This window comes from Paraburkholderia sp. SARCC-3016, from assembly GCF_031119615.1.
GTDB lineage: Bacteria > Pseudomonadota > Gammaproteobacteria > Burkholderiales > Burkholderiaceae > Paraburkholderia.
Window position 1 is genome coordinate 57458 of sequence record NZ_JAVHZD010000020.1, and the last position, 92669, is coordinate 150126.

The following is a 92669-nucleotide window of genomic DNA, read 5'->3' on the forward strand; positions in this document are numbered from 1 at the left end:
GAACCGATCCGCCCTCATCGCCAGGCGCAACCCCGATGACGCAGCGCAAAAGAGCGCCGTCGTCGATTTGCTGCGCGAACGCCGCGCAAACCTCGAAAGCGCGATATCCGATAGCAACGATCAGAGCCATCTGGCGGCTTCGTTGATGGCGGCGACCGTCAACCACAGCCGGCTCGCGACACCCGAAACCAGCGAGGCCGTCTTTGTTTCGGAGGCCCACCCTGGCGGCAGTCCTCACGACTATGCCGGGAAACTGTCGTTTTACGACACGAGCTCGGGCAAAGACATGCTGATCGGCACAAAAGATCTCGGCGTCACGTCGATCACCATGCCTGAAGGTGACAGGGGAGATCCGGCTGCAGCGGTTCAGCCGGACTCCATCGTGCCGCCGCCGCTGACACCGCCCGGCACGCACCTCAAACTTCAGTACTCTTATGAGCGGTCAGGCGCGGTCCGCTATCCGGAGCAAAACGGACTCATCTTTACCACCCAACAGACGAACGCGCAAAAACAGGCCGAAAAGGACTTCACGAAATACGGCGGATCGGTTGCGGGCCTCGTCAGAGCCGGAGAATACGGCTACGTTCGCTTTAACAACTCGCAGTTCGTCAAGGACAAGTTGCCGACACTGTCCCGGGTTCAGAAGCCGATGATGCCGTTCAATGCGCCCTTGCCGGCAACGCTGCAATTTGCAACGCGCGGCATATCGATCGCATCGGGCCTGACACGCGGCGCGATGTACCTCGAATCCGCCGCCAACAAAGTGGCGAGAGGAGAAGATCCGACGTCCGACTATGTGGCCGCCGGAGCGGCGTTCGCGCAGGGAACCATCGATTCGTCGGTCGGCTTGTATGTCGACGCGGCGCTCGTATCCGCTAGCCAGTACAAAGCGGATAACCGCGAGGCGAAGCTGCCGGGAAAACGCGCTGAAACGCTGTTTCCACAATCCCGCGACGAACCTGCTCGTGGAATCAGTTACGAGTACAAGCCCGACGGCACCATCGAAAGCGCGCAAAGGATCGACCCGAAAACCGGTGAGCTGCAAACCTGCACGCCCACGCACGCCGAGCTTGCCAAGCTGGAGCCTGCCGGCAATGCATCGCCGTCGAACGCGGGCACGACGTCGGATGCCGAAGGCGAAGCGATGGTTCGCACCGTCTCGCCCGTGGCCGACTCGGAAATCCAGAGCGGCATCAGGCGTTCGGCGGACAGCATCGTTGCGTCGGCCGAGCGGGTCGCTCACGCTTATGGTCCGTTGAACGCCAGCGGACTGCCGCAAATCGATACAGGCAGGGCGCGATTGAATGCGCTGGCCGCCGAGTTGCGCGAAAGCGCCGACCAGATGAAGAACTCCTTCCAGAAGTTCGCCTTCAATGTCGAGCTCAATCGTGCCAACGAACTCGGGGGCAAAAAGTGGCCCATTCCCGGCGGCGTCAAGCTTATGGCGTACGCCAGCGCGGGCCTCGTCGTTCCAGCGTTGGTCGAATATGGCGTCAAGGTGTCCGATTACATCGAAAGAGCCGAACAGGGGACGCTCACGCGAGCGGACGACCTGAGCCTCGCTGCGTCGACCACCAACGCGGTCACGATGGTGACGCCTTACATTCCGGTGGTCGGGCCGATCATTACGCCGTTTCTGCTGATCGCCAGCATGGCGATGAATGCGGCCGCGAGTTCGTTCAACAAAACGCCGGTGGAGAAAGTCTCCGCGCTATTGCAGTCGCAAACGGCGCATCCGCTTGCGAATCTGGGAGGCTATAACCCTATCGTGCCGCCCGCTACCCAAGCCTGACTTGCACCTGACCGCGCCTCACGACCGCGCACGCGCTAGCGCGCCTGCGACCGGATCAAACGCGCGCTATGCCACGCAGTCAATGCGACCGCAAACCAGATCGGTACATACGTCGCGAGCTGCGTGGACGACAGATGCTCGCCAAGCAGCGTGACCGATACGAGCACGAGCAGCACCGGCTCGACGTAACCGAGGATGCCGAATAGCGCCATCGGCAACAGGCGGCTTGCCTTCAGATACGAAGCAAGCGCGACGGTGCTCAACACGCCGAGGCCCGGCAGCCAGAGCACCCACATGTCGATGCGGCCGGACAGCAGGTGCAGCGAGCCGCCCGTCGCGACCATCACACCCGCCACCGGGACGAGCAGTGCCATTTCAACGGCAAAGGCGGTCAGCGAGTCTGCATTGATTTTGCGGCGGAGTACGAAATAAGGCGGATAGCCAAGCGCGACGAGTACCGTCGGCCATGCAAATGCGCCGGTCGCCCACAGCTCATGTGCAACGCCGGCCGCCGCACATGCGACCGCCGCCCATTGCAGCGGATCGAGCCGTTCGCGATAGTAGAAGCGCCCGGTCAGCACCATGGTCAGCGGCAACAGAAAATAGCCGAGTGAAACTTCGAGCAGGCGTCCATGCAACGGCGCCCATAAAAATATCCATAGCTGAATGCCGAGCAGCGCGGCGCTGATGCCCAGCGCGAGCGCGGTCCAGCGCTCGGTCATCGCGCGCCTGACGAGCACGCGCATCTGCGGCAGGCGAGAACGCAGTGCGACGAGCGTCAGCGCGCCAGGCGCGGTCCACAACACACGCCACGCGAAGATATCGAGGCCGCTCAACGGCGCGAGCAGCTTCACGTAGACCGACATCAAGGCGAAGAGCGCGGATGCGCTGGCCGAAAGCGCGATACCGCGTCCGGATTGATATGCGCTCATTGCGTGAGGATCTCGCATTGCCAGGTTAAAGCCCGCATTCTAGACGCCTCGCGTATCCAACGGGAGGCATCCGCCATACGAATGGGTACGTGCACGATTGCTCACATTGGAGTACAACGTAGCCTCATGCCTTTCTCGTCCGTTCATCGTCTGTTTCCCTTCGGGTCACATCGCCGTAACCGGTAAGCGCGATTCTTGCTTGAAAGCGCGTCTTAAATGCCGCGGATGACGAACGCAATGTCCTTTTAATTGCGCGTTCAGTCCAGCGAGTGTGCCCGTCCTTCGTGTGCGAAGTTCGTCGAACCGACCGTACACGCAACGCGAAACCACCGGCAGCATCGCCAGCGCCGCCGGAAACCTACAACATGGAGCGAACATGTCCCAGCCTGCCCTATCGCACGACGTCTCCCCCGAATTCGCCTCTGCCGTGCGAGCCGGCCTGACTCATGCGCCGCAGAAGGAGTTGCCGTCGATGTATCTGTACGACGAAGTGGGCTCCGCGCTCTTCGAAGTCATCACGGCACTGCCCGAATACGGCGTCACGCGCGCCGAGGAGCGCCTGCTCGCCCGGCATGCGCCCGATATCGTCGCGCATGTGCCGCACAATGCGATCGTCGCCGAACTCGGCAGCGGCAGCGGCCGCAAGACCCGGCGCATTCTGGAAGCTTTGTGCAAGAAACGGCCGACGACGTCGACCACCTATTCGCCGATTGAAATTTCATGCACCGCTTTGCAATTATGTCGCCGCGAACTCGGCGATCTCGAGCGCCTGTCGATCGTCGGCTACGAGCGCGATTACCTGGCCGGTCTCGCGGAAGTCAGCAAGCGGCGCGCGCGCGACGAACCGCTGCTCGTGCTGTTTCTCGGCAGTACGATCGGCAACTTCGGCCGGCTCGCGGCCACGCGGTTTCTGCGCGACATCCGCGGCATGCTGATGCCCGGCGACGCGCTGCTGCTCGGAACCGACCTCGAAAAGCCGATAGCCACGCTGATCGCAGCCTATGACGATCCGATCGGCGTGACCGCGGCGTTCAATCTGAATCTGCTTGCGCGCATCAATCGCGAATTGGGCGGCACGTTCGACCTCGATGCATTCGAGCATGTCGCGCGTTTCAACCCGGACGCGCGCAGCGTCGAAATGCATCTGCGTGCAAAGCATCGCGTCACCGCGCAGATTCGCGCAGCGCAACTCAATGTGACGCTCGAAGCCGGCGAAACGATCTGGACCGAAAGCAGCCACAAGTACCACGCAACCGAGATCGGCGCGATCGCTAACGATGCGGGCTTCGCATGCGAGCAGCAATGGGTCGAACGCGACTGGGGATTTGCGGAAAGCCTGCTGGTTGCGCGATAAGGCGTGTGGCGCGGAGCGGACATGGCGGCGAGCGCATGCGATGACGCGGCATCGCTCGCCGGCGCGCGTGCGCCACCGCGACCACCATGCTGTTTCAGTGTTGCTCGAAACGCTCGTAGCGCTTATCGGTCAGGCGCTCTTCGCCGGTCACTTCAGTCACGCGCGCTGCGGGCGGTCCGTGCCGCAGCCACGTGAGCATCCGGTCCACCTGGTTCGCGGGCCCTTGCAGCATGGCTTCAACAGAGCCGTCGTCAAGATTCGCGACCCAGCCTCTGATACCGAGCGCGTGGGCCTCGCGCACGGTCGCAAGGCGAAAGCCGACGCCCTGTACTACACCCTTGACGCGCACGTAGTACGTTTCGATCCGCGAATCGAGATCCGTGCCGGTCATGCTCTCATCTCCTGATAGTCTCTCAAGCCAGTCCTTCAAGCCGGCATTCTAGTCGCGTCGCAACGGAAATGCCCAGTTCCGGGCTGCAATGAAAGCGCACAGGCAGCACGCACGAATGAGACACGAGCGCCGGGATAAGCGCGACACGAGCGCGACACGAGCGCGCCGCGAACCCGTCACGATCGCGGCGAAGTTCCAAAGCGCCACATGGCTTTCGCGCCCACGTACAATCCGACCACTTGGCCAAGGGAAACCACACAGGAATGAGTGATCAGAATCGCGATCTCGTGCTCGTGACGGGCGCGTCGGGCTTTGTCGGCTCGGCGGTGGCGCGCATTGCGCAACAGAAGGGCTTTGCGGTGCGCGTGCTCGTGCGGGCGACGAGTCCGCGCCGCAATATCGAGGAGCTCGACGCGCAGGTGGCCGTCGGCGATATGCGCGACGAAGCGTCGATGCGCGCAGCGCTGCGCGGCGTGCGCTATCTGCTGCATGTCGCAGCCGACTATCGGCTCTGGGCGCCCGACCCGAGCGAAATCGAACGCGCGAACCTCGAAGGCACCGAGGCCACGATGCGCGCGGCGCTGAAAGAAGGCGTCGAGCGCATCGTCTATACGAGCAGCGTGGCGACGCTGAAGGTGACCGATTCTGGCCAGTCGGTCGACGAAACCGCGGGCATGACGCCGCAACAGGCGATCGGCGTCTACAAGCGCAGCAAGGTGCTCGCGGAGCGCGCGGTCGAGCGCATGGTCGCCAACGACGGCTTGCCCGCCGTGATCGTCAATCCTTCGACGCCGATCGGCCCGCGCGACGTGAAGCCGACGCCGACTGGCCGCGTGATCGTCGAAGCGGCGCTCGGCAAGATGCCGGCCTTCGTCGATACGGGCCTGAACCTCGTGCATGTCGACGACGTCGCAGCCGGTCATTTTCTCGCGCTCGAGCGCGGCCAGATCGGCGAACGCTACATTCTCGGCGGCGAGAACCTGCCGCTGCAGACCATGCTCGCCGATATCGCGTCCCTGACCAACCGCAAGCCGCCGACCCTCGCCCTGCCGCGCTGGCCGCTTTATCCGCTTGCGATGGGCGCCGAAGCCGTCGCCAAGATCACGAAGCGCGAGCCGTTCGTGACGGTCGACGCGCTGAAGATGTCGAAGAACAAGATGTACTTCACATCGGCGAAAGCGGAGCGCGAGCTCGGCTATCGCGCGCGCCCATATCGCGAAGGGTTGAAAGATGCGCTCGACTGGTTTCGCAACGCGGGGTATCTGACGAAGTGACGCGCGGACATGCTGCATTTTGTTACAACGTCGACCGCCACAGCCACGCGTAAAAGCGCGTTCTGAAAGGTAAAATCGCGGGTCTTCTCAGAGAACCGTCGTATGAACCTTCAGGAACAGATCGGCGCGCTCGAAGCGAGCGTCGATGATCTCATTGAGGCCGCTGCTGCATCAGCCGTCGCGGCTTCGGCTACTGCGGCTTCGCCCGCCGAGCCAGCCGGAGCTGCCGCGCAAGACGCCGTACAGGCCGAATCACCCGCATCGGACAACAAGCCCACACTGCATATCGACCGTCCGAATCAGAACGAAATCGTGATGACGATCGGCGATCGCTCCGTGCGGCTGCATCCACTGCAGGTAGGCCAGCTGATCGAGGAATTGTCGAACGCGCGCGCGTCGATGCAGCCCGAAGCGCCGGCGAATCTGCCGCCGGGCTGGCGTTTCGTCTCGACGAAGAATCCGGTGATGGCGGTTCAGAAGCAGTCGAATGGCGACCGCTTGCTTGTCATGCGGCATACAGGCCATGGTTGGGTGCCGTTCACTTTTTCGCCGGACACGGTCATCCAGTTGTACATGATGCTCACGCAAGCGTGAGCTTCGGGGCCACACGGCGTCACAGCGCGCGTTCGCCGCTTTACCGCGCGGTCAGTCAGCGCAACAGCGGCAGTAGCACGCCCGGCAGACGCATCGGCTGCGGCGACGCGGGATCGGCGTCTTCCGTAAGATCCGCGGTTGTGCCCGGCCATACCACCGGGCGAACGCAGAACTCAGTCCAGCGTGCGTCGCATTCGCCTGCTCGCATCGCTTGCCACACTTCCGCCGCGCCCGACTGCGCCGGCGGTTCGAACACCAGCGCGAAGGTCTTCGCGCGAACACCGACCATCTCCGCATAAGCCTTCGATCCGCCGTAGCTCTTCAGCGCCGCGTCCAGATCGCCACCGGCGGACTTCATATAGCCATAGAGAATCGCCGAACCGACCTCGATATTGGTGTCCGGTTCCGTCAAATCCTTCACGTTCTTCAGCAGCGGTCGATGCGCGCTCGGCACGACCTGCATCAGGCCGGTCGCGCCGTTGCGGCCCTTCGCTTTTTCTTTGAAACGCGATTCGATCGAGATGATCGCGAGCAGCAGCGCAGGCGGGAGGGCGTACTTCTCCGATGCGACCCGGACCGCATTCGATATCTGCACCGCCTTTTCTTTCGCGACACCGAATTTTTGCGCGAGGTAGTCGGAGACGCGGTCGCCGGCCGGGCGAGCTTCGCGGCTACCCGCCGCTGATGCGTCGCTGCGGATCGCCCGGGCTTCGGCCTGGGTCTGAACCTGAGCTTGAACCGGTAGGTCGGTACCGGCTACGTCGCCACTGTCGCTGCCAGAGCGAGCGAATGCGACTTGCATCAGACCAGGCAGCAGCGCGAGCGTGAAAAGCGGGCGAAGTAACCTGGTCGATGCAATCATCGTGTGTGTCCCGTGTTTACCGTTCCTGCACCGGTGCCTGGACGCGGGCCTTCCATTGCCCGCCCTTGCCGCGCCAATACCGCACCGCGGACCCGATCGTCGCACTCACATAAAAAAGAGCGACGAGCGGCAGGAACGGCGCCCACAGCGGCGAGCGTCCGTAAAAGCGCAGCATCGGCGCGTAGGCGCAGCACATCGCTGCCCATGCGATCCATGCGGGCCAGCCCAGCGGTCCGAGCGTCAGCGCGACAACCGGCGGCACCAGATAGATGACCACCATGCCAAACACCGTACCGACGAGCAGCCACGCGGAATAGCGCAGCTGCGTGAAGGCCGTGCGCGCGATCATGTTCCAGATCTCTTGCCAGTTGTTATAGGGGCGCAACGAAACGCTGCGCGCGGCAAGATCGAGCCGGATCGAATGGCGGCCTTCGCCGCGATGCTTGATCAGCGCGGCGAGCGTGCAATCGTCGATCAGGGTACTGCGGATCGATTCGATGCCGCCCGCTTCCTCGAGCGCGCTGCGGCGCACGAGCATGCAGCCGCCGGCCGCGCCCGCCGTGCGATTGCGCGGATTGCCGACCCATGCGAACGGGTACAGCTTCGCAAAGAAGAACACGAATGCGGGTATCAGGGCCTTTTCATAGAACGAATCGCAGCGCAAGCGGACCATCAGCGACACGAGGTCGCGCTTTTCCGTGTCGGCACGCGCGACGAGCTGCGTGACGGCATCGGCCGGATGGCCGATATCCGCATCGGTAAGCAGCAGGTACTCGGGCGCCAGACCCAGCGACCTGACGGTTTCGATGCCCTGCGATTGCGCCCACACCTTGCCCGACCAGCCCGCGGGCAGCGGTTTCGCGAGCACCACCGTCAGACGGTCGGGGCATTGCCGCTGCAAGGCTGCGGCGCGCGCGGCGTCCGCGGTGCCGTCGGTGCTGTGATCGTCGACCACGACGACGTGGAACGCACCCGCGTAGTCCTGCTCGAGCAGCGACGCGACCGCCTCGCCGATCGCGTCGGCTTCATTGCGTGCCGGTATGACGGCGACGACCGATGGCCACGCGTCGCGGCCGTCGGTGGCGAGCGGCGGCGCCGGGCGCGCGCGCCAGAAACCGCCGCGCGCGAACAGCAGCACACACCAGATCAGAAGGGAAAGACAGCTGAGAAAAAACAGCACCACCGCGCTCATGCGGCGGCTCCGTCGCAGCGCTGCAAGACGACTGTCAGTTTGACCGATGACCGGGCGCCGAGCGCGGCGCGCACATGCCGGCCGTCGGCCAGTGCGCTCGCGGCCGTCCGGTGAGGCGCGTTTGCAACAGCATAGTAATCGTAATGGTGGACTTCCATACCGCGAGCCTCTAGATTCCACATTCAGCAAGCGGCAGTCACTGCAAAATCGCCGCGGGCCCCTAGTTTAAAGGTTACGTGCCGGCCGCGCATTGAGTCATTTTTGCCATCTCACGCGGTTCGCCCGAAATGGCCCAAAGGCAAACCGGCCCGGTTAGCGTTAGAATGCGCGTTTGGTCTTCAAACAACTGCTTTTTGTCGGTTTAAAGACATCAACAATATTATGGACGCGGCGAACGAGTCATTTTTACCGACATCGTCGCAAACCCGCGTCAGTCGGAGTTCGCCAGCTTATGCGAGTCATCCTTGCTCAACCCCGCGGCTTTTGTGCGGGCGTTGTACGCGCGATCGAAATCGTCGATCGCGCGTTGCAGCAACACGGCGCGCCCGTGTATGTGCGCCATGAAATCGTCCACAACAGGCACGTGGTCGATAACCTGCGCAGAAAGGGCGCTCGCTTCGTCGAAGAGCTCGATGAAGTGCCCGAGGGCGCGGTTGCCATTTTCAGCGCGCATGGCGTTGCGCAGAGCGTCGAGCGCGATGCGGAGCAACGCGGCCTCGACGTGCTCGATGCAACCTGCCCGCTCGTCACGAAGGTGCACGTTCAGGGCCGCCAGTACGTCGCGGCCGGCCGCACGCTGATCCTCATCGGCCACGCGGGGCACCCGGAAGTCGAGGGCACGATCGGGCAAATTCCGGGTAAGGTGCTGCTCGTTCAAAGCGAAGCCGAGGTCGCAAAGCTCAATCTGCCCCTCGATACGCCTCTGGCGTACGTCACGCAGACTACGCTGTCAGTCGACGACACCCGTGGCATCATCGACGCACTGTTGAACCGCTTCCCGGACATCGTCGGCCCGGACACGCGCGACATCTGCTATGCGACGCAAAACCGGCAGGCCGCAGTCCGCGAATTGAGCACACAGGTCGACGTGCTATTGGTCGTCGGCGCAACGAATAGCTCGAACTCGAACCGGCTGCGTGAAATCGGCAGCGAAAGCGGCGTACCGAGCTACCTCGTCGCAGACGGTTCGGAAGTCAGGGCCGAATGGTTCGCGAACGCGCTAACCGTCGGCATCACCGCTGGCGCATCGGCGCCGGAAGAAATGGTGGAAAACGTCATCGATGCGCTGCGCGCATTGGGCCCCGTCGACGTTTCGACGATGGCGGGCCGTGAAGAAAAAGTTGAATTCAAGTTGCCGTCAAAGCTGACGCAACCACTCGCTGCACGCGAAGTTTAAGGAGAACCGTCTTGTCTATTCCGCTGCTACAGAAAGTTCGGGTCGGCGCCTACATCATGCGCCAGCACCTGTCGGGGAATAAGCGCTATCCGCTCGCACTGATGCTCGAACCGCTTTTCCGCTGCAACCTTGCCTGCAATGGCTGCGGCAAGATCGATTATCCGGATCCGATCCTGAACCAGCGGCTGTCGTTGGCCGAATGCCTCGAAGCCGTCGACGAGTGCGGCGCGCCCGTCGTCTCGATTGCGGGCGGCGAGCCGCTGCTGCACCGGGAAATGCCGCAGATCGTGAAAGGCATCATGGCGCGCAAGAAGTTCGTCTATCTCTGCACGAACGCGCTGCTGATGGAAAAGAAGATGGACGATTACGAGCCGAATCCGTATTTCGTCTGGTCCGTGCACCTCGATGGCGACAAGGACATGCACGACCACTCGGTGTCGCAGGAAGGCGTCTACGAGAAGGCCGTCGCCGCGATCCGCGAAGCGAAGCGCCGTGGCTTCCGCGTCAACATCAATTGCACGCTGTTCAACGATGCGAAGCCGGACCGCGTCGCCGCGTTCTTCGATACGTTGAAGCCGCTCGGCGTGGATGGCATTACGGTGTCGCCCGGTTACGCGTATGAGCGCGCGCCCGATCAACAGCACTTCCTCAACCGCGAAAAAACCAAGCATCTGTTCCGCGAAATCTTCAAGCGCGGCAACAACGGCAAGAACTGGTCGTTCAGTCAGTCGGCCATGTTCCTCGATTTCCTCGCGGGCAACCAAACGTATAAATGCACGCCGTGGGGCAACCCGGCGCGCACCGTGTTCGGCTGGCAACGTCCGTGCTATCTGGTCGGCGAAGGCTATGCGAAGACCTTCAAGGAGCTGATGGAAACCACCGACTGGGACAAGTACGGCACGGGCAACTACGAGAAGTGCGCGGACTGCATGGTCCACAGCGGATTCGAAGCGACGGCCGTGATGGATACGGTTACGCATCCGCTGAAGGCGCTGAAGGTCAGCAGGAACGGCCCGAAGACGACGGGCGCATTCGCCAAGGATATTCCGCTCGACAAGCAGCGTCCGGCTGAATATGTGTTCTCGCGCCACGTGGAGATCAAGCTCGAAGAGATCAAGCGCACGGGCAAGGGCAAGAAGGTCGAGACAGCTGCCGCGATGAATTGATCGCCCGGTCTTGAAGTTTTAAAGACCGACGATTTCAAGACCGACACAACGAATAAAGCGCAACGGTATAGGCCGTTGCGCTTTTTTGTTTGGGCCGTCGGCCTCTCAAGCTCTCAGGTTCAGCAGCACTTTCCCGCACCACCTCCATACCGCGCGCTTTGACGCTCGCGGAAAAACTCATCGTAGGTCATAACGGGCCGGTCGGGATGCGTCGCGCGCATGTGCGCAACGTAGGTGTCGTAGTCCGGCAGCCCCACCATCAGGCGCAGCGTCTCGCCCAGATAGCGGCCTGCGGACCTCACGTCGTTGCGAAGATTCGAGAACATGGTGGCCGCTCCGTTCAGTTCGCGCCGCCCGCTTGCGGCGCCGCGGGCATCGCTTCGAACGGCGTTTCCCGCGCGGTGGGATAGTGTGCACGCCGCGCACGCAGCACCGCACGCGCGCCATATACCGTGATGCTCACCACGACCAGAATGAAAAGACCTGCGAGCGCTGCGTCGATATAGTCGTTGAATATCACGCGTTGCATCTGCGCGAGCGACTTCGCGGGCGCGACGATCTTCCCTTCATCAGCTGCGGCTCTGAGCTTCGCTGCGTGCGCGAGGAAACCGACCTTCGGATTCGCATCGAAAACCTTCTGCCAACCGGCAGTCAGCGTGCAAACGAGCAGCCAGGCGGTCGGCACGAGCGTGACCCACGCATAGCGCTCGCGCTTCATCTTGAACAGCACGACAGTGCCGAGTACAAGTGCAATACCGGCCAGCATCTGGTTCGAAATGCCGAAGAGCGGCCACAACGTGTTGATGCCACCGAGCGGATCGACGACGCCCTGATACAGGAAGTAGCCCCATGCTGCCACACACAAGGCCGTTGCGATCAGGTTGGCAGGCAGCGATTCGGTGCGCTTCAACGCGGGATGGAACGTACCGAGCAAATCCTGCAGCATGAAGCGGCCCGCACGCGTGCCCGCGTCGACTGCGGTCAGAATGAAAAGCGCCTCGAACAGAATGGCGAAGTGATACCAGAAGGCCATCATCGCCTCGCCGCCGATCACCTGATGCAGAATGTGCGCCATGCCGACCGCGAGCGTCGGGGCGCCGCCTGCACGCGCGACGATGGTCGTTTCGCCGACCGCCTTCGCGGTTTCAGTGAGCATTTCCGGCGTGAGCATGAAGCCCCATTGCGATACCGTCTGCGCGACCGCTTCGGGCGTCGTGCCGAGCACTGCCGCCGGCGCGTTCATCGCGAAGTAGATGCCCGGTTCGATGACCGAAGCAGCCACGAGCGCCATGATCGCGACGAACGATTCCATCAGCATGGCGCCATAGCCGATGAATCGCGCGTTGCGTTCGTTGTCGAGCAGCTTCGGCGTCGTGCCCGACGAGATCAGTGAATGGAAGCCCGACACCGCGCCGCATGCGATCGTAATGAACAGGAACGGAAACAGGCTGCCGGACCAGACCGGGCCCGTGCCGTCGACGAACTTCGTGAGCGCGGGCATCTTCAGTTCGGGCGCGACGATCAGAATGCCGATCGCGAGACCGACAATCGTGCCGATTTTCAGGAACGTCGACAGATAGTCGCGCGGCGCCAGCAGCAGCCAGACCGGCAGCACCGACGCGACGAAGCCGTAACCGATCAGAATCCACGTGAGTTGCGTGCCGCTGAACGTGAACCATGCAGCAAGCGCCGGAGAATCGTGTACCTGCTGACCGAATACGATCGACGCCATCAGCAGCACAAAGCCGATGATCGACACTTCGCCGATCCGGCCGGGCCGGATAAAGCGCGTATAGACACCCATGAACAGCGCGATCGGAATGGTTGCGGCTACCGTGAACGTGCCCCACGGCGAATTCGTCAACGCCTTCACGACGATCAGCGCGAGCACCGCAAGGATAATGACCATGATCAGGAACGCGCCGAACAGCGCGATCACGCCGGGCACGGTGCCGAGTTCCATCTTCACCAGATCGCCGAGCGAACGGCCGTCGCGGCGCGACGAGATGAATAGCACGATGAAATCCTGCACCGCGCCGGCAAACACCACGCCGGCGAGAATCCACAGCATGCCCGGCATATAGCCCATTTGCGCGGCAAGCACGGGGCCGACGAGCGGACCCGCGCCGGCGATCGCCGCGAAATGATGGCCGAACAGCACGTACTTATTGGTCGGCACGTAGTCCAGCCCGTCGTTGTGCCGCACCGCGGGCGTGACGCGTTCGCCGTCAAGCTGCAATACCTTGTTGGCGACGAAGCGGCTATAGAAGCGGTACGCAATCAGATATACGCAGACTGCGGCGATTACTATCCACAACGCGCTGACGCGCTCGCCGTGCGCGAGTGCGATGGTGCCGAACGCGAATGCGCCGGATAGCGCAACCGCAGTCCAAACCAGGAATCCGGAAGCCCGATTCATGGAGTCTCCTGTTTAGTTATACGAATTCAATGCCTGACGACAATAAGCCGATGTGGCATCGTATGTTCGCCAAGCTCTGGCCGTGTAGTATTCGCTTTCGTCGTTCGCGTCACAAGCGTACAACTACGTAAGCTCGCTACGTACCATTACGTATGCCATCCGGCGGACTTTTCAGCGATGAACCTTAAAGCGAAAATATTCCTGCTCGCGATCGTGCCGTTCCTGCTTGCGATCGTCGGCATCGGAATCGGCGTGCGCCATCAGGCCACGGCGCTCGCGCGAACCCAGCACGCCACCACGCAGGCCGCGTATCTCGCGAGCAAGGAAATCGAGCTGCGCCACTACGTCGACCTCGCGATGAGCGCAATCGCGCCGCTTTACGAAGCGGCTGGCGAGAACGCGCGCGACGATGCGATGTTACGCAGCCGCGCGCTGGCCACCTTGGAAAAACTCGATTTTGGTCAGGATGGCTACTTTTTTGTTTATGACATGCATGGCCGTTCGCTGATGCATCCGCGCGAACCGGATCTGGTCGGGCGCGATCTGTGGTCGCTACGCGATCCGGCCGGGTCGCTCACCATCCAGCAACTGATCGCCGCCGCGTCGCGAGGCGGCGGCTACGTGCGCTACGTGTGGCATCGTCCGTCCACGGGCAAGCTCGCGCCGAAGCTCGGCTACGTCGTGCCGCTCGAACGCTGGGGCTGGATGGTCGGCACCGGCATCTACCTCGACGATGTCGATACGACGCTCGCGCACATCGACCAGCGCGCATCCTCGAATATCGAGCGCACGATGATGTGGATCGGCGGCATCGCGCTCGCCGGGCTCGCTGTCATTACGCTATGCGCGCTGGTACTGAACGTAAGCGAGTATCGCAGCGCCGACGCGAAGCTCAGGCGCCTCGCGCAGCAGGTCGTCGCGTCGCAGGAAAACGAGCGTGCCCGGCTGTCGCGCGAATTGCACGACGGCATCAGCCAGATGATGGTGTCGGTCAAGCTGCTGCTCGAATCGGCGCTCGCGCGCTTCGAGCATAGCGACGCGCGGTTGCCGGCTGCGGAGGCCGCGCTGTCCACGGGTCTCGCGCGACTCGGCGACACGTTGCGCGAAGTGCGGCGTATTTCGCACGCACTGCGGCCGTCCATGCTCGATGATCTTGGGCTCGCCGCCGCGCTCGAACAATTGACGCGCGAACTGGGCGCCGAATCCGGCGTCGCGATCGCATTCGCGCAAACGGGTCAGGCACGCGGCATGCTCTTGCCGGACGCCATGAACACCGCGCTCTTTCGTATTGCGCAGGAGGCGCTGACGAATATCGTGCAGCACGCACACGCATCGAAAGCGGCGCTCGCGCTCGACATATCGGAGAACACGGTCGCGCTGACGATCGAAGACAACGGCCGCGGCTTCGACATCGATCGCGTACAGGCCGACCCGAATGCGGGCGTGGGCTTGCGCAACATGCGGGAGCGGCTCGAAGCGCTGGGCGGCGCGCTGTCGCTCGTGTCTCAGCCGGGGCGCAGCGTCGTACGGGCAACGGTGCCCGTTCCCGCACGCGACAATAAGGCATCGGCATACGCATCGGCCGATGACGCATCGCCCACCGGCAAGCGCATCGCGCAGGAGAACCGACCATGAACGACACGTCGCCGGCCGCCACGCGCCTGCTTCTCGTCGACGACCACCCGCTCGTGCGCGACGGCCTGCGTGTGCGGCTCGAAGCGGTGCCGGGTTTCGCCGTTGTCGGGGAAGCCGGGAACGCCGATGAAGCGATCGCACTGGCGGCCGCGCATCAGCCGGACCTCGTGCTGATGGACGTCGGCATGAATGGGATGAACGGCATCACGCTCGCGGGTGTCTTTCACGAACGCTTTCCGGACATTCGCGTGCTGATGCTGTCGATGCACGATAACGTCGAATATGTCACGCAAGCCGTGCGGGCCGGTGCGAGCGGCTACGTGCTGAAGGACTCGCCGGCCACCGAGATCATTCGCGCGATCAGTGCGGTGCTCGACGGACAAACATTCTTCAGCGCAGGGCTCGGCGTGAGGATGATCGAGGCATCGGCCGCGCTTACGCCGCTTGCCCGCCTCACGCCTCGTGAGCGGGACATTCTGGACGCATTGGCAGAGGGTTTGTCGAGCAAGCAGATTGCGCAGCGCAACGGCCTGTCGGTGCGTACCGTCGAAACGCATCGGCTGAACCTGAAACGCAAGCTCGACATCGACGGCCAGGCGGAGTTGATCAAATTCGCCGTCGAGCACCGCAGCAAAAAATAGCGGTGCGCCGAGCCGAAATGCGTGCCGGGCGCGGCACACGCGCATTCGCGTGATGCAGCGCCCGGCCCGGGTGCATAGTTCAGGAAGCGTTGCGTGCGTTGTGCTCGGTCAGAAATTTGATCAGACCGTCGACGCCGCCCTTCGTCAGTTGTTCCTGGAACTGCCGCTGGTAAACCTGGATCAGCCACGCGCCGAGCATGTTGATGTCGTAGATCTTCCAGCCGCCGGAGGTCTTTTCGAGCCGGTAGTCGATCTGATCGTCGCCGCCGTTGCTGAGCACATGCGAAGTGACGACAGCGTCATTGCCGCCGGCCTGGATGTTGGCCGGCTGAAACTGGAACTTCACGTCCTGACCGCGCAATTGCGACAAAGAGGATGCGTAAGTTCGCACCAGCAACAACTGGAATTGCTCGTATAGCTGTTTCTGCTGGTCGGGCGTGGCGGTGGACCATGCCTTGCCAACCGCGATACGCGTCGTACGCTGGAAGTTCGTAGCCGGCACGAAGTGCGATTCGACCACGCCGGTAATCTTGCTCATGTCGCCGCCACGCGCCTGGGGATCGGCTTTCATTGCCTCGACCGTGCCTTGCACCGCGCTCTTGACGACGGCCTCAGGCGCGGTTTGTGCAATAGCCGCGGTGGACACGAAGGCGGCTGCCAGAAAAACAGTCAGGTAACGTTTCATATACGGTTCGGTACGTTGGACAATGGGCGCCGGCTCATGGAGGCAACGGACGAAGGGCCAGTATAACGGCTTTGTCACATGCCTTTGACACGGCCTGCCGCCCTTCGATCCGCCTACAGCCGGGTTGCGTCGGTATACTTGTGCGCTCTTGAAGAAAATGCCATTTAATGACAGGGGCTCTGCGCCTACATGCTGAAGTCATCGATCGTCCGCCTTGCTGTCTTTTCCGTGCGCCGCCCGTTGCAGGTGATCGGCGTGTCGCTCGCGCTCGCCATCGCGAGCGGCTTCTACGTCGCCCATAACTTCAAGATCAACACGGACGTGAGCCGGCTCGTCGAAAACGACGAGAAGTGGGCCGCGCTCGACAATGCAATCGATCGGGCCTTCCCCGAACGCGGCGATACGATTCTCGTCGTGGTCGAAGCGGCGGCGCCCGAGTTTGCAGGCGCCGCCGCGGACGAACTGACTGCCGCGCTGCAAAAAGAACCGAATGAATTCGTTCGCGTCACGGAGCCGGCCGGCGGACCGTTCTTCGAGCACAACGGTTTGCTGTTTCCGTCGTTGAGCGACGTCGAATCGACCACATCGCAACTCGTCAAGGCCAAGCCGCTCATCAACTCGCTCGCGCAGGACCCGGGCCTGACGGGTCTCGCGAACACGCTCAACACGAGCCTCCAGCTGCCGCTTACGATCGGCCAGGTCAAGCTCGGCGACATGAGCCACCTGCTATCGGAAAGCGCGAACACGCTCGATAAGGTGCTCGCCGGCCAGTTCGCGGTCATGTCATGGCGCGGGCTCGTCGACAAGGATGAAGCGAAACAGCCCGCGCGCGCATTCATCACCGTGTTGCCGGTGGTGAACTACGGCGCGCTGCAGGCGGGCGCGCATGCGTCGAATCAGATCCGCAAGATCGCCACGTCGCTGAACCTCGAAGGCAAATACGGCGCGCAGGTACGCCTGACCGGCAAACAACCGCTCGCCGACGAAGAGTTCGCGTCGGTCAAGGACGGTGCCGCGGTCAACGGCATCGGCACATTGCTCGTCGTGCTGTTCATTCTGTGGCTCGCCTTGCGTTCGGGCCGCATGATCGTCGCGGTGCTGATCACGCTGTTCGTCGGCCTTGCGATCACAGCCGCGCTCGGTCTCATGATGGTCGGCGCGCTGAACATGATTTCGGTGGCCTTCATGGTGCTGTTCGTCGGGCTCGGCGTCGACTTCGGGGTGCAGTACGGCGTCAAGTATCGTGAAGAACGCCATCGGGACAACCGGCTTGCGGCCGCGCTCGTCAATACCGCGTATAGCATCGGCGTGCCGCTGACGCTCGCGGCCGTGGCCGTCGCCGAGAGCTTCTTTTCGTTTTTGCCGACCGCGTATCGCGGCGTATCGGAGTTGGGAAAAATTGCAGGGGTCGGCATGTTCGTCGCGTATTTCACGAACATGACCTTGCTGCCGGCACTGCTGAAGGTGTTCAATCCGCCCGGCGAAGCGGGATCGCCCGGCTTCACCCGGCTCGCGCCCGTCGACGACTTTCTCGACCGCAACCGCAAGCCCGTGCTCATCATCACGCTCGCCGTGATCATCGGCGCCTTGCCGCTGCTCGCGCATCTGCGGTTCGACTTCAATCCGTTGCATCTGAAGGATCCGCACACCGAATCGATGGCAACGCTGCTGTCGCTGAACGACGCGCCGGAAGCCGGCGTGAACAACGTGCAGGCGCTCGCGCCGAATCTCGCCGGCGCGGACCGGATTGCCGCCAGCCTGTCGAAGCTGCCCGAGGTCGGCCGCACGACGACGCTGTCCACCTTCATTCCGCCCGATCAGCCCCAAAAGCTCGCGCTGATCTCGGCCGCCGCCCAGCAACTGCTGCCGGCGCTCACGCAAACGCCCGCGCCGCCCGCCACCGATGCCGTGCGCGTCGATGCGATAAAGCGCGTTGCGAACCAGCTTTCGCTCGCCGCCGAAGACCACCCGGGCCCGGGCGCTGCCGAGGCGAAGCATCTGTCGGAAACGTTGACGAAACTCGCCGCCGCCAACGCCGCCACGCGCAACCGGGCCGAAACGGCGATTTCGGAGCCGCTGCGCATCGCGCTCAAACAACTGACGAACCTGTTGCAGCCGTCGCCGATCACCGAAGCCACGCTGCCGCGCGACATCGTGAGCGACTGGGTCTCGAAAAGCGGCCAGGCCCTCGTCGAAATTTCGCCGAAGGTGCCGCCCGGCACCGACCCCGGCGACGACGTCATGCTGCGCGCGTTCGCGAAGGCGGTGAAAACGGCCGAGCCTGCCACCATCGGCGGCCCGATCTCGATCCTTCACTCGGCGAACGTCATCATCCTGTCGTTCGTGCAGGCAGCCTGCTGGGCACTGGTTGCGATCACCACATTGCTATGGATTGCCCTGCGGCGCTTCAGCGATGTGCTGCGCACCCTGATTCCGCTACTCGTGTCGGCCGTTGTCACGCTTGAGCTTTGCGTGGTGTTCCGCATGCCATTGAACTTTGCGAATATCATCGCGCTACCGCTGATGCTCGGCGTCGGCGTCGCATTCAAGATCTACTTCGTGATGGCGTGGCGCCGCGGCGAAACCGGCCTGCTGCAGTCGAGTCTCACGCACGCGGTAATCTTCAGTGCGGCGACCACCGCAACGGCGTTCGGGAGCCTCTGGCTGTCACACCATCCCGGCACGTCGAGCATGGGCAAACTGCTCGCGCTGTCGCTCTTCTGCACGTTGATCGGCGCTGTGGTATTTCAACCGGTACTGATGGGCAAACCGCGGGTGCGCCGCGTAACGACGAGAAAAAAACAAAGGATTGATGCATGAAGATGCGAACCGCCGCACTGGCGATGCTTGCCACTGGCCTGATGAGCGGCTGCGCGACTGGCCCGAACCGTACGCCCGGCGACCCGCTGGAGCCGATGAACCGTGTGATCTTCAACGTCAACGACAAGGTTGACACCGCTGTCGCCGTGCCGCTTGCGAAGGGCTATCAGAAGGTCACGCCGCAGCCGCTGCGTCAGGCCATCAGTAACTTCTTCTCGAATATCGGCGACCTCGACAACTTCGCCAACAGCATGCTGCAGCTGCATATCACCGAAGCGGCCGAAACATTGATGCGCTTCACGATGAACACGGTGTTCGGCATCGGCGGCCTGCTCGACTTCGCGACGCCTGCCGGTCTGCCGAAACATAAGCAGGATTTCGGCCTCACGCTCGGCCGCTGGGGCATGCCGTCGGGCCCGTACCTGGTGCTGCCGCTGTTCGGGCCGAGTTCATTCCGCGATAGCGTCGGCTTCGCCGTCGATTTCCGCTTCAACCCGATTCACTACCTCGATTGGGAACCGCGCACGGTCTTGTACGGCGTGCAATTCCTGAGCGTGCGTTCCGACCTGCTCGGCGCGACGAATCTGCTGCAACAGGCCGCACTCGACAAATATTCGTTCGTGCGCGACGCGTACACACAGCAGCGGCGCGCGTTGCTGCGCGGCACGGGTGCGCCGGAGCAGGCGCTGCCGGATTACGGCGATGAGGAAGCCGGCGCTGCGCCGGCCGAGCCGGCGTCGGGAGCAGCCGGTTCGAGTTCCGCACCGGCGGGCGTGCCGATGTACACCGACCCGGGCAACGCGCCCCCGGGCGGCGGCAGCGATGGCGGTCCGGCGGTGCCGAACTATAACGATCCGGGCGATTCGTCGTCTTCGCCGCAAGGAACGGGGGCCTCGGGCGACAAGAGCGGCGCTCCCGCGGTGCCGAACTACAGCGATCCCGGCGAGAGCGCGCCGTCGAGCAACGCTGCTCCAAAGTAAGCGGGCACGGCGCAGCCTGCCTGCGCGTTACGCGACTCGCGGCGAAAACCGCAGCGCGCCGGCCTGATCCAGCGCGCGACGCGCATCGACCAGGGTCGCGCGCGCGGCGCGCGCATCGGCGGCAAGTTGCATCAGAGGGCGAATCTGCGACGGCTGTCTGATCAGTTCGCGCAGGATCGGCGCGATTGCGGTACTGCCGTCGTCGCGCAAGCCGGCGGTCGCAGCGGGCGGCAACGTGCGCCACGCCGGGTCGACCACCGCGCGGCACACCGCGAACGGCAAACGGTGCGCGTGGGCAATCGCCCCCGCCAGATGCGATTCCATATCGACGGCCAAGGCGCCGGTGGCGCGATGACGCGCCGCCTTGTCGGCAGCGCCGGTCAGCGGCGCGGCGACGCCCGCCAGCCAGCCACGACGCAATTTCGCGGCGAGCGGCGTTGCCGTAAGCGCGGCGGCGATTCGCCCGGACCACGCGCTATCGGTCGCAACCGGCCCCAGCGGTCCATCGACACCGTCTGCGACGATCAACGCGCCGGGCTCGAGATCGGGCGCGAGTCCGCCCGCCGTACCAAAGCTGATAATGCCGGCGCAACCGCGCGCGACAGCCGCGTTCAATGCACGCTCGAGCAGATCGGCACGCGCCGCGTATACCGCGTCGACGCCGTCGCCGCGCGCGATGCGCGCTTCGAACGCCATCCCGGCGACCGCGATAACGGGCAACGAAGCAGCAGGTGCGGCGGCACGACCGGCTGTGACGGGCGCCTTCGCGCTCACAAACCGACCTTGACGCGCGTTTCGCCAGCCCGCGTCATTTGCCGATAGCGCGCAAGCGCCCACAACGGGAAGAACTTGCGATAGCCGTGGTAGCGCAGATAGAACACGCGCGGAAAGCCCGTCGCCGTAAAGCGCGTTTCATCCCACAGCCCGTGGTCGCGCTGTTCGCGTACGAGATAGTCGATGCCGCGCGCCACCGCCGGATGCCCGATCTCGCCCGCGGCGATCAGCGCGAGCACCGCCCACGCGGTCTGCGACGCGGTACTCGTCGCGCGCTCGTAACCGCGATATTCGAGCTTGTAGCTCGTGCCGTCCTCGCCCCAGCCGCCGTCGGCGTTCTGGATCGAGACGAGCCATTGCGCCGCACGCTTCATTGCCGGATGGTCGAACGGCATGCCGACGGCGTTCAGCGAACCGAGCACGCTCCACGTGCCGTAGATATAGTTCATGCCCCAGCGGCCATACCAGCTGCCGTCGGCTTCCTGCTCCTTGAGCAGATAGTCGTAAGCGCGGCGCGCGGCGTCGCTCGTCGCCGGCAAATCGCCCATTTGCGCGAGCATCGACAGGCAGCGGCCCGACACGTCCGCGGTCGGCGGATCAAGCAGCGCGCCGTGATCGGAAAACGGGATGCTGTTCAGGTGGTAGTGCGTGTTCTCGGGCTCGAACGCGCCCCAGCCGCCGTCGCTGCTCTGCATGCCGACCACCCACTCGCGCGCCCGCGCGATCGCAGCGTCGTAGGCCTGCGTTTGCGTGTCGACGGCGACGCGATGCATGGCCGCCACGACCACGGCGGTGTCGTCGACATCCGGGTAATACGCGTTCGCGTACTGGAACGCCCAGCCGCCGGGGCGCACGTTGGGCCGGCGCGAAATCCAGTCGCCGCGCACGTCGAGTACCTGCAGCGGCACAAGCCAGTCGAGGCCGCGCGCGGCGGCCGCCGCGGCGCGTGCATCGCCGGTTTCCAGCAGCGCGTGCGCAGCGAGCGACGTGTCCCACACCGGGGACAGGCACGGCTGGCAATACGCTTCGTCTTCATGGATAGCGAGCAGCTTGTCGACCGAGCGTCGTGCAATCGCGCGATTAGGGTGATCGGCCGGATAGCCAAGCACGTCGTACATCATGACGGAGTTCGCCATCGCCGGGAAAATCGCGCCGAGGCCGTCTTCGCCGTTCAGGCGCTCATCGACGAACGCGAGGGCCGCCGCGATCGCGCGTTCGCGCGTCTTCTTCGGAAAAAGGCCCCCGGTGACGCGCAGCACCGCGTCGATCGAGCGGAAGAAGCGGAACCAGCCTTTGCTCTGGTGTGCCGCGCGCGGCAGCATTCCCGTATTGACCGGTGCGCCGATGAACAGCTCGTCGACACGCACGCCGCGCGGGTTGCGCGCAACGGCACGCTTCGCGGCCAGCACGAGCAGCGGCACGATCACCGTGCGCGCCCAGTACGACACCTTCGACAGATGGAACGGGAACCACTGCGGTAGCAGCATCATCTCGACCGGCATCACAGGCACCGCGCGCCACGAAATCACGCCGAACAGCGCGAGCAGCACGCGCGTGAATACGTTGACCGCCTCGGCGCCGCCATGCGAGAGCACCGCTTCGCGCGCCCGGCGCATATGCTCGGCATCTTCGGCGTCGCCGATCATTTTCAGCGCGAAGTACGCCTTGACGGTTGCGCTGACGTCCATCGCGCCGTCGGTGAAAAGGGGCCAGCCGCCGTCCGGCAACTGGATGCGACGCAAGTAGCGGCCGATTTTCTGTTCGAGTTCGAGATTCGCCGTTTCGCCGAGGTAGTGAACGAGCAGAACGTATTCGGCCGGAATCGTCGCGTCGGCTTCGAGCTCGTAGACCCAGTGGCCATCGTCGCGTTGCGCGGCAAGAATCGCCTCGGTGGCGCGCTCGACGGCCGTGTCGAGCGCGGCGTCCGGCACGGCTGCGGCAGCTTGCGCGGTTGCGTCTGCGCCGGGCTGCGCCGCAACCTTTGCAGCAACCTGGGCACCCACGTCAGCGGCAGCCGTCGCGTCTTGTGCGCGATCGGTTGCGGGGTTTGCTTCGCCCAACTGCTGGGCGACGGATAAATCGTTCATCAGCGTCCCATCGGTTCGTTCAGGAGCAGATCGGCGGCCTTCTGGCCCGAACGGATCGCTCCTTCTATCGTTGCGGGCAGACCGGTAGCCGTCCAGTCGCCCGCAAGCATCAGGTTGTTCCAGCGCGTACGCGCCGCAGGGCGGCGCATTTCCTCGTCAGGCACCGCCGCGAATGTCGCGTGCGGTTCGACGCAAATCTGCCATATCGGCATCGGTTGCGCCGGCAGGCCGGTTGCCTGCGCGACGTCGGTCCACAGCGTTTGCGCGAGCGCGTCGCGCGGCATGCCCGCAAGTCGCTCGGCGCCGTAAGCCGTGGCCGACAGACGACCGTCGGCGGCCACCAGCCAATGCGCATTGCCGTTGATCAGCGCGGCCGTGGGCGGCTGGCCTTCGGGCGGATCGATCGCGAAGTGCGCTGTCACCATCGGCGAAAAGCGCTGCGGCGCCTGCATATCGGGCACCAGTGCCTGCGCGACGGGCGGCGGCACGGCGAGCACCGCGGCTTCGCCGTCTTCGAGCACGATGCGCTCGCCTGCCACTTGCAATGCCGTCGCGCGGCCGTCGGCGAATTCGATCGCGTCGAGCCGCGCGCCGAGCCGGATCGTCGCGCCGCCGTGCTGGAGCAGGCGCAGCGCGGGATCGACGAATGCGCTGCTGAGGCCGCGGCGCGCCACGAGCGGCCGATACGCGTCGCCACCGGTCGCGAGGGTTTCGCGCACCGCGGTGGCAGCGAGTTCGGCCGTTCCGTCGCGTGGATCGACGTTCATCATCACCGTGAACAGCGGCCCCAGCATTCTGTCCCACAGCACACCGTTGCAACGCATTGTCTGCGCGAGCGTGCGGCCCGGCTTCGCGAACAACAGCGGCACGAGCGTCAGATAGTCGCCTGCATGCGTGTGCGGCACGCGCGCGGCCGGGTCGAGCATCCAGAACGGCACGCGCCCCGGCGACGGCCGCACGGTCCAGCGCATGCGCGTCGCGACATCGATGAAATTCAGCTCCGGCTGCGTCGGCCCGACCAGTTCGTCGCCGGCGCCGATCGCGCGCACATAGTTCAAGGTGGCATGGTTGCCCGACACCACCACGTGATTGCCGCTGTCGACGGTCGCACCGAGCGTACGGTCATAGTACGAGCGACAGCGTCCGCCTGCCTGCTCCGCTGCTTCATATAGCGCGACCTGCGCACCGCGGCGCTGCAATTGCACTGCGGCGGCGAGGCCCGCGAGGCCTGCGCCGATCACGTGAACCAGCTTGCGCATCAGAAGAAGGCGTACCGCGCGAGAATCCACAGCAACCGCGCGCGCGGCTTGCGGACCTTGGTGCGCGGGATGTCGAAACCGCGCTCGACGGTGCGCTCGAGCAGGCAATGATAGACACCCGACATGATGCGCGGCGCGCGCACATGCGCACGCGGGCACTTGTCCATGATCGCATTCGACGCGATGAAGTGCCGCTCGGCGCGTTCCGCGATCGTCGCGCACACGCGCGGCAGGGAAGGATCGTCGGCGATGGCGGCGGGGCTCGTCGCCGCGATGCCCTCACGGGCTAGCAGTTCGCGCGGCAGATAGCAGCGGTTCAATTCGGCATCTTCGTCGATGTCGCGCAGGATGTTCGTCAGCTGCAGGGCGCGGCCGAGATGATGGGCGAGATCGCGGCCGGGCTGTTCTTCCATCCCGAATATTCTCACCGATAGCCGCCCCGCGGCGCTGGCGACGCGGTCGCAATAGAGGTCGAGCGTCGCCTCGTCGGGCGCGCAGATGTCGGCCTCCGCGTCCATCGCCATGCCGTCGATCATCGCGTGGAAGTCTTCGCGCTGCAGATGGAACGTATGGATGTGCCGCGTCAGTTCGCGTAGCGATTCGCGCGGCGCGCCTGCATAGCACGCGTCGATGTCGGCGCGCCAGCGCTCGAGCGCGGCAGCGCGTTCGGCGCGCGGCTGGCCGCCGTCGGCGATATCGTCGACGGCACGGCAGAACGCGTAAATCTGGTACATCGCATCGCGCTGCGCAGCCGGCAGGATGCGCATGGCGAGATAAAACGAACTGCCGGAGGAAGCGGCAGCGGCGTCGGTTTGTGTGTCGTCCACGACTGGATTGGAAACGGCCAAGACAATCTCCGCTGAGGCGCCCGATTAAAGGGGCGATCAAGAAGTCATGCCTACCCGCAGGGTAAGCCGCCCGCGCGCGCGGACACGCGCGAAATCACATTCGAAATATGCCGGCCGGGATGCCGGAACGGGCGAAAGTATACCAGCCATCGAAAGCCGTCGCTAAACCCGGCCCGGGGCGGCGCGCCCGGCAAGGACATGGCCATGCAAAGCTTGCCGGGCCGGCCCGTGGTCGCTACTGCGCGCCCGGCCGTGCGATCGGCCGAAACGTCAGATAAAAGCGATCGACCGGTTACGGCCCTGCCGTTTAGCAGTGTAAAGGGCCGCATCGGCTTCGTTGATCAGCGCTTCGTAAGCCGGGACACCGGCTCGCGCCGACGCGCCACCGACGCTCGCCGTGACCGGCACGCTGACGCCGTGCACGTCGACCGGCGTGTCGCCGATCGTATTGCGGATTTTCTCGGCGACGAGCATCGCATCCTCGAGCGGCGTGCACGGCAACAGCAGCGCGAATTCCTCGCCGCCGAACCGCCCGAACGTATCCTGCGCACGCACGACGCCCGCCACGCGCTGCGCCATCTCGCGCAGCACGGAATCGCCGGCCACGTGCCCGAACTGGTCGTTGATCTTCTTGAAGTGATCGAGATCGAACAGCAGGATCGACAGATCGCCGCCATAGCGCTGCCAGCGCGTGTATTCATCACGCAGCCGCACTTCGAAGTAGCGTCGGTTCGCAATGCCGGTCAGCCCGTCGCGGTCCGCGTATTCCTGCAGCTTCGCCACCGCTTCCTCGCGTTCGCGTTGCATGATGCTCACGTGCGTCACATCGGAGACCGTTACACACACGGCTTCGACTTCGCGATCGCGCATCAGCGGCATGAACGTGCAGTCCTGCTGCATATAGTCGACGCCGCCCGTGATCGGCCGGTCGTGGTCGAACTTGAACAGATACGGCCGCTGCTCCCATGAACTGAACGCGAAGCTGCCGAGCTGGAACACGCTTTCGAGCTTGCGCGTGAGCCAGACGCGCGGCAATTCCGGAAAGTTCGCGAAAATCGATTTGCCGACCACCTGTTCGGCCGACAGGCCGCTGTGGTCGTGCATGAAGCGGTTCCACATCAGTACGTTCATTTGCCGGTCGAGCACGAAAATGCCGAATCCGACGCGTTCCACTACCAGGTCGCTCAGCGAGGCCGTCGAGACATTCATAGGCTGGACAACAGTGCATCGAGTGCGTGATTGATATGCAGGATGGAATCTTCGGCCATCAGCATGACGAGATGCGCGCGAAAGCTCTGATCCTCGAGCGAGAAGTTCACTTCGACGAGCAGCGCGACGCTCCATGCGAGGATGTTCGGCTGGAATACGTCGTCGAGGGACATCGTGAGACCGAGCATGCCCGGCGCCGAAAACACCGGCGCGCGGCCGAGCTGCTCGAAGATGCACGAGACGCAGGCCCCGGTCAGCAGGTTCGCGATATCGAAGATCAGCTCTTCCTGACTGGTCGCCTCATAGGCGGATTTCGCGTAGGGGTCGCTGACGAGCGCGCAGAGCTGTTCGACGTTGCCGCTCTTGCAGATCACGAGCGCTTCGCCCTTGATATCCGAGCGGAACCCCTGGCGCACCGCGGCGACGGTCTCGCTGATGCCGGTCATGTCGCGCAGCGCCTGCGCGGCTTCGCGCACGTTGACGACGCGCACCCGCGGCACCGACAGCTCGATGAACGCATCGAGCAGCAGCGCGAGGCGCTTCGCGGCCTGTCCCATCGCGAGATTCGCCACCTCCTGCAACGCGTCGCGCTGGTCTTCGTTGAGAACTGGCTCAGGCATACAACCCGTACTCCTTGAGGATGGGAAGGACCGCCTCGGGGGTCACGGGCTTCGCAATGAACGCGATTGCGCCCAGCGCGCGTACGCGTTCCTGCGCCATCGGCTGGATGTCCGCGGACACGACTATCACGAATGTGTTCAGATCTTCGTGCTGCAGCGCTTCCAGTACCTGATAGCCCGTCATGTCGGGCATCGTCAGGTCGAGAAACATCACCGTGGCTTTGCCGGCGCGGTACAGTGCGAGTGCTTCGCGCCCGTTCGATGCGTAGGCGATCTCGACGTCCCAGTCCGCGGGCAGTGCTTTCGTAAGCACCTTCCGGGCAAGCAGCGAATCGTCGGCGATCACGATGGGCAAGGGCATGGTGGCAGAATCGGTAAACGGAGTTGTCTCGTGCGTATTATCGGCGGCTGTCGGCGGTTCTTTAGTAACCGGCAGGATTTACTGCGTGCAGGCGGAATGCTGCGCCCGCCTCAGGCGCACGCGGTACGAAAAAGGGCAAAGGAGTGCGACGCCGCGCCGCGCTGTGATCGACAGGCACGCAGATAATCGCGTACACGTCGAAGGACGATAATGGCCGGCATTTTTGAACCCCACCCCGTGGCAGACTTTGCGCGGCAACGGGCCTGATGCATGCCGTGCTGCCCCGCTCGCTGAATATCGCGAACTACCCTTCCGTCTCGTCTGACTGGGATGTCGGGGCGCCCTCGCGCAGTTGCGTCCGTACATGGCGGCGCATGCATTATCTGGGGCGCAATTCTCAAAGCAAACTGGGGAAAAGGCAACTCGCCAAATTGCGGTACATCGAACAAAAGTCACTCAAGTGACACGACTTGCGGGGACGTTTTAACCACTAACCAACAAAATGTCGCGGTTTATCCTTTTGTGTACGTTTGCGCTTCCAGATTTGTCACTGATTCGCGGAGAGTTCGGCCTATCTGAGAATTCGAATGGCGGTAACCATCACCGGCCGTATGATGGTGGAAGTCATGCCTGCCCTTTCCGGCTTTTGCCGCGGTGTTCAAGATGACTTCTGATCGGCGCGAATCGGCTGAAGAAAATCGCGACGCCGGCGACCGGTCCGAAGAGACCGTGTTTCCGGCCGTGCCCGAACACAATTTCGCGGTCCGGCGCATGACGTTGATCGCGCTGCTGGTGGCGGCCATCATTCTTCCATGTGTGTTCGTCGCGGTCATGGCGTTCAACGACTTCCGGGCTCGCGAGGCGGAAGCGACCGACGTGACGCTGCGCACCGTGCGCGTTGCCGAAGAGCATGCGCTCAAGGTATTCGACATGAATGAAGCGCTCGATGCGCGCGTCGTCGATCTTGTGCAGGGTCTCGACAACGCCGGCATTCGCGCGCGCGAAGCGCAGATCCACGACAAGCTCGATTCGATCGGCGGCGGTTATCCGCAGGTCGCATCGATGTCGATTTTCAGCAGCGACGGCACGCTGCTCGCGAGCAGCCGCTTCTATCCCGCGCCGCCCTTGTCGATTGCCGGACGCGACGATTTCATCGGCATTCGCAACGGCAGCGTGATCGAGCATGTATCGAAAGTCATGTCCGGCTCCGCGGCGGATGGCGAAGTCGTATTCAATACCGGCGTCGCACGCCGTAACGGCGACGATGCGTTTGCCGGCATCGTCTCGGTCGCGCTGCGTACCGGGTATTTCAGCGACTTCTATCGCGACCTGCTGGGCGGCAGCGGCTCGCCGATGACAATGGGCCTGACGCGCACGGACGGTGCGGTGCTCGCGCACTATCCGCCGAGCCGCAGGGCGGACGCCGAGCCGCAAAAGTCGCCGTTCACCGAAGCGCTTGCCGAGGGCCGCCGCGCGGGTGTCGTGCGCGTGCATTCGATGCTGTACGGCGATACGCAGATCGTCGCGTTCAGGCGCGTCGGTTCCTATCCGGTGTACGTGGCATGCGGCTATCGCACTGCGGCGATCTGGGCTGCGTGGTACCGGCACCTGAGCGTGCTGATCCTTGCGATGTTCGTGCCGTCGGTGGTGCTGTGGTGCGTGATCTGGCTGTCCTTGAGGCGACTCGCCGCCGAAGAGGAAGCATGGGAGCACTGGCAGGCCGAAGCGTCGATGCGCCGCTCGATCGAATCGGCGTACCGGCAGTCGCGCAAGATGGAAGCGCTCGGCAATCTTGTCGGCAGCGTCGCGCACGATTTCAATAATCTGCTGATGATCATCTCGGCGAACGTCCAGATCTTGCGCAAACGGAAAGCGGCCGCATTCGACCGCGAACTGTCGGCCGTCGAGCGTGCGTTGAAAAGCGGCCAGTCGCTCACGCGCCAGTTGCTCGGCGTGGCGCGCAAGCAACCGCTGCGCAACGAAACGCTCGCGATTGAACACTGGCTGCCCGGCTGCCGCGAGCTGTTGCGCGCCTCGCTCGGCGCAAAGGTGTCGCTCGTGATGGACATCGGCATCGGCGTCTGGCCGATTCGCGTCGATGTGGCGGAACTCGAACTTGCATTGATCAACATTGCGGTCAATGCGCGCGATGCGATGCCGAACGGCGGGCGCTTCACCGTGCGCGCGAAGAACATCGCGTTCCGTCACGAGGACGGCTTTCCGCTGACCGGCAACTTCGTCCAGCTCTCGCTCGAAGACACCGGCATCGGCATGCCGGCCGACGTGCTCGCGCGCGCCTTCGAGCCGCTCTTCACGACCAAGCCGAAAGGCATGGGCACGGGCCTCGGCCTGCCGCAGGTGTTTGCCTTCTGCGAACGCTCGGGCGGCCTGGCAGCCATCGACAGCGCAACCGGCGCGGGCACCTCGGTGCGGCTCTATCTGCCGCGTACGACCGGCGAGGCGGTTCAGACGGAAGCGCCGGTCGAGCCGATCGTCGCGGAAAACGACACGCCGCAAGGGCTGCGCATTCTGCTCGTCGAAGACAACGACGAAGTGGCAGCGGGTACCGAAGCGCTGCTGCAGATGATGGGTCATGAGGTCACCTGCGTATTCAATGCGGATACGGCGCTGCGCCTGCTCGACGATGCGCGCGCAAAGCGGGCGAAAAGCGGCGAGCCGTTGCCGTTCGATCTTGTAATCTCGGACATCCATATGCCCGGCAAGCTCAACGGTATCGATCTCGCGGAAGCGATCCAGCACTTCGAAACGAAGCTGCCGGTCGTGCTTGTAACCGGCTATGCGGAAGAACTCGAGCGCGCCCGGCATGTCGACGCGCACGTGTTGCCGAAGCCATTCGATATCGCGCTGCTCGATCAGTTTCTGCAGACGCTGCAGCACGATCTGCCGTCGTCGAATACGCATCCGACCCATTAAGCGCGGGCTGCTGGCGTTACCGGACCGTTTGTAAAAAGGGCGCTGTGTGCACGCGGCGGAAACGGTTTGCTCGCGCTTTGCGCGGGCTTTGCGCCGCAGGAAATCCCGGCACGATCGTTGCGGACCTTCCCGTTAACGCCGGCTGGCGAACGACGGCTGTAAGCTGTCGCGCCGCCGGCCTGAGCAAATCATCCGGGAGGCAGCCATGCGACAAACGGTTATCGGCCTGTTCAACACCTACGCGGAAGCAGACGGTGCGCGCAACGCACTCGTGCAATCGGGCTTCGCTTATAACGAGGTCGAGTTACGGGCGAACCCCGAAACAGCGTCCGATGCGATCGCCGACGAATCGCCGGGCGTGCTCGCCAATATCGAGCGCTTTTTTACGAGCCTTTTTTCGACGTCCGGTTCGAGTCTCAACGAGCCGATAGCCGAACGCTACACGGATGCCGTGCGGCGTGGGGCGGTGCTCGTCGCCGTCGATGCGGCTTCCGACGCGCACACGGAACTGGCGCACAACCTGTTGATGCGCCTTGGCGCGCACGACGTCAGCGAGCGCGCGCGTATCGATCAGCCGCCGCGCGATACCGATGAGGCCGCACAAGCGCGGCGCGAACATTCGATGCTCGACGAGCTCGGTCTCGGCACACCGGCGGCGACACCTACCGCTGCGCAGCCGCCGAACGACGCATTGCGGGCGATGGAAGAAGAGCGTCGCTACGAGCGTGTCGATGCGCCACCGCACGATACGCCGCTCGATGACGAAGCCGCGCGGACCGCGATCGCGGCCGGCGGCGTGCCCGGATCGGGCGCGGTGCTGCGGCCCGATCTGGCCGACACCGGGCGCCGCGAACTCGACGAAGCGGCGATGCGTGAAGCGCGACTGCGCGAGCAGGTGCGCGATGTGCCGGCCGCGCCGCTTGCGCCAACGCCGGAACCGCAGTTTGCGCCGCCGCGTGACGAGTTTTCGCGAACCTCTGGCGCGGCTTCGTCGAGCGTGGGCGACGAGTCCGCGTATCCGGCGAGAACCGTGCGCGGCGCCGCGCAATATCAGTCCGATCCCGCCGACATCAGCCGGGCGACGCCTCTGCCTGGTGACGGCTTGTGGCAGCGCCAGGCGGCGGCATCCGGCAGCGAGCCAGTTGATATGACCCCTCGCGCGCCAGAACCCGGCAGCACTCCAAAGGTTCGCGGCGACGCACAAACCGGCGCCGGGTCCGATCTCCCATCGGCGACGGCCGGCTTGGGCGGCAGGGCCGGCATGATGAACGAACAGGACGCGCGCGAGCAGTTGCGCGGCGACGACTATTCGCCGCCGACAGTGGCGACCGGGTCCGCCGCAAACCAGCAGGCAGTCCGCCGCGCCGGCGATGGCGACCTCGGTGCGCCGATTCCCGACGAGTTTCTCGAGTACGAAGAGGATTTCCGCCTGCACTACGACGAGCAATTCGGCACACGCGAAGGCGCGCGTTATGACGAATACGTGCCGGCTTACCGGTACGGCGCGACGATGGGACGCGACGCGCGCTATCAGGATCGACCGTGGGACGACGACGTCGAACTCGAAGCGCGTCACGACTGGGAACGCGCGGCGCCCGAGGGAAGCTGGGATCGCTTCAAGGCAGCGGTGCGGCATGGATGGGAGCGCGTGACCGGTCACCATCATCATTGACGACAGGTGAGCGCCACGCTGATCGGCAGAACAGCGGCGCCATGCATTCGGCGCCGCGTCCAGCGAAACCGGGTCGACGCGCAGATCGACGTGCGACTGGATGCACGGCTCGACACGCAGGCGGACGTCGGACGTGCGGCGCTGCAGCGATCAGATGTGGTGCTTCTAGACCTGGTGCTTCTTTACCCACGCAACGAAGGTGTCGACGAAGTTCTGCAGAAATTCGCGCGTGCCGTCGTTGATGATGGTGCCGTTCGCATCGATACGCGACGGATCGTGCTTCACGAAGATTTCGGGTTGGCCCATCGTCGGTACGTCGAGATATGCGAGCACGTTGCGCAAATGCTGTTGCGCGAGCGCGCTGCCCATCGCACCCGGCGACGTTCCGCACACCGCGCCTGGCTTACCGCCCCACGAGCTGTGACCCCATGGCCGCGAGCCCCAGTCGAGCGCGTTTTTCAGCACACCGGGAATCGAACGGTTGTATTCGGGTGTCACGAACAGCAACCCGTCGGCGGACTCGATCTGCCGTTTGAACTGGCGCGCCGGCTCGGGGAAATCCGCGTCGTACTCCTGGTTGTACAGCGGCAGGTTGCCGATCTCGACAAATTCAAACCTGAATTCGGCCGGCGCAAGCGAAATCAGCGCATGGGCGAGTTGCCGGTTGAAAGATTCGCGGCGAAGGCTGCCTACGATGACTGCAATCTGGTAAGCCATAGTGTCGTTCCCATAGAGTTACGTCAGTTAAAGGTACGGCTTTGTAATCATAGCGGCATTCGCGAATGCGCTTCGGGTCTGTGGACAAGTCCGAGACCACGTCTGTTATCCACAGATTTCGGGGAAAACCTTGTGGATAAATCGACTCTTCTCCTTGTGACTCAAGCTTGCGATCGGCTAGCGGGTGTGCGGCAAAAACTACCTGCAACGATGCATTCCAATTACAGCGCGCTGCGATCCTGTTACGCGACGCCTGCTCGGGCCTTTGGAGCGGCCGCACGTCTCGCGCAACGCAAACTTCGCGTAGCGAGCTCAGCGGTCACAGGTGCAGTTTCTTACGGAGGGATGACAGCATGACACGCGTTACTTCAGGTAAATCGCACGACGAAGCAATGGCCGCTCGCAAAGGGCACCGTCAAAAGGCGCAGGAACAACCGGGCGGCGAGATGGCCGTCGAGAACACGCAGGCCGATGCGGAACACAGCTGCGGCGAGTTGTCCGAAGAAGGCAAAAAGGTCTGGCGAACCGGCAGCGGAATCGATGGCGGCGGGAAGAGTTCCTGACGCCGCGTTGTAGCCGAATTTAAATCCATCCAGGCGGCAAGTGAGGGAAAATGTGCGCCGAGTCCGCTAAGGCGCCTTTTCTCCCGCTGATGAATACGAACTGTCCTTACAAGCCGCGCCGGCCACGGCGCTTCATCCTCTACGCAGAGTCACGTTCTCGCTGTTCGTCTTGCAGCGACGCGCGGGGGCGCGCATGAGGACCCTGATCGCTGAGCAGGCGTTCGACGATCCCGCCTATCTCGACCGGCTTCGCCGCGACCTGATGCGTTTTGCGCGGCTTCAGTTGCGCGATGCGGCAGCCGCCGAAGACGCAGTGCAGGAAGCCTTGGCTGCGGCGTGGACGCAGGCAGACCGGTTTGCCGGTCAATCCGAACACAAAACTTGGGTGTTCGGCATTCTGCGTCACAAACTCGTGGACATCCTGCGTGCGCGGCAGCGCACGATCAATCTGTCGGCGCTCGACGACGAACTCGACGGCGAAGCCTTGCTCGATCGCGAACTGTTCAAGGAGAACGGGCACTGGTCGCGCGAAGCGCAGCCTCGCTCGTGGCCAACCCCCGAACGGGCGCTGCGTCAGCAACAGTTCTGGACGCTGTTCGAGACGTGCCTCGATCACTTGCCCGAACAGATCGGCCGCGTGTTCATGATGCGCGAATTCCTCGACCTCGAAACCAATCAGATTTGCAGTGAGCTGCAATTGTCGGCGAACCATTGCAGCGTGCTCATCTACCGTGCGCGCTTACGGCTGCGCGCATGCTTGACCGAAAAGGGCTTTTCCAGCGGGGACGTCGATGGGGAAGTGTAAAGACATCACGCGGCTGCTTTCCGACGCGCTCGAGCGCAACCTCGACCTGCGCGAACGGCTGGCCGTCGGCGCGCATCTGCCGACCTGCAGCGGGTGCCGCAACTTCCGCAGACACATCGGACTGTTGCGTGCGGCCTCGCGAGCGATGAGCGGAATCGACGACGTCGATGATGCCGGCCCGCGCGAGCAATAGACGGACGCGGTGCGTGCATCCGATGTGAGCGCAACTTGTGGCGCTACTCCGGTTCCTTGACACGCATGCCTGTCTGACGCGATTGACGGGTTCGGCATGTTTGACACGCATGACGCTTTTCACAGCAGCGATGCGCGTTAGTCCAGCGTGATTTGCTTATGTGAATTTATCGGTTCGCGCTCGCCGGCGAGCGACTTATCGTTGAACGCAACCGGTCCATGTTGCGTCCGTCTTTCGCCAGGTCGACCCGAGCCCAATCATGATTCGTCATCCTTCCCTGACGCGCCGCGCGTTTCTCGCCGGAACCGGCGCCGTGATGGCCGCAGCGGCCCTGCCCTCCATCGCCGCTACACGCGCCACCTCCGTCCGCATCGGCTACCAGAAGGCGGCCAGCACGCTCGTCCTGCTCAAAGCGCACGGCACGCTCGAGAAGCGTTTTGCTCCGCTTGGCATCTCGGTCAAATGGACTGAATTCCCGGCGGGACCCCAGTTGCTCGAAGGCCTCAATGTCGGTTCGATCGACTTCGGTTATGTCGGCGAGGCGCCGCCAGTCATCGCGCAGGCTGCCGGCGCGAACTTCGTCTACACCGCTTATGAAATGCCGACGCCGCACGCGGAAGGCATCCTCGTACATCGCGACGCGCCGATAAAATCGGTCGCCGATCTGAAGGGCAAAAAGGTCGCGTTCAACAAAGGCTCGGACGTACATTGGTTCCTCGTCGCCGCGCTGCAGAAGGCCGGTGTGCAGTACGCGGATATCCAGCCGGCGTTTCTGCCGCCCGCCGATGCGCGCGCCGCATTCGAGCGCGGCGCCGTCGACGCGTGGGCGATCTGGGACCCATTCCTCGAAGCCGCGAAGCGGCAAACCAATGCGCGCTTGCTGACCGACGGCGAAGGCATCGTCAGTCATCACCAGTTCTTTCTGAGCGCGCGTCCGTTCGCACAGGAACACGCCGACGTCATTGCGGCAGTGGTCGACGAAGCCGGCAAAGAAGGCGAATGGGTACGCGGCCACATTGCCGAGGCGGCCGCCCAGCTCGCACCGATCCAGGGACTCGACGCGAGCGTTATCGAGAGCGGCCTTCGACACTACGCGCACGTGTATCGTCCGATCGACGCATCCGTGCTCGCGGAGCAGCAACGCATTGCCGACGCATTTGCGCAGCTTCGCATCATTCCTCAGCAGATCGCGACGAAAGACGCGGTGTTGCAGGTAGCGAAAGGCTGAACTGTCTGACGTCGGTATTTGCTGGAAACCTGCCCCAGGTCGATTCTTCTACGCGCTATTCGATTTATTCGTCGAATAGCGTTTTGACGTTTTCGGGCGGCCGGCCGATCACGGCTTTGCCGTTGCGCACGATGATCGGGCGTTGAAGCAGGATCGGGTGTTTGACGAGCGCTTCATAAAGTTGATTGTCGTCGATATCGTCAGCGCCCAAGTTCAGGTCTTTGTACTCGGGCTCGGTACTGCGGACCATGTCGCGTACCGGGCAACCAAGCATCCGGTTCAGTTCCTTCAACTGCGCGACCGTCAATGGCTCTCGCAGGTACTCGACGATCTTGATCGGCTCGTTTGCTGTGTTGAACGACGTATCGATGAGTTCGCATGCGCCTCGCGATTTCGAGCAACGGGGATTGTGATAGATCGTGATCATCGTGTTGGGCTCCATGGTTGCGATGGGCTGTGTTGGATAGCAGGCCGAAGCGCGGTCCCGGAATTTTAGCGGGCTTGCGAAACGCCAGCGAAGAGCGCCACGCTGGCCAATTCCGAACGGGCTTGGGTTTGCTCCGAGGGCGGCGGCCCTTGTGACGACGTGCTGATCATCGTTCGTTGCGCTCCATTGAAAGGCTGCGCGTCAGGCGGTGTAGCCGACACGTGCTTTATGCGCATAAAGCCGCGCTCTTTGCGTGCTCATCCTCGCCCTTTGAGCGAAACGCTCTGGCCGCTGAAGCCGCTTTGCGCTCGACATCAATCTCTTCAAGCGAAGGCGCATGGGCTTTATGCGCATAAACCCAGGCCGAATGGCCAATTTGTCGCACTGTCACGACAAAATGCATTGAAACGAAAATACATCAAGGTAGAATTCAGCAGCGTCCAAATACGGGGAGGTGAAGCTTGGCAGCTGAAATCATCGCAGTCACACAACAAAAGGGCGGTGTCGGAAAGAGCACGATCGCGATGCATCTCGGCGCCGCTTTCCATGAAAAGGGGAAGCGGGTTCTCGTCGTCGACGCGGATGGACAGAACACCCTGGTTCACTGGGCCAGCGCGTCTTCGGATGGAGAAGCCGGCATTCCGTTTCCTGTCGTCAATCTCTCGGAAGCCGGTGGCCAGATCCACCGCGAGATCAAGAAGTTCGTTGGTGACTACGATGTCATCGTCGTCGACTGTCCGCCGTCGATCACCGAGAAAGTCTCCGGCGTCGTATTGCTGGCCGCGACGGTCGCCGTCATTCCCACATCGTCTTCGCCTGCCGACTATTGGTCGAGTGTTGGACTCGTCAAACTGATCCAGCAAGCGCAGGTTATGAACGAAGACCTGCGAGCGGTCTTCCTGCTAAACAAGACGGAAGAGAAACGCATGCTGACGCGCGAACTCAAGCGCGCGTTGGAAGAGCTCGGTTTTCCGCTACTCAAAACCCAGATTCCTACCCGTGAGGCGTACAAGCAGGCCATGGCCCTCGGCCAGACGGTGCTGCAGATGAACGATCGTGGCGCCAGACTCGCGAGCGTGGAGATCCGCGCCGTTGCCGAAGAGATTGGTGCCCTGCTTCCCTGAATTTATGCGCATAAAGGTCCCTGAATGAAACCCTCCCAATTCGCCAAAGGCTTTCAAGCGCGCCCGGATACAACCAGCAGTGAAAAGCGCACGGCACTCGATCGCCTCAATGCGATCGACGGCCTTGTGCAGAGTCCCACCCGCAAAACGGATGACGTCGTCGGCCGTTCGAGTCAATCGATATCTCAGCCTGCATCGAATGCAGTCGAATCAACGGAATCGATCCACGAGTCGCCGCAGTATCGAGCGTGGCGCGCCGAACATGGTTATCGCCCGGGACAAGTCATCGAACTGACGCTTAAAGTGATCAAGGCAAGCCCGTTCAACCCGCGGCACTTCTATCTGAAGTCGTCGATCGCAGAGCTTGCCGTCAATCTCGCGAAGCAAGGCCAGCAGCAGGCCATCCACGTCATTCCAGACTACGACAATCCCGGTACCTACTTCGTTAGCGACGGTGGTCGCCGTGTGCGCGCGCTAAAGGAAGCCAATAAGGAAACCGTGAAAGCAATCGTCATCGATCTGCCAATCGGTATCCAAAGCTACAAACTCGGTTACGACCTCAACGTCCAGCGCGATTCACAGACCGTGTTCGACAACGCAGTCGTCTGGAAGCGATTTCTCGACGACAAGCACTTCCAAAGTCAAAAGGAATTGGCCGAGCATCTGGGACTCGATGAATCGACGGTCGCTGTCGCCTTGTCGATCGCAAAGTTGCCCGAAGTCGTGATGCAGGAAATGGTCGCAAGACCGGATCGGTTCGGCTCGAATATGGGTTATCAGGTTGGCCGCTATCACTCGGCGCGCGGCACGGACGCGACACTGCGCCTCATCAACAAGATTCTGGCCGACGACCTCAGCACTCGCCAGGTCGCCGATATCGTGAAGGGCAGGGCGAGCGCGCAGGAAAGCGCCAAGCCTGCAGGACGTCAGCGCTACGCGCAGCGGCTCGAGATCAAGTTCGACGGTGTGTCGGTTGGCGATCTGAAGTCTTACGGGGACGATCGCATTGAACTGCGTCTACGAGGGCTGTCGCGCGAAAAACGTGACGACATCCTTCGACAGATCGAGCGAATGCTGCAGAAAAAATAAAGCTTCGAAAACATCGTGGGCGCGTTGAGGTGAGGCTTCGTGCCGATCTCACACCACAGGCCGCGCGCGTGCGTTGCCTGCGCAACGCACGCTAACCGCATGCAGCCGATCGGGCCAGTCGGATAAGCAGCTTCAGGCTGCGCGCGATTGGCTCAACGTGAAGGCGAGCAGATCGCCATCGGTCGGCTCGCCCCAGGTCTTCCGTGCGAGCCAATCGAAGAACGCAGTCTCGGCGAGCTTCGAGTCGAGGCCACGGCGGCGCCAGTCGTCGCGCATATGGGTGCCAAGCTCGGGCAGTTCGTCTTCTTCGAACGACTGGCGCGCGACCTGCTGCTCCGAGTCGCCCTGTTCCTCATAGAGCGCCTGCGCTTCCTTGCGCCGATACGCTGCATATTCGCTGAGCAACCGGGCCTTCAGATCGTCCGCGGGGACCGCGCCGGACGCCTTGCCGCCACTGGCCGGCAAGGCTTCGACCGGCGGCGCATAGCCCTTCTTCAACGCGTCCTTGAAAAGCGCCGGCGCGCTGCGCACCGGCGGCAGCGTCGTGCTGCGCATCCGCTGCTCGGTCATCTGCAGCGCCGCGCGAATCCGGTTTTCTTCGCTGTCGGCGTAGAGCGTCTGCGCTTCCTTGAGCGGGATGCCGATCTTCACCATCCGGTCGACGAGCGTGCTGTCGAATACGTTTGGATGCTCGTCGAGCGCCAGCATCGGCTGCTTGCGTTCCGTCACGCGGAACTGGATCTCGGCAACACGCCGGCCTTCGCGGTGCTCGATGAGCTCGACGAAGATGTTGGTAACGGCGTTGACCTCGGCGATGGCCGGCCGCAGGTAGTCGCGCTTGAAGTACTTGTATTCGCGCTTCGCCTCGTCACCGGCCTCGGTGTCCGGCGTGCCCGACAGAATGGGCCGCCACCATTCCCACGACTCGCGCATCGTCAGATGGCTCGGATTGGTCAGATAGCGCACGCAGATCTCGTAAAGCGCGAGGCCCGCGCTGCTGCGCAGCTGGCTCTGGAACTGCAGGCTCAAACGCGCGTACTGTACCGGGTCGAGCAGCTTCTTCTTGATCTTCGGTGCAAACGAGAATTCGACCCACACGCGCCGCGTGGCCGGATCTTCGAGAATTTCGGCATCGGCAATCAGCGTCGAGATGCCCCATTTGCGGCCGGGCTTCTGGCTCGACGTACCGGTGCTCCATTCGACCTGAACCGACACCATCCGGCGCAGATGTTCCTTGACTAGCGCGGTGTCGTTGGAATCGAATGCGGAGTTGGCAACGATATCGGACAGGAGCGCGCGATATGTGTCGCCGGATTCGTCCGCCTGCTGCGCGACGGCCAGCAGCACGTTGAACAGCTTGCGGGTCAGGAGGGTGATCTTGCCGCTTTTCGGCTGAATCGCGATGGCCTCGACTGCCTTGCGCAGTTCAGCGGAACTGGGGCTCACCACATCGGTTTTCTTCGCGCGCTTCGTGGCCATGCGTCGGGTCGGGAAGGATTTTGCGCAAGGATACCGACTGGGGTGATGCGCGTCTATAGGGTGTGCCTCACCATTTCCTGGTGAAGCCGGTTTACGAGCCGCGACTCACCTCGCCGCATTCCCGAAAACACTCACCTTCCGGAATTCCGGGCCGTTCCGGTATTCGTTGCTTGTCGCGGCATCCGTAAAAGTCGCTCGCGACGAGCCCGTCGATTGCCGCGTGCTTGATCTCCCGTATCGGCTCACCGCAACGAGCGTCGTAATTATGCGACGCAAAATCCCGATGCAAAGGCACGGGCCTGCGAATGTCGAGCGGCCTTTCGGGTCGCTTCGCATGTGCCGGAACGCCAGGCAGTCGCCCGTCAGGAGGATATCTGTTCACGGACGGGAATCTCGCGCACCATTTCACTGCGCGCGTCGCGGCACCCGGACGTGCCCGCCGCACTGCCACTCCCGAAAACTCTCACCTCAAGCACCTTGAGAGCCGCAGAAATCGGACCTTCACGATTTGCAGCCGGCGCCGGCACTGCGCCGGGGTCCCGAAAATCCTCACCTCGACGCGCTTCGAAGGCAGCTTCCGCGATATCTGCCAAGCTTCAGCACGATCTCCCGTAAACCCTCACCTATCACTGCTCTGCGGAAAATCCCCAATCGATTCTGGTACTTACGATGTACATATAAAGCGGATCATGACCGGCAAACCGCTCCCGAAATTCCTCACCTTTAGCGCACGCAGACGTGGTCGAGTAAATCGACCACATCTTCGGGCGCCACCCGAAAACGCTCACCTCTGGATCGCGGACTGAGGCAAACACGCTCGCCGCGATCGCCTTCTGCTGTACCTTTGCGGTGAACAACCGCTGATTGGATCCCGAATTTACTCACCTTAAGTGCATTTAGCGTCTCCAACGCATCCCGCAAAACCTCACCTTTGACCGACACATGACATTTCCGGCCCATCGACCGACGACGGCTTGCGCTCCCGGATTCCCTCACCTTTGACGGGCTCGTCATCTCCCATTGCCAGTTCCAGACGAAAACGCCGCCCGAGCCTCCCGAAAATACTCACCTTTGGAGGGCACAGATGCCGAAAACCGCCTGGGAAAGCGCTCGACACCCCGAAAAACCTCACCTGACAAGGCTCTGCGCTCCCGTTCGCTCTCACCGATCGCATTGACGGCGGCAAAAAAACACCAAAAAGCGAGGCCGAAAGACCTCCCGAAGCGACTCACCCTCGCGTGATCGCAAGCAAAGGGCCGCCGTTCCGGCAGAACAAGGGCGTGCACGCGCTTATTCCCCGAAAACGCTCACCTTTGGAGGAAACCGTTTTTCCGGGCGTCTCCCGAACCCGCTCACGAACGGTCCTGCACTCGCTCACCAGGCGCCCCGAATCCCTTCACTGCACAATCCCGTGCCGGCTCACCACAACTCCCGTAAAACTTCACCTGACTAGCCGGAGATCCTTATCTGATAAGGGTTTGCCGTGGCGTTAACGTTTTTAACCAAGGTTCAAGGGTGTTTACTTTATGTCTCTCAAACGAATAACCGCGAGTCGTAAAGAGAAACTGCAAGGTCAACACCCGGCACGTCTCGTTTCGCGTCGTGAAACATAGGGTCGAAATGCAGGAAACAAAGAAAATCTTTTAAGTACAGTTACTTATAGGCTATTCTTCGCTTTGTTTCACGGATGCCCCTGCGGAATCGTCGGTAGGCGCGCTCGCATTGGGGTACGCGAACCCTTCACCAGACTTACGAGCTCGGCAGCGCGCGAAACGTAGCAAACGTTACGTAATTTGTTATGATCCGTTGAATCTGATCTGCGATGAGGCACACATGAACCTCGATGACGAACGCGAGGCGATCCGGCGAGAGCTGGAATCGATGCGGCAGACCGGTGCTCGGCGCCAGGAGCTTTCGCTGCATGCATGCAAACGGCTATTTTTCGATCTTGGCATCCGACCTACGATGGCTGCTGTCCGGGAATTGACCCAAACCGGTAGCGCCAGCGACATCCCGAAGGACATCGACGGCTTTTGGGAACGTATCCGCCAGGCGTCGCGGGTACGCGTCGGAGCCGGCGCAATTCCGAAGATGCTCGAAGAGCGCGCCGGCGAACTGCTCGGCACACTGTACCGGGAAGCGCTCGTCGAAGCGCGCGCATCGCTCGACGAAGAGCGCGCGGAAATGCAGGCATCGATCGCGGCCGCGCATCAGGAAACGCACGACGGCAAGATCCGGCACGAAGCAGCCGAGCAGGCGATCGCGCGAAGCGAGGCACGCGCGGACGCCGCATGGGAACGCGTGCGCACGCTCGAGGCGCAACTGGCTGCCGCGTCGACGCACGGCAGCGCGCATCAGGAAAGCTTGCAGGCGTCGGTACGCCGACTCGACGCCGAAAACGAGACGCTGCAAAAACGCCTCGAAGCCGAGCAGTCGACCAGTGCGGCATTGCGCGAACGAATCGACGCACTTCACCAGGAGTTGCGCGAAAGCACCGAGCATTACGCGCAGCAGATCAAGGACGCCGTATCTGAAGCGGAGCGCCGCGTGAAGCCGATGCTCGTCGAACTGGATTCGCTGCGCAGTATGGCGGCGACTTATCAGTCCGGCGTGCGCGAGGCGAGCCGCAAGGAATTCGATTTCATCCAGCAACTGGCGGCGGCCAAAGCGAGAGGCGACCGACTCGATGCGCAGCTGCGCGAACAGTCCGACGAACTCGATGTGATGACGCGACAGGTCGCGGCGCTGCGTGCGCAACAAGGCATCGATCCTTCGATCGCGCGTCTGATGTTTGCGCTTGCGAGCGCAGGGCGTTTGAGCGCCGATGAACTTGCGTCGATCGGCACGGCGATCGACGGCCACGTCGTGTTGCCGGCGCATTGTCCGAAGTGCGAAGCAGGTGAGCCGGAGCTGTCGCACGTCGATCACCACTACGAATTGTCTTGCCCGGAATGCGAACATTCGTCGGGAACAGGGGCGTCGCGACTTGAAGCGGTCGCGCGCTTTCTTTCCGCGGGAGCCGTTTCGACGTCTATGTAAGCCCATATCGTGCAAGGCTTTTCCGCAAAGGTGAGCTTTTACGGGATCTCCCGAGGTGAGTCTTTACGGGACATTCGCACATCGGTGAGCGCCCGCGCAAAAGCGCATCACCGGTTCACGCATCGCTGGTTCCGGGCTCACCTTGATCGGACTCGCCGCCTGTTTGTTCGGATCCCCAGGTTTTCCAGGCACGATGTAGCCGATGCGCGGAAACGGGCTGCGCGAAACCGAGCCACTGGCCGACGAGTTCCGGGTCGACCCCGCTTTCGAAAAGATCGGCAGCAAATGTATTGCGCAACGTCTGCGGGCTCGCGCGCGCTTCACGCGAAGCCGCTATGCCCGCGGTGTCGATCAGCGCATCGATTGCGCGCAACGCCGTTGCCTTGTGCATCGGCCGTCCCGACGACGACGCCGGAAATGCGAGCACCCCTGCGAGACCCGCGGCCGCACGCACCTCGAGCCATGCGCCAAGCACCGCGACGGCAAACGGCGCAAGCCGAGTGCGACGCGACAGCAGCGGATTGTCGCCGTCGATGGTGAGCCACGCAGTACCGATGTCGATATTGCGCATTGTCAGAGCAATGGCTTCGCTCGTCTTCAGTCCACCGCCGAGAAACACCGCGACGAGCGCGCGATCGCGGTATGCGCGCCAGCGTTCGGCGCCGGACAAGCCGGCCACCGGCGATGAAAGATGGGCGACGAGCGTTGCGCGCTCGGCCGAAGAAAGAAAACCGGTCGGTTCGTTGTCGCGCGCGTTACGCCAGCCCGCTTCGCCATCTTGCGCGATGAAACGTGCCGGATTCGTCGACGCCGCTTCGATGAAGCGCACGTGATCGAGCACGCGTTCGATCAGCCGCAGATATCGCGCACGTTGCGGCTTGCGGATGGACAGGCCCGCAACGAAATCGGCGATCGAACTGCGGTCGACAGTCGCCAATGTTTTGCGCCGCGCTTGCAGCCATTCGAGAAACAGTCCCCACTGCGCCCGATAGACCTGTGCCGACGAGGCACGGAATTGCTGGCTTGCAAGCCACGCGTCGAACGCGACCGCGGGGTCGCGCAGCCAGTCTTCCCGTTCGCGATCGAACAGGTCACCCGATGCAGCCGGCATTGGGGTTCGAGTGCGGTTCACATTGCTACCCGCCCCACGCTCGCGGCCGGCGCTTGCTTCTGCCTGCGGGCTGCCTGGCTGCCGCCAGCTGTGCCGCTTGCTGTTGCGCTTCTTCATACGCAGCAACCGCGAATGCGAATACCGCAGGCAATGCGTTCGATGCGCCGAAATCGACGGGATCGTCCGTTTCCGGATAAGGCAACGCTGCAGGCCGCTGAAACAGACCCAGCATCAGCGCGTCGTGCCGGCTGGCGAAGCCGAGGTCGGCCAGCGCTTCCGCCTCGATGGCATGGAGCAGGCGCCACGTGAGCGGAACCTGCTGGGCGATATAGCGCGACGCGATATGCCGGACGATGTGCTCGAGGTCGCGCGCCGCATTCTGGTAACGCAGCGCGGCTAATGCGGCATCAGGATCGGTGGACGAGCGGTTCATGTCGGCTCCGGTCGCAGTCGATAGGACGGGGGTATACTGTACAAATATACAGTACTCGTTGCAACCTCTGTCAGACGGCGGGCATACGAAGGTATCGGCCGTACGAAACGGCCGCCCGCGCGATAAGGCACCGGCGTTGCCGTCAGCGTGCGCGCCCGGCAGTCAACGCGTCAGCCGTGAATCACGACCAGCAGTGCCTTCGCTTCGCTTTTGCCAGCGTTGCGAATCGCGTGCGGCTCGTCGGCCACATAGCGCGCAGTGTCCGCCGTTTTGAGCCGCCTGGTCGTGCCTGCCGCTTCGACGTCTATCGTGCCGTGCAGCACGGTCAAATGCTCGCGCGTTCCCGGTTCGTGTGCGTTCGATACGAGCGCGCCGCCCGCGGCAAGCGTAAGCTCGTACCACTCGAACTTGCCGGCGAGCTCGATGGGCCCCCACACACGCAACTGGTATTTGGCCTCGTGTCCGCTCAAGGTTGGGATCTCGTGCGGTCCGGATACCGCAATGGCCTCCGGCGCTTTCGGCGGCGCGAACAACGAATCGAGGCTCACGCCGAGCGCGTTCGTCAGACGCCACGCGACGGCGATGGTCGGATTCGCCTTGTCGCGCTCGATTTCGGACAGCATCGACTTCGACACGCCCGCCGCGCGCGACAGATCGTCGAGCGTCATCTTGCGTTCGCCGCGCAGCCGCTGGATCTGTTCGCCGACACGCGGCGGCGCAGCTACAGCCGCTACCGAGGGCGTGTTCACGAGAGCCGCAGCCGCCGACGTTGCTGCGCTGCGCGAGGTACGCGACCGACGCGGGGATTCCGAGCTTGCCATTTACTGACCCATCGTTTAGAGTTGTTCGACATATCGAACTTAAATTCGAAAAATCGAATTTTTCCGGTAAAGCTGATAGTCGACTATAACAGGCCGCTGCACGTCGAAGCACATCCAGACCTCGCGGGCCGCTCACTCGAACAGGAGCTGATTCATGCGCGATGCTTTCCTTTCCCATTTACGAGGCACGCTCGATCAGATTCGCGCCGACGGCTTCTACAAGACGGAACGTGTGATCGCGAGCCCGCAGGCCGCCGACATCAAGCTCGAAGGCGGCGCCAGCGTGCTGAATTTCTGCGCCAACAATTATCTGGGCCTCGCCGACGATCCGCGCCTCATCGCAGCCGCGAAGGATGGGCTCGAGCGCGACGGCTTCGGCATGGCGTCGGTACGTTTTATCTGCGGAACGCAGACCGTGCACAAGGAACTCGAAGGCGCGCTGTCCGCGTTTCTGCAGACTGACGATTGCATCCTGTATTCGAGCTGTTTCGATGCGAATGGCGGTCTGTTCGAAACGCTGCTCGACGAAAACGACGCGATTATCAGCGACGAACTCAATCATGCAAGCATTATCGATGGCGTGCGGCTCGCGAAGGCGAAGCGCTATCGCTACAAGAACAACGATCTCGCGGATCTCGAAGCAAGATTGCAGGAGGCCGATGCGGCGGGCGCGCGCTTCAAACTCATCGCGACCGACGGCGTGTTCTCGATGGACGGCATCATCGCGAATCTTGCGGGCATCTGCGATCTCGCGGACCGCTACGGTGCGCTCGTCATGGTCGACGATTCGCACGCGGTCGGTTTCATCGGCGCGCACGGCCGCGGCACGCCCGAACATTGCGGTGTGCTGTCGCGCGTCGACATCGTCACCGGCACGCTCGGCAAGGCGCTAGGCGGTGCTTCCGGCGGTTACGTCGCAGCGCGCAAGGAGATTGTCGATCTATTGCGCCAGCGCTCGCGTCCGTATCTGTTCTCGAACACATTGACGCCGAGCATCGCGGCCGCCTCGCTGAAAGTGCTCGAATTGCTCGATAGCGACGAAGGCGCGCAACTGCGCGAACGCGTCCGTGCGAACGGCGCGCATTTTCGCCGCGCGATGACTGCGCTCGGCTTCACGCTCGTACCCGGCGAACATCCGATCATCCCTGTGATGTTGGGCGATGCGCAGCTCGCATCGAAGATGGCCGATGCGTTGCTCGCCGAAGGCGTCTATGTGATCGGCTTTTCCTTTCCTGTCGTGCCGCGCGGCCGCGCGCGCATCCGCACACAGATGAGTGCGGCGCATACCTCTGAACAGATCGATCGCGCGGTCGATGCGTTCGCACGCGTCGGCCGTTCACTCGGTGTGATCTGAAACGACACCGCCGCACCTTCGCATCGTCGGAACACTCGTCTCGCAGGAATCACCATGAAAGCCTTGGCAAAACTCGAACGCGCGCCCGGTCTCACGCTGACCCGCGTCAAAAAACCCGAAGTCGGTCATAACGATGTGATGATCCGCATCACACGCACCGCGATTTGCGGCACCGACATCCATATCTGGAAGTGGGACGACTGGGCGCAAAAGACGATTCCCGTGCCGATGCACGTCGGCCACGAATACGTGGGCGAGATTGTCGAGATGGGCCAGGAAGTGCGCGGCTTCGCGATCGGCGACCGCGTGTCGGGCGAAGGTCACATCACATGCGGTTTTTGCCGCAATTGCCGCGCGGGGCGCCGCCATCTGTGCCGCAATACAGTGGGAGTCGGCGTGAATCGCGAGGGCGCGTTCGCTGAATATCTGGTGATTCCGGCGTTCAACGCGTTCAAGATTCCACCTGAGATTTCCGACGATCTCGCGGCGATCTTCGATCCGTTCGGCAATGCGACGCATACGGCGCTGTCGTTCAATCTCGTCGGCGAGGATGTGCTGATTACCGGCGCCGGGCCGATCGGCATTATGGCGGTGGCGATTGCGAAACACGTCGGCGCGCGCAACGTCGTCATCACCGATGTCAACGACTACCGGCTCGAGCTGGCGCGCAAAATGGGCGCGACGCGCGCGGTGAACGTGTCGCGCGAAACACTGCGCGATGTGATGGCGGACCTGCACATGACCGAAGGCTTCGACGTCGGCCTCGAAATGTCGGGTGTGCCGAGCGCGTTTACGAGCATGCTCGAAGCGATGAACCATGGCGGCAAGATCGCACTGCTCGGCATTCCGCCTGCGCAAACGTCGATCGACTGGAATCAGGTGATTTTCAAGGGGCTCGAAATCAAGGGCATCTATGGCCGCGAGATGTTCGAGACCTGGTACAAGATGGTCGCGATGCTGCAAAGCGGGCTCGATCTGTCGCCGATCCTCACGCACCGCTTTGCCGTTGACGACTACGAGCGCGCGTTCGCGACCATGCTGTCGGGCGAAAGCGGCAAGGTCATTCTGGACTGGACCGTGTAGCTTCGATCGCACCGGTGGGCCGAGCGACGCGATCGCGCCGCCCATCCACGCGCATCGATTCAACCCGCCGAGCCCGCCGGCGGCTTATCGAATTCGGCCTGAATCCGCACGCGCACTTCATCGCCGACGGCCGGAAACCATGTCGACAGCCCGAACTTCGAGCGGCTGAAGCTGCCTTCCGCCGAAAAACCCATCGTGTCGAGCTTTGTCAGCGGGTCGACGCCGTAGCCGTTGAACTTCACATCGAGCGTGACCGGCTGCGTCGTGCCGCGAATCGTCAGGTCGCCGGTCAGCTTGCCGCTCGTTTCGCCCGTGCGCTCGAAACCCGTGCTGACGAAGCGGATGTCCGGATAGCGTGCGACATCGAGCATTTCATCGCCTTTCACCATCTTGTCGAGCTGCGGCACGTTCGTGTCGATGCTCGCGGCGTCGATCGTGATGGCCGTCGAGCTGTTCGCCATTCCGCCTGCACGCCAGTCGAGCTGACCGGTGACGCGGTCAAAGCGCATCACGAAGCGCGAATACTTGAAGTGATCGACATCGAACGTGACGCTCCAATGACTCGGGTCGAGCTTATACGTGCCGGCCGGGACGCGCGACTCGGTGGTGCTGACGGTATGCGTGACCACCTCGAGCGGCGTGCACGCGTTCATCACGGATGTCGCGGCTACGACGAGGAAAAGCGCGCGCACGACGGCGGTAGCGCGGACAGCGGATTTCTTCATGTTTTTTCTCCGTTCGATCGACACGCACCCCGAACGATAGCGCACGGACAGCTTTTAGCAAGCTACCGGCGCGAGCGGCCGCCCGGCCGCCACCACGACTGCATGCATCGTGCAAAAAAAAGGACACTTGACGAGGTAGAATGATCGTTCTACCATTCGCCACATGGCTACCTCGACCGACACCTCATCTGCATCCGCTATGGCTTCCAGTTCGGCACGCGACCGGCTGCTCGAGGCGGCCGAGGCGCTGATTTACGCGGGCGGAATTCATGCGACCGGCGTCGATGCGATCGTCAAGCAGTCGGGCACCGCGCGCAAAAGCTTCTACACGCATTTCGAATCGAAGGACGCGCTCGTTGCAGCTGCGCTCGAGCGGCGCGACGAACGCTGGATGAAATGGTTTATCGAAGGCACGCTGCGCCATGGAAAGCGGCCGCGTGCGCGTCTGCTCGGCATGTTCGATGTGCTGCGCGAATGGTTCGCGTCCGAAAACTTTCACGGTTGCGCATTTTTGAATGCCGCCGGTGAAATAGCCTCGCCCGACGATCCGATTCGTGTCGTCGCGCGCGAGCACAAGGAGCGTCTGCTCGCATTCGTGCGCACGCTGTGCGATGAATTCGTCGCGTCGATCGGCGCCGATGCACGGCGTGCCGCGAAGCTTTCGCATCAGTTGCTGATTCTGATCGACGGCGCGATCGGCGTTGCGCTCGTCAGCGGAGACCCGGACGCGGCAATCGATGCGCGCAGCGCGGCCGAACATGTGCTCGATGCGTACGAGGCTCACAACGCCCACAACGCCCACAACGCCCACAACGCACCCCATACCCACTCGCATTCCCCACGCTCCACCCGTCCGCGATCGGACGGGCAGCCATCCACCGCAAGAAACCGTAACCCGACTTAAGCGACCTTAGGAGGTCATCATGGCAGAGATCGAAACCCGCCCGCCTGTTCCGCCCTTCACGCGCGAAACGGCCATTCAGAAAGTGCGCGCTGCAGAAGACGGATGGAACACGCGCGACCCGGAACGTGTATCGCTTGCCTATACGCCGCAAAGCGTATGGCGCAATCGCGTCGAATTCGCGACGGGCCGTCCGGCGATCGTCGAATTGCTGCGCCGTAAGTGGAAGCGCGAGCTCGATTATCGATTGATCAAGGAGTTGTGGGCATTCGGCGGCAACCGTATCGCGGTGCGCTTCGCATACGAGTTTCATGACGACTCGAACAACTGGTTCCGCGCATACGGCAACGAGAACTGGGAATTCGACGAGAACGGCCTGATGGCGCATCGTCACGCAAGCATCAACGAAATGCCGATCCGCGAAACCGACCGCCTGTTCCGCTGGCCGCTCGGCCGTCGTCCCGACGATCATCCTGGCTTGTCCGATCTCGGCCTCTGATTATTTGCGGGTCAAACCTGCCTGTTACGCAGTGTTGACGGTGAACGTTCCTGCCGAACGTTCACCGTTTTGTTGTTCGCTCGCCGAATATCGTTCGTCGGCTTGCCGCCGATTGTGGGTTACAGTGGGCGTCGCAGACGCCTATCGATAGAGACCGCAGTTCTGACGTCACCGGCATCGGGCCGACGGCGGAGACGACATGCGCTTTCGGCAAATCAAGAACACGAGGAAAAGCATGTGCCGCGCCATGGCGGCGCTCGCGGTCGGCCTGGCGGCATCATCGGCTTATGCCGAATGGTGCGGCGGCGGCGTTTGGGTCGACGCCATGTTCGCGTCGTATCACATCGACCCGGACCCCGACACACACCTCGAGCAATTCAATCCGGGTCTTGGCGTCGAATGCTGGCTGAATAGCCAGTGGGCGCTGACGGCAGGCGGTTTTCGCAACTCGCTGCGCCGGCCTTCCTACTACGGCGGCGGCGTTTGGGCGCCCGAGTTCGCGCATTGGGGTTTCGTCAGGCTCGCGGTGATGGGCGGCATTATCTCCGGCTACAACTACAACGACTGGGGCCTCGGACACAACCACTCGATCGGGCCGGTCGCCGCGCCGATCTTGATGACCGAGTACAAGCGTGTTGGGATGAACTTTATCGTGATCCCGCCGATTCCTTCGGAGGACTTGCCATTCACGATCGGGTTTCAGCTACGCGTGAAATTCTAGCGAGCGGTGGCGCGACAACATTTGGCGAGCGTGCAAGGAAGACAACTGGCAACGATCCCGTGCGCGCGCATGGAGCAATATAATTCGTCGCCTGCCGAGCGTATGCTTCGCATGTCTGACAAAACAACCGGTGCTGAAAAATGAATGGCACGTGCGACGCGGATGGCGGGCGTAATAACCACGCTGCCCATTGGCTTGAGCGCGGCTGCGACGCCGGCGGCCCGATGCACCATGGAAGCCGATGCGGCCTCGGGTGCCACGCAACGACTGCCGTCAGCATTGCGGGCGGAAGTCAAACCAACGTGAACTCCTCGTTCTGAACACGTCAGTATTGACGAAGCGGCAACGTCTGCCCCTTTCCTTCTGGGGACATCATGAAAAAGATCATCGTCGCTTTGTCGATTGCCTCGGGCATGCTGGCCGGGTGTGCAGTGTACGTGCCGGGCGAACCGGGCGTGGCCGTGCAGCCACAAGGCGGTCCGGGCAACGGATTCTGCCCGCCGGGCCAAGCCAAGAAAGGTAACTGCTGAGCGCTTCCCGTTGCTGTTCCTTTATCGGCTTCATCGCCGGAATGATTTTTTCGACCCGCATCCTGGTTTAGGTGCGAATGCATCAGTACCGCTCGTCCGCGGCGAGGCCCGACTCGTGCAAAGGTGAGTATTTTCGGGAGGCAGCTCGAGTGAAGCGCGTCGCATTGGCGGCCTCACCTTGCTCGATTGAAGTCATTCCCTGATCTGCGTTGTCGTCCTGTCCCAAGGTTCGGTCCGGTTCGCGATATCGACATACAGCACGCCGTTCAGATGATCGACCTCGTGCTGGATGATCCGCGCATGAAAGCCGCGTGCTTCGCCGCCGATCTCATTGCCGTCCACGTCGTACGCGCGATACGAAATGCGCGAGTGGCGCGTGACGTAGCCGCGCTTGCCCGGCACGCTGAAGCAGCCTTCTATATCTTCGACCGCGCCGTCCCCCGATGTGATGACCGGATTGATGAGTGCGGTTGGCGGCACCGGCGCCTCGCCGGGTGCGCGTTCGCCTCCGGGAAACTCGAGCACGACAATGCGCTGGCCGATACCGATCTGCGGGGCAGCAAGTCCGACGCCGCGGCCGCTGCGCATCGTATCGAACATATCGGCGACGAGCGCGCGAAGTTCGTCGGTGCCGAAGGCGGTTACCGGTGCCGCGACCTGGCGGAGCATCGGTGATTCGAACGGAAGGACGGTGCGTTCCATGATCAGAATCCGTGATTTGAAAGTTGCGACATGTTGCGCGAAGCGACGGTGAACCTCGCCTCCGCCCAACATGGACCTTATGCGGACCGGCTGGTTCACTGTTTCGCCTGCTTGTCGCACGCGTAACCTTACTGGTGTTTTGGACAAGGTGCGGCGAACAACGACACCGCTCCTGAAAACACTCACCTTTGCGACACGCCGCGTCGACGCACAGCTTTGCACAGCAGCGCAGAGCAATGCAAATACCCGCTAGCCCGCGAGGACCGTCCGCCGGTAAATGACCAAGGCGTCGATTCGTCGTGCAGCGGTGCCGCGCACGGCAACCAGCCGATGAGCGCGCCGGAGCCTGTCTTGGATCCGATCGGCCTGTGCGCAACGTATGCCGCTTTTCGCGCAATAGCGAACGGCTTTGTGACACAAGATCGAGAATCAAGAACATGAAGGTGAGCTTTTTCAGGATCTCACCTGTCTGTCATAACGATCCATTCCTCTTTCGCGAACATCTACTCGTCAAGTTCCCGACCCACTGCGTCACGATAGACTCGTTCGCTCGTTCCGGCAGCGGATCTTGCGCTTCGTAAGCATTATCGACACGCGCGTCAAAAATATTTCGACGCGCCGGAATAAACCCCATCAAATTCACGTTCACTCCTCGACGCGCGCGTTTCGCGCGCCGTCGTCGTTTCTGGCGATCGCCAATGTAGCGACCGCCTTCAATCGAGCAGGTCCCCACTTTCGTGCTTTTTTCGGCCTCGCGCGTTGCCGCGTGCGGCTGCTGCATGCCGTTCGCACGCATCGCATGTATTGCCGACATCCGGCGGTCATGCGACGCGCGTAGCGAAGCGGCACATCATTGAAGTGCGTTTGAAAGGGGATCGATTCATGAATGTCAGAAGGGCCCGCCAGACGGCGCGCGCGGCGCGTGCGCGTTTGCGCAAGAAAACCGATATTCGGCTTGCCGCGCTATGCATGGGCATCGCAATCGCGCAATCCGGATGGGCGCAGTCGCAGGCACAACAACAGCCATCGCCAGCAGAACCGCCGGCACAACCGGCAGTCCCGACGGGCATAGCGCAAAACTCATCGTCAGGCCCGTCTACCGCTACGCTACCCGATGCAACCTTGCCCGCGATCCACGTGCAAGGCAGTACGCCGACCGGCTATGGTCCGCTCGTCGAAACCGATCGCGTCAACGATCCGCGGCAGCGCGTGGACGCGAGCAAAACGGGCACGAAGCTCGAAGATTTGCCTGCAAGCGTTCAGGTCATTCCGCGCCAACTCGTCAATGAGCAAGGCGGGACGATGCTGCGCGATGCGATCACGAACGCGAGCGGCGTCAATTATGGCGGGCAGGATTCGAAGGGCTACTACGATCACTTCCTGATTCGCGGCCTCAACGCCCAGGTTTACGAAGACGGCTTCTCCGATGGCGACGAACTGAGCGGCATCTCGCACTCGCTGAACGGCGTGAAGCAGGTCGAGATTCTCGAGGGTCCGGGCTCCGCGCTTTTCGGCAGCGGGCCTCCAGGAGGCACGATCAATATCGTGCACTACACGCCGTCGCCCGATCTCCACTACGGCGCGAGCGTGCAGACCGGATCGTACGGAACCCTGACGAATAGCGATTACATCACCGGGCCGACCGGCATTGCGGGCCTCAACTACCGCGTCGACGCCACGTTCTCGCGCACCGACGGCCTTCGCGACCTCGCGAGCCGCGACTATGAAGTCAGGCCCGATCTGCAATGGCAACTGGGCAAGCATACGCTAGAATTTTCGCTCGACTTGCGCGATATCCACGAGACGCCCGATTCGTACGGGATTATCTACTTCAACGGTTCGCCGCTCTCGAGCGTCTCGCGCAACGCGAAATTTTCGACGCCGTTCGCAACCGCACGGCAAACCTATGTACGCCCGGCACTGACCGACAAATGGGAAGTAAACGACTTCCTGACGATCAACAACCGCTTCTCGTATCTGCACCGCTCGCTCGACGCGCTGACGAATGGCGACAGCACCAGCACGAAAATCAGCAATGGCGAAGTGATCGGCCGTCAATTGCGGCAGCAGGACGACAGCGACAACAGCTTCGACTATCAGCTCGAACCGGTGTGGAAGTTCGGCATCGGCAGCGTCGGGCATACGCTGCTGACGGGCTTCGAATATCAGCATCAGCTGATCGATACCGAACGCACGACTGCGGACCTGCCGAACATTCCCGACGCGTTCAACCCGGTGCCGCCGGAAACCAGTGCCGATCAACTGGCGTTCCTGTGCGACGCAAAGCACTCGTGCGATAACGACCGTCTGGTCGCGAACTACTACAGCGTCTATGCGACCGACCAGATCGACGTGACCGACAAGTTCAAGGTGCGCGCGGGCGTTCGCAAGGACTGGTGGGATACCTCGCTGACGCCGAATATCTCGGTGCCTGGGCGCTTCGGCACGAACGGCCAGCCGTTGCTCGCCGGCGTAACGGACTCGCGCAACGATGCCCCGGTCAGCTGGAATATCGGCGCACTATACAAGCTGCTGCCGTGGATGACGCCGTACTTCGGCATTTCGAAGAGCCACTTCGCGAATTTCAACTCGGAGAATACGCAGAACGGCATCGGAGCACCGGAATCGGCGCTGCAGTATGAGGTCGGCGTAAAGTTCTCGCTGCTCAACGAGCGCCTCATTTTGAACACCGCGCTCTTCGACGTGAAGCGCGACAACGTCGCGGCCCTGACGACGATCAACGGCGTCGAATCGGTCGTGTTCGACAGCCAGAAAACGCGCGGCGCGGAGGCGTCGATCGATGCGGCGCTGACAAGCCATTGGCACGTCATCGCGAACTTCACCGCGCAGGATCCCGAAATCACCGATAACCCGCAGGGCATTTCGTCGGTCGGCAATCGTCCCCAGGGTGCGCCCGCTTATATCGGCAACCTCTGGTCGACCTACGATTTTTCGATTGCGGGCGTGCCCGGTTTTCATGTGGGCGCGGGCGTGAACTACGTCGCAAAGACATACAGCGACATCACCAACGTCAATTCGATTCCGTCGTATGTGATAGCGAACGCAGCTCTCGGCTACGAGGCGCCGCGCTGGGGTATCGATCTGAACGTGCACAACCTGTTCGACCGGCGTTATTACGTCGCCGCGAATGCGGCGGGCGCGTTCGTGGGCGAGTCGTTGAGCGCGTTCGTCAACGTGCACGCTAACTTCTGATACGGCACGACGGACGGCGTCGCCGTGAAGACTGCGCCCACCTGCCATCGCGCGCTGGCTCGTCGATGCGTCGGGGCGCAGCGCGGTGCTTCAGCGTCAGCTGGCGGCTCGTTCGTCCGGCCGCCGGCGCAACGCGTCGGCACGCCACATGCCGCCGCGCAACACGCCTTTGCGTTTGGCCGCTCACGGCTCCTGGCTTTTCGCACCAATCGCATCGAGTTCCGCCAACGCCTGATCCGTCAATTCGATCTGCGCCGCCGCGATGTTCTCGCGCAAATGCGCGACCGACGACGTCCCCGGAATTAGCAGAATATTCGGCGACCGATACAGCAGCCATGCGAGCGCGACCTGCCGCGGCGTCGCACCGATCGACTGCGCGACCTTCGCGAGCACCGACGACTGAATCGGCGTAAAGCCGCCGAGCGGGAAAAACGGCACGAACGCGATGCCCTTGCTCGCGAGCTCGTCGACGAGTGCATCGTCGTCGCGGTGGACCACGTTGTAGAGATTCTGCACGCAGACGATATCCGCGATGCTGCGCGCTTCGGCAACTTGTGCCGACGTCGCGTTGCTTAGCCCGATATGCCGCACGAGGCCTTCGCGCTGCAGTTCGGCGAGCGCCGTCACCTGTGGTTCGATCGATCCTTCCGAGGGCTGATGGATGTCGCCCATGATCCGCGCGTTCACGACATCGAGCACGTCGACGCGAAGATTGTGCAGATTGTCGTGTACCTGCTGCCGCAGTTCCTGCGGCGAGAACGCCGGCAGCCATGCGCCGGCATGGTCGCGGCGGGCGCCGACCTTGGTGACGATCGTCAGCTCGCGCGGATACGGATGGAGAGCCTCGCGGATCAGCAGATTGGTCACGCGCGGGCCGTAGTAGTCGCTCGTATCGATGTGATCGACGCCGGCTTCGACCGCGGCGCGCAGCACCGCAAGCGCCGCGGCGCGATCGGCGGGCGGCCCGAATACGCCCGGCCCGGCCAGCTGCATTGCACCGTAGCCCATGCGGCGCACCGGGCGTCCGGCCAGTGAAAACGTCTTTGCGGGAGCGTGTTTCGGCATTCTGGTCATCCTTTCGCTTATTCACTAAAGAAGAGCGCCAAGTATGCGGGTCGTCCCGTTGTTAGATAATCCCATCCAGATCGAACGGGCTGTGCAAAAAGGTGAACAATGGCTGCTGAAATGAACGACCTCGCCGCGTTTGTATCGGTCGCGCGCGCCGGCGGGTTTCGCGACGCCGCGCGCATCAATGGTGTGTCCGCGTCGAGCCTCAGTACGGCAGTGCGCCGGCTCGAGGCGAAGCTCGGCCTGCGCCTGCTCAATCGCACGACGCGCAGCGTCGCGCCGACCGAAGCGGGCGAGCGCCTCATCGAAAAGCTGACGCCGCTGTTCAGCGAAATGGAAGCGGCGCTCGATGTGCTGAACGTGTTTCGCGACAAACCGACCGGCACGTTGCGCCTCAATGTGCCGTCGGGCGTCGCCCGTGTCGTGCTGCCCGCGATCGTCGCGCGGTTTCTGCAGACGTACCCGGGAATTCGCGTCGAAGTCGTCGTCGAAGACAACTTCGTCGATGTGCTGTCGATCGGCTGCGATGCCGGCATCCGCTACGACGAGCGGCTCGAACAGGACATGATCGCGACGCCGATCGGCCCGCGCGTGCAGCGCTTCGCGACCGCCGCGGCGCCCGCGTACCTCGACGCGCACGGCCGCCCGACGCACCCGCGAGAGTTGCTCTCGCACGCGTGTCTGCGCGGTCAATTCGCCGGCGGCGCAATGCCGACCTGGGATTTCGAGCGCGACGGCGAAGTGGTTCGCGTCGACCCGTCGGGCCCGCTCGTGGTGCGCCCCGCCGCCGCGGTGGAACTTGCGGTCGACGCCGCGCGGGCGGGACTTGGCGTCGTCCATCTCTACGAAGGCATGCTGCGTGCGCATCTGGACAGCGGCGCGCTGGAACCGATCCTCGAACCGTGGTGGCAGCGTTTTTCCGGCCCGTTTCTGTACTATCCGGGCCGGCGACATCTGCCGGCGCCGTTGCGCGCGTTCGTCGATTTTCTGAAGGCCAACGGCAGTCGAACCTGAAATGATGGGGTCGTTGCCGTGGCGGACAGCAGCTTCGAAGTTCTGAAGCGAGGAGCCGGCGCATCGTCGACGCGAACATCATCGGCGTTTCGTTCCGGGAACTCGACAGGCCGATCCGCGCGGCGAACGATGCGTTCCTGCGCATCGTCGGCTACGATCGCGAAGACCTCGCCGCGGGCCGCTTGCGCTGGGACGAACTGACGCCGCCCGAATGGCACAGGCATCGCGACAGCAAGTGGACGCCCGAGCTGAAAACGACCGGCAGCGTGCAGCCCTACGAAAAAGAGTACTTCCACGGTGTGCGCCGTCTATCGATCCGCACGCGGCACGTGCGCGACGCGAACAGCGCGAGCGGAAGCACGGGCTCGATTCATGTCGAAGTGCGCGATTCGGGGCAAGGGCTCGATCCGGGGCGTGCGGACCGCCTGTTCGAGACGTTCTATTCGACGAAGGCGAGCGGCATGGGAGTGGGCCTCGCGGTCTGCCGCTCGATTATCGAGGTGCATGGGGCACGCTGTCGGCTAGCGCGAACGAGCCGCGTGGCGCGGTGTTCCGGTTCACGTTGCCGGTTGAGAGAGCGGGCTGACTCGCCGTACGTGGCGGCGAGCCAGCGTGCTTCCTTTTACGTCGGATACACCGGTTTGTACGCGCGTTCCCTGATATAGGCTTCGATGTCATCGGGGCGCGGCACGCGTGCGAGGTCTTCATCGAAGATATGTTCCGCGACCCGCGCGGCCACGTGCAAGGACGCGTCGAGAATTTTCGCTTGCGGCGGATAGATGAGCCCCGTGTCGAGGCTGTCGTCGGTGACCTGTTCCGCAACGGCCCTTGCCGCGACGATGAACATCTCCTCTGTGACGCGCTTCGCTTCCGTGGCATACACGGCCATGCCCATTGCCGGAAAAATGTAGACGTTGTTGCCTTGCCCCGGCACGAACGTGCGGCCGTCGTGCAGCGTGACCGGCGGAAACGGGCTGCCGCTGGCGAAGATCGCTTTGTCGTTCGACCAGCCGTACGCTTCTTCGGCTGTGCATTCGGAGCGCGAGGTCGGGTTCGAGTACGGAAAGATGATCGGCCGCTCGTTGATTTCGGCCATTGCTTCGATTACCTGCTGGTTGAAAAGCTTCGGCATCGTGCTCACGCCGATAATGCCCGTGGGCTTCAATGCCTTGACCGCGTCGACGAACGAGTTGAGCGGCGCATGGTCGACCGCGAACGGCTTCTGGAAGTCCGCCAGATCGCTGCGCGATTTCTCGATCAGCCCGTGTACGTCGAACAATGCATGGCGCGCGCGCGCCTGATCGATCGTGAGCCCTTCCAGCGTCATCGCTTCGCTGATCAATTCGGCGATGCCGGTTGCCGCCGAACCGCCGCCGAGGAACAGAAAGCGCTGCTCGGCGAGCTTCTGGCCGGAAATTCGCAGTGCGCCGAAAATGCCCGCCAATGCGACGGCGGCCGTGCCCTGGATATCGTCGTTATACGTGCAGAGTTTGTCCTTGTAGCGACTGAGCAGCGGTACCGCGTTGAAGTTCGCGAAGTCTTCCCACTGGATGCAGCATTTCGGAAACAGTGCTTCGACGGCTTCGACGAATTCATTGACGAATGCGTAGTAGTCGTCGCCGCGCACGCGCTCGTGGCGCAGGCCCAGATAAAGCGGATCTTCGAGCAGTTCATGGTTGTTGGTGCCGACGTCGAGCACGACCGGCATGCAGAACTGCGGCGGCACGCCCGCACAAGCGGTGTAAAGCGCCAGCTTGCCCATCGGAATGCCCATGCCGCCTACACCGAGATCGCCGAGGCCGAGAATGCGCTCGCCGTCGGTCACGACGATAAAGCGCACGTCGTCTTCAGGCCAGTTCTGCAATAGCTCCTTCACGCGGCCACGCGCGGAAATCGGCAGAAACATGCCGCGTGCGCCGCGATAGACGTGATCGAACTTCTGGCACGCCTCACCGACGGTCGGCGTGTAGACGATCGGCATGAAGCGCGAGGGGTCCGACATGATCGTCGCATAGAACGCCGTTTCGTTGCGCAATTGCAGGTCTGAGAGATACAGGTACTTCTGCAGGTCGCTATCGAGGTGCGCCAGTTCCGAATGCACGCGTGCGACCTGCAGTTCCAGCGTGCGGACGCACGGCGGCAATAGCCCTTCGAGGTGACAGGCTCGCCGTTCGGCCTCGGTGAATGCCATGCCTTTGTTCAGATGCGGCGAGCGTAGAAGCTCGAAACCGGTAAGCGTGCGTTGCGCGTTCATCGAAGGCTCCTCACTGTTCAGTGGCGACATACGGCTTGACCATCTTGCGGGCGTCGACCACGCGATCGAATTCCTCTTCGCTGACGAAGCCGAGTTCGAGCGCGGCCTGCCTGAGCGTCTGATCGTGCTCCATCGCGTGGTGCGCGATCTTCGACGCCTTGTCGTAGCCGATCACGGGCGCAAGCGCTGTGACGAGCATCAACGACCGTTCGACATATTCGTCGATCTTCTTCACATTCGGCCGCGTGCCTTCGACGAGAAAGCGCCGGAAATTCGTGCATCCGTCCGTGAGCAGCGTGATCGACTGCGCGATATTGGAAATCATCAGCGGCTTGTAGACGTTCATCTCGAGGTAGCCGCCGGCGCCGCCGAAACCGACCGCGACGTCGTTCGCCATGACTTGCACGGCGATCATCGTCAAGGCTTCGGCCTGGGTCGGATTGACTTTGCCCGGCATGATCGACGAGCCCGGTTCGTTTTCCGGAATCAGCAGTTCGGCGAAGCCCGCGCGCGGGCCGCACGACAGAAGGCGGATGTCGTTGGCGATCTTGTAGAGCGACGCAGCGAGCGTTCGGAATGCGCCGGACAGGTGTATCAGCGCATCGTGCGCGCCTTGCACGGTGAACTTGTTCGGGGCGCTGACGAACGGCAATTGCGTGAGCGTCGCGATTTCCGCGGCGGCCGCTTCCGCAAAACCGGGCGCCGCATTGATCCCGGTGCCGACCGCGGTGCCGCCGAGCGCAAGACGGTAGACGCCATGCAAAGCGGCGTCGAGCCGCACGAGGTTATCTTCGAGCATGCCGGCATAGCCGGACCATTCCTGCCCGAGCGTAAGCGGCGTCGCGTCCTGCATATGCGTGCGGCCGATCTTTACGATGTCCATCCATTCGGCTGCCTTGGCGCCGATCGCGTCGTGCAGTTCACGGACGGCGGGAATCAGCCGCTGTGTCGTATTGACGGCGGCCGCAATGTACATCGCCGACGGAAACGAGTCGTTCGACGACTGCGACATATTCACGTGATCGTTCGGATGCACAGGATGCTTGCTCGCGAGGGGCGTCCCCGCAAGCTGACAGCAGCGATTCGAGATCACTTCGTTGACGTTCATATTGAACTGCGTGCCGCTGCCGGTCATCCAGACATGCAGCGGAAACATGTCGTGATGCTGGCCCGCGAGAATTTCGTCGCATGCCTGTGCGATCAGTTTGTGCGCCGCGGGGTCGAGACGCTTGCCGGCGAGATTCGCATTGGCGGCCGCTTTCTTGAGCGTCGCGTAGGCGGTGATCATCTCTCGCGGAATCAGATCGTGGCCGATGCGAAAGTGCTCGAGCGAGCGCTGCGTTTGCGCGCCCCAGAGCTTGTCGGCGGGGACCGCAACTTCTCCCATGCTGTCGGATTCCGTGCGGACGTTACTCATCGTTGTGCTCCTTTCGATGAAAACCAGCTGCAACGTGTGAAGACTGGATGAAGTGACCGTTGAGTACGCGGGTATGCGCGGACCTTCGCAGCGCGGGACGCGGAAGGATCGGCTGCGGCGAGTGTGCCGGCGCATGCGAATGCCGGCAACAGCGTTGACGATAGCGCACGCGATAACGGCAAGATAGCTATACAAACGTCCCGGTCCGGACGAACGGTGTATGCGCGGGGAATACGTTGGTTTAGGCAGCGAACGTGCGATGGACAGCGTTCTGTCAGGTCCTGGTAAGCGGAAATACGAAGGCCGGCTTTGACGTCTGCTTTTGCGCTGGGTTTGCGCCTGGGTTGTGTCGAATTTGCCTTGTCAGCCGGCCTTGCGAATATGAAGAGATTGGTATTTGCCGCTCACCCGTTGCGGAACAGATAGCTATACGCGTTTAGCGCGGGCACGCCGCCAAGATGCGCGTACAGCACCTTCGAACCGGCAGGGAATTCGTTATTGCGCACCATCTGGATCATCCCGTCCATTGATTTGCCTTCATAGACGGGATCGGTGAGCATGCCTTCCATTCGCGCGCACAGGCGAATCGCTTCGAGCGTTCCTTCGTTCGGCAGCCCGTATGCGGGCCCGGCGAATCGCGTGTCGAGAATCACGTCGCTTTCGTCAAGGCGCTGTTCGAGTCCGACGATCTCGGCCGTATGCTTCGCGATGCGCGTGATTTGCGCGTGGGTTTTTTCAGGTGTCGCCGATGCATCGATACCGATCACCTTGCGCGCGCGGCCATCGGCCGCGAAGCCGACCACCATGCCCGCTTGCGTGCTGCCCGTCACCGAGCAGACCACGACGTAGTCGAATCTGAAACCAAGCGTCTGCTCCTGCTGACGCACCTCCTCCGCGAAGCCGACGAACCCGAGACCGCCAAGCGGATGCTCGGAGCAGCCGGCCGGAATCGGAAACGGCTTGCCGCCCGCTGCGCGCACGCTTTCCATCGCGTCTTCCCAGCTCTTGCGAATGCCGATATCGAAGCCGTCCGCCACGAGCCGCACGTCCGCGCCCATGATGCGCGACATCTGGATGTTGCCCACGCGGTCGTACACCGCATCCGAATAGTCGACCCAGTTCTCCTGCACGAGCACGCATTTGAGGCCCAGATGCGCGGCGACCGCCGCGACCTGGCGCGTCTGGTTCGACTGGATGCCGCCAATCGACACGAGCGTGTCGCAGCCCTGTTCCAGCGCCTCGGGAATCAGATACTCGAGCTTGCGCGTCTTGTTGCCGCCGAAGGCGAGGCCGCTGTTGCAGTCTTCGCGCTTCGCATAAAGCTCGACCTTGCCGCCCAGATGCGCGCTGAGCCGTTTCAGCGGAACGATGGGCGTCGGGCCGAAGGTCAGCGGGTAACGCGGAAAATGTCGCAGGTTCATGATGCCGGACTCCTTCGTTCTTTCAGGGATGAAGGTCTACATGCTATGAAATCGCCTCGAAAATGAGCTTGCAAAAATAATCGCAGATGCGTAGTTTAAAAACACACTACGGCGGTTCTGTTTAATCGAATTTCGTATTTGGGCAGTTCTACGCAATGAAAAGACCTTCAACGCGCGCGGCAAGCGAACCGGAGAGCATGACCATCGATCGCGTCGACCGCGCGATTCTGCGGCAGCTGCAGCGCGATGCATCGATCTCGAATGTCGCGCTCGCCGCCAGGGTGAATCTGAGCGCGCCTGCCTGTCTGCGCCGTGTCGAGCGCCTGAGGAACGCTGGCTATATCCGTTCGACCGTGGCGCTGCTCGACCCCAAGCGGCTCGATGCAGGCATGCTGGTCGTGATCGGCGTCGTACTCGACCGGTCGACGCCGGAGTCGTTCGAAGAATTCGAGCGCCTTGCGCAAAAAGTACCGGGCTGCATGGAATGCCACGTCGTAACCGGCGAATTCGACTATTTCATGCTGATCCGCACGCGCGACAACGATAGCTTCAACAAGCTGCACGCACAGAAGCTGCTCTATCTGCCGGGCGTGCGGCAGATACGATCGTTCATCGCTTTGCGCGAAATCCTCTCGACCACTTCGTTCCCGGTTTAGCCCCCACCCGTCCTCACCGTTCGTTGATCGGGACGAATGCCCGTGCCGATCAACGAAGAAACACGCCGGTCCATCCCGGAACGCACGCCGTGCGCGCGATTCCGGGCTGCAATGTCACCTGCATGACACGAAAGTTACCGAGTATTTCGTCGGCAATCCGCAAAGGTCTACCACTCTCGCGGCGCTGCGCGCGCGGTGCCGCATCTTCTGGCAATGCACCTCGAAGGAGATACTCGATGTCGAAATTCAGCTCGTTGGCGTTGACTCTTATCGCTTCATTGTTTGCGGCATCGACGGCGCAGGCCGGCGTCGATCTGATCGCGACAGGGCAGCTTAGCGGCACTATCGGCGACCTCTCGCGCGAAACGTCGGCGCCGCTCGAAAACGGCGCGCCGGGCAATCTGTTGGGTGGTATCGGCTCCGCCATGAGCTTTGCCGGCTGCAATACGTTCATCGCCGTGCCCGACCGCGGCCCCAACGCGATAACGTTCAACCCGGCGATCGACGACACCGCCTCGTACATCAATCGCTTTCAGACGATAAACCTCACGCTCTCGCACGCGCCGGCAGGTTCCAGCCTGCCGTTCGTCGCGACGCCGAAGCTGATCGACACCACGCTGCTCCATACGTCGGATCACCTCGTGTACGGCAACGGCGCGGCCGAAAACGTGCCGAACGGCGCACCGAAGCTCAACAAGACCGATCACACGAACTACTTCACGGGCCGCTCGGACAACTTCGATCCGACCCATCTGTCGACGGATCCGCTCGATGCGCGGCTCGACCCGGAAAGCATCCGCGTCGCGAACGACGGGCAGAGCATCTTCATTTCAGACGAGTACGGCCCGTACATCTATCGGTTCGATCGCAGAACGGGGCGCCGCATCGACGTGATCAAGGTGCCGGATACGTTTGCCGTATCGACGTTGAGCCCGGTCGGCGACACGGAGATCGCGGACAACACGTCGGGCCGCGTGGCGAACAAGGGTATGGAGGGACTCGCGATCTCGCCGGACGGCAAGACGCTGTTTGGCGCGATGCAAAGCCCGTTGTTGCAGGACGGCGGCACCGATGGCGGATTCACGCGCATTCTGAAAATCGATTTGCGCACGGGCAAAACGCAGCAATATGCGTATCCGCTGACGAACATCGGCACCGACAAGAAGCCGAAATTCCCGACCATCAGCGATGTCGTTGCCGTGAACGATCACGTGCTGCTGATGGACGAACGCGACGGCCACGGTCTCGGCGACGATTCCGCGGCGGTATTCAAGAAGGTGTTTCGCGTCGATCTGGACGGCGCGCAGGACGTTAGCCAGGCAAGCGGCCAGGATGGCCTCAAGCCGCTCGCGCTGCAAAAGACGCTATTTCTCGACGTGGTCGATGTGCTGACGAAGCACGGCTTCACTGCAACGGAAATTCCCGCGAAGCTCGAGAGCCTGACGTTCGGTCCGGATATCACCGTGCATGGCGAGCGCAAGCACACGTTCCTGATTGCGAACGACAACGACTTTCTCGGTACCGTGACGGACAGCCTGCATCCGAACGGGGAGCCGAACCCGAACCAGTTCTTCGTGTTTGCGCTCGATACGAGCGATCTGCCCGACTATGTGCCGCAGCAGCTTGCGGGACACGGCCATTTCGACGACTCGAACAGGCATGGGCACAACAACATGTGCAGCTTCGTGACCGACAGCAACGATGACGACGACGGTCATGATCATGGGCACGGCCACGACCACGACGGCTCGCACTGACTGATCAGCTCGACGCGAACTCGATCGACGGCTCGCACAGAATCGGGAAATTGACCGAGTTCGCCACGTAGCATTTCTCGTGTGCTGCATGATGCAGATGTTCGGCGCGCGAGCGATCATCGCCCGCGCGTATCGTGACGCGCGGGCGCAGAACGATTTCCGTGAAGCTTCCGCGTTGCGGACTATCGAGCATCGTTCCGCGCGCATCGTCGACATAAGCGAGCACCGTAATGCCTGCTTCAGCGCACAAATGCAGATACCAGAGTTTGTGGCACGCCGAGGCCGCGGCGACGACGAGGTCTTCGGGACTCCAGCGCGCTGCGTCGCCGAGGAATGCGGGATCCGACGAACCTGGAATGTCGGGCTTGCTGCCCGAGCGGATCGCGTGATCGCGGCTGTAGTCGCGATAGCCCGATGTGCCGGATCCCTTATTGCCGATCCATTCCACCGTGACGTCGTAGGTATGCTCGCCGTGTGCCATGGCAGCGGTCTCCTTCGGTTCGCAGGTGCGAAAGCGCCATTATGCGCGTGTGCGCGGCGCCATTAGCGAACAGAAGTCTACATGCGATGCTGCGCGCGAACGACTCATTCACGCGTTGGCGCATTGAATCGAGCGCGAGCGCGGCAGCATCGCGGAGCGACAGTTACGGGTTCGACACGTCGATGCGGCCGAATACGCCTGTTGTCTTGCTCGGACCCGCGGCAAAGAACAGCGTATTGCTCGGCTGATTATCGACATTGTTGCCGAAGCTCATGCCCCACAAGCCCGATTGCACGAACGGCTGACCATTGCCGAGCATAAGCTTGCCCATATCCTGGCCGGTCGTCGGATTGAACACTTCGATGAATCCCGAGCCGAAGTTGCCGACCAGCATCATGTTCGACAGCGGGCCGAAGTTCGACGGCGCGAGCACCATACCCCACGGCGCATTGAGCACGCCGCCGTTGCTGACGATACGGCGGATGAAGTTGCCGCTCAGATCGAATTCGTCGAGCACGCCAAGACCGTCGCCCGTGACCTGGGCCGCCTTCGCCGCGTTCTGCTGCGCGTAGGTGACGAACACGCTATTGCCGAGGTGCTGGATGCCGAACGGCGCGAAGCCAGCCGGCATGTTGGGGTCGACGAACTGGCCGGCGGGCTGGATCTTGTGGAACTGCGCGTCGAACATATCGACCTTCGCGCCGTGGAAGTCCGTCGCGTAAAGCCGGTTCTCGCCGTTCACGTTCACCATCGTGATGCCTTTATAGTTCGCGCCGCCCGCGCCGTCGTCGAATGCGGTCACGGCTTCGGTCGGCAGCACATTGGGCGACCACCCGGCGATCGTGCCCGCGAACGTCGCCCAGATGAACACGGCCTTGTTGAGCGCGCCGCCGTTGGCGCTGATCATGAAGTCGGTCGTCGGGTTGAAGATGATGCCCGTCGGACTGGCCGGGCCGTTCGTGCCGTCCGGAATCGAGACGACGAGCGACTGGACGTTGCCGTTGCCGTCGAACAGTGAAGATTTTTGAGTGTTGTTATCGGAGACCCACATTGTCGCCGTGGGGTTGAAGGCGACACCCCAGCCGTTCTGCAGGTCCGGGTCGGCCTTGGTGGCGACGACGCTGCCATCGGAATCGAGCAGCGTTTGGCTGAAAGTTTGCGCGGGCGGCGGCGAATTGTCGTCGCCGCCACATGCCGCGACGACGGCAGCGACCGATGCTGCGAGCGCGAGAGCCAGAAGGGTTTTGCGAGTCATCATGGGGAGCTCCTGTTAAGGTTGTTCTTGGAACGAAAGGGTTTTTCACGGCGCAATGACTTTGCACGCATGCCAGATCATGTGCACCGGTACGAGGGGGCGGCACCATCGCTGCATTGCATAGCAAGCCTATGCAATGTGCAGCACACACAAAACACCATCAAAAGAAGCTTTATTCCTGGGAAACGAATTGAATGCGTGGACTTGAAGTTGTTGAATGAATGAAAGGCTTCTGAGCCCCAAACAAATGGGCGCACGCTGATGGACGGCATTGAATGGTGAGGAAATACGGGATCTGGGCGATGCGAGGTTCGCTCGCGCGACGGAGCGAAGCGATGTATCGAAAGACGTCGCGGGAGATGGCAAAAAGGTACACACAATCCGACACGGATTCGCCATGAGAATCGGCTAAGTTCGCTTGCACCTTCGGGGGTTCTCCTTTGCATGCGTGGGGAGCGTGCATCGGGTTCCGGTTGGTTCGAGCGGACTCGCGACGAGATGAAACTCCACCGATTCGACATGAGCGAGCGATGCGGATGAAGCCAGGGAGTGGCGGGGCAGGGTTCGTGCGGCGCGGCGGCGGTTGTGACCACGGCTGCGGCCCGGTAATGAGCCTGAGTGCGGTTCAAGGATTCACGCTGATCGAAGTGCTGATCGCGCTGGCGATCGTGGCGATTGCGATGGGCGCGGTGTTGCGGGCGATCGGCTCGCTTGCCGCGGATACGGATTCAGCGAGGGCGCATCTGCTTGCGCTGTGGAGCGCGGACAACGCGTTGAGCGAGTTGCGTATCACGTCGGCCTGGCCGGAGCCGGGGCAAAAGACCTTTTCGTGTCCGCAAGGAGCCTATCGATTTGTTTGCCATCAGGTGGTGACGGCGTTGCCGAGTCCGATTGTGCGGCAGGTGACGGTCAGTGTTTATCCGTCGGTTGCGAATCGGGTGGTGTTGGCGGAAGTGGTGACGGTGGTGCAGGATGAAGCGCGCCATTAGGCCGCGGCGTGCCATTGCACGCGCATCCGGCTTCACGCTGATCGAAATGCTCGTGGCGATCGCGCTGCTTGCGGTGATTGCGGCCCTCGCATGGCGCGGACTCGATGCGACGGTGCGCGGACGTGACGACGTGACTTCCAATCTCGCTGAAACGCGGCTCCTGGGCCGTTACTTCTCCCAATTGCAGTTCGACATGATCAACCTCGTCACGCCCGACGAGGTGTTCGGGCCGCCGTTGAGAATTCGGCGCGACGAGCTTGTGTTGATCCGGCATCTCGCTATCGGGAATTCGCCGACGCAGGTGCAGGTGGTGCGGTATCAGCTGAAAGGGCATCAGTTGATGCGCAGTGCGTCGCAGCCGTTGTCGTCGCTGTCGCAGCTTGCGGACGCACTGCATCATATGGATGACTTTGCGAGCGTGGTGGCGAGCGATCGGGTGCGGGGGATGACGCTTGCGGTGTGGGTGCCGCAGGTGGGGTGGACCGGTGATCAGAAGGTGCTGGACAGCACGTATGCGCGGTTCCTCCAGGTGCACGGCGTGAGCAACGGTACGTCGGTTGGTTTGCCGCTGCCGCGCGGCATCCGCTTTACGGTAACGACAGGCGCGTCGCCCGTCGAGTTCGTCCGCACGCTTCCGATTGGTCAGTAGCCGCGGCAAAGCAGCCGCGGCGAACCATTAGGCGGTTGGTCCAATTGCGCGTGTCAATTTTGCCCGCTGTCATATCGCTTCGAAACCGCTCAAAACGTTGAGCGGTGCGCTTGCCTAGCGGCCAGAAAATGCTTTAAAGCAATGTGACATCAAGTCTCCATGCGCCTCTCCAATGCGCGGCAAAATGGTCCGTAACATTCGTCACACGCGTGTTACTCCCTGTCCGCTAGTCTGGCTGCTCAGATCGGGAGGCGGCAACAGTTTCGCGCTGGTCTGGCTCACTGTGTCTCAACAGGACAGGATCAGGAGGCGGACATGGAGGTCGATCATCCAACCGGCACGCGCGACGGCGCGTCCGTACCGACGGACGCGGCACGGCGGCAGGCCGCCGCGCATTTCTCGCGAGGCAGGGATCTGCACGGCACGAGCCGGTTCGACGACGCCGCACGCGAATACCAGGCCGCGCTCGCGGTGTATCCCGACCATGCGGAAGCGCTGCATCTGTTCGGCGTGCTGGAATTTCAGCGCGGTAACGCAGCCGCATCGGAAGCGTTGCTTCGGCAGTCGGTAGCGCTGGCCGACGCAGTGAGCCCGATCTCGGATCTCGGGGCCGTGCTGGCGGCAAACGGCAAAGCCGACGAAGGCATGGCGCAACTGGACCGCGCGCTGCAGCTCGATCGTAACCATGTGCAGACGCTGATCCGCCGCGCCAACATGCTGATGGGTATGCGCCGCTATGAAGAGGCGCTGGCCGGCTATGACCGCGCGCTTGCCGTGTCGCCGCTGACGCTCGATGCGCTATGCAATCGCGGCGCCGCGCTGCGCGCGCTCGGACGGCTGCATGACGCGCTGGAAAGTTACCAGCGCGCGCTGACCGTCGATCCGAGATCGTTCGAATCGTTCTACAACCTCGCAAATGTACAGCGCGACTTGCAGCGCAATGCGCAGGCGCTGCAGAACTACGATCGCGCGCTGGCGATTGTGCCGAACCACGCCGATATCCTGTCGGCGCGCGGGCGTACGCTGGTGGACCTCGGGCGTGCACGCGATGCGCTCGCGAGCTTCAACGAAGCGATTGCGACGCGGCCGGATTTTGTCGAAGCCATCTATAACAGCGCGGTGGCGCTCGAGCGGCTTGGGCGAGCGGGAGAAGCGCTGGAACGATGCGACCGCGTGCTTGCGCTGGAGCCGAATCATGCAAAGGCGTTGGCGGCGCGCGGCAATGCGCTGCTGCATCTGACGCGGTATGAAGAGGCCGCGCAGGCATACCAACGCGCGATCGAACTCGAACCCGGCGCAGTCGATGTGCTCTGCAATCGCGGTACGGCTTTGCGCCATATCGAACGGCACGAGGAGGCGCTGCTGAGCTACGACGCCGCGCTTGCCGGTAGCGCGAACTTCCCGGAAGCGTGGTGCAATCGCGGCAATGTGCTGCAGGACCTGCATCGCTATGAAGAAGCGATGAACTCGTATGACCGCGCGATCGCGGTGAATCCGAAATACGCGATCGCCTGGTTCAACCGCGGCAATGTGCTGCTCGAAACGAATCGCCTCGATGCCGCGCTGCAGGCGTACGACAAGGCGGTTGCGCTCGATCCGAACTACGCGGATGCGCACTTCGGCCAAGGCTTTATTTATCTGGTCCAGGGTGACTTCGCGAACGGCTGGCCGAAGTACGAATGGCGCTTGCGCGATCCGAAGTCCGAATACAACCGCCGCACGTTTGCGCGGCCGCGCTGGACCGGCGAGCAGCCGCTGCAAGGCCGCACGATTCTGGTTCACGCGGAGCAGGGCTTCGGCGACACGCTGCAGTTTTGCCGCTACGTCGAACGTCTTGCGGACATGGGTGCGCAGGTCGTGCTCGAAGTGCAGCCCGCGTTGCGCTCGCTGCTTGCGCCGTTGCCCGGCGCAGCCCAGGTGATCGCACTCGGCGATCCGCTGCCGCCGCACGACTATCAGTGTCCGCTGCTGAGCCTGCCGTTCGCATTGAAGACAGAGGTGTCGACCATTCCCGCGGATACGCCATACGTGCACGCGAATCCTGACTTGATGTCGAAGTGGGCCGAGACGTTGGGCGCGAAGCGCCGCATGCGGGTCGGTGTCGCGTGGTCGGGCAATCCTGAGCACAAAAACGACCGCAACCGTTCGATGGAACTCGCGACGCTGTCGCCGCTGTTCGACCTCGATATCGAATGGATCAACCTGCAGAAAATCGTGCGTGGACGCGATCTCGCGGTGCTCGAAGCGTCGCCGTTGCGGAACTTCGATGCGGACCTTCGCGATTTCTCGGACACGGCCGCATTGATGGAATCGCTCGATCTTGTGATTTCGGTCGATACCGCAGTGGCGCACCTTGCGGGTTCGTTGAATCGTCCTGTGTGGATTCTGCTGCCGCATCTCGGCGAATGGCGCTGGATGCGTGAGCGTAACGACAGCCCTTGGTATCCGGGTGCGCGTCTGTTCCGGCAATCGGCCGCGGGCAGCTGGAATGACGTGGTTGATACGGTCCGGCAAGAACTGGTCCGCAAGATATAGACGGCAGCTTCGCGTCATAGCCGCAAAAGTCATAGCCGCCGAAGATGAGCAGGCGCAACGCAGTGACGTCCGACGAGAGGATTATCGATGGTGTCTGAAGCGGGAAGAACAACGCCAGATACGCAGGGCGGCGCGCGTACGCAGCCTGCGGCCGGGGTAGCGGGAGGGGGAGCGGCGTCGGCCGCGCCGGCACCGTCGACACTGGTCGACGGTGCATTGAAGCGGGCGCGGGCGTTTCATGAGCGAGGCGCGCTCGACGACGCGGAACGCGGGTATGGCGACGTATTGCAGGCGGAGCCGGAGCACGCGGAGGCGTTGCATTTGCTTGGTGTGCTGTATTTTCAGCGCGGGCGAATGGACGATGCCGATGCGGCGCTGAGCCGGTCCGTCGAACTATCGCCGTCGGCGTTGGCGCTGGCGAATCATGCATCCGTGCTTGTCGCGCTCGGGCGGCGGGAAGATGCGCTTGGGCAACTCGATGCCGCGTTGCGGATCAATCCCGGGCATCCGCGCTCGTTGTTATTGCGAGCGGGGTTGCTGGCGGAGCTGAGGCGTCTCGAGGAAGCACTGGACGTGTATGACCAGTTGCTGAAACTCGTGCCGACGACCGTCGATGTGATCTGCGGCCGGGCTGCGGTGCTTCGGGCGCTTAATCGTCCGCAGGACGCGCTTGATGCGACCGAACGGGCGTTGCGAATCGATCCGCGATCGTTCAACGCGCATCGGCAGCGTGGTGACGCGTTGCGCGATCTGCGACGCTTCGTCGATGCGCTCGACGCTTATGGCCGTGCGCTTTCGATCGTTCCGAATAGCGCGGAAATTTTGCTGATGCAAGGGTTGACGCTTGCGGATCTTGGGCATCTGGATGCGGCGCTTTCGAGCTTGAATGAGGCGATTGCCGGCAAGCCGGATTACGTCGATGCCATTTATAACAGTGCGGTTCTGCTTGAGCGGCTGGGGCGTAACGACGATGCTCTGGCGCGATGCGATCGTGTGCTGGCGTTGAATGCCCGGCATGCTGCTGCGATGGCTAATAAAGGCAATGTTTTGCATCAGCTTGAGCGGTACGAGGAATCGTTGGCGAGCTACGATGCGTCGCTTGAGATCGCGCCCGCGTCGATCGAAACGTGGTGTAACCGGACGCAGACGCTGGTGGAGTTGCGGAAGTTGCCGGAAGCGTTAGAGAGCTGTGATCGCGCTATTGCGCTCGACGACCGATACAAGGTTGCGTGGTTCTATCGTGGCCGGGTTCTGCAGCGTCTGCATCGCTATGAAGAGGCGATTGCGAGCCTTGATCGCGTCCTGACGCTCGATGCCGAGCACAGGCCCGCCCGTTTTCAGCGAGGCAACGCACTACGTTCCCTCATGAAACACGATGAAGCGCTGGTCGAATATGACCGTGTGCTTGAAGTCGATCCCAACAACATCATCACGCATTTCACAAGGGCATTCGTCTATTTGCAGGCAGGCGACTTTGAGCGCGGCTGGCCAGAATACGAATGGCGCTGGAAAGAGGAGCAGGTCGGCACATTCAAGAAACATTTCGCACAACCGCTGTGGTTAGGCGAGGAATGCATTAAAGACAAAACCATTCTGTTGCATGCGGAACAGGGGTTGGGCGACACGCTTCAGTTTTGTCGCTACGTCAAATTTGTGAAGGCGCGCGGCGCGCGGGTGGTCGTCGAAGCGCAACGTCCGTTGAAATCGATGCTGGAAAACGTAGAGGGTGTCGACCAGGTGGTGGGTCAAGGCGATCCTTTGCCGCCATTCGACGTGCATTGCCCGCTTCTGAGCTTGCCGCTCGTGTTTCGCACGAATCTGGAGTCGATGCCGTCGGACGTGCCCTATCTGCGGGTCGACGACGAGCGGGTCGCGGCGTGGCAGACCCGGCTTGGCACTAAAACCCGGCCGCGCATCGGCATCGCATGGTCGGGCAATCCGAGCCACCTCGACGACCATAACCGGTCGATCGCGCTTGACGAGATATTGCAGGGGCTGTCCGACTCGGTCGAATGGATCAGTGTGCAGAAGAACGTGCGCGCCGATGAGCAGCAGCTGCTTGCAGCATCGAGCGTGCGTGACGTTAGCGATGCGATCCGCGACTTTTCCGATACTGCGGCGCTGATGCACTGTCTCGATCGCATCGTGACGGTGGACACGTCAGTTGCGCACCTGGCGGGTGCGCTGGGGCGGCCGGTGTGGATCATGTTGCCGTATCTGCCTGACTGGCGATGGCTGCTAGGCCGCGATGACAGCCCATGGTATCCGTCCGCGCGGCTATTCCGGCAGACGAAGGCCGGCGAATGGCGTGATGTGCTTGAACGGGTTAGCGCCGCGTTGCTCGCCATACCGATGGCCGCAGTGCCGGCGCCATTGTCGACTTGACGATCGAAGAAACTTGCAACGAGCGAGCGATGAAACGCGATAGCCAGCACAGCAACAGCGCGCCCGACGTACATGCGGGCATTGCAGGCGAACGGTCTTCGATGATGCATGCGGCGATACGCGGCTCGCTTCGGCGAGCGCGTACGCTGCACGAGCAGGGCGCGCTTGCTGAAGCCCAGCAGTTGTATCGGGGCGTGCTGGCGATCGAGCCGAACAATACGGACGCGCTGCTCCTGCTCGCCGTGGCGTGCGATCAAAGCGGCGACACCACGCAGGCCGAAAAGCTGTTTGCTCATGCATTGCAATTTGAACGGCGTTTCGCCTGGGCATTCGCGAACTACGGTGCGGTGCTTGCCAAACAGGAGCGCTATGAGGCCGCGCTAGTGCCGGTTAACGAAGCGTTGAGGTTAGATGCGCTAAGTGCGCCGGCGCACTTGGCGCGTGGCAATGCAATGCTTGGCCTCAAGCGTTACGCGGAATCGCTGCAGGCTTACGAGAATGCGCTCTCGATTTCATCCGCGCTTCCCGAGGCGTGGAGCAATCGCGGCAATGCGCTGCGCGCGCTCGGCCGCCCCGCGGATGCGCTGATCAGCTTCGACCGCGCGCTGGAAATGGCGCCGCATAACTTCGCGACGCATACGAATCGCGGCCATGCAATGCGCGACCTGGGCCGCTACGAAGACGCGCTGCGAAGCTATCGGCTTGCGCTCGTCGTCCGTCCACGCGTTGCGGCGCTGCTTTCGATGTGCGGAGCGATGTCGCTTCTGCTGGGCCGCGGCGCGGAGGCGCTGACGAGCTACAACGAGGCGATCGAGATCGAACCGGACGACGTCGAGGTGCTTTACAACAGTTGCGTCGCACTTGACGAACTGCATCTTCACGAAGAACTGCTGACGCGCTCCGAACGCATTCTTGCGCTGTCGCCGGAACATGCCGGCGCATGGTTCGGCAAGGCAAACGCGCTGCAGGCATTGCAGCGCCATGACGAAGCGGCGAATGCCTATACGCAGGCGCTCAAGCGCGAACCGGATCTACATGCGGCGCTAGGCAATCAGGGCGTCGCATTGCGAACGCTGGAGCGTTACGACGAGGCGCTGCAAATCTACGACAACGCGCTTGCGCGCGTCGGCCCGAACGCGCAGCTGCTGGTGAGCCGGGGGCACACGCTTCGGCAACTGGGCCGCTACGACGAAGCGTTGGCGAGCTATGAAGCGTCGGTCGCGATCGAACCGAAGGATCCCGGCGGATGGGTATTGCAAGGCGGCGCGTTGCAGCAACTGCTGCGCTTCGACGATGCGCTGCAGAGTTACCGTCGAGCGCAGGAACTGGAGCCTGCACAGAGGCACGGGCGTCTCGAGGAGTCGTATTGTCAGTTACTGACCGGCAATTTCGCCGATGGCTGGCGCCAGTACGAATACCGTTGGGCGGACCCCGATACCGCGCGATCGCACCGCCATATGGAACGGCCGGCCTGGCTCGGCGGCGAGTCGGTCGCGGGGAAGACCGTGCTGCTTCATGCGGAGCAAGGCTATGGCGACACGTTTCAGTTCTGCCGCTATGTGAGCCTCGTCGAAGCACGTGGTGCATCCGTTGTGCTCGAAGTACCGGCCGCGCTGAAGCCGTTGCTCGCGTCGCTGCGGGGCAGTCATAGTCTGTTCGCGAGTGGCGAAGCATTGCCGGCTTTCGATCTGCAATGTCCGTTGATGAGCTTGCCTCTTGCGTTCGAGACGAACTTGCAAAGCATTCCGGCGCCGGCGCCGTATCTGTTTGCGGATGCCGCACGCGCAAGTGCCTGGCGACAGCGGCTTCAGGCACGGGCGCCATCGGGTCGCCTCAGGGTCGGGATCGCATGGTCGGGCAACCCCACGCATAACAACGACTTGAATCGCTCGATCAGGTTTTCCGCGTTCGCGCCGCTGCTTGCATGGGGGGCGACTTTCATCAGCCTGCATCAGCAGGTCCGTGAGCGGGATACAGCCGCGCTCGCGCAGAGCAGCGTCGTGCATTTCGGCGTGGAGCTGCGCGATTTCGCCGACACGGCTGCGCTTATCGAAAATCTCGACCTCGTGATTTCGGTGGATACCTCGGTCGCGCATCTGGCCGGCGCGCTTGGTAAGCCCGTCTGGGTGCTATTGCCGCGCGTGCCCGACTGGCGCTGGCTGTTGGAGCGCGACGACAGTCCGTGGTACCCCACGGCACGCCTTTTTCGCCAGGACAAACCCGGCGACTGGCCCGACGTCATCGATCGGGTCGCGCAGGCACTGGCGCAGCGGATCGACGCGAATCACCGCGGATGACCGTGCCGCGAGGCTTTGCATGCATCGCTGCTATATGACGGCCATGTGTCAAAAGTTTCGGACTTTGCCGACGGCAATAAGGTGCGTAGCACCGGAAATACGATTGCCATGGCGGGTCCGTAACGTCTGAACGTTTATCGCCAGCGAAGGCGATTTCGGGGATTGCGTCTGCGGCAGTGCGTTCAGCGCACCGTGGAGGCGAGCGACAAATTTGTGTTCGGGGAAGCAGAAATGGCGGCACGCGCGCGCGTAGAAAAACACGTACACCAGTCACCGATCGTATTGAGGGCGAATGTCCGGCCAGTGTGCCGGGCGATTGCGGTGATGGTCGCAGCAGGCTTCGCCGCGCACGCGCATGCGGGCATGATCAATCTCGGTTCGGCGGGCGGTCGCGTGCCGGGGAGCACAGGTGGTGCGGGCGGCGGCGGGATCCCGAATCTCGGGATATCGCCGCAGCAGGCGTTGCAGGCGAGCCAGCCGTCGATTCGCAATCTCGCGAACGCGGCGCACGGCATCGCGCAACAGATTGCGGCTCAGCAGGCGGCGGCTGCGGCCGCGGCGGCGAATGCGGCGAACGTGCCGAACGGCCTGGCGCCGGGCGGATTGCAGGTGGGGCAGGGTGTCACTTTCAATGCGGATGGCACGCCCACCGCTGCGACGTCGAATCTGAACAACCCGAATCTGTGGATCAACGCGAATGCGCCGAAGCAGGGCGTCGACTCGAGTGGCCACGTAACGGTTGAAGTCGATCAGACTTCGCAGAATGCAGTGGCGACGTGGACGACGATGAACGTCGGCAAGCAGACGACGCTGTATTTCAACCAGTCCGCGGGTACGCAGTCCAATGGCGCGAACAACTGGGTGATCCTGAACCGGATCATGGATCCGACGGGCCGGCCGAGCCAGATTCTCGGCAATGTGAAAGCCGAAGGATCGGTGTTCGTGGTGAACCGCAACGGCATTCTGTTTGGGGCGGGGTCGCAGGTTAACGTGCACTCGTTGCTCGCGTCGTCGCTGGATCTGCTCAATACGACGGATACGCCGACGCAGGGCCCGAGCGACATTGTGAGCAGCAACAAGCTGTTCCTGAACATGCAGCCGGGGACGCAAGGCGGGTTGGCAGCGTTGGAATCGGTGGTGCAGGGCAGCAGTGGCCAAACGGGTGCGCCAAACGAAGTGCTCGGACTTGGCAATCGGGTCAAGGTGAATTCGGCGACCGACTACGTGCTGCCGGGCAACATCACGATCGAGCAGGGCGCGTCGATCACCACGCAGACACAAGGCACGGTGAGTGATGGCGGCTTCGTGATGATCGCCGCGCCGAATGTGACGAACGGCGGCAGCATTACGGCGACCGGCGGTCAGGTGATACTGGCGGCCGGTGTGGGCGTGGCCTTGAGCCCGAATCCACTGGCTCCGCAGCAGTTTTTGCCCGAGATCAGCGGGCAACTTGTGGTACCCATCGACCAGGTCGATTCCGTCGACATTACGCCGGCAGGCTCTCTCGTCAATACCGGCATCATTCAGGCCGCGCGCGGCACGGTGGATCTGCTCGGCAGTAGCGTCGCGCAGAACGGCGTGGTGGGTGTGACGACGAGCGTGAACACGCCGGGCAACATCACAATTTCGACAGTCGACGAGAACCCGGCGAACACGCCTGGTGGAACGGCCTATCCCGGCCAGACCTTGGTGACCACGGCCGAGGGTGGAGGTGCGGACAGTACGAACCGCGCAGGCCTGCTGACCTTCGGCCCGGGTTCGGTGACGACGGTCATGCCCGACACGGACGGCGAGACGGCAACCTCCGCGCCGGGCACGACCTTCACGCCGGGCAGCGTCAACATGACGGCGGGCTCGGTGTGGTTCCAGTCGGGTTCGCTGATCGAAGCGCCTGGTTCGACCGTGTCGGTCGCCGCGCTCACGCCTTCGGCGGCGTTGGATGCGACGCCCCCGGGAGATACCGCTGTACCGGGCCGCATTCTTCTGGATAGCGGCGCGACGATCGACGTGTCGGGGCTCTCGAACGTCGAACTGCCGATCGCCCAGTCGCTTGTGACCGTGCCGCTGATCGGTGGCAACGAACTGGCCGATTCGCCCCTATTGCGCGACGGCTTTCTGTTCGGCCTGAAGAATGTGGTGGTGGACAGCACGCTGTCGGGCACGCGCAGCGACGGCGTGCAATGGGTCGGCAGCCCGCTGCTCAACCTCGCCGGTCTTGTGAGCCTGATTCCGCGCACGGTCGACCAGTTGCTGGTCAACGGCGGCACGGTGACGCTGGCGGGTAACGAGGTGATGACCGCCGCGGGTTCGTCGCTGAACCTGAACGGCGGCTATGTCCATTTCCTCGGCGGCATGGTCAACCCGACACGCCTGATCGACTCGAGCGGGGCGATCGTGCCGATCGGGCAGGCCAGTCCGAACGACACCTATGTGGGAATCGCCGGGCAGTTCGTCGACAACCATCCGCGCTGGGGCATCTCGAATTCGTACTTCGACCCGCTGCTGTCGGGCGGCACGTTCGAGGGCGACTTTATCGTTGGCGGCAATGCCGGCACGCTGAACATTTTCGCGTCGAGTTCCATGGTGCTCGATGGCGATATCACCGCGCAGGCGCTGAGCGGCTCGAAGCAGGTGCAGGACAACAACCAGGCCACAGGCGGCACTTTCAACCTCGGAGCGGATCCGTCCTCAAATGTGCCGGGCAGTCTCGCTGCCCTTACCCAAGGCGCCAACACTGAGGCCAAGGGTTTATCCGGCACGGTCATCCTGCAGAACAGCGCGCCGCAGCTGGATAACCTTGCGGCAAACTTCTCGATCGACACACCGATTGATACGGCCGCACAGAACGCGCTGTCCGCGACCGATCCGAACAATGTGCTGGCCAACACGGTCGTGCCGACCTCGACGCTGTCCGACGGCGGCTTCGCGAACGTGAACGTCACGGAAGACAACGTGCGAGGCACGGGCTTTGTCGTGCCTGCCGGAACCCAGCTCAATCTGCAGCCTGGCGGTTCGTTGACGCTGAAAGCGCCGAATGTCGCGAACGCGCAGATCGATGGCCACCTGGTCGTCCCGTCCGGCACCATATCGATTTTGCTTTCGGAGAATTCAACGTTCACGGCCACCCCGACCGAGGGCAACATCGTCCTGGGCCCCGATGCGATACTGAGCACGGCCGGCCAATGGGTGAACAACGACACGCAGTTTGCAGCCGGCACGACGACGGGCGACAGTGAGTTCATCAACGGCGGCAGCGTGATATTAGGCGCCGGATACGGAGTCGACCTGCAGCCGGGCAGTCTGATCGATGTATCGAGCGGCGGTGAGGTCCAGGCCAACGGCCAGATGCTGATGAACAACGGCATTGCCCAGGGCAAGGGCGGCAGCGTCACGTTACAGACGCTACTCGACCAGGCGGGCTACCCCGCGGTGCTGCCGACCGATCCGCTGTTGCATATGGATGGCACGATCCGCAGCTTCGGCTTCTCAGGCGGCGGCACGCTCACGCTCGAGGTGCTCGGTATCCAGATTGGCGGCGACCCGGCTTCGGCGCCGTCGTACGCAACCGTGTTGCCGACTGACTTCTTCGCGCGGCAGGGTTTCGGCAACTACGTGCTGAACGCGTATCTCGACGCAACCGTTGCGCCCGGCGCAACAGTCGATGTGACGCAGCAGAACCTGTTTCCCAATGTACAGGCCTTGCAGCAGACCGCGAGCGGAGCCAACCTGTCCGAGGGCGGGCTGACGACAGTCGGCACCACCGATGCATTCGACCGGCAGCCGACTGATCTTGTTTTGACGGCCGGTGGTTATGCCGCGTGGCACGTCACAAACAACTCGACGGGGGGGGCGCCGCCAGTCGTGCCCGACTACCCGGGCGTCACCGGCGCGGTGACAATTGGCGAAGGCGCGTCCGTTGTCGCAGATGCGGGTGCGAGCATCGGTCTGGGCTCGCCTGCGCAGGTCACCGTGCTGGGCTCGCTGATCGCACCGGGCGGCTCGATCGCGTTGATTGCCGATAGCGGTCACGGCTCATCATTCGAGCTGACCGGGCAATACGACGGTGCCGGAGGGATCTTTACGGGCCCTGGCAAGTCGGTGTGGCTTGGCCCCGACTCCTTGCTCGACGTCGCGGGCGTCGCACTGACCGATCCGTTTGCCGCGCCGGTGCAGAATGGCCTGAGCACGATCGTTCCGGTCACAGGCAAGGTGCTCGCTGGCGGTTCGGTAACCATCTCGGACGATTCAGGGTACATCGTCGCGCAGGCCGGGTCGCGCATCGACGTGTCGGGCGCGTCGGCGAATTTCGATCAGTTCCAGGCGAACAGGCAGTTTGTGTCGCAGCCCGTGTGGAGCGATGCGGGTTCGATCACGCTGGTAGCCTCGAGCGGCCTGCTTTTCGACGGCACGCTCGACGCACGCGGCGGTGCGCCGCTGGCGCAAGGCGGTACGCTGTCGATCATGTTCGATCCAGCCGTGTCGAGTACGCCGTTCGGCGTGGGGGGCGACCAGCCTCTACTGCCCGGCGCGACTGCGCTGATTATTCAGCAGAGCGGGGAATTCGTGCCTGCGGGCCTCCAGCCCGGGGATAGCTTCGCTTCAGCCATCGGAACACCGGCGGGCGTGCTGCAGTTTGCAGCCGACCGCCTTGACGGATCGGGTGTCTCGACGCTTGTGCTCGGCGCGCCAGCCAATTCAGCAACGCAAGATACTGTGCCGATCGCGTTCAGTGGCAACGTGAATCTGAACCTGGCGCAGGCGGTCGTCATCAATGCGCAGACAGTCGCTGCACTGGGCAGCAATGCGATCAGTCAGCTGTCGTCGACCACGACGCAAGTCGGATCGTAGCCATGTCGTTCTGTGAGCCAAGGAGTTGGTAGAATGTTTTGTCTTCCTAAGACCGCTTGGCCTCCGACTTGCCCTACGTTGCGTTCGTCGGCCCCACATTTGTCGGCTCAGCCGGCACACCTGTCTTCCCCGTTTTTGCTCTAGGCGATGGCACGCTGAACGTCAACGCGTCGTTCATCGATCTGGAAAACCAGTTCCAGCTGAACAACTTCGGGCAGGCGAATTTCACGAGCAGCGGAGATATCCGGCTGAGCTCGACGAATGGCAACGCAACCAACAACACACTTGAACCTGGCGTGCTTTTCACGCCCGGTAATCTGACGTTCAAGGCAGCGGACCTGTATCCGTCCACCGGCTCGACGTTCATTCTCGATGCGGTCGGCCCCACCACCGATGCGAATGGTGACCGCGCGCCGACTAACATCACGTTTGAGGCGAACGGCGCCTCGGACGTACCGCTGTCGGCGGGCGGCACGTTGCTGGTCGACGCGACCGATATCGTGCAGGCTGGCACGGTACGCGCCCCGGCCGGCAGCCTGATTTTCGGTGTCGGCGATTCGAACGATGCCGCTACGCTGGCCCAGTTCAACTGGGGCACCAGCTCCCCGGCGCCGCTGGTCTCGACAAACTCGGTCACGTTCGCGAGCGGCAGTCTGACGTCGGTATCGGAAGAAGGCGCGATCATTCCGTTCGGCACAACGGTCGACGGTGTTGAATGGCAGTTCAATCCGGTCCCGAATGCAAACGCGGCACCCGATATCACTGCACCGCCCTCGAAGTTCGTGGGTGCTAACGGCAGCAACGTGGCGCTCGATGCGGGCGCGACCATCGACCTGTCGGGTGGCGGCGATCTGCAGGCGCAGGAGTTCGTCGCAGGCACCGGCGGCACGCGCAATCTCTTGCAGCAGTTCAGCGTGAGCTTTGCGTCGAATGCGAGCGGCACCGCGGTACCGGTGACGGCAAACGGGTCGAACGTCTACGCGATCCTGCCCGGCAAGCAGTCGCCAGTCGCCGCATATGACCCGATGTTTGCGCAGAACCTGCAGCCGTCGACTAACCCTAACGGCTCGGCAAGCACCACGACAAAGAGCAATGGTGTGGGCCAGGCCGGGCTGAACAACGCGGTGGGGCAGTCCGTCTATCTGTCGGGCGTGCCAGGCCTGCCAGCAGGCTTCTACACGCTGCTGCCGGGCATGTATGCGACGCTGCCGGGTGCGTTCAGAGTAACGGTATCGTCTGCCACTGGCCCGGTTGCACCGGGCGCGAGCCAGACGCTGCCTGACGGTACGGTCCAGGTGGGCGGCTACTTCGGCAATTCGCTGTCCGGCACGCGCAGCGCGACGCCGACGCTGTTCGACGTGCAGTCGGGCAAGGTGTGGCAGCAGTACTCGCAATTCACGTTCACGAGCGCCAACGCGTTCTTCCCGAACCTCGCGGCCAATGCAGGCAACGTCACGCCGCAACTGCCGGTCGATGCGGGCCAGCTGGTGCTGTCGGCAAAGACCGGGCTGTCGCTCGGCGCAAAGCTCGATACCGCGGCGGGCCCCGGCGGCGCGCCGGCGGAAGTCGATATCGCCTCGCAGGACATCCAGATTATCGGCAATGGCGAAGCCGCCTTGCCGGGCTATCTGCAGATCAGCGCGGACCAGCTCGATGCGCTTGACGCGGGCAGTCTGCTGATCGGCGGAACGCGCAAGCAGACGAATAGCGGCTTCACGATCGACGCGATTTCCAACAGCGTGGTGGTCTCGAACGATGCATCGGATCCATTGACCGGACCCGAGATTCTGCTCGTCACGAAGACGGACCCGAGCGGCGCCGATGCGAATGCGAAGACTGGACTGCGCATCGACGCGGGCAGCGTGATCGAGGCACAAGGCACCTTCCCGGCGGCGAAAGATCTGCCGATCACCATTGGCGCGGTGGCGGGCAGTGATGGCACGGGCGCGGTATCGGGCGACGGCGCGCTCCTGCGTGTGTCGAATGGCGCAGATGCAGTGGTGACGCGCCTCGACACAACGGATGCATCAACGAACCCCGGCCTGCTGACGGTCGGCGCCGGCGCGACGCTGACCGGCGGTCAGTCGCTCGCGCTCGATTCGTCGGGCAACCTGAAGTTCGACCCGACCGCAACGTTCTCCGGCAACACCATCGCGGTGGACGGCTCCGCGATTACGTTCACGGACCAGTCGGGCGAAGCCGCGGCTTCCCTGCCGGGCTTCGTGATCGGCGCGGCACAGCTTGCACAACTGTCGAACGCACAACTGCTGATCCTGCGCAGTTCGGGCGCAATGAACTTCGACGGCAACGTCGATGTGACCTTCGGTCCGAACGTCGACCTGAGCGCGGGCCTGTTCGTGAGCGATGGCGGCGCGACGACGCTGAACGGCAAGCAGATCGAATTCACGAATGAGCTGGGCGGCCCGGCGACGAACGGCGCAGCCGGTAGCGGCACGCTGACGGTCAACGCCAACGAAATCGACTTCGGCACGGGCGACAAGACGACTGCGGGCTTCGGCTCGGCCGTGTTCAACGCGACAGGCGGCATTGTCGGCCAGAACACGGGCACGTTCGATTTCGGCGCGCTGCCGGTGACGATCAGTGCACCGGTTTACCTCGCCGACACCAGCTCGAATCAAAACATCACGACGACCGGTTTGCTGACGCTGAATGCGGCTACCGGTACGGCGCTCCCCCTGACACCGGTTGGTGGAGAAATCTCGTTCACGGGCGGCACGCTCAACGACAATGGCGCGACGATCGAGGCGCCGTCAGGCAACGTGACGCTCGAAGCGACCACCGGCGATCTGACCATCGGCACCGGCTCGCTTGTCAGCTCGGCGGGCGTCTCGAAGCAGTTCTTCGATCTGCCCGTATTCGCACCGGCGGGCTCGATCACGCTGACGGCGGACCAGGGCAGCGTGAATGTGCAAAGCGGTGCGACACTCGACTTCTCGGGTGCGAGCGGCGGCGGTGGAGCAGGCAGCGTGTCGCTCTCGGCGCCGGATCAGGTCGTGAACCTGAATGGCACACTCAAGGGCAGTGCCGCAACGGGCTTCCTGGGCGGTTCGTTCTCGCTCGATACAGGTGGCGCGGTCGATCTCGACAGCCTTGCGTCCACACTTGCATCAAGTGGCGTGAACAACGTGGTCTCGGTGCAGACGAATGCGGGCAACCTGACGCTCTCCGCTGGCAATACGATTACCGCACATCAGGTCTCGCTCACGGCCGATGGTGGCGCGGGCGGTGAGAACTCGGACGAGGGTAAGGTTATTATCAGCGGTACGATCAACGCGTCCGGTATCGCCGGCGGCGAGATCGACCTGTTCGGCAAGAGCGGCGTCGATATCGAGGGCTCGCTGATTGCGACGGGTGCCAGCGCGACGGAGCGCGGCGGCATAGTGAACATTGGCACGAGTGCGAATCCGGATACGGTGAACGGCGTTGTGCAGCTCGATCCGACTTATGGGTTCGAAAGCGTATCGGCGACGAACTCGGGCGTCATCACGCTGGGCGCGAATGCGGTGATCGATGTGTCAGGGGGGACTGCGGGCGGCCTGTCCGGCGGCACGGTGAACTTCCGCGCACCGCTGCTCGAAAACGGCGACGTGAACGTGACGATTGCGCCGACTGCACAGATCAAAGGCTCGCGTGCGACCACGCTCGAGGCCTACGCGGTGTGGAGCACCGACGATCCGCTCACGAACGGCGCGGCCCAGCACTTCGACGGTGTGGTCGATCCGGCTGGCTGGTACAACTCCACCGTGCAGGACGGCGGTCCGCCATCGATGGTATCGGGCAGTTGGACCGACCAGAACGGTAACCCATTGCCGCCGCCGACGCCGGATCAACTGGCGGATTATCTGAAAAACGATTTCTTCACCCCTGACCCGGGTGCGGCGAATACCGCGCACGAGACCTTCTATGGCTACCTGAACGGTGTAGCGCCGACGAACGGCGATCCGACCACGGCAACGCCCGGTACGCTGATGGGCTTTGTCGAGAACTTCTCGCTTGCGTCTTCGGTAGCGTCGCGTTTCTCGAACTTCCAGAATTTCGCAGTCACGCCAGGCATCGAACTCGATAACCCTGACGCGCGGATCAACAACGGCGATATTTCCGTCCTGACGACCTGGAACCTCGGGGCGGGCACGTCACCGACAAATCTCGCATTTCGCTTTAACGGCCAGGCGCCGGTTATTACGTTCCGCGCCGAGCACGACCTGAATGTGAAGGCTAGCCTGACCGACGGGTTCTTCCAGATTGCAAACCCTGCTACGCCGCCGGTGTCCGTTTTCTTGCCGGACAGTACGGACTATACGACTGTCGTCAACCTGCTTAGCGATCCGACAGCGAACCCATATGGAAGTGGTCCGCTTAGTGGTTATCTGGGCACTATTGTCCAGTTGCCGCAAGACTTATCGTCGAGCGATCCGACCACGGAGGCCATGATCCAGGAGTACTACGCTCTTTACAGGGCGTATGAGGACTTCCTGCTCGCGCCCATTCCGATAGTGCCGGGGTTTGTCAATGTGCAGGGTATTGCTGCATTGCTTGCTAGCCCGGGCCCGGCGGCGGTGGCGCCGGCGCCGCCATCCAGTGGGGATCAGGCGAACACTCCCGGTCTCTATCTGCTGTATCTGAATCAATATGAGGCTTACCTCGATACTAATCTCTCGACTGGCGCCCTCATCCAGTTACCCGCTCCCCCCATACCGGAGCCTGTTAACGTCGTCACCAATGGCACCCCGACTACCGGCGGCTCGATCGTCACGGTCTCCGGGCCGGCGGTAACCGACAATACCCCGGCGCCGGTCGCTTCGGCTGCAAACCCATTGCCGACACTCTCGGCGACGTTGAATGGCGGTTCCAGTTCGACCTTCCGGCTGGTTGCGGGTGCGAATTTCGAAAGCGCGAATCCGCTCGCGCTGCAGGCGGCGGAGGTGGTGAAGTCCGCTCAGCGTGGCAATGTGACACTCAGCGGGCAATTCCAGTTCGTCGATCCGGACGGCGGCGTCGTGCTCGTGCCGACGATGGTTCGCACGGGCACCGGGTCGATCGACGTAGCGGCGGCAAACGATGTTTCGTTGTTCGATCCGACGGAGAATCCGGATGACCTGATCGTGCCTGGTGTCATCTATACGGCAGGGGCGCCCGCTGCGGATTCTCCGACTGTAAATCCCACAGCATCGTTCCTGCCAGGTAGTCCCAATCAGGGCCGCCCGGATCTAGTTGTAACCACACCTGTCAATCCAGACTCGGCAGGCGATATCTCGATCCATGCGCAGGGCGATATCAACGGCCTTGAGAATGTTGTCGACACAACGGGCGCGGTGACCGGCAATGCGGGCGAGAATATCAGTCAGTTCTGGGCATCATGGATGCAAACCGGCAACGTGTCCGGGCCGGTCGGCCCGGCGGGCCAGCAGCAGACGGTGCAAACGTCGATCAACTTCGGCGCATTCGATCAGGGCGTGATGAGCCTCGGCGGAAATGTCTCGATCAGTGCGGGCGGAAACATTTCGGACCTCGCGGTATCGTTGCCGACCACCTGGTATCTAACGAACGCGAACACCAGCAGCCCGACGGTCAACACGGTAGGGGGCGGCAATCTCACTGTCACGGCTGGCGGCGACCTCTTTAGCGGTGACTACTTCGTCGCGAAGGGCACGGGAACGATTACAGCAGGCGGACAGATCGGCTTTGACTTGACGGTGCCATCGCTTTCGTCGCAGCCTGTTCCAAGGTCTGTGGCCCCTATCTTTGCTGCACAAGACGGGGTGTTCGACATCACTGCCCGGCAGGGAGTGGATATAGGCGCAGTCGTTGATCCATCGTATTTTGCGGGGGGAGATGGGCAGGGTTACTCGGCGTCGTCAGCATTGAATGTCGAGTCGACGACGGGAGATATCCTGTTCGGTACGCTCGACGTGACGGCCTTGCGGCCGCTCGTCAATATGATCTCGACTCCCGCCAGTAACGTTTTGCCTGCGACGGTGGATCTGACCGCGTTCACCGGCGGCATTACGGTTCAGTCTGGTGGATCTCTTTTCCCGTCTGCGACAGGGAATCTGAGTCTGATTGCGGATCAGACGATCAATTTGAACGACACGGTTAGCAACAATTCTAGTCGCCAGGGAGCCAGCCCCGTGTTTGGCATGCTGGACATTGATCCTTCAGCAATGCCGTCCCCGCTCGATCCGGATGCACCGGTTCCACTCCCGGACGATATCGGGTCTGCCGCCCACGCGCAGACTCCGCTGCATGCAGACGATACAAATCCGGTGCGCGTCTACAGTCTTAATGGCAGCATTGTCGACGGCTTCCTCGAGTCGACAGGTGCGACTGCCGGCTTCTATGACGACCTTCTCGCGCTGGTGGTCGACAAGGCAGCCTTCATCCAGGCGGGATGGGACATTCTTAATCTGTCGTTTCAGGGGCAGAATCTGCGAGAGGATGACGTCACAAGAGTTATCGCCGGGCGCGATATCGCAGATACGCCGTTGCCACCGAATAACAGCGGTGCGGTACCGGGACTGGTGCTCGGTGGCCCGGGCACGTTTGACGTCGAAGCAGGCCGCAATATCGGCCCCCTGACAAACGAACAGCAGTTCGTTGACTCGCATGCGTTTGGTATCAAGCCCAACCTGCCGACAGTACTTGGCATCGAAACCGTAGGCAATGCCGACAATCCGAATCTGCCCCACGAAAGCGCAAACGTACAGGTGCTGTTCGGTATCAGTCCCGGGGTTGACTATAGCGGTTTCATCTCGGCCTATATTGATCCGGCCAGTTCTGTACCGGGCGTGCCGAGTGCAACCCCTGCGCTGATCACCTTCATGGAGCAGTACGACGCTGGACAGGGCGTCGATACTGGGCTGGCGCATGACAATGCCGCAGCACAGAACAGCGTCGGTACGCTAACAGCGGCACAAGCGTGGGCGCAATTCCAAGTGTTGCCATCCTTTGTGCAGCATATTTTTGCGCAGCAGGTGCTCTTCAACGTGCTGACCGACGTTGGCAACGACTTTAACAATGCGGCCAGTCCGTTCCATGGCCAGTTTGCGCGCGGCTATCAGGCAATCAATACGCTTTTCCCCGCATCGCTCGGCTACACGGCTAATAGCCTGGACGGCGGCACGAACGGCGCCAACAAGCTGGTTCAGACCGGTAACCTCGATATCCGTAGCACGACCATCCAGACGCAGCAGGGCGGTAACGTTTCGATATTTGGTCCGGGAGGTCAGGCACTCGTCGGCAGCACGTCCGCACCGCCGGAAATCGTTAACAGTTCCGGGCAGGTGGTCGCCGGGCCGGGGACGATGGGCGTTCTCACGCTCGAGCAGGGCGACATCAACATCTTCACCGACCAGAGCGTGTTGCTCGCGCAAAGCCGCATCTTCACCGAGCAGGGCGGCAATATGACGATCTGGAGCTCGAACGGCGACATCAACGCGGGTAAAGGATCGAAGTCGTCGGCCGATGTTCCGACGCCGATCTTCGCGTGCGATCCGAACCACTTCTGTGCTGTCGATGCGCGCGGTGAAGTGACCGGGGCCGGTATCGCAACGCTGCAGACCATTCCAGGCGCGACGCCGGGCAACGTCGACCTGGTCGCGCCGCGCGGGACTGTCGATGCAGGCGACGCGGGCATTCGCGTGTCCGGCAACCTGAACGTTGCGGCGCTGCATGTGGCGAATGCGGACAACATTCAGACACAAGGCACGAAAACGGGTGTACCGACGGTGGCAGCGGTAGATACCGGCGCGCTAACTGCGGCAGGCGCGACGACTTCGGCGGTGAACCAGATGGCGCAGGATATCGCGAAGCGCAATGCGTCAGGCGTTCCGCACCGCCACTGGATCATTTCGGTGCGAGTGGAAGGGTTCGGCGATGACGACGATAACAACGCGAAGAAGCGTAAGCCACAACAAGTCGGCTACGACTCGTCGAGCGCGGTTTCCATTATTGGATTTGGTGGAGTCGGACAGACGCAGAAGGCGGTGTTGAGTACGAAGGAGCAAGAGGGGTTGGGGAAGATCTGACGACGGGGGAGGCCGCATGATCCGGTCGTAGGAACATGCGGCGGCTGATGTGCGGGTCCGAGTCAGCGCCTGGCGATTACGCCGCACTTTGACGCCAGGCGCTTCAGCCGATTAACGGCCGGCGATCGCGCCGCACTTCGTCGAGTTGCCGATACCGAGGGTATTCGTGCTCGTCAGGAAGTCGTTGGTGATCGCCGTCAGGAAGCCAGAGGGCACGCTGTCAAAGCCATTGTTGTGCAGCAGCGTGGCGTTGCTTGCCGAATAGTGCTGCGTGAGGAAGTCCACTACCGAAGCCGTAACCGACGGCGTGTTGCCATGGTTTGCATAGCACTGGCTGACGATGATCTGGCTCGTGCCCGAGATCGGGTAGCCGGTCGTCGGGTTGCTTGCGTTCGGCACCCATGCGGCCGGATTGCTGGCAGTGAGGACGGTCGGCGCGCCGGCCGTACCTACAGCTGCCGTCGCGTTCGCGAACGTCGGGATAACGTCCGTGTTCGTCGACGCGTTACGCAGGCTGGCCACTGCCAGTTGGTTCGCCGCAGCCGACGCGCTCGACGGAGCGAGGGACGTATTCGTCCAGTCCGGGCTGAGGTAACCGACGGCAGCTACCGTGCCAGGCGACTTGAAGGTATCCAGCAGTGCTGCAACACCGCCGCTGCCCGAAGCCGGCTTGAAGTTGCTCGGAGGCGTCGACGACGGGAACAGGCTCGCGAAGCCTTGCGTTTCCACGAACGTGATCGACGAGGTGCCGGCTGCCGGGCAAACCTTGGCCAGATGAGCCGTCAGCAGGTCGGTCGTACCGCTGTTGTCGGAACGATAGACCACCGTGATTGCGGCAGCCGGGTACTTCGAACCATTGTCCGGGTTCGTGACCTGGTTCCAGTTCGTGAAGTTGCCGGAGAAGATGCCGCAGAGGTCGGCGTCATTGAGCGCAACCGTCGGCGTCGTGCTGTTCGGCAGAGCCGGACCCGTGCCCGTCGGACCGTTTACGAGCGGAATCGTGATCGGCGTGACGATGTACGGAATCTGGATCAGCGCGCCGTCGGTCTTAGCGCGGCCAGCCTGGTACGTCGAGATCTGAGCCGTCGACAGCGGTGCATCGCTGTTCGCGAAGTTCACCGTGGCGCTGAGGCCTGCGCTGAATTGCGTCGAGTCGTTGTTCAGGAACGCCGATTGACCAGCGCCCGAGCCAACGCCGAAGTACGTGATCTTGCCGTCGGCAACCGGGAAAGCTGCGCTTTCCGAACCGATCGTCGGCTGAACGAGCGTCGAGCCACCGCCGAGCAGCGACGGAGCCGTTTGAGCCATTGCTGCCGAAGCAACGCCAAAGCCCGAGAGAACCAGTGCTACAGCCAGGCTGATCTTACGCTTACTGGATTTCATGAAAATTCCTTCAAGTGAAGATAACGGGGGAACCAGCTGTGAAACAGTGACGCGATTGCGTCGACTGCGTGGAGCAATTTAGACGTTAATTGGCGGAATGAGCGTGAATTTTTAGTAACGGATGGTCCGTAACATTTTGCCTGCGCCAATTGGCCGATAGACATTCGAATTGAATAGCGACTTTAAATGGAAGCTAAGCGCCATCCTTGACAAGGCTGTCCATGCGCGCCCGCGACAGCGCGTGCCATGTCGGCAGGCAGCCTTGCTGGGCAAGCCGCCGAACCTTATTCCGTAAGGTTCGGCGCGCCGACCCAACGCGCGAACCGATGCGCGATAACTTCGCATGCACCACAACTTGCCTTACCCGTTCAAACAAACCAAAAGAGCCGCCAAACAATCATTGCGGCAATAAATCTTATCGAAGACCCGCATAAAACCTTAAATCCGTTTTAACTCGTCTAGACGATCGAACATTTAAATCACCTGTGGCCGTTTTAAACCCAACCCCAAGCGGACCACGCAAATAACCACAAATCACCACACCCGCCATGCCTGAAACGGCGGCGTCAAAATGTTACGCAACACCTGTCACAAAATTGCTCTGGTGCGCTGCTTAGTCTTTGCCGGCGAATCCAGATGCGTCGCATCGAACGCAACGGCTTTGCGAGTCACGCGCCGCATCGCGCCTGCGCGTCCGTATCGGCCCGCGCCGCATGCCCGGCATCGAATTCAGGTCTATGACACGCACACGCTCCCGTTTCCGCCGTCGCTCCGCTGCCGCTACCTGCACGATGCTGGTTCTCAGCCTGCTGTCGAATCCGCTCGCGCGTGCACAGCCACAGTCACAGCAGCAGCAGGTCAACCTCAGCTTTTCGAACGTCGATATCAGCCAGGTCGCGAAGGCCATCGGCGCCGCCACCGACACCACGATCATCGTCGACCCGCGCGTCAAAGGGCAGCTCAACCTCGTTTCCGATAACCCCGTCAGCAAGGAACTCGCACTCAAAACGCTCGAGTCCGCGCTGCGTATGCAAGGCTTCTCGCTCGTGCGCGATGGCGGCATCCTCAAGGTCGTGCCCGAAGCGGACGCGAAGCTGCAAGGCGTGCCCACCTATGTTGGCAACACGCCGAAAGCGCGCGGCGATCAGGTCATCACACAGGTCTTTCGCCTGCGCAACGGCTCGGCAAACAGCCTGCTGCCCGCGCTGAAGCCGCTCGTCAGCCCCAACAACCAGATCGCCGCCTATCCGGCCGACAACACGCTGATCGTCACCGACTACGCGGACAACGTGCGCCGCATCGCGGACATCATCGCGGGCGTCGATGGCGGCGGAGGTGGGGCGCAGAAAGTGGCCGTCGTGCCGCTCAATCACGAAAGTGCGGTCGACCTCGAGCCGGTCGTGCAGAAGATGCTCGACCCGAGCAACATCGGCAACACCGATGCGACGCTCAAGGTGTCCGTTACCGCGGACCCGCGCATCAACGCGCTGCTGCTGCGTGCCAGCGACCCGGGCCGCATCCGCGATGCTAGAGCGCTGATCGCGCAGCTCGACGCACCGACGCGCACGCCCGGCAATATGCACGTCGTGCGGCTGCAGAACGCGAACGCCGCGGAGCTCGCGAAAGTGCTGCGCGGCATGCTCGGTTTGGGCGGCGGCGATAGCGCGTCCGATTCGGATAAGGGCTCGAAAAGCTTCAACGACGGCAACGGCGGCTTCGGCAGCAAGAACGGCAGCAGTAGCAGCGGATCGAGCAGCGGCATGTCGTCGTCGACGGGCACCGCGGGCTTGCCGCCGCTGCCCGGTTCATCGGATAGCAGCAGCGGCGGGTCGACCTATGGCAGCGGCGCGAGCGGCGGTCCCGGCGGCCAGGGCGGACTGATCGCCGGCGCGCGTGGCGGCGGCTTCGGCAGCGACAACGGAACGAACGGCCTGATTCAGGCGGACCCCGCGACGAATTCGCTCGTCATCACCGCGCCCGAGCCCGTCTACCAGAACGTGCGCAACGTGATCGACCAGCTCGACGTGCGCCGCGCGCAGGTTTATCTGGAAGCGATGATCGTCGAGATGAGCGCGACGTCGGCTGCGAATCTTGGCGTGCAATGGCAAGGCGCGGTGCAGTCGGGCGGCGGCAACAACATTCTGTACGGCTCGACGAACTTCAATACGTCGACGAGCCAGGGCATCGTGAACCTGACCGCGCAGGGCCAGTCGATTGCGCAGAATCTGTCGACTCTCGCGTCCACCACGCTGCTCAATAACGGCGTCAATATCGGGCTGATTCACCAGTTCGGCAATTTCTTCGGGCTGGGCGCGCTCGTGCAGGCGCTCTCGACGGTCAGCGACGCGAACATTCTGTCGTCGCCGAATCTGATCACGCTCGACAACGAAGAAGCGCGCATCGTGGTCGGCTCGAACGTGCCGATTCAGACCGGTTCGATCGCGACGGGAACCACGGTGACGAGCGGCAACGTCAGCGCGTTCAACACGTTCGATCGCGAAGACGTCGGCATCGTGCTGCACGTCAAGCCGCAAATCACGCAGGGCGGCACGATCAAGCTGCAGATCTATTCGGAAGACTCGTCGGTCGATCAGACGTCGATCAACAACCCGGGCGGCGTGACGATCATCAAACGCTCGGTGCAGTCGACGGTGCTGTCCGACGACGGCGAAATCGTCGTGCTCGGCGGGCTGATCCAGGACAACTACGCGGACGGCAACAACAAGGTGCCGCTGCTCGGCGATCTGCCGCTGATCGGCTCGCTGTTTCGCGCAGAAAACAAAGCCCGCACGAAGACTAATGTGATGGTGTTTTTGCGGCCCGTGATTGTTCGCGATGGTCAGACGCTGGCCGATATTTCCGCGAATCGCTATGACTATGTGCGGCGACAGACTACGGATCTGCCTACCGATAACCGCATCATTCGCGATCACGATGTGCCGGTGCTGCCGCCGCCCGCGCCATCGCCCGCGCAAGGCGTGCCGGCGCAGGATGGGCTTTTCGATCTGAACCGGATGACGCGGCCGGCGCCACCGCCGCCACCACCGCCGCCGCCGGCTAAGCCGGTAGGGGCGGCGCCTGCTTCGGGTGCGGTGGCGGATCCGCCCTCGAGCGCCGCGCCGAACGTGAGCAGCAATACGCCGAACGTAGTGGTCGGCGCCCCAATGGTCTCCGTTGCACAGCCGCCGGGCGCGACCCCTCTCATCGATCCGTCCTCTTCTGCAACGGGCAATTTCCAAAGAACGGATCAGCCATGACGGACGAAGCCGTGTTCAGCGCTATCGCTGCGCCCGCTGCTGAACCGCGCGAACCCGCGCGAATCGATACATCGCGGATGCTGCCTTATGGTTTCGCGCGCAACGGTCAGATCCTGCTCGCGAATCAGCACGACGACGGCACGATCGAAGTCTGGATCAGCGACCGCACGCCGATCTCGGCGATTGCCGAGGTGTCGCGCAATCTCTCGAAGGTGTCGCTGGTTTGCATGCCGGCCGACGAGCTTGCGCAGGCGATCAACACTGCCTATGCGCGCCAGGACGGCAGCGCCGCGCAGGTGGTCGG

Annotated in this window: 67 protein-coding genes and 1 pseudogene (1 of these 68 cut by a window edge); 39 read left to right on the forward strand and 29 right to left on the reverse strand. The window is 62.6% G+C overall.

The window, feature by feature from the left end:
• On the forward strand, positions 1-1792 hold the 3' portion of the coding sequence (locus tag QYH69_RS20575; protein ID WP_308833648.1) for a hypothetical protein. The gene continues 770 nt to the left of window position 1, outside the view; only the last 1792 of its 2562 coding nucleotides appear in the window; the start codon falls outside the window, past its left edge; the stop codon is at positions 1790-1792.
• 35 nt (positions 1793-1827) lie between these two features.
• Here QYH69_RS20575 and rarD read toward each other — a convergent pair whose 3' ends face one another.
• Positions 1828-2724 (reverse strand): EamA family transporter RarD, encoded by an 897-nt coding sequence (gene rarD / locus QYH69_RS20580; protein ID WP_308833649.1) that lies wholly within the window; start codon positions 2722-2724, stop codon positions 1828-1830.
• A gap of 376 nt (positions 2725-3100) precedes the next feature.
• Between rarD and egtD the strand changes: the two genes are divergently transcribed.
• Entirely contained in the window at positions 3101-4078 is a 978-nt protein-coding gene (egtD, locus tag QYH69_RS20585) for an L-histidine N(alpha)-methyltransferase (RefSeq protein WP_308833650.1), read from the forward strand.
• Between the two features lie 94 nt (positions 4079-4172).
• On the opposite strand, the gene QYH69_RS20590 is transcribed toward egtD, so the two are convergent.
• Positions 4173-4469 carry an acylphosphatase gene (locus QYH69_RS20590; protein WP_308833651.1) on the reverse strand — a complete coding sequence of 99 codons (297 nt, stop codon included), beginning with the start codon at positions 4467-4469 and terminating at the stop codon, positions 4173-4175.
• Positions 4470-4732: 263 nt separating this feature from the next.
• Here QYH69_RS20590 and hpnA point away from each other — a divergent pair, with 263 nt between their 5' ends.
• Entirely contained in the window at positions 4733-5743 is a 1011-nt protein-coding gene (hpnA, locus tag QYH69_RS20595) for a hopanoid-associated sugar epimerase (RefSeq protein WP_308833652.1), read from the forward strand.
• A gap of 102 nt (positions 5744-5845) precedes the next feature.
• Positions 5846-6337 (forward strand): hypothetical protein, encoded by a 492-nt coding sequence (locus QYH69_RS20600; RefSeq protein WP_308833653.1) that lies wholly within the window; start codon positions 5846-5848, stop codon positions 6335-6337.
• Positions 6338-6392: 55 nt separating this feature from the next.
• Here QYH69_RS20600 and QYH69_RS20605 read toward each other — a convergent pair whose 3' ends face one another.
• Together QYH69_RS20605 and QYH69_RS20610 are read right to left on the reverse strand one after the other, a co-directional pair.
• Positions 6393-7199 carry a transglycosylase SLT domain-containing protein gene (locus tag QYH69_RS20605; RefSeq protein WP_308833654.1) on the reverse strand — a complete coding sequence of 269 codons (807 nt, stop codon included), beginning with the start codon at positions 7197-7199 and terminating at the stop codon, positions 6393-6395.
• A 16-nt stretch (positions 7200-7215) separates the two neighbouring features.
• A complete protein-coding gene (locus QYH69_RS20610) occupies positions 7216-8391 on the reverse strand; it encodes a glycosyltransferase (protein ID WP_308833655.1) in 1176 nt (391 codons plus the stop codon).
• Between the two features lie 451 nt (positions 8392-8842).
• Here QYH69_RS20610 and ispH point away from each other — a divergent pair, with 451 nt between their 5' ends.
• Entirely contained in the window at positions 8843-9787 is a 945-nt protein-coding gene (gene ispH, locus QYH69_RS20615) for a 4-hydroxy-3-methylbut-2-enyl diphosphate reductase (RefSeq protein WP_308833656.1), read from the forward strand.
• 11 nt (positions 9788-9798) lie between these two features.
• Positions 9799-10953: an adenosyl-hopene transferase HpnH gene (hpnH, locus tag QYH69_RS20620; protein ID WP_308833657.1), complete on the forward strand. Its 1155-nt coding sequence runs from the start codon at positions 9799-9801 to the stop codon at positions 10951-10953.
• A gap of 119 nt (positions 10954-11072) precedes the next feature.
• Here hpnH and QYH69_RS20625 read toward each other — a convergent pair whose 3' ends face one another.
• Both QYH69_RS20625 and QYH69_RS20630 read right to left on the reverse strand, forming a co-directional pair.
• Complete coding sequence (locus QYH69_RS20625) at positions 11073-11279, reverse strand: YbdD/YjiX family protein (protein WP_308833658.1); 207 nt, start codon at positions 11277-11279, stop codon at positions 11073-11075.
• A 14-nt stretch (positions 11280-11293) separates the two neighbouring features.
• On the reverse strand, positions 11294-13372 hold the full coding sequence (locus QYH69_RS20630) for a carbon starvation CstA family protein (RefSeq protein ID WP_308833659.1): 2079 nt from the start codon (positions 13370-13372) through the stop codon (positions 11294-11296).
• Positions 13373-13549: 177 nt separating this feature from the next.
• On the opposite strand from QYH69_RS20630, the gene QYH69_RS20635 reads away from it, so the two are divergent.
• Both QYH69_RS20635 and QYH69_RS20640 read left to right on the forward strand, forming a co-directional pair.
• Positions 13550-15007, forward strand: a complete 1458-nt coding sequence (locus tag QYH69_RS20635; protein WP_308833660.1) for a cache domain-containing protein — start codon at positions 13550-13552, stop codon at positions 15005-15007.
• Entirely contained in the window at positions 15004-15648 is a 645-nt protein-coding gene (locus QYH69_RS20640) for a response regulator transcription factor (RefSeq protein ID WP_308833661.1), read from the forward strand. Before QYH69_RS20635 ends, QYH69_RS20640 begins: the two co-directional genes overlap by 4 nt.
• Positions 15649-15727: 79 nt before the next feature.
• Here QYH69_RS20640 and QYH69_RS20645 read toward each other — a convergent pair whose 3' ends face one another.
• Positions 15728-16333: an ABC transporter substrate-binding protein gene (locus QYH69_RS20645; RefSeq protein ID WP_308833662.1), complete on the reverse strand. Its 606-nt coding sequence runs from the start codon at positions 16331-16333 to the stop codon at positions 15728-15730.
• Positions 16334-16522: 189 nt separating this feature from the next.
• On the opposite strand from QYH69_RS20645, the gene QYH69_RS20650 reads away from it, so the two are divergent.
• Positions 16523-19153 (forward strand): MMPL family transporter, encoded by a 2631-nt coding sequence (locus QYH69_RS20650; protein ID WP_308833663.1) that lies wholly within the window; start codon positions 16523-16525, stop codon positions 19151-19153.
• A complete protein-coding gene (locus QYH69_RS20655; protein ID WP_308833664.1) occupies positions 19150-20133 on the forward strand; it encodes a VacJ family lipoprotein in 984 nt (327 codons plus the stop codon). The genes QYH69_RS20650 and QYH69_RS20655 overlap by 4 nt, the downstream gene beginning before the upstream one ends.
• A gap of 27 nt (positions 20134-20160) precedes the next feature.
• Here the strand turns inward: QYH69_RS20655 and QYH69_RS20660 are convergent, their stop codons facing one another.
• The 7 genes from QYH69_RS20660 to QYH69_RS20690 all read right to left on the reverse strand — a co-directional run bounded on the left by QYH69_RS20660 (position 20161) and on the right by QYH69_RS20690 (position 27291).
• Positions 20161-20907, reverse strand: a complete 747-nt coding sequence (locus QYH69_RS20660; RefSeq protein WP_374992461.1) for a phosphorylase — start codon at positions 20905-20907, stop codon at positions 20161-20163.
• Positions 20904-22994: a squalene--hopene cyclase gene (gene shc, locus QYH69_RS20665; RefSeq protein WP_308833665.1), complete on the reverse strand. Its 2091-nt coding sequence runs from the start codon at positions 22992-22994 to the stop codon at positions 20904-20906. Before shc ends, QYH69_RS20660 begins: the two co-directional genes overlap by 4 nt.
• Entirely contained in the window at positions 22994-24253 is a 1260-nt protein-coding gene (gene hpnE / locus QYH69_RS20670) for a hydroxysqualene dehydroxylase HpnE (RefSeq protein WP_308833666.1), read from the reverse strand. The genes shc and hpnE overlap by 1 nt, the downstream gene beginning before the upstream one ends.
• The gene (hpnD, locus tag QYH69_RS20675; RefSeq protein WP_308833667.1) at positions 24253-25101 is read right to left on the reverse strand and encodes a presqualene diphosphate synthase HpnD; all 849 of its coding nucleotides are present in this window, start codon (positions 25099-25101) and stop codon (positions 24253-24255) included. Before hpnD ends, hpnE begins: the two co-directional genes overlap by 1 nt.
• Before the next feature lie 270 nt (positions 25102-25371).
• A complete protein-coding gene (locus QYH69_RS20680) occupies positions 25372-26310 on the reverse strand; it encodes a GGDEF domain-containing protein (RefSeq protein WP_075159438.1) in 939 nt (312 codons plus the stop codon).
• Positions 26307-26930, reverse strand: a complete 624-nt coding sequence (locus QYH69_RS20685; RefSeq protein WP_308833668.1) for a chemotaxis protein CheC — start codon at positions 26928-26930, stop codon at positions 26307-26309. The genes QYH69_RS20680 and QYH69_RS20685 overlap by 4 nt, the downstream gene beginning before the upstream one ends.
• Complete coding sequence (locus QYH69_RS20690; protein WP_308833669.1) at positions 26923-27291, reverse strand: response regulator; 369 nt, start codon at positions 27289-27291, stop codon at positions 26923-26925. Before QYH69_RS20690 ends, QYH69_RS20685 begins: the two co-directional genes overlap by 8 nt.
• Positions 27292-27954: 663 nt before the next feature.
• Here QYH69_RS20690 and QYH69_RS20695 point away from each other — a divergent pair.
• Both QYH69_RS20695 and QYH69_RS20700 read left to right on the forward strand, forming a co-directional pair.
• Entirely contained in the window at positions 27955-30225 is a 2271-nt protein-coding gene (locus QYH69_RS20695) for an ATP-binding protein (protein ID WP_308833670.1), read from the forward strand.
• 205 nt (positions 30226-30430) lie between these two features.
• Positions 30431-31897, forward strand: a complete 1467-nt coding sequence (locus QYH69_RS20700; protein ID WP_308833671.1) for a hypothetical protein — start codon at positions 30431-30433, stop codon at positions 31895-31897.
• Between the two features lie 165 nt (positions 31898-32062).
• On the opposite strand, the gene QYH69_RS20705 is transcribed toward QYH69_RS20700, so the two are convergent.
• Positions 32063-32614, reverse strand: a complete 552-nt coding sequence (locus tag QYH69_RS20705) for an NADPH-dependent FMN reductase (RefSeq protein WP_308833672.1) — start codon at positions 32612-32614, stop codon at positions 32063-32065.
• A 353-nt stretch (positions 32615-32967) separates the two neighbouring features.
• Here QYH69_RS20705 and QYH69_RS20710 point away from each other — a divergent pair, with 353 nt between their 5' ends.
• From QYH69_RS20710 to QYH69_RS20725, 4 genes are all read left to right on the forward strand, one after another.
• Entirely contained in the window at positions 32968-33177 is a 210-nt protein-coding gene (locus QYH69_RS20710; protein WP_308833673.1) for a hypothetical protein, read from the forward strand.
• Positions 33178-33370: 193 nt separating this feature from the next.
• Complete coding sequence (locus QYH69_RS20715; RefSeq protein ID WP_308833674.1) at positions 33371-33982, forward strand: RNA polymerase factor sigma-70; 612 nt, start codon at positions 33371-33373, stop codon at positions 33980-33982.
• Positions 33969-34175 (forward strand): zf-HC2 domain-containing protein, encoded by a 207-nt coding sequence (locus QYH69_RS20720; RefSeq protein WP_308833675.1) that lies wholly within the window; start codon positions 33969-33971, stop codon positions 34173-34175. The genes QYH69_RS20715 and QYH69_RS20720 overlap by 14 nt, the downstream gene beginning before the upstream one ends.
• Positions 34176-34434: 259 nt before the next feature.
• Positions 34435-35403, forward strand: coding sequence for a sulfonate ABC transporter substrate-binding protein (locus QYH69_RS20725; RefSeq protein WP_308833676.1), 969 nt, complete (start codon positions 34435-34437; stop codon positions 35401-35403).
• Between the two features lie 64 nt (positions 35404-35467).
• Here the strand turns inward: QYH69_RS20725 and arsC are convergent, their stop codons facing one another.
• Positions 35468-35830: an arsenate reductase (glutaredoxin) gene (arsC, locus tag QYH69_RS20730; RefSeq protein ID WP_308833677.1), complete on the reverse strand. Its 363-nt coding sequence runs from the start codon at positions 35828-35830 to the stop codon at positions 35468-35470.
• 461 nt (positions 35831-36291) lie between these two features.
• Here arsC and parA point away from each other — a divergent pair, with 461 nt between their 5' ends.
• Together parA and QYH69_RS20740 are read left to right on the forward strand one after the other, a co-directional pair.
• Positions 36292-36954 carry a ParA family partition ATPase gene (gene parA, locus QYH69_RS20735; protein ID WP_075159448.1) on the forward strand — a complete coding sequence of 221 codons (663 nt, stop codon included), beginning with the start codon at positions 36292-36294 and terminating at the stop codon, positions 36952-36954.
• A 24-nt stretch (positions 36955-36978) separates the two neighbouring features.
• Positions 36979-38043 (forward strand): ParB/RepB/Spo0J family partition protein, encoded by a 1065-nt coding sequence (locus QYH69_RS20740; RefSeq protein ID WP_308833678.1) that lies wholly within the window; start codon positions 36979-36981, stop codon positions 38041-38043.
• 132 nt (positions 38044-38175) lie between these two features.
• On the opposite strand, the gene QYH69_RS20745 is transcribed toward QYH69_RS20740, so the two are convergent.
• On the reverse strand, positions 38176-39522 hold the full coding sequence (locus QYH69_RS20745; RefSeq protein WP_308833679.1) for a replication initiation protein: 1347 nt from the start codon (positions 39520-39522) through the stop codon (positions 38176-38178).
• 1833 nt (positions 39523-41355) lie between these two features.
• On the opposite strand from QYH69_RS20745, the gene QYH69_RS20750 reads away from it, so the two are divergent.
• Positions 41356-42561 carry a DNA-binding protein gene (locus tag QYH69_RS20750; RefSeq protein ID WP_308833680.1) on the forward strand — a complete coding sequence of 402 codons (1206 nt, stop codon included), beginning with the start codon at positions 41356-41358 and terminating at the stop codon, positions 42559-42561.
• Positions 42562-42676: 115 nt separating this feature from the next.
• Here QYH69_RS20750 and QYH69_RS20755 read toward each other — a convergent pair whose 3' ends face one another.
• The 3 genes from QYH69_RS20755 to QYH69_RS20765 form a co-directional block, all read right to left on the reverse strand.
• Positions 42677-43672 (reverse strand): site-specific integrase, encoded by a 996-nt coding sequence (locus tag QYH69_RS20755; protein WP_308833681.1) that lies wholly within the window; start codon positions 43670-43672, stop codon positions 42677-42679.
• Between the two features lie 25 nt (positions 43673-43697).
• Entirely contained in the window at positions 43698-44105 is a 408-nt protein-coding gene (locus QYH69_RS20760; protein ID WP_308833682.1) for a DUF2471 family protein, read from the reverse strand.
• Between the two features lie 170 nt (positions 44106-44275).
• Positions 44276-44926, reverse strand: a complete 651-nt coding sequence (locus QYH69_RS20765) for an XRE family transcriptional regulator (protein ID WP_308833683.1) — start codon at positions 44924-44926, stop codon at positions 44276-44278.
• 154 nt (positions 44927-45080) lie between these two features.
• On the opposite strand from QYH69_RS20765, the gene QYH69_RS20770 reads away from it, so the two are divergent.
• Both QYH69_RS20770 and tdh read left to right on the forward strand, forming a co-directional pair.
• Entirely contained in the window at positions 45081-46280 is a 1200-nt protein-coding gene (locus QYH69_RS20770) for a glycine C-acetyltransferase (RefSeq protein WP_308833684.1), read from the forward strand.
• A 54-nt stretch (positions 46281-46334) separates the two neighbouring features.
• Positions 46335-47363, forward strand: a complete 1029-nt coding sequence (tdh, locus tag QYH69_RS20775) for an L-threonine 3-dehydrogenase (protein WP_308833685.1) — start codon at positions 46335-46337, stop codon at positions 47361-47363.
• A 59-nt stretch (positions 47364-47422) separates the two neighbouring features.
• On the opposite strand, the gene QYH69_RS20780 is transcribed toward tdh, so the two are convergent.
• Positions 47423-48088 (reverse strand): YceI family protein, encoded by a 666-nt coding sequence (locus QYH69_RS20780; protein WP_308833686.1) that lies wholly within the window; start codon positions 48086-48088, stop codon positions 47423-47425.
• Positions 48089-48251: 163 nt separating this feature from the next.
• On the opposite strand from QYH69_RS20780, the gene QYH69_RS20785 reads away from it, so the two are divergent.
• The 4 genes from QYH69_RS20785 to QYH69_RS20800 all read left to right on the forward strand — a co-directional run bounded on the left by QYH69_RS20785 (position 48252) and on the right by QYH69_RS20800 (position 50739).
• Positions 48252-48992, forward strand: a complete 741-nt coding sequence (locus QYH69_RS20785; RefSeq protein WP_374992462.1) for a TetR/AcrR family transcriptional regulator — start codon at positions 48252-48254, stop codon at positions 48990-48992.
• A 19-nt stretch (positions 48993-49011) separates the two neighbouring features.
• Positions 49012-49488, forward strand: coding sequence for a DUF1348 family protein (locus tag QYH69_RS20790; RefSeq protein WP_075159459.1), 477 nt, complete (start codon positions 49012-49014; stop codon positions 49486-49488).
• A 199-nt stretch (positions 49489-49687) separates the two neighbouring features.
• Complete coding sequence (locus QYH69_RS20795) at positions 49688-50209, forward strand: hypothetical protein (protein WP_308833688.1); 522 nt, start codon at positions 49688-49690, stop codon at positions 50207-50209.
• A gap of 374 nt (positions 50210-50583) precedes the next feature.
• Positions 50584-50739 (forward strand): hypothetical protein, encoded by a 156-nt coding sequence (locus QYH69_RS20800; protein WP_308830294.1) that lies wholly within the window; start codon positions 50584-50586, stop codon positions 50737-50739.
• Between the two features lie 192 nt (positions 50740-50931).
• On the opposite strand, the gene def is transcribed toward QYH69_RS20800, so the two are convergent.
• Positions 50932-51441 (reverse strand): peptide deformylase, encoded by a 510-nt coding sequence (def, locus tag QYH69_RS20805; protein ID WP_308833689.1) that lies wholly within the window; start codon positions 51439-51441, stop codon positions 50932-50934.
• An 882-nt stretch (positions 51442-52323) separates the two neighbouring features.
• Between def and QYH69_RS20810 the strand changes: the two genes are divergently transcribed.
• Positions 52324-54654 carry a TonB-dependent receptor gene (locus tag QYH69_RS20810; RefSeq protein WP_308833690.1) on the forward strand — a complete coding sequence of 777 codons (2331 nt, stop codon included), beginning with the start codon at positions 52324-52326 and terminating at the stop codon, positions 54652-54654.
• 183 nt (positions 54655-54837) lie between these two features.
• On the opposite strand, the gene QYH69_RS20815 is transcribed toward QYH69_RS20810, so the two are convergent.
• Complete coding sequence (locus QYH69_RS20815; protein ID WP_308833691.1) at positions 54838-55719, reverse strand: aldo/keto reductase family oxidoreductase; 882 nt, start codon at positions 55717-55719, stop codon at positions 54838-54840.
• A gap of 108 nt (positions 55720-55827) precedes the next feature.
• On the opposite strand from QYH69_RS20815, the gene QYH69_RS20820 reads away from it, so the two are divergent.
• Complete coding sequence (locus QYH69_RS20820) at positions 55828-56736, forward strand: LysR family transcriptional regulator (RefSeq protein ID WP_308833692.1); 909 nt, start codon at positions 55828-55830, stop codon at positions 56734-56736.
• 182 nt (positions 56737-56918) lie between these two features.
• Positions 56919-57401: an ATP-binding protein gene (locus QYH69_RS20825; RefSeq protein WP_308833693.1), complete on the forward strand. Its 483-nt coding sequence runs from the start codon at positions 56919-56921 to the stop codon at positions 57399-57401.
• Here the strand turns inward: QYH69_RS20825 and QYH69_RS20830 are convergent.
• The 3 genes from QYH69_RS20830 to QYH69_RS20840 all read right to left on the reverse strand — a co-directional run bounded on the left by QYH69_RS20830 (position 57359) and on the right by QYH69_RS20840 (position 61828).
• Complete coding sequence (locus QYH69_RS20830; protein WP_308833694.1) at positions 57359-58990, reverse strand: NAD-dependent malic enzyme; 1632 nt, start codon at positions 58988-58990, stop codon at positions 57359-57361. The two genes, QYH69_RS20825 and QYH69_RS20830, sit on opposite strands and share 43 nt — an antisense overlap.
• A gap of 10 nt (positions 58991-59000) precedes the next feature.
• Positions 59001-60407, reverse strand: coding sequence for a class II fumarate hydratase (gene fumC / locus QYH69_RS20835; protein WP_308833695.1), 1407 nt, complete (start codon positions 60405-60407; stop codon positions 59001-59003).
• Between the two features lie 404 nt (positions 60408-60811).
• Complete coding sequence (locus tag QYH69_RS20840; RefSeq protein WP_308833696.1) at positions 60812-61828, reverse strand: 1-aminocyclopropane-1-carboxylate deaminase; 1017 nt, start codon at positions 61826-61828, stop codon at positions 60812-60814.
• A gap of 155 nt (positions 61829-61983) precedes the next feature.
• Here QYH69_RS20840 and QYH69_RS20845 point away from each other — a divergent pair, with 155 nt between their 5' ends.
• Together QYH69_RS20845 and QYH69_RS20850 are read left to right on the forward strand one after the other, a co-directional pair.
• Positions 61984-62484, forward strand: coding sequence for an Lrp/AsnC family transcriptional regulator (locus tag QYH69_RS20845; RefSeq protein WP_308833697.1), 501 nt, complete (start codon positions 61984-61986; stop codon positions 62482-62484).
• A 236-nt stretch (positions 62485-62720) separates the two neighbouring features.
• A complete protein-coding gene (locus tag QYH69_RS20850; protein ID WP_308833698.1) occupies positions 62721-64241 on the forward strand; it encodes an esterase-like activity of phytase family protein in 1521 nt (506 codons plus the stop codon).
• Positions 64242-64245: 4 nt separating this feature from the next.
• Here the strand turns inward: QYH69_RS20850 and QYH69_RS20855 are convergent, their stop codons facing one another.
• Together QYH69_RS20855 and QYH69_RS20860 are read right to left on the reverse strand one after the other, a co-directional pair.
• A complete protein-coding gene (locus QYH69_RS20855; RefSeq protein ID WP_308833699.1) occupies positions 64246-64722 on the reverse strand; it encodes an OsmC family protein in 477 nt (158 codons plus the stop codon).
• Positions 64723-64885: 163 nt separating this feature from the next.
• On the reverse strand, positions 64886-65980 hold the full coding sequence (locus tag QYH69_RS20860) for a TIGR03118 family protein (RefSeq protein ID WP_308833700.1): 1095 nt from the start codon (positions 65978-65980) through the stop codon (positions 64886-64888).
• A 605-nt stretch (positions 65981-66585) separates the two neighbouring features.
• On the opposite strand from QYH69_RS20860, the gene gspI reads away from it, so the two are divergent.
• From gspI to QYH69_RS20895, 7 genes are all read left to right on the forward strand, one after another.
• Positions 66586-66966 carry a type II secretion system minor pseudopilin GspI gene (gene gspI / locus QYH69_RS20865; RefSeq protein WP_308833701.1) on the forward strand — a complete coding sequence of 127 codons (381 nt, stop codon included), beginning with the start codon at positions 66586-66588 and terminating at the stop codon, positions 66964-66966.
• Positions 66950-67615, forward strand: coding sequence for a prepilin-type N-terminal cleavage/methylation domain-containing protein (locus tag QYH69_RS20870; RefSeq protein WP_308833702.1), 666 nt, complete (start codon positions 66950-66952; stop codon positions 67613-67615). The genes gspI and QYH69_RS20870 overlap by 17 nt, the downstream gene beginning before the upstream one ends.
• A gap of 315 nt (positions 67616-67930) precedes the next feature.
• Positions 67931-70150, forward strand: a complete 2220-nt coding sequence (locus tag QYH69_RS20875) for a tetratricopeptide repeat protein (protein ID WP_308833703.1) — start codon at positions 67931-67933, stop codon at positions 70148-70150.
• An 87-nt stretch (positions 70151-70237) separates the two neighbouring features.
• Entirely contained in the window at positions 70238-72535 is a 2298-nt protein-coding gene (locus QYH69_RS20880; protein WP_374992463.1) for a tetratricopeptide repeat protein, read from the forward strand.
• A gap of 29 nt (positions 72536-72564) precedes the next feature.
• Positions 72565-74832 carry a tetratricopeptide repeat protein gene (locus tag QYH69_RS20885; RefSeq protein ID WP_308833704.1) on the forward strand — a complete coding sequence of 756 codons (2268 nt, stop codon included), beginning with the start codon at positions 72565-72567 and terminating at the stop codon, positions 74830-74832.
• A gap of 324 nt (positions 74833-75156) precedes the next feature.
• Positions 75157-79680 carry a filamentous hemagglutinin N-terminal domain-containing protein gene (locus tag QYH69_RS20890; protein WP_308833711.1) on the forward strand — a complete coding sequence of 1508 codons (4524 nt, stop codon included), beginning with the start codon at positions 75157-75159 and terminating at the stop codon, positions 79678-79680.
• 56 nt (positions 79681-79736) lie between these two features.
• Positions 79737-87725: a filamentous haemagglutinin family protein gene (locus QYH69_RS20895; protein WP_308833705.1), complete on the forward strand. Its 7989-nt coding sequence runs from the start codon at positions 79737-79739 to the stop codon at positions 87723-87725.
• A 111-nt stretch (positions 87726-87836) separates the two neighbouring features.
• On the opposite strand, the gene QYH69_RS20900 is transcribed toward QYH69_RS20895, so the two are convergent.
• On the reverse strand, positions 87837-89108 hold the full coding sequence (locus QYH69_RS20900) for a substrate-binding domain-containing protein (RefSeq protein ID WP_308833706.1): 1272 nt from the start codon (positions 89106-89108) through the stop codon (positions 87837-87839).
• Positions 89109-89899: 791 nt separating this feature from the next.
• Between QYH69_RS20900 and gspD the strand changes: the two genes are divergently transcribed.
• Together gspD and QYH69_RS20910 are read left to right on the forward strand one after the other, a co-directional pair.
• The gene (gene gspD, locus QYH69_RS20905; protein ID WP_308833707.1) at positions 89900-92365 is read left to right on the forward strand and encodes a type II secretion system secretin GspD; all 2466 of its coding nucleotides are present in this window, start codon (positions 89900-89902) and stop codon (positions 92363-92365) included.
• Positions 92362-92669, forward strand: a pseudogene (locus QYH69_RS20910) (type II secretion system protein GspE); the annotation flags it as partial. The gene gspD and the pseudogene QYH69_RS20910, both read left to right, overlap by 4 nt.

Bases quoted from the DNA above. Each gene is read 5' to 3' on its own strand.
- rarD (WP_308833649.1), bottom strand. From the start codon at position 2,724: ATGAGCGCATATCAATCCGGACGCGGTATCGCGCTTTCGGCCAGCGCA.
- egtD (WP_308833650.1), top strand. From the start codon at position 3,101: ATGTCCCAGCCTGCCCTATCGCACGACGTCTCCCCCGAATTCGCCTCT.
- QYH69_RS20590 (WP_308833651.1), bottom strand. From the start codon at position 4,469: ATGACCGGCACGGATCTCGATTCGCGGATCGAAACGTACTACGTGCGC.
- hpnA (WP_308833652.1), top strand. From the start codon at position 4,733: ATGAGTGATCAGAATCGCGATCTCGTGCTCGTGACGGGCGCGTCGGGC.
- QYH69_RS20600 (WP_308833653.1), top strand. From the start codon at position 5,846: ATGAACCTTCAGGAACAGATCGGCGCGCTCGAAGCGAGCGTCGATGAT.
- QYH69_RS20605 (WP_308833654.1), bottom strand. From the start codon at position 7,199: ATGATTGCATCGACCAGGTTACTTCGCCCGCTTTTCACGCTCGCGCTG.
- QYH69_RS20610 (WP_308833655.1), bottom strand. From the start codon at position 8,391: ATGAGCGCGGTGGTGCTGTTTTTTCTCAGCTGTCTTTCCCTTCTGATC.
- ispH (WP_308833656.1), top strand. From the start codon at position 8,843: ATGCGAGTCATCCTTGCTCAACCCCGCGGCTTTTGTGCGGGCGTTGTA.
- QYH69_RS20625 (WP_308833658.1), bottom strand. From the start codon at position 11,279: ATGTTCTCGAATCTTCGCAACGACGTGAGGTCCGCAGGCCGCTATCTG.
- QYH69_RS20630 (WP_308833659.1), bottom strand. From the start codon at position 13,372: ATGAATCGGGCTTCCGGATTCCTGGTTTGGACTGCGGTTGCGCTATCC.
- QYH69_RS20635 (WP_308833660.1), top strand. From the start codon at position 13,550: ATGAACCTTAAAGCGAAAATATTCCTGCTCGCGATCGTGCCGTTCCTG.
- QYH69_RS20640 (WP_308833661.1), top strand. From the start codon at position 15,004: ATGAACGACACGTCGCCGGCCGCCACGCGCCTGCTTCTCGTCGACGAC.
- QYH69_RS20645 (WP_308833662.1), bottom strand. From the start codon at position 16,333: ATGAAACGTTACCTGACTGTTTTTCTGGCAGCCGCCTTCGTGTCCACC.
- QYH69_RS20650 (WP_308833663.1), top strand. From the start codon at position 16,523: ATGCTGAAGTCATCGATCGTCCGCCTTGCTGTCTTTTCCGTGCGCCGC.
- QYH69_RS20655 (WP_308833664.1), top strand. From the start codon at position 19,150: ATGAAGATGCGAACCGCCGCACTGGCGATGCTTGCCACTGGCCTGATG.
- shc (WP_308833665.1), bottom strand. From the start codon at position 22,994: ATGAACGATTTATCCGTCGCCCAGCAGTTGGGCGAAGCAAACCCCGCA.
- hpnE (WP_308833666.1), bottom strand. From the start codon at position 24,253: ATGCGCAAGCTGGTTCACGTGATCGGCGCAGGCCTCGCGGGCCTCGCC.
- QYH69_RS20680 (WP_075159438.1), bottom strand. From the start codon at position 26,310: ATGAATGTCTCGACGGCCTCGCTGAGCGACCTGGTAGTGGAACGCGTC.
- QYH69_RS20685 (WP_308833668.1), bottom strand. From the start codon at position 26,930: ATGCCTGAGCCAGTTCTCAACGAAGACCAGCGCGACGCGTTGCAGGAG.
- QYH69_RS20690 (WP_308833669.1), bottom strand. From the start codon at position 27,291: ATGCCCTTGCCCATCGTGATCGCCGACGATTCGCTGCTTGCCCGGAAG.
- QYH69_RS20695 (WP_308833670.1), top strand. From the start codon at position 27,955: ATGACTTCTGATCGGCGCGAATCGGCTGAAGAAAATCGCGACGCCGGC.
- QYH69_RS20700 (WP_308833671.1), top strand. From the start codon at position 30,431: ATGCGACAAACGGTTATCGGCCTGTTCAACACCTACGCGGAAGCAGAC.
- QYH69_RS20705 (WP_308833672.1), bottom strand. From the start codon at position 32,614: ATGGCTTACCAGATTGCAGTCATCGTAGGCAGCCTTCGCCGCGAATCT.
- QYH69_RS20710 (WP_308833673.1), top strand. From the start codon at position 32,968: ATGACACGCGTTACTTCAGGTAAATCGCACGACGAAGCAATGGCCGCT.
- QYH69_RS20715 (WP_308833674.1), top strand. From the start codon at position 33,371: ATGAGGACCCTGATCGCTGAGCAGGCGTTCGACGATCCCGCCTATCTC.
- QYH69_RS20720 (WP_308833675.1), top strand. From the start codon at position 33,969: ATGGGGAAGTGTAAAGACATCACGCGGCTGCTTTCCGACGCGCTCGAG.
- QYH69_RS20725 (WP_308833676.1), top strand. From the start codon at position 34,435: ATGATTCGTCATCCTTCCCTGACGCGCCGCGCGTTTCTCGCCGGAACC.
- arsC (WP_308833677.1), bottom strand. From the start codon at position 35,830: ATGATCACGATCTATCACAATCCCCGTTGCTCGAAATCGCGAGGCGCA.
- QYH69_RS20740 (WP_308833678.1), top strand. From the start codon at position 36,979: ATGAAACCCTCCCAATTCGCCAAAGGCTTTCAAGCGCGCCCGGATACA.
- QYH69_RS20745 (WP_308833679.1), bottom strand. From the start codon at position 39,522: ATGGCCACGAAGCGCGCGAAGAAAACCGATGTGGTGAGCCCCAGTTCC.
- QYH69_RS20750 (WP_308833680.1), top strand. From the start codon at position 41,356: ATGAACCTCGATGACGAACGCGAGGCGATCCGGCGAGAGCTGGAATCG.
- QYH69_RS20755 (WP_308833681.1), bottom strand. From the start codon at position 43,672: ATGCCGGCTGCATCGGGTGACCTGTTCGATCGCGAACGGGAAGACTGG.
- QYH69_RS20760 (WP_308833682.1), bottom strand. From the start codon at position 44,105: ATGAACCGCTCGTCCACCGATCCTGATGCCGCATTAGCCGCGCTGCGT.
- QYH69_RS20765 (WP_308833683.1), bottom strand. From the start codon at position 44,926: ATGGCAAGCTCGGAATCCCCGCGTCGGTCGCGTACCTCGCGCAGCGCA.
- QYH69_RS20770 (WP_308833684.1), top strand. From the start codon at position 45,081: ATGCGCGATGCTTTCCTTTCCCATTTACGAGGCACGCTCGATCAGATT.
- tdh (WP_308833685.1), top strand. From the start codon at position 46,335: ATGAAAGCCTTGGCAAAACTCGAACGCGCGCCCGGTCTCACGCTGACC.
- QYH69_RS20780 (WP_308833686.1), bottom strand. From the start codon at position 48,088: ATGAAGAAATCCGCTGTCCGCGCTACCGCCGTCGTGCGCGCGCTTTTC.
- QYH69_RS20785 (WP_374992462.1), top strand. From the start codon at position 48,252: ATGGCTACCTCGACCGACACCTCATCTGCATCCGCTATGGCTTCCAGT.
- QYH69_RS20790 (WP_075159459.1), top strand. From the start codon at position 49,012: ATGGCAGAGATCGAAACCCGCCCGCCTGTTCCGCCCTTCACGCGCGAA.
- QYH69_RS20795 (WP_308833688.1), top strand. From the start codon at position 49,688: ATGCGCTTTCGGCAAATCAAGAACACGAGGAAAAGCATGTGCCGCGCC.
- QYH69_RS20800 (WP_308830294.1), top strand. From the start codon at position 50,584: ATGAAAAAGATCATCGTCGCTTTGTCGATTGCCTCGGGCATGCTGGCC.
- def (WP_308833689.1), bottom strand. From the start codon at position 51,441: ATGGAACGCACCGTCCTTCCGTTCGAATCACCGATGCTCCGCCAGGTC.
- QYH69_RS20810 (WP_308833690.1), top strand. From the start codon at position 52,324: ATGAATGTCAGAAGGGCCCGCCAGACGGCGCGCGCGGCGCGTGCGCGT.
- QYH69_RS20815 (WP_308833691.1), bottom strand. From the start codon at position 55,719: ATGCCGAAACACGCTCCCGCAAAGACGTTTTCACTGGCCGGACGCCCG.
- QYH69_RS20820 (WP_308833692.1), top strand. From the start codon at position 55,828: ATGGCTGCTGAAATGAACGACCTCGCCGCGTTTGTATCGGTCGCGCGC.
- QYH69_RS20830 (WP_308833694.1), bottom strand. From the start codon at position 58,990: ATGAACGCGCAACGCACGCTTACCGGTTTCGAGCTTCTACGCTCGCCG.
- fumC (WP_308833695.1), bottom strand. From the start codon at position 60,407: ATGAGTAACGTCCGCACGGAATCCGACAGCATGGGAGAAGTTGCGGTC.
- QYH69_RS20840 (WP_308833696.1), bottom strand. From the start codon at position 61,828: ATGAACCTGCGACATTTTCCGCGTTACCCGCTGACCTTCGGCCCGACG.
- QYH69_RS20845 (WP_308833697.1), top strand. From the start codon at position 61,984: ATGAAAAGACCTTCAACGCGCGCGGCAAGCGAACCGGAGAGCATGACC.
- QYH69_RS20850 (WP_308833698.1), top strand. From the start codon at position 62,721: ATGTCGAAATTCAGCTCGTTGGCGTTGACTCTTATCGCTTCATTGTTT.
- QYH69_RS20855 (WP_308833699.1), bottom strand. From the start codon at position 64,722: ATGGCACACGGCGAGCATACCTACGACGTCACGGTGGAATGGATCGGC.
- QYH69_RS20860 (WP_308833700.1), bottom strand. From the start codon at position 65,980: ATGATGACTCGCAAAACCCTTCTGGCTCTCGCGCTCGCAGCATCGGTC.
- gspI (WP_308833701.1), top strand. From the start codon at position 66,586: ATGAGCCTGAGTGCGGTTCAAGGATTCACGCTGATCGAAGTGCTGATC.
- QYH69_RS20870 (WP_308833702.1), top strand. From the start codon at position 66,950: ATGAAGCGCGCCATTAGGCCGCGGCGTGCCATTGCACGCGCATCCGGC.
- QYH69_RS20875 (WP_308833703.1), top strand. From the start codon at position 67,931: ATGGAGGTCGATCATCCAACCGGCACGCGCGACGGCGCGTCCGTACCG.
- QYH69_RS20880 (WP_374992463.1), top strand. From the start codon at position 70,238: ATGGTGTCTGAAGCGGGAAGAACAACGCCAGATACGCAGGGCGGCGCG.
- QYH69_RS20885 (WP_308833704.1), top strand. From the start codon at position 72,565: ATGAAACGCGATAGCCAGCACAGCAACAGCGCGCCCGACGTACATGCG.
- QYH69_RS20890 (WP_308833711.1), top strand. From the start codon at position 75,157: ATGGTCGCAGCAGGCTTCGCCGCGCACGCGCATGCGGGCATGATCAAT.
- QYH69_RS20900 (WP_308833706.1), bottom strand. From the start codon at position 89,108: ATGAAATCCAGTAAGCGTAAGATCAGCCTGGCTGTAGCACTGGTTCTC.
- gspD (WP_308833707.1), top strand. From the start codon at position 89,900: ATGCTGGTTCTCAGCCTGCTGTCGAATCCGCTCGCGCGTGCACAGCCA.